This window comes from Allobosea sp. OAE752, from assembly GCF_050433265.1.
Classification (GTDB): domain Bacteria; phylum Pseudomonadota; class Alphaproteobacteria; order Rhizobiales; family Beijerinckiaceae; genus Allobosea; species Allobosea spartocytisi.
Genome location: NZ_JBNPXO010000008.1, coordinates 115,012 through 227,684 on the forward strand (window position 1 = coordinate 115,012; position 112,673 = coordinate 227,684).

At 67.5% G+C, this 112,673-nt stretch carries 103 protein-coding genes and 1 tRNA gene (2 of these 104 only partly in view); 66 read left to right on the forward strand and 38 right to left on the reverse strand.

Annotated elements, in window-relative coordinates:
- The 4 genes in view from thiO to GGC47_RS20050 are tightly spaced (at most 14 nt apart) and all read left to right on the forward strand, a layout consistent with a single transcriptional unit that may run on beyond the window.
- On the forward strand, nt 1-427 hold the 3' end of the coding sequence (gene thiO, locus GGC47_RS20035; protein ID WP_370954103.1) for a glycine oxidase ThiO. It extends 599 nt beyond the left edge of the window; 427 of the gene's 1,026 nt are visible here — the last part of the coding sequence; its start codon lies beyond the left edge, outside the window; its stop codon occupies nt 425-427.
- Nucleotides 411-608 carry a sulfur carrier protein ThiS gene (thiS, locus tag GGC47_RS20040; RefSeq protein WP_038368420.1) on the forward strand — a complete coding sequence of 66 codons (198 nt, stop codon included), beginning with the start codon at nt 411-413 and terminating at the stop codon, nt 606-608. The genes thiO and thiS overlap by 17 nt, the downstream gene beginning before the upstream one ends.
- A gap of 1 nt (nt 609) precedes the next feature.
- A complete protein-coding gene (locus tag GGC47_RS20045) occupies nt 610-1,383 on the forward strand; it encodes a thiazole synthase (protein WP_038368417.1) in 774 nt (257 codons plus the stop codon).
- A gap of 14 nt (nt 1,384-1,397) precedes the next feature.
- A complete protein-coding gene (locus GGC47_RS20050; RefSeq protein WP_370954104.1) occupies nt 1,398-2,015 on the forward strand; it encodes a thiamine phosphate synthase in 618 nt (205 codons plus the stop codon).
- Between the two features lie 142 nt (nt 2,016-2,157).
- On the opposite strand, the gene GGC47_RS20055 is transcribed toward GGC47_RS20050, so the two are convergent.
- Nucleotides 2,158-2,472 (reverse strand): Rdx family protein, encoded by a 315-nt coding sequence (locus tag GGC47_RS20055; RefSeq protein ID WP_038368414.1) that lies wholly within the window; start codon nt 2,470-2,472, stop codon nt 2,158-2,160.
- Between the two features lie 103 nt (nt 2,473-2,575).
- Entirely contained in the window at nt 2,576-3,397 is an 822-nt protein-coding gene (locus GGC47_RS20060; RefSeq protein WP_142020667.1) for an IclR family transcriptional regulator, read from the reverse strand.
- 169 nt (nt 3,398-3,566) lie between these two features.
- Here GGC47_RS20060 and GGC47_RS20065 point away from each other — a divergent pair, with 169 nt between their 5' ends.
- The 7 genes from GGC47_RS20065 to GGC47_RS20095 are packed head-to-tail and all read left to right on the forward strand — an operon-like array spanning nt 3,567 to nt 10,229.
- On the forward strand, nt 3,567-4,622 hold the full coding sequence (locus GGC47_RS20065; protein ID WP_038368411.1) for an ABC transporter ATP-binding protein: 1,056 nt from the start codon (nt 3,567-3,569) through the stop codon (nt 4,620-4,622).
- Nucleotides 4,619-5,470, forward strand: a complete 852-nt coding sequence (locus GGC47_RS20070; RefSeq protein ID WP_038368409.1) for an ABC transporter permease — start codon at nt 4,619-4,621, stop codon at nt 5,468-5,470. Before GGC47_RS20065 ends, GGC47_RS20070 begins: the two co-directional genes overlap by 4 nt.
- An 11-nt stretch (nt 5,471-5,481) precedes the next feature.
- A complete protein-coding gene (locus GGC47_RS20075; protein WP_038368406.1) occupies nt 5,482-6,276 on the forward strand; it encodes an ABC transporter permease in 795 nt (264 codons plus the stop codon).
- Between the two features lie 5 nt (nt 6,277-6,281).
- Nucleotides 6,282-6,572 (forward strand): (2Fe-2S)-binding protein, encoded by a 291-nt coding sequence (locus tag GGC47_RS20080; RefSeq protein WP_142020668.1) that lies wholly within the window; start codon nt 6,282-6,284, stop codon nt 6,570-6,572.
- A complete protein-coding gene (locus GGC47_RS20085) occupies nt 6,569-7,978 on the forward strand; it encodes an FAD/NAD(P)-dependent oxidoreductase (protein WP_142020669.1) in 1,410 nt (469 codons plus the stop codon). Before GGC47_RS20080 ends, GGC47_RS20085 begins: the two co-directional genes overlap by 4 nt.
- The gene (locus GGC47_RS20090) at nt 7,975-9,180 is read left to right on the forward strand and encodes an NAD(P)/FAD-dependent oxidoreductase (protein ID WP_142020670.1); all 1,206 of its coding nucleotides are present in this window, start codon (nt 7,975-7,977) and stop codon (nt 9,178-9,180) included. Before GGC47_RS20085 ends, GGC47_RS20090 begins: the two co-directional genes overlap by 4 nt.
- Entirely contained in the window at nt 9,177-10,229 is a 1,053-nt protein-coding gene (locus GGC47_RS20095; protein ID WP_112761822.1) for an extracellular solute-binding protein, read from the forward strand. Before GGC47_RS20090 ends, GGC47_RS20095 begins: the two co-directional genes overlap by 4 nt.
- A 276-nt stretch (nt 10,230-10,505) precedes the next feature.
- Here the strand turns inward: GGC47_RS20095 and GGC47_RS20100 are convergent, their stop codons facing one another.
- Both GGC47_RS20100 and GGC47_RS20105 read right to left on the reverse strand, forming a co-directional pair.
- Nucleotides 10,506-11,999 (reverse strand): carboxypeptidase M32, encoded by a 1,494-nt coding sequence (locus tag GGC47_RS20100; protein WP_142020671.1) that lies wholly within the window; start codon nt 11,997-11,999, stop codon nt 10,506-10,508.
- A gap of 154 nt (nt 12,000-12,153) precedes the next feature.
- On the reverse strand, nt 12,154-13,245 hold the full coding sequence (locus tag GGC47_RS20105; RefSeq protein ID WP_142020672.1) for an NADH:flavin oxidoreductase/NADH oxidase: 1,092 nt from the start codon (nt 13,243-13,245) through the stop codon (nt 12,154-12,156).
- Nucleotides 13,246-13,419: 174 nt separating this feature from the next.
- Here GGC47_RS20105 and GGC47_RS20110 point away from each other — a divergent pair, with 174 nt between their 5' ends.
- The 4 genes from GGC47_RS20110 to GGC47_RS20125 all read left to right on the forward strand — a co-directional run bounded on the left by GGC47_RS20110 (nt 13,420) and on the right by GGC47_RS20125 (nt 19,193).
- Nucleotides 13,420-14,211, forward strand: coding sequence for an enoyl-CoA hydratase/isomerase family protein (locus GGC47_RS20110; RefSeq protein ID WP_142020673.1), 792 nt, complete (start codon nt 13,420-13,422; stop codon nt 14,209-14,211).
- Between the two features lie 165 nt (nt 14,212-14,376).
- Nucleotides 14,377-14,856 carry a MarR family winged helix-turn-helix transcriptional regulator gene (locus GGC47_RS20115; RefSeq protein WP_038368391.1) on the forward strand — a complete coding sequence of 160 codons (480 nt, stop codon included), beginning with the start codon at nt 14,377-14,379 and terminating at the stop codon, nt 14,854-14,856.
- Between the two features lie 15 nt (nt 14,857-14,871).
- On the forward strand, nt 14,872-16,062 hold the full coding sequence (locus GGC47_RS20120) for an efflux RND transporter periplasmic adaptor subunit (RefSeq protein WP_370954108.1): 1,191 nt from the start codon (nt 14,872-14,874) through the stop codon (nt 16,060-16,062).
- The gene (locus GGC47_RS20125) at nt 16,059-19,193 is read left to right on the forward strand and encodes an efflux RND transporter permease subunit (RefSeq protein ID WP_038368388.1); all 3,135 of its coding nucleotides are present in this window, start codon (nt 16,059-16,061) and stop codon (nt 19,191-19,193) included. The genes GGC47_RS20120 and GGC47_RS20125 overlap by 4 nt, the downstream gene beginning before the upstream one ends.
- Before the next feature lie 134 nt (nt 19,194-19,327).
- Here GGC47_RS20125 and GGC47_RS20130 read toward each other — a convergent pair whose 3' ends face one another.
- Complete coding sequence (locus tag GGC47_RS20130) at nt 19,328-20,566, reverse strand: aspartate kinase (protein WP_038368386.1); 1,239 nt, start codon at nt 20,564-20,566, stop codon at nt 19,328-19,330.
- Between the two features lie 141 nt (nt 20,567-20,707).
- Between GGC47_RS20130 and ubiG the strand changes: the two genes are divergently transcribed.
- A complete protein-coding gene (gene ubiG / locus GGC47_RS20135) occupies nt 20,708-21,463 on the forward strand; it encodes a bifunctional 2-polyprenyl-6-hydroxyphenol methylase/3-demethylubiquinol 3-O-methyltransferase UbiG (RefSeq protein WP_142020675.1) in 756 nt (251 codons plus the stop codon).
- A 13-nt stretch (nt 21,464-21,476) separates the two neighbouring features.
- Here the strand turns inward: ubiG and GGC47_RS20140 are convergent, their stop codons facing one another.
- Nucleotides 21,477-21,779, reverse strand: coding sequence for a hypothetical protein (locus GGC47_RS20140; RefSeq protein ID WP_142020676.1), 303 nt, complete (start codon nt 21,777-21,779; stop codon nt 21,477-21,479).
- Nucleotides 21,780-21,981: 202 nt separating this feature from the next.
- Between GGC47_RS20140 and ccrA the strand changes: the two genes are divergently transcribed.
- The 4 genes from ccrA (at nt 21,982) to GGC47_RS20160 (ending at nt 26,786) form a co-directional block, all read left to right on the forward strand.
- The gene (gene ccrA / locus GGC47_RS20145) at nt 21,982-23,253 is read left to right on the forward strand and encodes a crotonyl-CoA carboxylase/reductase (RefSeq protein ID WP_038368381.1); all 1,272 of its coding nucleotides are present in this window, start codon (nt 21,982-21,984) and stop codon (nt 23,251-23,253) included.
- An 80-nt stretch (nt 23,254-23,333) separates the two neighbouring features.
- The gene (locus GGC47_RS20150) at nt 23,334-23,993 is read left to right on the forward strand and encodes a glutathione S-transferase family protein (RefSeq protein WP_142020677.1); all 660 of its coding nucleotides are present in this window, start codon (nt 23,334-23,336) and stop codon (nt 23,991-23,993) included.
- A gap of 112 nt (nt 23,994-24,105) precedes the next feature.
- On the forward strand, nt 24,106-24,984 hold the full coding sequence (locus GGC47_RS20155; RefSeq protein WP_112761831.1) for a DMT family transporter: 879 nt from the start codon (nt 24,106-24,108) through the stop codon (nt 24,982-24,984).
- Nucleotides 24,985-25,097: 113 nt separating this feature from the next.
- Nucleotides 25,098-26,786, forward strand: coding sequence for an acyl-CoA dehydrogenase family protein (locus tag GGC47_RS20160; RefSeq protein ID WP_142020678.1), 1,689 nt, complete (start codon nt 25,098-25,100; stop codon nt 26,784-26,786).
- Between the two features lie 7 nt (nt 26,787-26,793).
- Here GGC47_RS20160 and GGC47_RS20165 read toward each other — a convergent pair whose 3' ends face one another.
- Nucleotides 26,794-27,360, reverse strand: coding sequence for a cytochrome b (locus GGC47_RS20165; RefSeq protein ID WP_142020679.1), 567 nt, complete (start codon nt 27,358-27,360; stop codon nt 26,794-26,796).
- 190 nt (nt 27,361-27,550) lie between these two features.
- Between GGC47_RS20165 and GGC47_RS20170 the strand changes: the two genes are divergently transcribed.
- Nucleotides 27,551-28,288 carry an SIMPL domain-containing protein gene (locus GGC47_RS20170; protein ID WP_429068647.1) on the forward strand — a complete coding sequence of 246 codons (738 nt, stop codon included), beginning with the start codon at nt 27,551-27,553 and terminating at the stop codon, nt 28,286-28,288.
- A gap of 222 nt (nt 28,289-28,510) precedes the next feature.
- Here the strand turns inward: GGC47_RS20170 and GGC47_RS20175 are convergent, their stop codons facing one another.
- The 3 genes from GGC47_RS20175 to GGC47_RS20185 form a co-directional block, all read right to left on the reverse strand.
- A complete protein-coding gene (locus GGC47_RS20175; protein WP_112761835.1) occupies nt 28,511-29,551 on the reverse strand; it encodes an aspartate carbamoyltransferase in 1,041 nt (346 codons plus the stop codon).
- A gap of 41 nt (nt 29,552-29,592) precedes the next feature.
- Complete coding sequence (locus GGC47_RS20180; protein WP_142020680.1) at nt 29,593-31,503, reverse strand: putative bifunctional diguanylate cyclase/phosphodiesterase; 1,911 nt, start codon at nt 31,501-31,503, stop codon at nt 29,593-29,595.
- A 151-nt stretch (nt 31,504-31,654) separates the two neighbouring features.
- Nucleotides 31,655-33,622: a bifunctional 2',3'-cyclic-nucleotide 2'-phosphodiesterase/3'-nucleotidase gene (locus GGC47_RS20185; RefSeq protein ID WP_429068648.1), complete on the reverse strand. Its 1,968-nt coding sequence runs from the start codon at nt 33,620-33,622 to the stop codon at nt 31,655-31,657.
- Nucleotides 33,623-33,820: 198 nt separating this feature from the next.
- Between GGC47_RS20185 and GGC47_RS20190 the strand changes: the two genes are divergently transcribed.
- On the forward strand, nt 33,821-35,254 hold the full coding sequence (locus GGC47_RS20190; RefSeq protein ID WP_370954112.1) for an aldehyde dehydrogenase family protein: 1,434 nt from the start codon (nt 33,821-33,823) through the stop codon (nt 35,252-35,254).
- Between the two features lie 120 nt (nt 35,255-35,374).
- Here GGC47_RS20190 and GGC47_RS20195 read toward each other — a convergent pair whose 3' ends face one another.
- Both GGC47_RS20195 and GGC47_RS20200 read right to left on the reverse strand, forming a co-directional pair.
- A complete protein-coding gene (locus GGC47_RS20195; protein ID WP_370954113.1) occupies nt 35,375-36,499 on the reverse strand; it encodes a zinc-dependent alcohol dehydrogenase family protein in 1,125 nt (374 codons plus the stop codon).
- 102 nt (nt 36,500-36,601) lie between these two features.
- On the reverse strand, nt 36,602-37,114 hold the full coding sequence (locus tag GGC47_RS20200) for a DUF4142 domain-containing protein (RefSeq protein WP_370954114.1): 513 nt from the start codon (nt 37,112-37,114) through the stop codon (nt 36,602-36,604).
- 142 nt (nt 37,115-37,256) lie between these two features.
- Here GGC47_RS20200 and GGC47_RS20205 point away from each other — a divergent pair, with 142 nt between their 5' ends.
- The 6 genes from GGC47_RS20205 (at nt 37,257) to GGC47_RS20230 (ending at nt 50,112) form a co-directional block, all read left to right on the forward strand.
- Nucleotides 37,257-38,012, forward strand: coding sequence for a hypothetical protein (locus GGC47_RS20205; RefSeq protein ID WP_370954115.1), 756 nt, complete (start codon nt 37,257-37,259; stop codon nt 38,010-38,012).
- A 108-nt stretch (nt 38,013-38,120) separates the two neighbouring features.
- Nucleotides 38,121-40,133, forward strand: a complete 2,013-nt coding sequence (locus GGC47_RS20210; RefSeq protein ID WP_429068649.1) for an autotransporter assembly complex protein TamA — start codon at nt 38,121-38,123, stop codon at nt 40,131-40,133.
- A gap of 122 nt (nt 40,134-40,255) precedes the next feature.
- Entirely contained in the window at nt 40,256-44,554 is a 4,299-nt protein-coding gene (locus GGC47_RS20215) for a translocation/assembly module TamB domain-containing protein (protein WP_429068650.1), read from the forward strand.
- Nucleotides 44,555-44,944: 390 nt separating this feature from the next.
- Nucleotides 44,945-46,330 carry a porin gene (locus GGC47_RS20220; RefSeq protein ID WP_142020688.1) on the forward strand — a complete coding sequence of 462 codons (1,386 nt, stop codon included), beginning with the start codon at nt 44,945-44,947 and terminating at the stop codon, nt 46,328-46,330.
- 376 nt (nt 46,331-46,706) lie between these two features.
- Entirely contained in the window at nt 46,707-49,037 is a 2,331-nt protein-coding gene (locus GGC47_RS20225) for an OmpA family protein (RefSeq protein WP_429068651.1), read from the forward strand.
- A 10-nt stretch (nt 49,038-49,047) separates the two neighbouring features.
- Complete coding sequence (locus tag GGC47_RS20230) at nt 49,048-50,112, forward strand: hypothetical protein (protein WP_370954119.1); 1,065 nt, start codon at nt 49,048-49,050, stop codon at nt 50,110-50,112.
- A 25-nt stretch (nt 50,113-50,137) separates the two neighbouring features.
- Here GGC47_RS20230 and GGC47_RS20235 read toward each other — a convergent pair whose 3' ends face one another.
- Nucleotides 50,138-51,025 carry an alpha/beta fold hydrolase gene (locus GGC47_RS20235; RefSeq protein ID WP_038368350.1) on the reverse strand — a complete coding sequence of 296 codons (888 nt, stop codon included), beginning with the start codon at nt 51,023-51,025 and terminating at the stop codon, nt 50,138-50,140.
- Between the two features lie 8 nt (nt 51,026-51,033).
- Nucleotides 51,034-53,112: a transglycosylase SLT domain-containing protein gene (locus GGC47_RS20240; RefSeq protein WP_185747820.1), complete on the reverse strand. Its 2,079-nt coding sequence runs from the start codon at nt 53,110-53,112 to the stop codon at nt 51,034-51,036.
- A 171-nt stretch (nt 53,113-53,283) separates the two neighbouring features.
- On the opposite strand from GGC47_RS20240, the gene dapA reads away from it, so the two are divergent.
- The 3 genes from dapA to smpB are packed head-to-tail and all read left to right on the forward strand — an operon-like array spanning nt 53,284 to nt 55,348.
- On the forward strand, nt 53,284-54,177 hold the full coding sequence (gene dapA, locus GGC47_RS20245; RefSeq protein WP_038368349.1) for a 4-hydroxy-tetrahydrodipicolinate synthase: 894 nt from the start codon (nt 53,284-53,286) through the stop codon (nt 54,175-54,177).
- Nucleotides 54,178-54,230: 53 nt separating this feature from the next.
- Entirely contained in the window at nt 54,231-54,878 is a 648-nt protein-coding gene (locus GGC47_RS20250) for an FMN-binding negative transcriptional regulator (protein ID WP_113254590.1), read from the forward strand.
- Nucleotides 54,875-55,348, forward strand: a complete 474-nt coding sequence (gene smpB, locus GGC47_RS20255; protein WP_038368346.1) for an SsrA-binding protein SmpB — start codon at nt 54,875-54,877, stop codon at nt 55,346-55,348. Before GGC47_RS20250 ends, smpB begins: the two co-directional genes overlap by 4 nt.
- Nucleotides 55,349-55,372: 24 nt before the next feature.
- Here the strand turns inward: smpB and GGC47_RS20260 are convergent, their stop codons facing one another.
- The 5 genes from GGC47_RS20260 to lepB all read right to left on the reverse strand — a co-directional run bounded on the left by GGC47_RS20260 (nt 55,373) and on the right by lepB (nt 59,179).
- Nucleotides 55,373-56,008, reverse strand: a complete 636-nt coding sequence (locus tag GGC47_RS20260) for a LabA-like NYN domain-containing protein (RefSeq protein ID WP_038368345.1) — start codon at nt 56,006-56,008, stop codon at nt 55,373-55,375.
- 198 nt (nt 56,009-56,206) lie between these two features.
- A complete protein-coding gene (locus tag GGC47_RS20265) occupies nt 56,207-56,758 on the reverse strand; it encodes a sugar O-acetyltransferase (RefSeq protein ID WP_142020691.1) in 552 nt (183 codons plus the stop codon).
- 21 nt (nt 56,759-56,779) lie between these two features.
- Complete coding sequence (era, locus tag GGC47_RS20270; protein ID WP_142020692.1) at nt 56,780-57,691, reverse strand: GTPase Era; 912 nt, start codon at nt 57,689-57,691, stop codon at nt 56,780-56,782.
- Nucleotides 57,684-58,415, reverse strand: coding sequence for a ribonuclease III (gene rnc / locus GGC47_RS20275; protein WP_260368319.1), 732 nt, complete (start codon nt 58,413-58,415; stop codon nt 57,684-57,686). The genes era and rnc overlap by 8 nt, the downstream gene beginning before the upstream one ends.
- Nucleotides 58,412-59,179, reverse strand: a complete 768-nt coding sequence (gene lepB, locus GGC47_RS20280) for a signal peptidase I (protein ID WP_038368337.1) — start codon at nt 59,177-59,179, stop codon at nt 58,412-58,414. Before lepB ends, rnc begins: the two co-directional genes overlap by 4 nt.
- 457 nt (nt 59,180-59,636) lie before the next feature.
- Between lepB and aqpZ the strand changes: the two genes are divergently transcribed.
- Nucleotides 59,637-60,362 (forward strand): aquaporin Z, encoded by a 726-nt coding sequence (aqpZ, locus tag GGC47_RS20285; protein ID WP_038368335.1) that lies wholly within the window; start codon nt 59,637-59,639, stop codon nt 60,360-60,362.
- A 91-nt stretch (nt 60,363-60,453) separates the two neighbouring features.
- On the opposite strand, the gene acpS is transcribed toward aqpZ, so the two are convergent.
- Together acpS and GGC47_RS20295 are read right to left on the reverse strand one after the other, a co-directional pair.
- Entirely contained in the window at nt 60,454-60,858 is a 405-nt protein-coding gene (gene acpS, locus GGC47_RS20290; RefSeq protein WP_038368334.1) for a holo-ACP synthase, read from the reverse strand.
- Nucleotides 60,859-60,867: 9 nt separating this feature from the next.
- Nucleotides 60,868-61,620 (reverse strand): pyridoxine 5'-phosphate synthase, encoded by a 753-nt coding sequence (locus GGC47_RS20295; RefSeq protein ID WP_038368853.1) that lies wholly within the window; start codon nt 61,618-61,620, stop codon nt 60,868-60,870.
- A gap of 234 nt (nt 61,621-61,854) precedes the next feature.
- Here GGC47_RS20295 and GGC47_RS20300 point away from each other — a divergent pair, with 234 nt between their 5' ends.
- The 3 genes from GGC47_RS20300 (at nt 61,855) to GGC47_RS20310 (ending at nt 66,575) form a co-directional block, all read left to right on the forward strand.
- Nucleotides 61,855-63,573, forward strand: coding sequence for an ATP-binding protein (locus GGC47_RS20300; protein ID WP_185747821.1), 1,719 nt, complete (start codon nt 61,855-61,857; stop codon nt 63,571-63,573).
- Between the two features lie 240 nt (nt 63,574-63,813).
- The gene (rpoZ, locus tag GGC47_RS20305; RefSeq protein ID WP_038368333.1) at nt 63,814-64,203 is read left to right on the forward strand and encodes a DNA-directed RNA polymerase subunit omega; all 390 of its coding nucleotides are present in this window, start codon (nt 63,814-63,816) and stop codon (nt 64,201-64,203) included.
- Nucleotides 64,204-64,361: 158 nt separating this feature from the next.
- On the forward strand, nt 64,362-66,575 hold the full coding sequence (locus tag GGC47_RS20310; RefSeq protein WP_038368850.1) for a RelA/SpoT family protein: 2,214 nt from the start codon (nt 64,362-64,364) through the stop codon (nt 66,573-66,575).
- 57 nt (nt 66,576-66,632) lie between these two features.
- On the opposite strand, the gene GGC47_RS20315 is transcribed toward GGC47_RS20310, so the two are convergent.
- Nucleotides 66,633-67,478, reverse strand: coding sequence for a LysR family transcriptional regulator (locus GGC47_RS20315; protein WP_142020694.1), 846 nt, complete (start codon nt 67,476-67,478; stop codon nt 66,633-66,635).
- Between the two features lie 122 nt (nt 67,479-67,600).
- Between GGC47_RS20315 and GGC47_RS20320 the strand changes: the two genes are divergently transcribed.
- The 3 genes from GGC47_RS20320 (at nt 67,601) to parC (ending at nt 71,295) form a co-directional block, all read left to right on the forward strand.
- Nucleotides 67,601-67,981, forward strand: a complete 381-nt coding sequence (locus GGC47_RS20320; RefSeq protein WP_038368330.1) for a tautomerase family protein — start codon at nt 67,601-67,603, stop codon at nt 67,979-67,981.
- A gap of 140 nt (nt 67,982-68,121) precedes the next feature.
- Complete coding sequence (recO, locus tag GGC47_RS20325) at nt 68,122-68,868, forward strand: DNA repair protein RecO (RefSeq protein ID WP_142021047.1); 747 nt, start codon at nt 68,122-68,124, stop codon at nt 68,866-68,868.
- A 180-nt stretch (nt 68,869-69,048) separates the two neighbouring features.
- Complete coding sequence (parC, locus tag GGC47_RS20330; protein WP_142020695.1) at nt 69,049-71,295, forward strand: DNA topoisomerase IV subunit A; 2,247 nt, start codon at nt 69,049-69,051, stop codon at nt 71,293-71,295.
- Between the two features lie 34 nt (nt 71,296-71,329).
- On the opposite strand, the gene GGC47_RS20335 is transcribed toward parC, so the two are convergent.
- The 4 genes from GGC47_RS20335 to GGC47_RS20350 all read right to left on the reverse strand — a co-directional run bounded on the left by GGC47_RS20335 (nt 71,330) and on the right by GGC47_RS20350 (nt 75,101).
- Nucleotides 71,330-72,190, reverse strand: coding sequence for a peptidoglycan-binding domain-containing protein (locus GGC47_RS20335; protein ID WP_142020696.1), 861 nt, complete (start codon nt 72,188-72,190; stop codon nt 71,330-71,332).
- A 203-nt stretch (nt 72,191-72,393) separates the two neighbouring features.
- Nucleotides 72,394-73,002: an outer membrane protein gene (locus GGC47_RS20340; protein ID WP_038368326.1), complete on the reverse strand. Its 609-nt coding sequence runs from the start codon at nt 73,000-73,002 to the stop codon at nt 72,394-72,396.
- Nucleotides 73,003-73,106: 104 nt separating this feature from the next.
- The gene (locus GGC47_RS20345; RefSeq protein ID WP_142020698.1) at nt 73,107-74,132 is read right to left on the reverse strand and encodes a DUF2336 domain-containing protein; all 1,026 of its coding nucleotides are present in this window, start codon (nt 74,130-74,132) and stop codon (nt 73,107-73,109) included.
- 204 nt (nt 74,133-74,336) lie between these two features.
- Nucleotides 74,337-75,101, reverse strand: coding sequence for an arginyltransferase (locus GGC47_RS20350; protein ID WP_142020699.1), 765 nt, complete (start codon nt 75,099-75,101; stop codon nt 74,337-74,339).
- An 86-nt stretch (nt 75,102-75,187) separates the two neighbouring features.
- On the opposite strand from GGC47_RS20350, the gene GGC47_RS20355 reads away from it, so the two are divergent.
- Entirely contained in the window at nt 75,188-76,018 is an 831-nt protein-coding gene (locus GGC47_RS20355) for a class I SAM-dependent methyltransferase (protein ID WP_142020700.1), read from the forward strand.
- Between the two features lie 3 nt (nt 76,019-76,021).
- Here GGC47_RS20355 and GGC47_RS20360 read toward each other — a convergent pair whose 3' ends face one another.
- The 5 genes from GGC47_RS20360 to hemB all read right to left on the reverse strand — a co-directional run bounded on the left by GGC47_RS20360 (nt 76,022) and on the right by hemB (nt 80,788).
- Complete coding sequence (locus GGC47_RS20360) at nt 76,022-76,495, reverse strand: RDD family protein (protein WP_051988508.1); 474 nt, start codon at nt 76,493-76,495, stop codon at nt 76,022-76,024.
- A gap of 56 nt (nt 76,496-76,551) precedes the next feature.
- The gene (locus GGC47_RS20365; RefSeq protein ID WP_370954123.1) at nt 76,552-77,796 is read right to left on the reverse strand and encodes a threonine ammonia-lyase; all 1,245 of its coding nucleotides are present in this window, start codon (nt 77,794-77,796) and stop codon (nt 76,552-76,554) included.
- A 74-nt stretch (nt 77,797-77,870) separates the two neighbouring features.
- Nucleotides 77,871-79,211 (reverse strand): branched-chain amino acid ABC transporter permease, encoded by a 1,341-nt coding sequence (locus GGC47_RS20370; RefSeq protein WP_142020702.1) that lies wholly within the window; start codon nt 79,209-79,211, stop codon nt 77,871-77,873.
- 65 nt (nt 79,212-79,276) lie between these two features.
- Nucleotides 79,277-79,699 (reverse strand): GatB/YqeY domain-containing protein, encoded by a 423-nt coding sequence (locus GGC47_RS20375; protein WP_142020703.1) that lies wholly within the window; start codon nt 79,697-79,699, stop codon nt 79,277-79,279.
- Nucleotides 79,700-79,732: 33 nt separating this feature from the next.
- Nucleotides 79,733-80,788, reverse strand: coding sequence for a porphobilinogen synthase (hemB, locus tag GGC47_RS20380; RefSeq protein ID WP_142020704.1), 1,056 nt, complete (start codon nt 80,786-80,788; stop codon nt 79,733-79,735).
- A 227-nt stretch (nt 80,789-81,015) separates the two neighbouring features.
- Between hemB and GGC47_RS20385 the strand changes: the two genes are divergently transcribed.
- The 5 genes from GGC47_RS20385 (at nt 81,016) to GGC47_RS20405 (ending at nt 87,207) form a co-directional block, all read left to right on the forward strand.
- Complete coding sequence (locus GGC47_RS20385; protein ID WP_429068652.1) at nt 81,016-83,103, forward strand: putative bifunctional diguanylate cyclase/phosphodiesterase; 2,088 nt, start codon at nt 81,016-81,018, stop codon at nt 83,101-83,103.
- Between the two features lie 221 nt (nt 83,104-83,324).
- Nucleotides 83,325-84,380, forward strand: coding sequence for an enoyl-CoA hydratase/isomerase family protein (locus GGC47_RS20390; protein WP_133565642.1), 1,056 nt, complete (start codon nt 83,325-83,327; stop codon nt 84,378-84,380).
- 2 nt (nt 84,381-84,382) lie between these two features.
- Nucleotides 84,383-84,823 carry a DUF6163 family protein gene (locus GGC47_RS20395; RefSeq protein ID WP_051988506.1) on the forward strand — a complete coding sequence of 147 codons (441 nt, stop codon included), beginning with the start codon at nt 84,383-84,385 and terminating at the stop codon, nt 84,821-84,823.
- Nucleotides 84,824-85,159: 336 nt separating this feature from the next.
- Complete coding sequence (ldtR, locus tag GGC47_RS20400; protein WP_038368311.1) at nt 85,160-85,672, forward strand: transcriptional regulator LdtR; 513 nt, start codon at nt 85,160-85,162, stop codon at nt 85,670-85,672.
- A 290-nt stretch (nt 85,673-85,962) separates the two neighbouring features.
- Nucleotides 85,963-87,207 (forward strand): L,D-transpeptidase family protein, encoded by a 1,245-nt coding sequence (locus tag GGC47_RS20405; RefSeq protein WP_142020706.1) that lies wholly within the window; start codon nt 85,963-85,965, stop codon nt 87,205-87,207.
- 148 nt (nt 87,208-87,355) lie between these two features.
- On the opposite strand, the gene GGC47_RS20410 is transcribed toward GGC47_RS20405, so the two are convergent.
- On the reverse strand, nt 87,356-88,690 hold the full coding sequence (locus GGC47_RS20410; RefSeq protein WP_038368843.1) for a hemolysin family protein: 1,335 nt from the start codon (nt 88,688-88,690) through the stop codon (nt 87,356-87,358).
- Nucleotides 88,691-88,968: 278 nt separating this feature from the next.
- Here GGC47_RS20410 and glyA point away from each other — a divergent pair, with 278 nt between their 5' ends.
- The 11 genes from glyA to GGC47_RS20465 all read left to right on the forward strand — a co-directional run bounded on the left by glyA (nt 88,969) and on the right by GGC47_RS20465 (nt 100,473).
- The gene (gene glyA / locus GGC47_RS20415) at nt 88,969-90,267 is read left to right on the forward strand and encodes a serine hydroxymethyltransferase (RefSeq protein WP_038368309.1); all 1,299 of its coding nucleotides are present in this window, start codon (nt 88,969-88,971) and stop codon (nt 90,265-90,267) included.
- Nucleotides 90,268-90,309: 42 nt separating this feature from the next.
- Nucleotides 90,310-90,804, forward strand: a complete 495-nt coding sequence (gene nrdR / locus GGC47_RS20420; RefSeq protein WP_038368308.1) for a transcriptional regulator NrdR — start codon at nt 90,310-90,312, stop codon at nt 90,802-90,804.
- Complete coding sequence (gene ribD / locus GGC47_RS20425; RefSeq protein WP_133565640.1) at nt 90,797-91,927, forward strand: bifunctional diaminohydroxyphosphoribosylaminopyrimidine deaminase/5-amino-6-(5-phosphoribosylamino)uracil reductase RibD; 1,131 nt, start codon at nt 90,797-90,799, stop codon at nt 91,925-91,927. Before nrdR ends, ribD begins: the two co-directional genes overlap by 8 nt.
- A complete protein-coding gene (locus tag GGC47_RS20430; protein WP_112761866.1) occupies nt 91,927-92,574 on the forward strand; it encodes a riboflavin synthase in 648 nt (215 codons plus the stop codon). The genes ribD and GGC47_RS20430 overlap by 1 nt, the downstream gene beginning before the upstream one ends.
- Nucleotides 92,575-92,760: 186 nt before the next feature.
- Nucleotides 92,761-93,285, forward strand: a complete 525-nt coding sequence (gene ribH, locus GGC47_RS20435) for a 6,7-dimethyl-8-ribityllumazine synthase (RefSeq protein WP_038368300.1) — start codon at nt 92,761-92,763, stop codon at nt 93,283-93,285.
- Nucleotides 93,282-93,749 carry a transcription antitermination factor NusB gene (gene nusB, locus GGC47_RS20440; protein ID WP_112761867.1) on the forward strand — a complete coding sequence of 156 codons (468 nt, stop codon included), beginning with the start codon at nt 93,282-93,284 and terminating at the stop codon, nt 93,747-93,749. The genes ribH and nusB overlap by 4 nt, the downstream gene beginning before the upstream one ends.
- 160 nt (nt 93,750-93,909) lie before the next feature.
- A complete protein-coding gene (thiL, locus tag GGC47_RS20445; RefSeq protein ID WP_142020707.1) occupies nt 93,910-94,905 on the forward strand; it encodes a thiamine-phosphate kinase in 996 nt (331 codons plus the stop codon).
- A 36-nt stretch (nt 94,906-94,941) separates the two neighbouring features.
- Nucleotides 94,942-96,147 carry an MFS transporter gene (locus tag GGC47_RS20450; protein WP_038368294.1) on the forward strand — a complete coding sequence of 402 codons (1,206 nt, stop codon included), beginning with the start codon at nt 94,942-94,944 and terminating at the stop codon, nt 96,145-96,147.
- 33 nt (nt 96,148-96,180) lie between these two features.
- Nucleotides 96,181-96,981 carry a (S)-ureidoglycine aminohydrolase gene (gene allE / locus GGC47_RS20455; protein WP_142020708.1) on the forward strand — a complete coding sequence of 267 codons (801 nt, stop codon included), beginning with the start codon at nt 96,181-96,183 and terminating at the stop codon, nt 96,979-96,981.
- A gap of 211 nt (nt 96,982-97,192) precedes the next feature.
- On the forward strand, nt 97,193-99,349 hold the full coding sequence (locus tag GGC47_RS20460) for a sodium-translocating pyrophosphatase (RefSeq protein ID WP_112761871.1): 2,157 nt from the start codon (nt 97,193-97,195) through the stop codon (nt 99,347-99,349).
- A 197-nt stretch (nt 99,350-99,546) separates the two neighbouring features.
- Complete coding sequence (locus GGC47_RS20465; RefSeq protein ID WP_142020709.1) at nt 99,547-100,473, forward strand: DMT family transporter; 927 nt, start codon at nt 99,547-99,549, stop codon at nt 100,471-100,473.
- An 88-nt stretch (nt 100,474-100,561) separates the two neighbouring features.
- On the opposite strand, the gene GGC47_RS20470 is transcribed toward GGC47_RS20465, so the two are convergent.
- On the reverse strand, nt 100,562-101,056 hold the full coding sequence (locus tag GGC47_RS20470; protein ID WP_081925652.1) for an outer membrane protein assembly factor BamE: 495 nt from the start codon (nt 101,054-101,056) through the stop codon (nt 100,562-100,564).
- Nucleotides 101,057-101,205: 149 nt separating this feature from the next.
- Here GGC47_RS20470 and GGC47_RS20475 point away from each other — a divergent pair, with 149 nt between their 5' ends.
- The 7 genes from GGC47_RS20475 (at nt 101,206) to sugE (ending at nt 106,043) form a co-directional block, all read left to right on the forward strand.
- Complete coding sequence (locus GGC47_RS20475) at nt 101,206-101,748, forward strand: ubiquinol-cytochrome C chaperone family protein (protein ID WP_185747823.1); 543 nt, start codon at nt 101,206-101,208, stop codon at nt 101,746-101,748.
- A complete protein-coding gene (locus GGC47_RS20480; RefSeq protein WP_133565632.1) occupies nt 101,738-102,298 on the forward strand; it encodes a YceD family protein in 561 nt (186 codons plus the stop codon). The genes GGC47_RS20475 and GGC47_RS20480 overlap by 11 nt, the downstream gene beginning before the upstream one ends.
- A gap of 164 nt (nt 102,299-102,462) precedes the next feature.
- Entirely contained in the window at nt 102,463-103,521 is a 1,059-nt protein-coding gene (gene plsX, locus GGC47_RS20485) for a phosphate acyltransferase PlsX (protein WP_038368278.1), read from the forward strand.
- Between the two features lie 12 nt (nt 103,522-103,533).
- Nucleotides 103,534-104,511 carry a beta-ketoacyl-ACP synthase III gene (locus tag GGC47_RS20490; protein WP_038368276.1) on the forward strand — a complete coding sequence of 326 codons (978 nt, stop codon included), beginning with the start codon at nt 103,534-103,536 and terminating at the stop codon, nt 104,509-104,511.
- Nucleotides 104,512-104,701: 190 nt separating this feature from the next.
- Entirely contained in the window at nt 104,702-105,016 is a 315-nt protein-coding gene (locus GGC47_RS20495) for an integration host factor subunit alpha (RefSeq protein ID WP_038368274.1), read from the forward strand.
- A gap of 2 nt (nt 105,017-105,018) precedes the next feature.
- Complete coding sequence (locus GGC47_RS20500; protein ID WP_370954307.1) at nt 105,019-105,549, forward strand: MerR family transcriptional regulator; 531 nt, start codon at nt 105,019-105,021, stop codon at nt 105,547-105,549.
- Between the two features lie 176 nt (nt 105,550-105,725).
- Nucleotides 105,726-106,043, forward strand: a complete 318-nt coding sequence (sugE, locus tag GGC47_RS20505) for a quaternary ammonium compound efflux SMR transporter SugE (RefSeq protein ID WP_112761875.1) — start codon at nt 105,726-105,728, stop codon at nt 106,041-106,043.
- Between the two features lie 131 nt (nt 106,044-106,174).
- Here sugE and GGC47_RS20510 read toward each other — a convergent pair whose 3' ends face one another.
- The 3 genes from GGC47_RS20510 to GGC47_RS20520 form a co-directional block, all read right to left on the reverse strand.
- A complete protein-coding gene (locus GGC47_RS20510) occupies nt 106,175-106,336 on the reverse strand; it encodes a hypothetical protein (protein ID WP_429068653.1) in 162 nt (53 codons plus the stop codon).
- A gap of 77 nt (nt 106,337-106,413) precedes the next feature.
- Nucleotides 106,414-107,391, reverse strand: coding sequence for a LysR family transcriptional regulator (locus tag GGC47_RS20515; RefSeq protein WP_142020711.1), 978 nt, complete (start codon nt 107,389-107,391; stop codon nt 106,414-106,416).
- A 93-nt stretch (nt 107,392-107,484) separates the two neighbouring features.
- The gene (locus tag GGC47_RS20520) at nt 107,485-107,910 is read right to left on the reverse strand and encodes a DoxX family protein (protein WP_038368269.1); all 426 of its coding nucleotides are present in this window, start codon (nt 107,908-107,910) and stop codon (nt 107,485-107,487) included.
- Between the two features lie 233 nt (nt 107,911-108,143).
- Between GGC47_RS20520 and GGC47_RS20525 the strand changes: the two genes are divergently transcribed.
- Nucleotides 108,144-109,076, forward strand: coding sequence for a ring-cleaving dioxygenase (locus GGC47_RS20525; protein WP_142020712.1), 933 nt, complete (start codon nt 108,144-108,146; stop codon nt 109,074-109,076).
- Between the two features lie 77 nt (nt 109,077-109,153).
- A complete protein-coding gene (locus GGC47_RS20530; RefSeq protein WP_038368265.1) occupies nt 109,154-109,777 on the forward strand; it encodes an alpha/beta hydrolase in 624 nt (207 codons plus the stop codon).
- Nucleotides 109,778-109,805: 28 nt separating this feature from the next.
- Here the strand turns inward: GGC47_RS20530 and GGC47_RS20535 are convergent, their stop codons facing one another.
- Complete coding sequence (locus tag GGC47_RS20535; protein WP_142020713.1) at nt 109,806-110,402, reverse strand: hypothetical protein; 597 nt, start codon at nt 110,400-110,402, stop codon at nt 109,806-109,808.
- A gap of 171 nt (nt 110,403-110,573) precedes the next feature.
- Here GGC47_RS20535 and GGC47_RS20540 point away from each other — a divergent pair.
- Nucleotides 110,574-110,651, forward strand: a tRNA-Pro gene (locus GGC47_RS20540).
- 180 nt (nt 110,652-110,831) lie between these two features.
- Nucleotides 110,832-111,656: a class I SAM-dependent methyltransferase gene (locus tag GGC47_RS20545; RefSeq protein ID WP_142020714.1), complete on the forward strand. Its 825-nt coding sequence runs from the start codon at nt 110,832-110,834 to the stop codon at nt 111,654-111,656.
- On the opposite strand, the gene GGC47_RS20550 is transcribed toward GGC47_RS20545, so the two are convergent.
- Nucleotides 111,626-112,673: the 3' portion of an O-antigen ligase family protein gene (locus tag GGC47_RS20550; protein ID WP_142020715.1), read on the reverse strand. It continues 212 nt past the right edge of the window; only the last 1,048 of its 1,260 coding nucleotides appear in the window; its start codon lies off the right edge, out of view — the gene reads right to left on this strand; the stop codon is at nt 111,626-111,628. The genes GGC47_RS20545 and GGC47_RS20550 overlap by 31 nt on opposite strands.

Below are 112,673 nucleotides of genomic sequence, written 5' to 3' on the forward strand. Positions count from 1 at the left end.
CGTCAAGGGCGAGATGCTGATCCTGAAGAGCGACGAGATTGCGCTGTCGCGTCCGGTCCGGCTGCTGCACCCGCGCATTCCGCTCTACATCGTGCCGCGCGCCGAGGGGCATTTCATGGTCGGCGCGACCATGATCGAGAGCGGCGCGCGCCGGCGCATCTCGGCCCGCTCCATGCTCGAACTGCTCGGCGCGGCCTATGCGCTGCATCCGGCCTTCGGCGAGGCCGAGATCGTCGAGATCGGCACCGATGCCCGCCCGGCCTTTCCCGACAACCTGCCGCGGCTGACGCGCCGGGGCCGGGTGATCCATGTCAACGGGCTCTATCGCCACGGCTTCCTGCTCAGCCCCGCCATGGCGCGGATGGCGGCCGATGCCGTATTGAACCCGCAATCCCGACCGGAGATGCTGCATGACCTTGCTGCTTAACGGCGCGCCCCAGGACATCGCGGGCAAGACGCTGGCCGAGGCGCTGGCCGAGCTCGGCTATGCCGGCCGGATCGTCGCCACCGCTGTGAACGGCGAATTCGTCCCGGCCCGCAAGCGCGCCGAGACCGCACTCAACGACGGCGACCGCATCGAGGTCGTCGCGCCGATGCAGGGAGGTTGAGATGGCGTCCTTCTACGGTTTCGAGCCGCAAAATCCGCTTTTCCTCGGCACGGCGCAATATCCGTCGCCCGCCATCCTGGCCGAGGCGGTCAGGCGTTCGGGCGCCGAGGTGGTCACCGTCTCGCTGCGCCGGGAATCGGCCGGCGGTGGGGCAGGGCAGGCGTTCTGGACATTGATCCGCGAGCTCGGCGTCAAGGTGCTGCCCAACACCGCCGGCTGTCACTCGGTGAAGGAGGCCGTGACGACGGCCCAGATGGCGCGCGAGGTCTTCGGCACGGACTGGATCAAGCTCGAGGTCATCGGCGAGGACGACACGCTCCAGCCGGACGTGATCGCCCTGGTCGAGGCGGCCCGCATCCTTTCCGATGACGGCTTCAAGGTCTTTCCCTACACGACCGAGGACATCGTCGTCGGTGGCCGCCTGCTCGATGCCGGCTGCGAGGTGCTGATGCCCTGGGGCGCGCCGATCGGCTCCGGCCGGGGCCTCAACAACCCTTATGGCTTGCGCACCATGCGCCAGCATTTCCCGGACATCCCGCTCGTCGTCGATGCCGGCATCGGCCTGCCGTCCCACGCCGCGCAGGCGATCGAGATGGGCTATGACGGCATCCTGCTCAACACCGCCGTCGCCAAGGCCGGCGATCCCGCCGCGATGGCGGAAGCCTTCGCGCTGGCCATCCGTGCCGGCCGGCTCGCCTTCGGCGCGCAGCCGATCGAGGCGCGCGACATGGCCGCTCCCTCCACCCCCGTCATGGGCAAAGCCTTCCTGGCCTGAAAGACGTATTCCGCATGAAGCTCGATCCGTTCTACCCGATCTTCGACAGCGCCGACTGGATCGCGCGGATGCTGCCGCTCGGCATGAAGCTGGTGCAGCTGCGCGTGAAGGACCGGCCGGAGCCGGAGGTCGCCCGCGAGATCGCCCGCGCGAAGCGGCTCTGCGCCGAGGCCGGCTGCGTGCTCGTCGTCAACGATTACTGGAAGCTCGCGATCGGGGAAGGTTGCGACTGGCTGCATCTTGGACAGGAAGACCTCGACACCGCCGATCTCGGCGCGATCCGGAAAGCCGGCCTGAAGCTCGGCGTCAGCAGCCATGACGAGGCGGAACTCGAGCGTGCGCTGGATATGCAGCCGGACTATGTCGCGCTCGGGCCGGTCTATCCGACGATCCTGAAGCAGATGCGTTTCGGCCCGCAGGGGCTGGAGCGTCTTGGCGAATGGAAGCGCCGCATCGGCGCCCTGCCATTGGTCGGCATTGGCGGCATCTCGCTGGAGCGGGCCCCGGGCGTCTTCGAGGCTGGCGCCGACATCGTCGCGGCGGTGACGGACATCACGCTCAATGCCGATCCCGAGGAGCGGCTGAAGGCGTGGGTCGCGGCGACGCGCGGGCGCCTTTCTCCCGCTTCCTGAACGCCGTAATCCCGGACAAGCGGCGAAGCCGCGCCGATTCGGGATCCATGCCTGAACCTGTCGGGAAGCGTTCCGGCATGGATCCCGGGTCTTCGCTTCGCCCGGGATGACCACCAGGGATGTCGCTGGCGAAAGGCGAGCCTCAGCTCTCGGCGTCCGCCGACATCGCATGTCCGTCGACATGGCCGAGGCTGCGCTCGGGGTCGAGCCGGTCGCGGACGCGCTGCTTCAGCACCTTGGAATCGGGGAAGCCGCCATCGGTCTTGCGGTCCCAGATCAGCTCGCCGTCATAGGTGATCTGGAAGATGCCGCCGGTGCGCGGGATCAGCGCGACCTCGCCGAGATCCTGCCCGAAGGTCGAGAGTAGCTCCTGGCCGAGCCAGGCCGAGCGCAGCATCCAGTTGCACATCGAGCAATAGGTTATGGCGATGCGGGGTGCGGGCTTGGTTTCGGTCATGGCGGAGCACCGTGGCAAGGAATGTCGCCCCCGACATCCCGCTTCCGCTGCCGCGATGCAAGCCTGAAAGCGGCATGGCGGCTGCGCTCGGAGCCGGAGCCGATCAGCCCGCCACCGTGCTCAGGCTGCGCGAGGGATAGCGCAGGGTCACGTCGAAGGGGTTGAGCTTGGCGCCGAGCTCGTCGGCCTCGCCCCGCAGGATGGCGACGACGCTGGGCAGCCGGTCTTCGCGCAGCCGCTCGGCCAGCGTGCCGACGCTCAGCGCGGCGACGACGCGCCGCTGCGCATCGAAGACCGGCACGGCGACGCCGGCCATGCCGGGGATGAGGCCGGTGTTGAGATTGACCCAGCCTTGCGCCCTTGCGGCCTCGATCGCGCAGCGCAGCGCCGGCTCGTCGATGAAGCCGCGGTCGAGCAGGCGGGGCATGTTGAAGCGGATCACCGCTTCGCGCTCGGCGTCCGGCAGATGCGCCAGCATGGCGAGGCTGCCCTGGCCGATGCCGAGCGGGACCTTGCCGCCGATGTCGCCGGTGAAGGAGCGGATCGGGAAGGGGCCCTCGATCCGGTCGAGGCAGACCGCGTCATAGCCGTTGCGGACCAGCAGGAAGATCGTGTCACTGAGCGTGGCCGAGAGCCTGAGCAGGGTCGGGCGGGCAAGTTCGCGCAAGCCGCCGGCCTGCCCGGCGCGGGCCGCCAGCACGAAGAAGTCGAGTGCCAGCCGGTAGCGCTTGCCGCCGCTGGCCTGCTCGACGAAGCCCTCCGCCATCAGGTCGCGCAGCGCCCGATGGGCCGTCGGCTGCCCGCAGCGGGCGGCATCCGCGATGTCCTTCAGCCGCATGCCGCCGCTCTCGCCATCGGCGAGGACGCGCAGCAGGCCGAGCGCGCGGCGCAGCGACGAAAGCGTTTCGGGCGAGGCTTCCATCATCGAAATCCAGATGCCTAGGTCGGGATCAAAATTCCATATAACGGAATTTAGTCAATAAAAATTCTCTAATGCGGAATTCAAGATTGACGAAATTGTGTCGGCCTCGCTTTCGTAGCGGCATCGCAGTCCGGCTTTCCGGCTAAGGGAAAGCCCACCGATCGAGGTGCCGATGGGCTTTCTGACGCTGCAATCGTTGAGCAAGGTCTTCGGCGACTTCACCGCCGTCCGCGATGTCGACCTCAGCGTCGCCCAGGGCGAATTCGTCTCGCTGCTCGGCCCTTCCGGCTGCGGCAAGACCACGACGCTGCAGATGATCGCCGGCCTCGTCGAGCCGACCAAGGGCACGATCACCCTCGACGGACGCGACATCACCCGCGAGAAGCCGAGCCGCCGCGGCCTCGGCATCGTCTTTCAGAGCTATGCGCTCTTTCCGCATATGACGGTGGCCGAGAACGTCGCCTTCGGCCTCGAGATGCGCAAGGTCGCGAGGCCTGAGCGCGACCGGCGCGTCAGCGAGATGCTCGGCCTCGTCCATCTCGCCTCTTTTGCCGAGCGCTATCCGCGCCAGCTTTCGGGCGGCCAGCGCCAGCGCGTCGCCATTGCCCGCGCCCTCGTCATCCAGCCGCCCGTGCTGCTGCTCGACGAGCCGCTCTCGAACCTCGACGCCAAGCTGCGCGAGGAGATGCAGTTCGAACTGCGCCGCATCCAGCGCAGCGTCGGCACCACCACCATCATGGTCACGCATGACCAGGCCGAGGCGCTCTCGATCAGCGACCGTGTCGTCGTGATGGAGCAGGGCCGCATGACCCAGATCGATGCGCCCTATCGCCTCTATGAGCGCCCGGCGACGGCTTTCATCTCCTCCTTCGTCGGCAAGATGAACCGCATCGAGGCGGTCTGGCGCGGCGGGCGGGCCGAAGCCGCGGGGCTTGGCCTTCCATCCGAGGCGGCGAGCCTGCCGGACGGGGCCTCCATCGGCGTCGCGGTCCGGCCGGAGAAGATCCTGCTCGGCGCGGCCGGGCAGGGGCTGTTCGATGGCACGGTCACGAGCCGCTTCTTCCTCGGCAGCTACTGGCTGTTCAATGTCGAGACGCCGGTCGGAAACGTCGTCGTCTCCCTGCCCAATCAGGGCGCCGAGCCGGTGGCGGAGGGCGCGCTCGTCTCGCTCGGCTGGCCGCCCGAAAGCGCATCGATCGTGGCGGCCGCGGCGGGAGCGGCGGCATGAAGTCCCGCGCGCTGACGCCCTGGCTTCTGGTCTCGCCGGCGACGCTGCTGTTCCTCGGGCTGGTGATCCTGCCGCTCATCCTGACGGTGATCCTGTCCTTCCATGTCTACGATCACACCACCGGCATCCAGGACAGCTTCACCGTCGAGCATTATGTCCGGGTCGTCACCGACGACTACTACCTCGCGATCTTCTGGCGCACGCTCAGGCTCGCCTTCCTCACGACACTGATCTGCGCCGTGATCGGCGCGCCGGAGGCTTATGTGCTCTCGCGCATGGGCGATCCCTGGCGCTCGATCTTCCTGCTGGTGATCATCGGACCGCTGTTGGTCTCCGTCGTGGTGCGCGCCTTCGGCTGGAGCATGCTGCTGGGCTCGACCGGGCTGGTGAACCAGAGCCTGCGCGCGCTCGGCTTCGACAGCGTGAGATTGCTCTACACCGAGACGGCGATCGTGATCGCGCTCGTCCACGTCATGCTGCCCTTCATGGTCATTCCGGTCTGGACGGCGCTGCAGAAGCTCGATCCCGCGGTCGAGGCGGCGGCCCTGACGCTGGGCGCCTCGCGCTTCACGGCTTTGCGCCGGATCGTGCTGCCGCAGGTCTCGCTCGGCATGCTCTCGGGCAGCCTGATCGTCTTCGGCCTCTCGGCCAGCGCCTTCGCCATTCCCGGCCTGCTCGGTGGCCGGCGTCTCAAGATGGCGGCGACGGTGGTCTACGACGAATACATGTCGGAGCTGAACTGGCCGCTCGGCGCCGCGATCGCGATCATCGTGCTGGTCGCCAACCTCGCCATCATGCTGGGCTATAACCGTCTCGTCGAGACGCGCGCCCGCCGGGCCCTGGGCTGAGGTCGCGCGCCATGCACAAGAACGGCCCCATCGCGCTCCTCTTCCATAGCCTCGTCGTCGCCTTTGTGCTGGCGCCGCTCGTCGTGGTCTGCCTCGTCGCCTTCACGCCCGAGAACACGCTCTCGATCCCGACGACCTCGTTCTCGCTGCGTTGGTTCGCCGCGATCTTCCAGCATCCCGATTTCGTGCCCTCCTTCTACAACAGCCTGTGGCTGGCGACGCTGGCGGCGACGATTTCCGTCGCGCTCGCCGTGCCGGCCGCGCTCGCCATCGACCGCTACCGGTTCCCCGGCCGCGACTGGCTGAATGGGCTCTTCCTTTCCCCGCTGATCATCCCGCATCTGGTGCTCGGCGTCGCGCTTCTGCGCCTTTTCGCGCTGATCGGCGCGACCGGCTCCTTCGCCTGGCTGGTGGCCAGCCATGTCATCATCGTCACGCCCTATGTGATGCGCCTCGTCATGGCCGCCTTCACCGGCATGGACCGCAGCGCCGAGCAGGCGGCCGAGACGCTCGGCGCCTCGCACTGGACCGTGTTCCGCCGGATCACCGCGCCAATGATCCTGCCCGGCATCACCGGCGGCTGGCTGCTCGCCTTCATCAACAGCTTCGATGAACTGACCATGTCGATCTTCGTCACCTCGCCGCAGACGGTGACGCTGCCGGTGCGCATGTACATGTACGCGACCGAGTCGATCGATCCGATGATGGCGGCGGTGTCGGCCCTGATGATCGCGTTGACCGCCGGCGCCATGCTGGTGCTCGACCGCGCCTTCGGCCTCGACAAGATCCTCGTCGGCCAGAAGTGACGATCATGCCGCTGCTGCGTCGCATCGCCCGCAAGGATCATCCCGTCATCGCCTTCACGCTCGACGGCGCGCCTTGCGAGGGCCGGGCCGGCGACACGCTGCTGAGCGCGATCCTGAACCGCACGGAGAGCCTGCGTCGCACCGAGTTCACCGGCGAGCCGCGCGCCGGCTTCTGCCAGATGGGCGCTTGCCAGGATTGCTGGGTCGCGACCGAGACCGGCGAGCGCCTGCGCGCCTGCACGACACCGCTTCAGCCGGGCATGAACATCGTTACCGGGACGGCGAGGGTGGCATGAGCGAACGCCCGCAGCCGCTGATCGTCGGTGCCGGTCCCGCCGGCATCCGCGCCGCCGAGGCGCTCGTCGCGGCGGGCCTGCGCCCGTTGGTCGTCGACGAGGCGCCGGCCTGCGGCGGCCAGATCTACCGCCAGCGCCTCGTCCAGGACGGTCGCTCGACCAAGGATCTCTACGGTTCCGAAGCCGGCAAGGCCGAACGGCTCCACGCCGCCTTCGCCGCGCTCGAAGGCCGCATCGACTACTGGCCGCAAGCGCTGCTCTGGAATTTGCGTGACGGCGTGGCCGATATCGCCGTCGGCGGCACCGCCCGTCGCGTCGCCTATGACGGGCTGGTGCTCGCCACCGGCGCGACGGACCGCGTCCTGCCTGTTCCCGGCTGGACGCTCCCCGGCGTCTTTACTCTCGGTGGCTCGCAGGTCGCGCTCAAGGCGCAGGGCTGCGCCATCGGCAGCCGCGTCGTCTTCGCCGGCTCCGGCCCGCTGCTCTATCTCGTCGCCTGGCAGTACATGAAGGCGGGCGTCGAAGTCGCCGCCGTGCTCGATGCCGCGCCCGCCTCCGCCAAGCTCGCTTTGCTCAAGGCCCTGCCGCTCGATCCCGGCATCGTGCTGCGCGGGGCGCGCTTCGTCGCCGAACTGCGCCTGCGCGGCGTCGTCATCCGCTCCGGCATCGAGGGCCTGCGCTTCGAGGGCGAGGGCAGGGTTTCCGGCGTCTCCTGGCGGGAGAGCGGGCGCGAGCGGCGCCTCGCCTGCGACGGCGTCGGCTACGGGCTCGCCTTGCGCTCGGAGACGCAGCTCTCCGATCTCGCCGGCTGCGCCTTCCGCTTCGACCGGCGCGACCGCGCCTGGTTGCCCCAGCGGGATGCCGCCGGCCGCGCCTCCGTGGCGGGTGTCTATCTCGCCGGCGACGGTGCCGGCATTGCCGGCGCCGATGCGGCCGAGCGCGCGGGCGAGCGCGCCGCACTGGCCTTGCTGGAGGATCGTGATCTCGCCATCGACAAGGCCCGTGCCGTCATGCTCGAAGCGGAGATGGTCCGCATCGGCAAGCTGCGCGACGCGCTCGAAGCCGCCTTTCCTTTCCCGGCCCGTTGGGCAGAGACGATCGACGATGCGACCACGCTCTGCCGCTGCGAGGAGATCACGGCCGGCAGCATCCGCGAGGCCGTGAACCGTCTCGATATCTCCGAGATCAACCGGCTGAAGGCGGTGAGTCGCGTCGGCATGGGCCGCTGCCAGGGCCGGATGTGCTCCTCCGCCTCTGCCGAAGTGCTGGCCGCCGCGACGGCCAAGCCGCTCGATGCCGTCGGCCGTCTACGGGCGCAGGCCCCGGTGAAGCCGATCCCGCTCGCCCTCCAGCTGGCGGCCGATCTGCCGGAGGCCGCGGCAAACCTGCCGGAGGCAGCAGAGTGAGCCGGCATCTCGACATCGACGTCGCGATCATCGGCGGCGGGCTGGTCGGCTCCTCGGCGGCGCTGGCGCTGCGCGGCATGGGCTTCAGCGTCGCCCTGCTCGACAAGGGCTTTTGTGGCGCGCAGGCGAGCGGCGTGAACTATGGCGGCGTCCGCCGGCAAGGGCGGCCGCGCGAGCAGTTGCCGCTGTCGCAGCGCGCCCATGCCATCTGGCCGCGCCTCAAGGAACGGATCGGCATCGACGGCGAGTTCCTGCGCTCCGGCCATCTCAAGCTCGCCCGCAGCGAAGCCGAGATGGCGGCGCTGGAAGCCTACGCCGAAGCGATCGCCGATCAGGGGCTCGATCTCGAGCTCGTCGGCCATAACGGCCTGCGCGAGCGCTTTCCCTGGATCGACGGCAGCATTTTGGGCGCCTCGCTCTGCGCCGGCGACGGCCATGCCAATCCACGCCTCGTCTCGGCGGCCTTTGCCAGCGCCGCGCGCCGTGCCGGGGCGCATGTGCTGGAGAACACGCCGGTCACCGGCCTCACCCGCAATGGCGAGGGGTTCGCGCTGGAGGCGGGCGAGGGCATCGGCCTGAGCGCGCGCGTCGTCATCAACAGCGCCGGCGCCTGGGCCGACCGTTTCGCCACGGATTTCGGCGAGCCGGTGCCGCTCTCGCGCATCTATCCCTCGATGATCGTCACCGAGCCGCTGGCCCCGGTCATGACCGTCAATATCGGCATGGAAGGCGGTGGCATCTACGCCCGTCAGGTCGAACGCGGCAATGTCGTGGTCGGCGGCGAGCGCGGCCTGCCGCTCGACGATCCCGATTTCTCGCGGCCGCGCGGCGAAGGCGCGCTCGCGATCATGAATCGCACTGCCGAAATCTTTCCGGCGCTGCGCCACGCCCAGGCGATCCGCTTCTGGTCGGGGACGGAGGCGGCGATGCCGGACCGCAACCCCGTGATCGGCTTCAGCGGCACGACGCCCGGCCTGCTCCATGCCTTCGGCTTCACCGGCGCCGGCTTCCAGATCGCGCCCGGCGTCGGCGAGGTTTTGGCCGAACTCGTCCGCGACGGCCGAAGCGCGACCCCGATCGAGGCCTTTTCCATCACCCGCTTCAGCCGGCCGCCCGTGCCGCCGGAGAACCACGACCGCACCAGCCACGGCTCGGGTGCGGGTCCGGATCCAGAGCCGCAAAGCAGGGGAGCTTCAACATGACCACCCGTCGCAATCTTTTGGCCGGAACTGTCGCCGCCGTCGCGCTGGCCGCCGCCGGCAGCGCCTTCGCCCAGAGCAAGACGCTCTATATCGGCATGAACGGCGGCAATTTCGAGCGCACCTATACCCAGGGCGTCTTCCCGGATTTCGAGAAGGCCAACAACGTCAAGGTCGTGGTCGTGCCCGGCACCTCGGCCGATATCCTCGCCAAGGCGACCGCGGCCAAGGACAAGCCGCAGATGCATGTCATGTTCCTCGATGACGGCGTCATGGTCCGCGCCATCGGCGCCGGCCTCTGCGAGAAGCTGAAGCCCGGCCCGGAGCTCGGCCAGCTCGCGCCCGGCTCGGTCATGAAGGACAACATGGCGGCCGGCATCGACATGGGCATGACCGGGCTCGCCTATAACAAGAAGATGTTCGACGAGAAAGGCTGGGCGGCGCCGACCTCCTGGATGGATCTGGCCGACCCCAAGTTCAAGGACAAGGTCGTCTTCCAGTCGGCCTCGGCCTCGTCCTTCGGCCTGCATGCCTTCCTGATGTTCAACCGCATCCAGGGCGGCACCGAGGCCAATGTCGAGCCCGGCTTCACCAAATTCCGCGACACGATCGGCAAGAACGTCATCGAATTCATCCCGAATTCGGCCAAGATCTCCGAGATGGTCCAGACCGGCGACGCCGCGATTTTCCCGCTGACCCCGACGGGCGTTGCCACGCTGAAAGACAAGGGCATTCCGGTCGAATACGCCCAGCCCAAGGAGGGTTCGGTGGTGCTGATGGTGGCGGAATGCGTCATCGCCAACAATTCCGAGCCGGAGCTGTCGCAGAAGCTCGCGGCCTATCTGCTCTCGGCCGAGGCGCAGGCCAAGGCGATGGCCTTCGGCAACGGCGTGCCCTCGAACACCACCGCCAAGGCGCCGACCCCCGAGGCACAGGCCAAGCTCGACGTCTTCAACATCAACATGAAGACGGCGGTCACGCTGGACTGGGACGCGATCAACGCCAAGCGCCCGGAATGGAACAGCCGCTGGAACAAGATGATCGAGCGCTGAGGCGGTCGTTCTTTCGATGAGATTACGGCCGGTCCGCAAGGACCGGCCGTTTTCGTTTCGAGGGATTCGCGTGCCGCTTCAGCCGACGCGTTCAAGTCACTGAGATGAATCACAAAGGCGCGGGTCATCCCGGACGAGCGGCAAAGCCGCGTAGATCCGGGATCCATGCTTGAGCCTTGCTCGGAGACGCTCCGGCATGGATCCCGGGTTTCCGCTTCGCTTCACCCGGGATGACTGTGCGGGGAACGACAAGGCAATGTGCCGATCCCGTCGGCCTCACATCTCCTCGACATAGCGGCGGCGCAGATGCGCCTTGAACACCGCGGCGTCGAGCGGCCGGCCGGTCGCTTCCGTCAGCAGCGCGTCGGTCGGGAGCAGCGAGCCCTTGCCGTGGATGTTCGCGCGCAGCCAGCCGACGAGCGGTGCGAAATCGCCCTTGCCGATGCCGGGCAGGATGCCGGGCTCGGCCCGCGTCGCCGCGTCGAAGATCTGGGCTGCCGTCATCGCGCCGAGCGAATAGGTCGGGAAATAGCCCCAGCCGCCCGAGGGCCAGTGGATGTCCTGCAGGCAGCCGCGCCGGTCGTCCGGCACGGTGACGCCGAGCAGGGATTTCATCCCGTCGTTCCAGGCGGCGGGCAGCTCGGCAAGCGGCATGGCGTCGGCGATCAATGCCTTCTCCAGCCGGTAGCGCAGGATGATATGGGCCGGGTAGGTCACCTCGTCGGCATCGACGCGAATGAAGCCGGGCTCGACGCGGGTATAGCGGCGCCACATTGCCTCGCTCTCCCAAGCCGGGCCGGCGCCGCCGAAACTCTCCCGCATCAGCGGCGTGGCGAAGGCGAGGAACTGGCGCGAGCGGCAGGCCTGCATCTCCATCAGCAGCGATTGGCTCTCATGGATGCTCATGCTGCGCGCGGCGCCGACCGGCTGGTTCAGATGCGCTTGCGGCCGGCCCTGCTCGTAGAGCGCATGGCCGGTCTCGTGCAGCACGCCCATCAGCGCCTTGGTGAAATCGGCCTCGTCGTAGCGCGTGGTGATGCGGACATCGTTGTCGGCCCCGCCGCAGAACGGATGCGTCGAGATGTCGAGCCGGCCGCGCTCGAAATCATAGCCGAGCGCCGCCATCAGCCTGAGACCGAGCACCCGCTGCGTCTCTGTCGCGAAGGGGCCCGCGAGCGGCTCCTGCGCCGGCCGGCGCGCCTGCACCGCCACGACCTCCTGCGTGAAGCCCGGCAGGAAATCGGCGAGATCGTCGAACAGCGCATCGATCTTGGCCGAGCTTCCGCCGGGCTCGTAGTCGTTGAGCAGGGCGTCATAGGGTGAAAGCCCGAGCTTCTCGCCCTTGGCCCGGCCGATCTGACGCTGGAGGTTCAACACCTCGGCGAGATAGGGCAGGAGCCCGGCAAAGTCGGACTCGGCCCGCGCCTGCCGCCAGCGCATCTCGCAGGCCGAGACGGCCTTGCTCGACGCCTCGACGAGATCGGCCGGCAGGGCGGTCTCGACCGTCCAGACGCGCCGGATCTCGCGCAGATTGGCCTTTTCCCAGGCGCCGAGCGAGCCGTCGCTCTCGGCCTTGGCCAGCCAGTCGCCGATCCTTGCATCCGTCACCATGCCATGGCGCAGCACCTGCAGCAGCGCCATGCTCTCGGCCCGCGTCTCGGCGGCGCCCTTCGGCATCATCACGTCGGAATCCCATTGCAGGACGCCGACGGCGTTGGAGAGGGCACTGATGCGGCCGAAATGGGCGGCGAGATCGGAATAGGCGGTCATGGGGTTTGGCTCTGTGCTTTCGTGTCTTGTGCGCTGTCATCCCGGACGAAGCGAAGCGCAGATCCGGGATCCATGCCTGAGCGCTCGTCGGTTGCGTTCCGGCCTGGATCTCCCTGCGGTCGCCCGGGATGACGACGGAGCGAATCTGGAGAATTCAGGCGAACAGCTTGGAATATTGCCGTGGCTGCGAGCGCAGATACTGGTTCGGCGCCTTGACGCTGGCGCCGAGGGCCGCCGCCGCATGCCAGGGCCAGCGCGGATCGTAGAGGATGCCGCGCGCCAGCCCGACGAGGTCGGCCTCGCCGGTGCCGACGATGGCCTCCGCCTGCTCGGGCTCGGTGATCAGGCCGACCGCGATGGTGCTCATGCCCGTCGCCTCCTTCACGGCTCGCGCCAGCGGCACCTGGTAGCTCGGGCCGAGCGGGATCTTCTGCGCGGCCGAGAGTCCGCCGCTGGAGACATGGATGAAATCGGCGCCGCGAGCCTTGGCGGCCTTGGAGAAAGCGATGCTCTGCTCGACATCCCAGCCGCCGTCGACCCAATCCGTGCCGGAAATGCGGAAGCCGACCGGATAGCCCGCCGGCACCACCGCCCGCACCGCGTCGAAGACCGCGAGCGGAAAGCGCATCCGGTTTTCCAGCGAGCCGCCATATTCGTCCTCGCGCCGGTTGGAGAGCGGCGAGAGGAACTGGTGCATCAGATAGCCATGGGCGGCATGCAGCTCGATCGCCGCGAGGCCGAGCCGCACGGCGCGCTGCGCCGAAGCAGCGAAAGCCTCGACGATCCGGGCGATGTCGCCTCCCGTCAACGAGCGGGGCGGGCGGGGATAGCTTTCGAAGCCGACCTCCGAGGGGGCATGCACCGTCCAGCCGCCCTCGTTGAGGCCGAGCTGGTGGCCGCCCTTCCAGGGACGATCCACTGAGGCCTTGCGGCCGGCATGGGCGAGCTGGACGCCGATCGGCATATCCGACCAGCGATGCGCCGAATCGAGCACTTTCGCCAGTGCAGCCTCGTTCCCGTCCGACCACAGGCCGAGATCGAAGGGGCTGATCCGTCCGTCCGGCTCCACCGCCGTCGCCTCGAGGAAGAGCAGGGCGGCGCCCGAGAGGGCGAGGTTGCCGAGATGGATCACGTGCCAGTCGCTGGCATTGCCGTCTTCGGCCGAATATTGGCACATCGGCGCGATGACGATCCGGTTGGCAAGCGCGAGATTGCCAAGCTGATAGGGGCTGAAAAGCTGGCTCATGGGGAAGGTCGGCTCTGGGTGAGGGGATGTTGCCCGTAGTCTAGAAGCTCTGCGCCGCGGGAAGCCAGAGCCGTTCACGCAAATGCGCTGCCTCATCGACGCGGGGCCACCCCTCGCCAAGGCGCGGCGGGATGATAGCCTGCCGCCGATCCTCGCCGTCACGGAGTCCATCGCATGTCAGATCACGTGGAAACTGTTCTGCTCGAACGGGATGGCGGCGTCGCCGTGCTGACGCTCAACCGCCCGGCCGTGCTGAACGCCTTCGATGCGCCGATGGCGGAGCTGTTCCTCGCCCGCGTGAAGGATATCGCGGCGCGCGGCGACAGCCGCGCCATCCTGCTGAAGGGTGCGGGCAAGGGTTTTTGCGCCGGCGGCGACGTTTCGCAATTCCTGGCCGGCGGCGACCCCGCCGTGACGATTCCCGCGATCATGGAGCCGCTGCACGAGGCCCTGCTGTTGCTCGATCGCCTGCCGCAGCCCTCCGTCGCCTGCCTGCATGGGGCGGTGGCGGGTGGCGGCTTCAGCCTCGCGCTCGGCTGCGACCTTGCCGTCGCGGCCGAGAACACCCGTTTCGCGATGGCCTATTCCCGCCTCGGCACGACGCCGGATCTCGGCGGCTCTTTCCGCCTGCCGCGCCTGGTCGGCTTGCGCAAGGCGAAGGAGATCGCGCTGCTGGCCGAGCCTTTTGACGCCGCCGAGGCGCTGCGGCTGGGCCTCGTCAACCGCGTGGTCCCCAACGAACAGGCGGAAGCGGAGGCGCTCGCTCTCGCCCGCCGCCTCGCAGAAGGGCCGACGCAGGCCTATGGCCGCGTCCGCCACCTGCTGACGGAGGCGGCCGGCCATGATCTCGCCGCCCATCTGGCGGCCGAAGAGCGCGCCTTCGCGGAATCGACCGCCACCGCCGATTTCCGCGAGGGGGTCGCGGCCTTCCTGGAGAAGCGCCCGGCCCGGTTCGGGGGCGAATGAGGCCCGCAAAGGGCGATGCCATGCCGGGCGAAGGCCGCCCTTCTGGCTCGGCCCGATGCCACGCCTGGCATGGTCGGGCAATTTCTCGCAGTTGCGAAATCGTGACTATAAAACCGCCGCAATCTGACTTACTATGAGCAGGCTTACAATCACGGAGGCCTATGCATGAAGCGCCCCCTGCGGCGGGAGCTGATGTTTCAGCTTGTCGAAACCTCTCGCCTGATGAGGACCTATGTCGATCAACGTGCGCGGGAGCACGGAACGACACGGGCGCAATGGGGCGTTCTGGCGCGGTTGCGCCGCCAGGAAGGACTGAACCAGGCCGCGCTGGCCGAGCAGATGGATCTGCAGCCCATCTCGCTGGCGCGCCTGCTCGACCGCTTGCAGCATCAGGGCTTGATCGAGCGCCGCGAAAATCCGGCCGATCGCAGGGCTTATCTCCTCTATCTCAGCCCGACGGGCCGGCGACTGGTTGATGATCTCGACGAGGTGCGCGGCACGATCGCGCATGAGCTGCTCGGCTCGGTCGGAGACGACGCGATCCTGTCGGCGCTCGATACGCTCGGGGCGATCCGTGAGCAGATCCGGCCCCAGCGGGCGGATGACAAGACGCAGCAGCCGCTTTCGGCTGGTCGCATGGCCTGAGCCGGTGGGGCAACTATGAAGCGTTCGGGATTTCTTGTCGGCTTCGTTCTGGTCGCCGCTGTTGCGGCGGGCGTCTGGTATACGCGTTTGCAGGGGGAGAAGGCGCCGCAGGCCGCCGGTGCCGGGCGTGGCGCCCCGGCGGTGTCTGTGGTGTCGGCGGTGGCGGAGCAGGCGGATTTCCCGATCCGCAAGCACGCCATCGGCTTCGTCGAGACGCCGGCGAGCGTGACGGTGAAGTCGCGTATCGACAGCCAGATCGTCGCGCAGCACGTCACCGACGGCCAGTTCGTCAAGGCGGGCGACCTGCTGTTCACGCTCGACGACCGCGACATCAAGGCCCAGATCGCCAAGGATGAGGCGATGCTCCTGCGCGACGAGGCGACCCATACGCGCAACGTCGCCGATCTCGAACGCTACAAGCAGCTTTTCGCCCGCAATGCCGGCACCCAGCAGCAGGTGGATCTGGGCACGGCCGACGAGAAGAGCTCGGCCGCCAACATCCAGGCCGATCATGCGACGCTCGACGCCGACAGGCTCAAGCTGAGCTATACCCGCATCCTCGCCCCCATCGACGGGCGGGTCGGCGCCGTGATGGTCACGCCGGGCAATCTCGTCAGCGCCAACAGCAACAACAGCAGCACCGGCCTCCTGACGATCACGCAGATGAAGCCGCTGCGCGTCTCCTTCGCCTTGCCCGAGAGCGAGCTGCCGACGCTGCATGCCGCGCTTCTCGCGCCGGATTCGGCCGTGGTCACGGCGAAAATTCCCCAGGCCGGCGACCAGCCGGCCGTGGGCAAGCTCAACTTCGTCGATTCCAATGTCGACATCACCTCGGGCACGATCACGGCCAAGGCAGCCTTCGCCAATGACGATCTGCGTCTCTGGCCGGGCCAGTATGTCGATGTCGAGTTCATCCCCGACACGCTGAAGGGCGTCACCGTCATCCCGACGGTCGCGGTGCAGACCGGCCAGAAAGGTCCCTACGTCTTCGTCGCCAAGGCGAATGCGACGGTGGATCTGCGCCAGATCAAGGTCGCGCTCAGCGATGGCGGCAAGACGGCGGTGACGGAAGGCCTCGCGCCGGGCGAGCGCGTCGTCGTCGACGGCCAGATGCGCCTGAAGCAGGGCACGGCGGTGCGCGAGCGGGGAGCCAGCGGCGAGAAGGCGCCGGTGAGCACGCCGGTCGCGCAGGAGGGGCACTCATGAACGTCTCGTCCTTCTGCATCAGGCACCCGGTCGCGACCATCCTGATGTCGGTCGCGCTGGTGCTGGCCGGGACGTTCGCCTATCGCTTCCTGCCGGTGGCGGCGCTGCCGCGCGCCGAGTTCCCGGTCGTCAACGTCTCGGCCCAGTTGCCCGGCGCTTCGCCCGACACGATGGCGACCTCGGTCGCCACGCCGCTGATCAAGCAGTTCGGCACGATCGCGGGCATCGATTCGATCTCCACCATCAACGCGCAAGGATCGACCTCGATCGCGATCCAGTTCGTGCTGAACCGCGACATCGACGCGGCCGCGGCCGACGTGCAGGCGGCGATCACGCGCACGCAGAAGCAGTTGCCGATCGAGATGACGACGCCGCCGAGCTATCGCAAGGTGAATCCGGCCGACGCGCCGATCATCCTGATGGCCCTGAAGAGCGACGTCGTGCCGCTCTCCGATCTCGACGCCTTCGCCCAGCAGGTGATCTCGCCCGCGCTCTCGACGGTGGATGGCGTCGCGCAGGTGCTGATCTTCGGCAGCCAGAAATACGCCGTCCGCATCCAGATCGACCCGACGGCGCTCGCCGCGCGCGGCATCGGCCTCGACGAATTGCAGGCCGCCATCACCGCGACCAACGCCAACACGCCGGTCGGCACCATCCAGAACAGCGCCCAGCAGCTCACCATCGAGGCGCATACCCAGCTCGCCGACGCGGCGCAGTTCGCCAACGTCATCATCACCACCCGCTCGGGCAAGCCGGTGCGCCTCGGCGACGTCGCCAAGGTGATCGATTCCGTCGAGAACACGCAGACCCGCAGCAGCTATGACGGCGTTCCGGCGATCGTGCTCGCTGTGCAGCGCCAGCCCGACGCCAACACCGTCGAGGTGGTCGATCGCGTCAAGGCGATGATCCCGGCCTTCGAGGAGCAGTTGCCGGCCGCGGCCTCGCTCTCGCTGCTGAACGACCGCTCGACCTCGATCCGCCAGGCGGTGGACGACGTGCAGTTCACGCTGCTGCTCACCGTCGCGCTGGTCGTCATGGTCATCTTCGTCTTCCTGCGCCGCGTCGCCGCGACCTTCATCCCGGCGGTGGCGGTGCCGATCTCGGTCATCGCCACGCTGGCGGCGATGTATCTGTTCGGCTTCTCGATCGACAACATCTCGCTGCTGGGCCTGACCCTTTCGGTCGGCCTCGTCGTCGACGACGCCATCGTCATGCTCGAGAACATCGTCCGCCATATGGAGGAGGATGGGCTTTCCGCCTTCGATGCCTCGCTGAAGGGCGCCAGCGAGATCGGCTTCACCATCATCTCGATCTCGCTCTCGCTGGTCGCGGTCTTCATTCCGGTCCTGCTCATGGGCGGCGTCGTCGGGCGCATCTTCAACGAGTTCGCGGTGGTGGTGACGGTCTCGATCCTGGCCTCCGCCTTCGTCTCGCTGACGCTGACGCCGATGCTCTGCTCGCGCCTGCTCTCGGGCTATGGCGAGCATCATCAGGAGAATGCCGTCGGGCGCTGGCTCGAGAAGGGTTTCGAGGCGCTGTTGCATGGCTATGACCGCGGCCTCGCCTTCTGCCTGCGCTTCCAGCCGGTGGTGCTGCTCGCCTTCTTCGCGACCATGGCCGGCACGGTCTGGCTGATGCAGACCTCGCCGAAGGGCTTCTTCCCGCAGGAGGATATCGGCCAGCTTCAGGTCGCGACCGAGGCGCGGCAGGACGTGTCCTTCGACGCCATGCAGAAGCTGCAGCGGCAGGTCGCCGACATCTTCATGCATTCGCCCTATGTCGCCCATGTCGCGTCCAGCGTCGGCGCGACCAACGGCAATGCCGGCGCGCTCAATGCCGGGCGCCTCTTCGTCGAGCTGAAGCCGCAGGACAAGCGGCCGCAGCTCTCCGTCGTGCTGTCGTCGCTGCGGCGCGATCTCGCGCAGGTGCCGGGCATCAACACCTATATGACGCCGGTCCAGAACCTCAATATCGGCGCGCGCTCCTCGAAGAGCCAGTACCAGCTCGTCGTCCAGGGCCTCGACCAGAAGGCGATGAACGACGGGGCGCTACGCCTCGCCGACGCCATGAGCCGCGAGCCCTCGACCTTCCTCGACGTGACCACCGACCTGCAGAACAACGCCCTGCAGGCGACGGTGATCATCGACCGCGACAAGGCCAACCAGCTCGGCATCGGCTCGGACATCCTGCGCTCGACGCTCTATTCGGGCTTCGGCGTCCGGCAGGTCTCGACGATCTACACCACGGGCGACAGCTATCAGGTCGTCGTCGAGTTCAACCCCAACGACCAGTGGACGCCGGAGCGGCTGAACGCGATCCGCGTCCGCACCAAGACCGGCACCCTCGTGCCGCTCGGCGCCTTCGCCAGGATCGAGCGGACGGCTGGCCAGCTCACGGTCAACCAGCTTGGCCAGCTTCCGGCGGTGACGATCTCCTACAATCTGCCGGCCGGCGTCGCGCTCGGCGACAGCGTCAACCGCATCGGCGTGCTGAAGGAGCAGATCGGCCTGCCGAAATCGATCACGACGACGCTCGCCGGCACGGCCAAGGTCTTCCAGGACTCGCTGGCGAACCAGGGCCTCCTGATCGCGGGCGCGATCCTGACGATCTACATCGTGCTCGGCATCCTCTATGAGAGCTTCATCCACCCGCTGACCATCCTGACCGGCCTGCCTTCGGCGGCGATTGGCGCGCTCGGAGCGCTGAGGCTGTTCGACCTCGACCTCTCGGTCATCGCGATCATCGGCCTGCTGATGCTGATCGGCATCGTCAAGAAGAACGCGATCATGATGATCGACGTCGCGCTGGTGCTCCTGCGCGAGGGCGTGTCGGCGCAGGAGGCGATCCACAGGGCCTGCGTCATGCGGTTCCGGCCGATCCTGATGACGACGCTGGCGGCGCTGATGGGCACGCTGCCGATCGCGGTCGGCGCCGGCGCCAGCGCGGAACTGCGCCAGCCGCTCGGCATCGCGGTGGTCGGCGGCCTGATGATCAGCCAGGTGCTGACGCTCTTCATCACCCCCGTCCTGTTCCTTTACATGAACAGGCTCTCGGACGGGCTGGTGAAGCTCGGCGGGCTCTTCCGCAGCAACAAGCACAAGCCGGCGGGCGCGCCTCATCCGGCGGAATAGGCGTCTCGCGCCTTCCGTCATTCCCGGGGCGAAGCGCGGCTTCGACCCGGGAAGCTCATGCAGGATAGGGCGCTTTTCCGAGATGCTCGGGTCGAGCCCGAGCATGACGTCCTTGGGTTCGCCGTATCGCAGCCTCAGGCCGCGTCGAGGCCGTAGAGCGAGTGCAGCGTGCGCACCGCGAGCTCGGTATAGGCGGCGTCGATCAGCACCGAGAACTTGATCTCGGAGGTCGTGATGGCGCGGATGTTGATGCCCTTCTCGGCCAGCGCCCGGAAGGCGCGGGCCGCGACGCCGGCATGCGAGCGCATGCCAATGCCGATCGCCGAGATCTTCACCACGTCGGTCGCGCCCTGGATGTCCTGATAGGAGATCGTATCGTGCTTGCTCTCGAGCAGCGTGCGGGCGCGCTCGTAATCGGCCGTCGGCACGGTGAAGGTGATGTCGGTCGTCGCCTGGTCGTCCGAGACGACCTGGATGATCATGTCGACATTGATGTTGGCATCGGCGAGCGGGCCGAAGATCGCCGCGGCGACGCCGGGCTTGTCGGCCACGCGGCGGAGGGTGATCTGGGCTTCGTCCCGGGAGAAGGCGATGCCGGTGACGATCTGCTGTTCCACGATGTCGTCCTCGTCGCAGATGAGGGTGCCAGGATTGGGGTTTTCGGGGTCGTCGAAGGAGGAGCGCACATAGGTCGGCACGCGCTGCGTCATGGCGATCTCGACCGAGCGCACCTGCAGCACCTTGGAGCCGAGCGAGGCCATTTCGAGCATTTCCTCGAAGGAGACCTTGTCCATGCGCTTCGCCTTGGGAACGATGCGCGGGTCGGTGGTGTAGACGCCGTCGACATCGGTGTAGATGTCGCAGCGATCGGCCTTCAGGCCCGCGGCGAGCGCGACGGCGCTGGTGTCCGAGCCGCCGCGGCCCAGCGTCACGATGCGGTGCGTGCGCGGGTTCACGCCCTGGAAGCCTGAGCAGACCGCGATCTCGCGGTTGCGGTCGAAGCCGGCGAGGATGCCGGCGCCGTCGACGCTCTCGATCCGGGCAGCGCCATGCGCGTCCGAGCCGTAGAGCGGGATCTGCCAGCCCTGCCAGGAGCGGGCCGGCAGGCCCATCTCCTGCAGCACGATCGCCATCAGGCCGGAGGTGACCTGCTCGCCCGAGGCGACGACGACGTCGTATTCCGCCTGATCGTGCAGCGGCGCCGCTTCCTTGGCCCAGGCGACGAGCTCGTTGGTCTTGCCCGACATCGCCGAAACCACGACCGCGACCTCGTTGCCCGCGTCGAACTCGCGTTTGACGTGCCGCGCCGCGTTCTTGATGCGCTCGACAGTGGCGACGGAGGTGCCGCCGAATTTCATCACCAGACGGGCCATGACGATCTTTTGGCTCTCGATAGCTGTCCCGGTTGGAAAGCCGGGTCGAAACGTCGCCCTCGCACTGGCGGCGGGGCGGGTGTAGATGACGGGCGGCAGGCGCGGTGTCAATGCGGCGCCGCATAAACGAGGGACCGGTTCATGGCGGCTGCGACGCAACGCACAGGCTCGACGATCGACCCGGCCGAGGTCGCCCGCTTCGATGCGATCGCGCGCGACTGGTGGGATCCGAAGGGGCCGATGGCGGTCCTGCACAAGTTCAACCCCGTGCGCCTCGCCTATGTTCGCGACGAGGCCTGCACGCATTTCGGCCGCGATCCCAAGCAGATGCGGTCGCTCGAAGGCCTGACGCTGGTCGATATCGGCTGCGGCGGCGGCGTGCTCTCCGAGCCGCTGGCGAGGCTGGGTGCTGAGGTGACGGGGCTCGACCCGGCTCCGACCAATATCGCCGTCGCCCGCGCCCATGCCGAGAAGGGCGGGCTCACCATCGACTATCGCGAGGAGACGATCGAGGCGGTCGTCGCCTCCAGCCAGCGCTTCGACATCGTGCTGGCGATGGAGGTCGTCGAGCATGTCGCCGATGTCGAGGCCTTCGTCGCCGCCTGCTGCGCGGCGGTGAAGCCCGGCGGGCTCCTCGTCATGGCGACGCTCAACCGCACGCTGAAATCCTATGCGCTCGCCATCGTCGGCGCCGAATATGTGCTGCGCTGGCTGCCCCGGGGCACGCATGACTGGGAGAAGTTCGTGACCCCGGCCGAGCTCGGCGGTGCGATCGAGAGCAACGGCTTCACGCTGGGCACGCAGACCGGCGTCGTCTTCAACCCGCTGACCGGCCGCTGGAGCGCCGCGCGGGATATGGACGTCAACTACATGCTCGCCGCCAGCCGCGGCGGCTGAAAGGCCCGGCGTCTCAGGGGCGCAGCACCGTCAGGACGAGCAGGAGCAAAAGCCCCGAGCCGGTCGCGATGCCTGCCTTGACGGCCGCGGCATCGAAGCGCGTCGGGAAGCCGTAGCGATGCCAGAGCCAGGCGCCGATAAAGGCGCCGATCAGGATGATGCCGGCGTTGAAGCCGGTGCCGTAGGCGTTCTCCCCGAGCAGCAGATCGGCAATCCAGCCGAACATCAGGGCGGCGAGCAGGATCAGGACCACGACGAGGATCAGCGACAGAAGCGGCAGATCGGGCAGGCCGACGATCGTCAACAGGGCGCGCATGGCTTTCTCGCCTCGCTTGAACGGCTTGATCATCCGCCGAAACCGTGAAGGAATCGGCAAAATCCCGATTTCGGGCGATCATTTTGCGCTGCAAGGTAATTCCTTAGGCGAATGGCGCGTTGCAACATAAGGTGCATGATCGCCGTCCAAAGCCGCCGCAGTGCCGCAAGGACGAAGACAGGCGGGGAGCAGGGAGACGACGATGTCGAAGCCGCAAGCTGCCGTGAAACCGCTCAAGGATCTCTACGAACTCGACGAGTTGCCGCCGCTCGGCCATGTGCCGGAGAAGATGTACGCCTGGGCGATCCGGCGCGAGCGCCACGGAGCGCCGCAGGACTCGTTCCAGGTCGAGGTCGTGCCGACATGGTCGATCGGCGAGGAGGAGGTTCTGCTCCTCGTGATGGCGGGAGGCGTCAACTACAATGGCATCTGGGCCGGCCTCGGCCAGCCGATCTCGCCCTTCGACGTCCACAAGGCTCCGTTCCATGTCGCCGGCTCCGATGCCTCGGGCATCGTCTGGGCGGTCGGCTCGAAGGTGAAGCGCTGGAAGGTCGGCGACGAGGTCATCGTCCACTGCAACCAGGACGATGGCGACGACGAGGAGTGCAATGGCGGCGACCCGATGTTCTCGCCGTCGCAGCGCATCTGGGGCTACGAGACGCCGGACGGCTCCTTCGCCCAGTTCTGCCGGGTGCAGTCGCGCCAGCTCATGCTGAAGCCGAAGCATCTCTCCTGGGAAGAATCCGCCTGCTACACCCTGACGCTGGCGACCGCCTACCGCATGTTGTTCGGCCACGCTCCGCACACCATCAAGCCGGGCGACAACGTTCTGGTCTGGGGCGCCTCCGGCGGTCTGGGCGTCTTCGGCGTCCAGCTCTGCGCGGCGTCCGGCGCCAACGCCATCGGCGTCATCTCGGACGAGACCAAGCGCGACTATGTGCTCGGCCTCGGTGCCAAGGGCGTCGTCAACCGCAAGGATTTCAACTGCTGGGGCCAGATGCCCAAGGTCAACTCGCCCGAGTACAACGAGTGGACCAAGGAAGCCCGCAAATTCGGCAAGGCGATCTGGGACATCACCGGCAAGAAGGACGTCGACATCGTCTTCGAGCATCCGGGCGAGGCGACCTTCCCGGTCTCCTGCCTCGTCGCCAAGCGCGGCGGCATGGTGGTGTTCTGCGCGGGCACCTCGGGCTTCAACATCACCTTCGACGCCCGTTATGTCTGGATGCGGCAGAAGCGCGTCCAGGGCTCGCATTTCGCCCATCTCAAGCAGGCGAGCGCCGCCAACCAGTTCGTGCTCGATCGCCGCATCGACCCCTGCATGTCCGAGGTCTTCCCCTGGGACAAGATCCCGCTCGCCCATCACAAGATGTGGAAGAACGAGCATGCGCCGGGCAACATGGCCGTGCTGGTCTACGCGCCGCGCACGGGCTTGCGCACCTATGAGGATGTGGCGGAGGCGCTGGGAGGGTAGGGAAGCCGTATATCCGGTTGCAAAACGAGATCGGTTTCTTTACAGACTGATTGCGAAAAGCAATCGGTCTGGAGGATGCCATGACGTTGACCCTCTATGCTCACCCTTTTTCGTCCTACAGCCAGAAGGTGCTGATCGCGCTCTATGAGAACGGGACGCCCTTCACCTATCGGGTGCTTGGCCCGGACGATCCGGAAGCCGGGGCGGAATGGGTCGGATTGTGGCCGCTGAAGCGCTTCCCGGTTCTCCTCGATCGTGGCGAGACGGTCGTCGAGTCCAGCGTCATCATCGAGCATCTCGGCCTGCATCATCCGGGGCCTGTCCGGCTCTTGCCCGATGACGCCAGGGCCGCGCTCGCGGCGCGGATGATGGACCGCTTCTTCGACAATTACGTCATGACGCCGATGCAGGCGATCGTCTTCGACCATCTGCGCCCGGCTGACGATCGCGATCCCTACAGTGTCGCCAGGGCGCGCGAAGCGCTCGACACGGCCTATCGCTGGCTCGACGGCGCCATGGCCGGGCGAGAATGGGCGGCGGGCGACGCCTTCGGCCTGGCCGATTGTGCCGCGGCCCCGTCGCTCTTCTATGCCGATTGGGTGCACGAGATCGACACGGCCTTTCCCCATGCCCGCGCTTACCGTGCACGGCTCCTCGCGCGTCCGTCCTTCGCCCGCGCCGTCGAGGAGGCACGGCCCTACCGCCCGCTTTTCCCGCCCGGAGCCCCGGATCGCGACTGAGATCGACCGGGAGAGGCCCTCGGCTGAGACATGGCAAGGCCGCGCCGCGGCTCTGTCGCAGCCGGCGGATCGGGAGTAGAGACGGCAGCCCTTACCGGGTTCCCGAGGTCCGATGCCGTCTCTTCTCCTGCGCGGAATGCCGCTGCTCTTCACCTTCCTGTGGTCGACGGGGTGGATCGTGGCGGGCTATTCGGCGCGCTATGCCGACGCCCTGACCTTCCTCGCGCTCCGCTTCGGCACGGCGGCGGTCCTCGTCGCGCTGCTCGCGCTCGCGGCCGGGGCGCCCTGGCCGCGCAGCCGCCGCGCCGTCCTCGACATCGCGCTCACCGGCATCCTGCTGCATGGCATCTATCTCGCCGGTGTCTGGTGGGCGGTGCGCCATGGCCTGCCGGCCGGCATTTCCGGGCTGATCGCCGGCTTGCAGCCGATCTTGACGGCGCTTTTCGCCCCCGTCCTCGTGGGGGAGCGCATCTCGGGGTGGCGCTGGCTCGGCATCGCCTGCGGCTTCGCCGGCATCGCGCTCGTGCTCGAACCCCAGCTCGCAAGGGTCGAGCCCGCCGCGCTCTGGGGGGTGTTGCTGCCGGTGGTCGTGAACGTGATCGGCATGTTCGCCGTCACCTTCGGCTCCTTCTACCAGAAGGCGCGTGTCGTCTCGGGCGACCTCAGAACGATGACGGCGATCCAGTACACCGCGGCTTTCCTGATCACGATTCCCTTCGCCTGGGCGCTGGAGCCGATGCGCATCGAATGGAACCTGACCATGGCGCTGGTCATGCTCTGGTCGGTGGTCGTGCTCTCGCTCGGCAGCATCGGGCTCTACCTGTTCATGCTCCGGCGCGGCGAGGTCTCCCGCATCGCGACCTTCCTCTACCTCGTGCCGGCGCTGGTCGCGGTCGAGGCCTGGCTGCTCTTCGGCGAGACCCTCTCGATGCTGCAGATCGCCGGCATGGCGGTGACCATTCTCGGCGTCGTCCTCGCCAGCCGGAAATAGGCCGCGGCTTTCGCCGCTGCACCGGCCGGACAGGCGCCCTCGCCGAAAGGCTGATTTTGGTTTCCCCGGACTTGCCTTTATGCTGCGCCGCAACAAAAGGGAGGTCGATCACCATGGGCGCCAACGCCGCGTTGCAATCCGAAAGCCGCGTGAGCGCGGTCGATCTCGTCGCCGCCGCCCTGCCGGGCTTCGAAACGCTTCTGGAGGCCGCGACCGTAGCCGTCCGCCGCAAGGTCGAGGCCGATGGCCGGATCTCCTCGGCTAGGCTCGAGGCGGAACAGCACGCCGCCCACGGTCTTTCCTGGCTCGCCACCTATGTCGCGGCGCTGCGTGAGCTGAAGGCCTATGGCGAGCGCCTGCTGGAGGAGGGGCGCTACGGCGCGGTCGAGGACTGCGCCATCCGCATCGGCGCGGGCGAATACGCCGCCCAGATCTTCGGCGGCATCCCGATGAGCCAGGGCGAGATCGTCCGTTTGCCGGCGCTGGGCCTGTCCCAGGACGCCGTGGCCGCTGCCTGTTCGGAGGCGGCCGAGATGCTGATCGCCGAGGGCAACACGCCGGAGAACCGCGCCCGCTTCGTCGCCCTGTTCAGCCAGAGCGACGGCACGGCCAGCGTCGGCGACCCCGGTCTCGACGAGACGCTGGAGGCGATCCGCTCCGAGATGCGCCGCTTCTGCGCGGCGGAGGTCACGCCGCATGCCCATGAATGGCACCTGGCCAACGAATACATCCCGATGCCCGTGGTCGAGAAGATGGCCGAGCTCGGCGTCTTCGGCCTGACCATCCCCGAGGAGTTCGGGGGCTTGGGTCTGTCCAAGGTCTCGATGTGCGTGGTCTCCGAGGAGCTGTCGCGCGGCTATATCGGCGTCGGCTCGCTCGGCACCCGTTCCGAGATCGCCGCCGAATTGATCCTTTGCGGCGGCACCGACGCCCAGAAGGCGCATTGGCTGCCGAAGATCGCCTCGGGCGAGATCCTGCCCACCGCCGTCTTCACCGAGCCCAACACCGGCTCCGACCTCGCCAGCCTGCGCACCCGGGCGGTGAAGGATGGCGAGGGAGACGAGGCCGTCTGGAAGGTCTACGGCAACAAGACCTGGATCACCCATCCGGTCCGTGCCGACATCATGACGCTGCTGGTGAGGACCGATCCCGACGCGCCGGGCTACCGCGGCCTTTCCATGCTGATCGCCGAGAAGCCGCGCGGCAGCGACGCCGATCCCTTCCCGGTCGAGGGCCTGACCGGCGGCGAGATCGAGGTGCTCGGCTATCGCGGCATGAAGGAATACGAGCTCGCCTTCGACGGCTTCGCGGTGAAGGGGGAGAACCTGCTCGGCGGCGTCGAGGGGCAGGGCTTCAAGCAGCTCATGCAGACCTTCGAGGCCGCCCGCATCCAGACGGCGGCCCGGGCCATCGGCGTCGCGCAAGCGGCCTTCGATCTGGGACTGCGCTATGCGCAGGACAGAATCCAGTTCGGCAAGAAGCTGATCGCCTTCCCGCGCGTCGCCGACAAGCTCGCCATGATGGCGGCCGAGATCCTGATCGCCCGCCAGCTCACCTATTTCGCCGCCCGCGAGAAGGATGCCGGGCGCCGCTGCGACCTCGAGGCCGGCATGGCCAAGCTGCTCGGCGCCCGCGTCGCCTGGGCTGCGGCCGACAATGCGCTGCAGATCCATGGCGGCAACGGCTTCGCGCTGGAATATCCGGTGAGCCGCGTGCTCTGCGACGCCCGCATCCTCAACATCTTCGAGGGCGCTGCCGAGATCCAGGCGCAGGTGATCGCCCGGCGGTTGGTGGAGGAATAGCGCGGCCTCAGAGAGGCCGCTGGGACGCATCCGGCAGCATCCGCCGCAAGGTATCGTCCTTGCGGACCAGATGGTGCCAGAGCGCCGCCAGCGCATGCAGGCAGGCGAGGCCGATCAGCGCATAGGCAGCCCATTCATGCCATTCCCGGATCGGGCGCGTGACGGCACGCGCTTCCGGCGCCTGGAAGGGCGGCAGGGCGAACAGGCCGAAGTCGATGCCTTGTCCGCGCCGGATCGCATAGACCAGCCCGATCACCGGCACGAGCAGCATCAGGACATAGAGAAAGACGTGGCCGGCTCGCGCCGCCAGGGCCAGCGCGGCCGAGCTTTCCAGCGGAGCCGGTGCGCGATGGCTCAGCCGCCATCCGAAGCGGATGAGCAGCAGGAGCAGGATCGCGATGCCGATCACCTTGTGGGTTTCGACCACCGCGTGCTCCCAGCTTTTCGGAAAGACATCGACGGTCAGCCCCAGGGCGAAGGCCGCCAGGATCAGCACGGCCATGCCCCAGTGCAGCCTGCGGGACACCACGTCGTAGAAGGAGGTGGCTGCAGGCCGGGAGGAGGGGTTGGCCATGACGGAGCTCCATAGATTATAGTAATTCTAATCTATGGGCTGTGCCTTTCCCGCGAAAGTTAAATCTCGTCCATGATCGATGTCCCGCGTGCACGGCCAGGATGCCGCGCGGAATCGTGATAATTTCGACATGATCGACCGATTTGGATGCGATATGGCCGATCCCGGCCGATGATCAGCAGGAGTTTCGATGTCCAGCCTCTTCGCCCCCGCGCTTGCCGGAGCTGCTCTCTTCGCCGCCGCCATGCTGCCTGTCGCGCCTGCGATGGCCCAGGACGCCGCAGGCGGCCGCCAGCCGCCGCGCATCAGCGTCGTCGGCGAGGGCGAGGCTTCCGTCGTGCCGGACATAGCGGTGGTGACGCTGAGCGTGCTGCGTGAGGCCGCTACGGCTCGCGAGGCGCTCAACGCCAACAGCACGGCGATGAAGGAGGTGCTCGACGCCCTCAAGGCCGCCGGCATTGCGGAGCGCGATATCCAGACCTCGCGGCTCGACATCCAGCCGCGCTACGCGCAGCCCGCGCGCGACAAGCCGCAGGAGCCGAAGATCGTCGGCTATGCCGTCAGCAACGAGGTCACCGTCCGCATCCGCAAGCTGGCTGAGGCCGGCGCGATCATCGACAAGGTCGTCGGCCTCGGCGTCAACCAGGGCGGCGGTATCACCTTCGTCAAGGAAGACCTCAAGGCGACGCTGACCGAAGCGCGCAAGCGTGCCGTCGCGGATGCGATGGACAAGGCCCGCACCTTGGCCGAGGCGGCGGGCGTGAAGCTCGGTCCGATCCTCTCCATCGAAGAGAATGCCGCGCCGCCGCGGCCGATCGCCTATGCGGCCCCGATGCGCAAGGCCGCCGCTGACATGGCGGTGCCGCTGGCGAGTGGCGAGAACAGCTACCAGACGCAGGTCAGCGTGGTCTTCGAGATCGCGCGCTGATGGCCAGAGCATCGGCCCGAAAAGTGGCACGCGGTTTTCGGGAAAAGCGGATGTAAAAACAAAGAGCTACAGCATCGGACCGAATACAATGTTCGGTCCGATGCTGTAGAGCATTTTCGAGCGAAGTGGAAACCGGTTCGCGTGAAGAAAATGCGATAAAACAAAGAGCTAGAGCATTTTCGTGATTCGCAGAAACGCGGAAATGCTCTAGCAGGCGCCCGGTCAGGGCGCCGCGGGCGATCCGCTCGCGGCCGCCGCCTGGCCGGTCCAGGGGATGCCGAGCAGCATCCTCTCCAGGATCGCCATCCGCATCGGCACCGAAAGCTGGACCTGCCGGAAATAGCCGGCATTGGGCAGGCTGTCGCAGGAGGTGTCGAGCTCCGAGAAGCGCGGCAGCGGGTTGAGGATCAGCGTGTCGGAGCGCGCCTCCAGAATCTTCTGCGCCGTGATGGTGAAGGGCTCGGTCTCCTTCTCCTTGTCGACCGCCTCGTTGCCGAGCGAGGCATGGGCAAATTTGCTCATGTCCTGCATCTGGATGCTGAGGATGTCGTGGCCGAGCGTCTGGCGCACGTCGTGCACGATGCCGATCTCGGTGCCGAGCCCGGCGAGAACCGTCATCGCCTCGCGCATCGCCGGGTTGATCGGCACATCCGGCAGGCAGCACAAGGTGAAGCGCTTCGGCGGCGTCAGGCGCAGCATCTTGACGAAGGAGATCGCGAAGCGGGCGCGCGTGTCGCTGGAGAGCGCGATCGTGAGCTTCTCGATCTCGCCGCGCATCTGGCGGATGGCGAAGAGGTCGATCAGCGCCTGGCTCGGATGCTCGTCCGCGCCATTGCCGGCATTGATCACCGGCAGGTAGCTCAACCGCGAGACGCGGTAGGGCATGTCCTCCAGATGCGAGCGCACGACCAAGAGGTCGCTGTAGAGCTCGACGGTGTGGACGTGGTCCTCGATCGATTCGCCGGTGCTGGTTCCCAGGCGGCTGCGGTCGGTGTCGTAGGCGTCGATCGACTGGTGGCCGAGCCGGGCCGCCGCCGACTGGAAGCCGAGTCGCGTGCGCGTGCTGCGCTGGTCGAACAGTGTCGCGATGACCTTGGGCCGTCGGCGATAGACCGGCGGCTGCTCCGGCAGGATGCCAGCCTTCTCCTGCTCTTCCTCCCGCAGATGCCGCTCGGCACGCTCGAAGATGTCGTCGAGGTCGAAGCGCGAGACCGCGTCGGCGCTCAGCAGGTCCTTCCCGCTCGGATAGTTCGGGCGCTGCATTGAAGGCCTCCGGCTCGCGCGGATGCGTGCGGGGGGCGCGACTACGCGACTTCGCTGAAGCGGTCGCCCTTGCGGGGGCCGCCTCCGGGTCGTGCCGACTTTGTACGCCCCGTCGCCACCCGGTTGCCGATCATGGGCAGCAATTTCTCCGCTGTCATCGGGCGCGCGAAAACAAAGCCCTGGATCCCGTGGGTCGCATGCTTCTGGATGATCGCAAGCTGCTCCTGCGTCTCCACGCCTTCGACGATCAGGCGCAGCTTGAGGTCGTGCGCGAGCTGGGTGATGGCGTTCATCAGATATTCGGCCTTGCGCGACGAGCCGAGCTCCTGCGTGAAGGCCTGGTCGATCTTGATCGTGTCGATCGGCAGATGGGCGAGGTAGCTGAGCGAGGAATAGCCGGTGCCGAAATCGTCGAGCGCGATTCGCACGCCGAGCGCGCGCAGGGCGACGAGCCGCGCGGTGACATGCTCGGCATCCGCGATCAGCGAGCTCTCCGTGATCTCGATCGTCAGCCGGTGCGGCTCGAGCCCATGGAGCCGCAGCAGCGCCGCGACGAGCCCGACCAGATCATGCCCGCGGTCGAACTGCCGGGCCGAGACGTTGACGCTGACGCCGACGCTGCGCGGCCAGGTCAGCGCGGTGCGGATCGCCTGGTCGAGCACCCAGGCGCCGAGCACGGTGATGAGGCCGGTGCGCTCCGCCAGCGGGATGAAGATCTCGGGGCTGACCACGCCGCGGCGCGGATGGTTCCAGCGCAGCAGCGTCTCGGCCATCGTCGCCGTGCCCGAGCGGGGATTGTAGATTGGCTGGAATTCGAGCGAGAACTCGCCGCGCCGGATGCCTTCGCGCAATTCCGCCTCGATCGCCCGGCCGTCCTCATGCTCGTCCTGGATCGCCTCGGTGTAGACCGCGAAGCGATTCCGCCCTTCGAGCTTGGCGCGATAGAGCGCGATGTCGACGCATTTCAGTGCCTCGTCGATCGAGGACGCGCAGCCGGCCGGCGCGATGCCGATGCTGGCGGTCGCCGTGACGTGCCGCCCGGCCAGGACGCGCTGGCTGCCGAGCAGCATCACCAGGCGACGGGCGAAGGTCGCGGCTTCGGGCGCGTCGCGCGAGGTCGCGACCATGAATTCGTCGCCGCCGGTGCGCGCGGCGATGTCGCCCCGCCGGAGCTCCGCGCTCAGCATGTCGCCGAAGGACTGCAGCAGCGCGTCGCCGACATCGTGGCCGAAGCTGTCGTTGATGCCCTTGAAGCGGTCGATATCGATCGAGATCAGCGTCACCGGCTGCCCGGCCGAGGCGATGGCCCGGATCTCCCGCATGAAGCCGCGGCGATTGTAGAGGCTGGTGATCGTGTCGTTGACGGCAAGGGTCTCCAGCTCGCGCATCGTGCGCAGCCGGGCGACGAACATCCGGTGGATGACCTGGGCGCTGGAGAAGGTCAGCACCGTCGTCAGCGCGACGGTGAGCCCGATCACGACATAGGCGGCATCGCCGGTCGAGGCGAGCGCGAGCAGGAAGGGGACCGCGGCGATCAGGATCTGGACGCGGGTGATGAGCGGGCGCGAGCTGTTACGGCCGGAGACGCCGGCGAGATAGCCGATCGTCTGGGCGATCGCGAGCACGGCCACGGGCTGGTAGGTGTATTTCAGCACCGCATAGGAGCCGAAGCTGGAGACCAGCGCTGCCGTCGACCAGGCGCCGAACATCGCGAGCCTTTCGAGGCGGTCGATCTCGGCGTCGCTGGCCTTGGGAAGGTCGACCCGCATGAAGCGGCGATGCGCGATCTGGCGGAACGCGCCGATGGCGAGCATCGCGGCCGTCATCAGCCCGAATACGCGGTCGCCGCCGGTCAGAACGGCGGCGGCGGCCATGACGGCTGCCACCATGATGGCGCCCGTCGTGATCGTGCCCGGCGTCCCGTAGAGCGCGGCGACCAATTCCGACTTCATCGCGCGCTCGTTTTCGCGAGCTTCCGCCATCATGTCCGCCCTAAGCCTGTTTTGCGATGACGCAAGGCAAGGGCATCTTCGGGAGAGAGATCTTAATGAACGGTGTGCCGCACGGCCGATTTCTTAGAGGTCTTCGGAATTTCGCGGCCGATTACGACAGCAATCGATACTTGGCGAAACCTTCGCCGCCATCGCCGGCCGGCTGCGCCTTGAGCGTCGCCGGCAGCTTCCCGGCCGCGGCGGGGGAGGTGACGAAGGTCACGTTGACATGCGGCGGCAGCGGCGCCAGCGCCCAGTTTCCATCGGCCTTAGGTTCGATCGTCTTCTTCTCGACGAGATAGCGGACGATGACGTCGCGGTTGAGGTCCGGTGCCTCCAGCACCACCGTGGTCTTCGTTCCCGGAAAATTGCCGCCGCCCGAGGCGCGGTAGTTGTTGGTGACGACGAGGAACTGCGCCTTTTCGTCGATCGGCTTGCCGTTGAAGGCGAGATCGACGATGCGGTGCGCCTCGGGCGCCACGAGCTTGCCGTCGCCGTCATAGCGCGAGGCCTGCGTGACATCGATCCGGTAGGTCACGCCGTCGATGACGTCGAAGTTGAAGGAGGGGAAGCCCTGATTGATCAGGGGCTGCTCCTCCGTCTTCGCCGGGTCGATCCGGTTGAAGATGCCGGCCGAGCGCTCCAGCCACTCCCTGACCTCGGCGCCCGTGACTTTCACGATCTGCACCGTGTTCGGATAGAGATAGATGTCCGCCACGTTCTTCAGCGCCAGCGGCCCGGCGGGGATGTCGGTGAAGAAGCCGGGCCCCGAGCGCCCGCCGACCTTGAAGGGTGCCGCGGCGGAGAGGATCGGCAGGTCCTTCCACTGCGTCTGCGCCATCAGCGGCTTGGCATAGGCGATCTGCGCCTCGGAGACGATCTGGATCGAGGGATCGTCGGCGACCAGCGCGAAGAAGGAGTTGATCGGCGAGGCGGTCGAGCCCACCGGCTCGCGCATATAGATCAGCGTCGCCTCGTGGTCGGCCTTCACCGCGGCGAGGATGGCGGGCTCAGCGCTGGCCTTCGGCACGATCTTGCGCTCGGGCGTGCGCTCGTAGATCGGCTTCGGCTCGACCTTGAAATCGGCGATGCGCCAGCGCTCGCCCTTCTTTTCCAGATCGAGGTCGATGATGCCGAGATGCGAGCCCCAGAAGCCGGGCTGGCAGGCGGGCTTGCCGTTGAGCGCACCCTTGACGTTGTCGACGCCGGGAATGCCGTCGAAGGCCTTGCCGCCGGGGAAGACGAGATGCTGGTGGCCGGTGAGGATGACGTCGATGCCCTCGATCCTGGAGAGGTGCAGCGCAGCGTTCTCCTCCATGCCGCGCCGCTCGCCGCCGGCGATGCCGGAATGGCAGAGCGCGATGACGAGGTCGGGCGCGGCGTCGAGCAGGTCCGGCATGTGCTTCTGGGCGGCCTCGACGATGTCGAAGGCGACGAGCTTGCCGTCGAGATTGCCCTTGTCCCACTGCATGATCTGCGGCGGCACGAAGCCGATCACGCCGATCTGCAGGACGTGGCGATGGCCGGCCTCGTCCTCGAAGCTCTGCTCGAACAGCCGCCAGGCATCGACCAGCGAGCCACCGCCGGCGCGCTCGACATTGGCGCAGACGATCGGGAACTCGGCCTTGGCGAGGCCATGGTCGAGGAATTCGAGCCCGTAATTGAACTCGTGGTTGCCGAGCGTGCCGCAGAGATAGGGCAGGGCGTTCATCGCCGCGACGATCGGGTGCGTTTCGCCCGCCTTGAGCCCCTTCTTGTAGGCGACATAGTCGCCGAGCGAGGAGCCTTGCAGGAAGTCGCCATTGTCGAAGAGCAGGCTGTTCTTCACATCGGCCTGCGCCGCCTTGATCAGGTTCGCCGTCTTGGCGAGGCCGACCGTGTCGTCCGGCCCGTCGCGGAAATAGTCGTAAGGCACGACATTGACGTGCAGATCCGTCGTTTCCAGCACCCTGAGCTTGAGGCGTGCGGGGCTCGATGCCGGTGCCTGCGCCTTCAGCGCCGAAGGCATGGCGGCGGCGGCGGCCAAGGTGGCTCCGCCCTTCAGCGTTTCGCGACGATTGAAACGACGATCCCGTGACATGCCCGACTCCTCCGTGCGCAGCGCCTAACGAAGCTAGCATTGCGGCAGGCGCGTGACACCTGGGTGGAGACGCCGGCTCTGCGCCGGCTGCGAGGGCCCCCGACGCAAGAGCATCTTGTGAATTCACGCCCAAGGCGCCAGCTTGCGCCGCGAATCCGCCCGGACCGCATGAACCGCCCGGAGCGATCGGGAGCCACCATGAATCGACATTTCATCAATGGCCGCTATGTCGCTGGCCAGACAGGCGAAACCCTCGCCAAGCTCGACCCCGCCAACGGCGAGGAATTCGCCCGCATCGCCTGCGGCAACGCCGCCGATATCGACGCGGCCGTGACGGCAGCGCGGGCCGCCTTCGACGGCGCCTGGGGCAGGCTGACGGCGGCCGAGCGTGGACGCCTGATTTCGAAGCTCGCCTTCAAGGTGCAGGATCATTTCGACGAGCTGGCGAAGCTGGAAGCCCGCGACACCGGCAAGCCGATGAGCCAGGCCCGCGCCGATATCGACGCCACCATCCGCTATTTCGAATTCTATGGCGGCGCGGCCGACAAGGTGCATGGCCACGTCATCCCCTTCCTCAACGGGTACAGCGTCAGCGTCATCCACGAGCCGCATGGTGTCACCGGCCATATCCTGCCCTGGAACTATCCGGCGCAGATGATCGGCCGCTCGCTCACCGCTTCGCTCGCCATGGGCAATGCGGTGGTGCTGAAACCGGCCGAGGACGCCTGCGCCACCGCCTTCCGTCTTGCGGAACTGGCAAGCGAGGTCGGCTTCCCCGATGGCGCGATCAACATCGTCGCCGGCCGCGGCCATGAGGCGGGCGCTGCCCTCTCCGCCCATCCCGGCATCAACTTCATGTCCTTCACCGGCTCGCCCGAGGTCGGCAAGATGGTGCAGCACGCCTGCGCCGAGCATCTGATTCCCTGCACGCTGGAGCTCGGCGGCAAGTCGCCCCAGATCGTCTTCGAGGATGCCGATCTCGACGCGCTCGTGCCGCTCGCCTGCAAGGCCATCGTCCAGAACACCGGGCAGACCTGCTCGGCCGGCAGCCGCCTGCTCGTCCAGAAGTCGATCTATGACGACGTCGTCTCGGCCGTCGCCAAGGAATTCTCCAAGCTGCGGGCCGGTACCCCGGAGATGGACCTCGATTGCGGCCCGGTGATCAACGCGAAGCAGCGCGGCCGCGTCCAGAGCTTCATCGACCAGACGCGCGAGGCCGGCATCCCGGTGATCGCGCAGGGCCAGATCGCGCAGGGTGTGCCGAATGGCGGCTTCTATGTCACACCGACGCTGTTCGGCCCGGTGCCGCGCGGTAACCGGCTGGAGCAGGAGGAGGTCTTCGGGCCGGTCTTGGCCGCCTTCCCCTTCGAGGACGAGGAGGACGCGATCAAGGCCGCCAACGGCACCGATTACGGCCTCGTCGCCGCGGTCTGGACGAAGGATGGCGGGCGCCAGCAGCGCGTCTCCAAGCGCGTCCGCGCCGGCCAGGTCTTCATCAACGGCTATGGCGCCGGCGGCGGCATCGAACTGCCCTTCGGCGGCACCGGCAAGAGTGGCCATGGCCGCGAGAAGGGTTTTATCGCGCTGGAGGAGTTCGCGGTGACCAAGACCATCGTGCACAAGCACGGGTGATCGCTCTGTCCGAGATGCTCGGGCTTGACCCGAGCATCTCGGAAACCAGCGCGTTCTGGTCATGAGATTCTCGGGTCCGCGCAGGGCGCGGCCCGAGAATGACGGCCCTGCAATGGCCTGTCACATCCTGACGATATGCCGGATCGTCCGGCCTTCGTTCAGCGCGTCGAACCCCTCGTTGATCTCGTCGAGGCTGCCGGAGCTGGTCCAGAGCTTGTCCACGGCCAGCCGCCCGCGCTGATAGAGTTCGATGAAGCGCGGGATGTCGCGCGAGGGCACGCAGGAGCCGACATAGGAGCCCTTCAGCGTGCGCTCCTCCGCAACCAGCCTCACCGGCGAGAGCGCGAGCGTATGGGCTGGGTTGGCGAGGCCGGCGGTCGTGGTCGTGCCGCCGCGCCGGGTGATCTGGTAGGCGAGGTCGAGCGCCTTCACCGACCCGGCCATCTCCAGCCCATGATCGACGCCGCCCTTCGTCGCCTGCCTGATCGCTTCGATCACATCCGGCGCATCGGCCCTGAAGGCATCGGTCGCACCCAGCGCCAGCGCCAGATCGAGCTTGTCCTGCGCGAGATCGACGGCGACCACCCGCGAGGCGCCGCAGGCGATCGCCCCGAGCAGGGCCGAGAGGCCGACGCCGCCGAGCCCGACCACCGCCACCGTCTCGCCGGCCTTGATCCGCGCCGTGTTCACCGCCGCGCCAACGCCCGTCAGCACGGCGCAGCCGAACAGCGCCGCGATCTCATGGGGAATATCCGCTTCGATTTTCACCAGCGAACGGCGTGAGATCACGGCGTGCTCGGCAAAGGCGGAAACGCCGATATGGTGATGCACCGGCTGGCCATGAGCCGAGAGCCGACGCCCGCCGCCGAGCATCTCGCCGCGCCCATTGGCGGCGTTGCCGGGCTCGCAGAGGGCGGGGCGCCCCTCCGCGCAGGGCGCGCAATGCCCGCAGGAGGGCACGAACACCATCACCACCCGATCGCCGGGTTTGAGGTCATCGACGCCTTCTCCGGCCTCGACAACCTCTCCCGCCGCCTCATGGCCGAGCACCATCGGCACGGGGCGGGGCCGGTTGCCGTCGATGACGGAGAGGTCGGAATGGCAGAGCCCCGCCGCCCGAACCCTCACCAGCACCTCGTCGCGTCCGGGCGGGGCGAGGTCGAGCTCCTCGATCCTGAGCGGGCGGCTTTGTGCGTAGGGCGCCGCAACCGGGCTCTCGTTCAGGACGGCGGCGCGAATCTTCATGGGCCTGCGGCTCCGCTTTGGTGGATCGGGCGCTATCCCGACAGGCGCGGGCGCCGCTGTCAAAGCCGCCGAAGGTCGAGTAGCTGGAGGCCATGCCATCGCTCAGGGCGACAGCGGCAATTCCTGCGCCTTCTGCTCGAGCGCCTTGAAGCGGGGGAAGGCGTCGGCCGCGAAAGCCTTGAGCTCGGGATCCTCGCCGTCGCGGGCATAGGCTTCGAGCAGCAGCGCGAGCGTGTGGTGGGTGCCGCGCTGCGCCTCGACATAGGCGTTGTCGAAATCGCCGCCCTGCAAGGCGCCGAGGTCGCGCAGCAAGTCGAGATGGCGCGTGTCGGGGCGGTCGGGCAAGGCGATGTCGGAGCGGCGCGCGATGATCCGTCTCAGGCTGCTCGCGATCGTCGCATGGTCGTCGGCGAGGCGATGGGCGTAGTCCTTGATCGCCGGCGAAGCGCTCTGCTTCAGCGCCAGCGTCGCCGACTCGATGCAGAACATGTTGGCGACGGCCACCTGATTGACGAGGTCTTGCGGGGACGGTTTGGCCAGCGCGACCGGAGCGACGGCTAGCGTTGCGAGCGCAGGCGCAAGGCCCGCGAGAAAGGCGCGGCGTGTACGGGTCATGGCAGGGCAACGACGCAGCGCGCGCGAGGTTCCGCCTGCATGGGCGGGTTGCCGGGGCGCGCTTGTTCCTCTCGCCGGGCTGCGATAGCAGAACTGCGCGTCGCTGCCGTGATGGGCGTGCGCGAAAGGGAAGGGGATCCCCATGCCGACCACTGCCGAAACCATCCGCGATGCGCTTCTGACCGCCCGCCGCGAGCGCTCGCTGATCGAGACCGCGAGCCTGCCCGTGCCGGCCTCGCTGGCGGAGGGCCTCGCCATCGCGCGTGCGGTCAGCCGCGGCGCGGGTTTCGAGGATCTCGGCTGGAAGGTCGCCATCGCCCCGGACGGCACGCCGATCGGCGGGCTGATGCCGGGCCCCTGGCTCGCCCCCGGAGAGGTCTATGAGGGCGCGATCGGCGCCGAGCTGCGCGTCGAGATCGAGCTGGGCCTGCGCCTCTCGCGCGACGTGCCCTTGCGTCCCGGCCAGCCCTGGTCGCGGGCGGAGCTGCTGGCCTGCTGCGACAAGGCCTTCCTCGGCATCGAGATCGTCGAGAGCCGCCTCGCCAACTGGTCGGGCAACGTCGCCATGCCGCTCTGGCTCACCGATGCGATGGGCCATGGCGGTTACTTCGTCGGGTCGGACCTCGACATGAAGGTGCTGGACGACCTGACCGGGCTCGGCTGCTTCATCTCGCTCAATGGCGTGACGATCTACGACCAGCCGGCGGTCCATGGAAACGGCGATCCGATGACGCCGTTCCTGGCCTGGGCCAACCGGAAGGAGGAGGGGCTCGGGCCCCTGCGCGCCGGCCAGCTCGTCACCACCGGCAGCCTCTGCGGCGGCGTGCTCTCGCCGGGCAAGGGCGAGGTCGTCACCAAGCTCAGCCCGCTCGCGAGCGTAGCGTTTACGCTTCGTTAGAGGAAAGCGTCGAGTCCTTCAGCATTGCGCATGGCCATCCCGTCTCTATGATGGCCATGCTCATCGAATAGTTTTTGATGTTGCGGCCGGGGGTTGCTTGGAGGACGGATGCGGTTCTGGCGAAGGGCGAGCCAGACGGTGGCATTGGGCGGCGGTTATGCGTTTGCGGCGCTCGTCGGCTTGCAGGCTGATCCTGCCAAAGCTTTCGATCTCTCCTCGCTGGATGTCTTCGGCCTCTTCACCAGGAAGGACGAGCCGCCGGCTCACAGTGCCGCGACGCTGCCCTACAAGCTCGACTTCGACCTCGGCGAGGCCGACGACGCCAAGGCGCTGACGCGCACCCTGCAGGACGCCTCCTTGCTCTATCGCCTGCGGCAGGACGCGCCGCCCGATGGCGAGACCTTGTCGCGCCGCATGGCGGCCGATCTCAATCCGCTCGTCGATGCGCTCTGGTCGCAGGGCTATTTCAACGCTGATGTCGCCCTCGTCGTCGATGGCGTGCCGCTGGCGGTTGGGGCCGAGCCGGGCGCGCCGCTCATCCGTGCGCTGGAAGCCCACCGCAACCGCGACGCCGTGCCGATCACCGTCAGGGTTCGTCCTGGCAAGGTCTTCGGCTTCCGCAAGATCGACATCGTCGAACGAGACAGGGCCGGCTCGGCCGCGATCGCCGATCCCCTCAAGGTCTCCAAGCTGAAGGCGGGCGAGCCGGCGACGGCCGCCTCCCTGCGTGCCGCGCAGGCCGGGCTCATCGACTATATGCGCGCGCAGTCGCATCCGCTCGCCAAGGTGGTGGAGCTGCGACCGGTGGTCGATCATGCCGCCGGCATCATGGACGTGACCTATGTGCTCGATCCCGGCCCGCTCGCCGGTTTCGGCGACATCACCGTGGGCCAGACCGACGAGATCCCGCCCGAGGTCGTGCGCTCCTTCATCTATCTCGAGCCGGGCGATCCCTATTCGCCCAAGGCGCTGGCCGACACGCGCAAGTCGATCGCGAAGATCCCCGCCGTCGCCTCGGTGCGCATCCGGGAGGCGGACAAGCTCGACGGGGCCGGCAACCTTCCGATCTTCGTCGAGGTGACGGAGCGTCCCAAGCGGCTTCTCGGCTTCTCCGCCCGTTATTCGACGATCGATGGCCCGGCGGTGAAGGTTTATTGGGAGCATCGCAACCTGTTCGGCGGGGCCGAGCGTCTGCGGCTGGAATCCAGCGTCTTCTTCGCCCCGCGCATCGACGGCACCAAGATCCAGAGATTCGGTGATTTCGAGCGCTCGGACCTCGGCGGCCGCTTCGCCTTCAGCTTCATGAAGCCGGCGCTGGACGGCAGCCGCTACGACTGGCTGCTCGACGGCGTCGCTACCCGCGAGCGCGTAGGCACCAATCGGTATGGCGGCTACACCGCCCGCTACGCCAACGCCACCACGGCGATCCGCTACCGTTTCAGCGACACCTTCTCGGTGCAGGCCGGGCTGGAGGTGGAACGCGGCCAGACCAGCGATGTGCTGGGCCAGGTCGACTACACGCTGGTCGGCCTGCCGCTTTCGGTGAACTACGATTCGACCGACAGCCTGCTCGACCCGACGCGCGGCATCCGCGCCACGGCGTCCTTCACGCCCTATCCGACCTTCCTCGGCTCGACGGTCGGCATCTATCAAGCCAAGGCCGCTATCTCCGGCTATTACGCGCTCGACGAGGATGCGCGCTATGTCCTGGCCGGTCGCGTCGGCTTCGGCTCGATTTCGGGCGCGAGCCTCGACGAGATCCCGGCGACGCGGCGCTTCTATGCCGGCGGCGGCGGTTCGGTGCGCGGTTACGCCTATCGTTCGCTTTCGCCACTCGGGCCGTTCGGACAGCTCACCGGTGGGCGCAGCCTGCTCGAATTGTCGGCGGAAGCCCGCATCAAGATCACCGAGACCATCGGCATCGTGCCGTTCTTCGATGCCGGCACTGCCTTCGAATCGAGCCTGCCCGACGGCAAGCAGAAGCTGCAGATGGCCGCCGGCCTCGGCTTTCGCTACTATACCTCGATCGGGCCGATCCGCGTCGATGTCGCGGCGCCCCTCAATCCGCGCAAGGGCGACAAGCCCGTCGCGCTCTATGTCAGCATCGGGCAGGCCTTCTGATGCGCCGCCTCCTGAGCTTTCCGTGGGTGAAGCATTTTCAAGCGAAGTGGGCACCGTTTCGCGTGAAGAAAATGCGCGCCAGCAGAAACCCGGAGACATTCCGTGCTGCGAAGAAGCGTGGAATGTCTCTGGCGCTCTTCGCCCTGCTGCTGACGGTCGGCCTTCTCGCCTCGGCTCATTTCGGCGGCTTCGCCCAGAATGCCCAGACCGATCGCGGTGTCGTCGCAGACCTGATCTCGAAGGCGCTCTCCAGCGACACCAGCCAGGTCTCGATTGGCGAGGTCAACGGCGCGCTGTCCTCCGATGTCGAGATCCGCGACATCGCGCTCTCGGATCGCGACGGCGTCTGGCTCAGGCTCGACCGCGTCCGTCTGGTCTGGACCCGCAGCGCGCTGCTGCTGCGCCGGCTCGATGTCGACCGGCTGGAGATCGGCAAGCTCGAGATCCTGCGCCGGCCGGCGCCGCCGCCCGCCGGGACGGTCCCCGCGAATGACGGGCCGATCCTGCCGGAATTGCCGCTCAAGGTGATCCTGCGCGCCTTCCAGCTCAACGAACTCGTGCTCGGCGAGCCGGTCATCGGTGCGGCGGCACGGCTTGGCGCGACCGGTGCCGCGCGGCTCGGTCCCCCCAATGAGGGTCTCGACCTCAAATTCGAGGCGCGGCGGCTCGATATGGGCGGGAACTTCAATGTCGACCTGTCCTTCGTGCCGGAAAGCACGCGGCTGAGGCTGGCAGCCAAGCTCGACGAGCCGGCCGGCGGCCTGATCTCGAAGGCGGCTGGGCTGCCGGGGGAGCCGCCGGTCAAGCTCGACCTGAACGGCGACGGACCACTCGATTCCTTCCGTTCGAACCTGACCTTCACGGCCGGGCCGACCATTGGCGCGGACGGCTCGGCGACGCTCAACCGCGCCGGTGCGGAGCGGCAGCTTGCGCTCGCGCTCGATGCCCGCATCGAGGGGCTGATGCCGGCGCCGGTGGCGCCGGTCTTCGCGGGCTCCACCCGGCTCGACGGCGCGGTCGGCTTCGCCGATGGCGGCGGCGTCGACATCCGCAACCTCGCGCTCGTCTCCGCACTGGCGCGGCTCGATGTGCTCGGCCGCTACAACGCCGACAGGACGCTCGACCTGCGCGTCACTGCCGCCGCACGCCCCAATGCGGAGGGCCGCACCGTGGCCTCCGGCGCCGAGATCGGCAAGCTCGCCTTCGACGCGACGATCCGCGGCCCCGTCGCCGGCCCGATCGTTGCCGCCAAGCTGGACGCCGAGGACGCGAAGCTGCCGGCGGGCCGCTTCGGCAAGGTGGGGCTGACCTTCAACGCCACGCCGAGCGGCACGATCGGCGAGCCCGGCAGCCGCATCGCGCTGACCAGCGACGGAGAGGCGAGCGGCATCGCCCTGACGGATCAGGCTTTGGCCAAGGCCGTCGGCGACAAGGTGACCTTCACCTTGCGCGGCACCGGCAATGATGACGCCACCGCCGATTTCGAGACGCTGCGCCTGGCGCTCTCCGGCATCGAGCTGGATTACAAGGGCAAGCTCGGTCAGGCCCGCGTTCTCGGCCAGCTCAAGGCGGTGTTGCCCGATCTCGCCCGGCTGAGCGGCCTCGCCCGGCGCCCGCTCGGAGGCAGGGCCGAGATCGCCGCCGAGCTCGACGCCACGCCCAAGCTCAGCAGCTATGCCGCAACGCTAAGCGGCAAGGCCGAGCGCCTCGCCACCGGCGAGGCCGTTATCGACCGGCTGCTCGCCGGCAGCCTCACGCTCGCCGGCAAGGTCAACGCGCTTGCCGGCGACTACACCGTCTCCGGGCTCAAGGTGGCGGGCCAGCATGCAAGCTTCACCGCCGACGGGGCGCTCGGACAGAATGCCTCGGACCTCAAGCTCGCGCTCGCCCTGCCGGACCTCAAGCGCGCCGATCCACGCCTCTCCGGCCGAGGTGACGTCAATGCGCAGATCACCGGCCCGCTCAGGAAGCTCGATGCCACCGCCCGCATCGCCGTTGCCAATGCGACCGCGCTGGCAAGGCCGATCCCGCGGCTCGCCATCGACGCCGTGGTCAAGGATTTGCAGGGTGCGCTCGATTCCCGCATTACCCTCGCCGGTGAGATCGACGCCAAGCCGGCAACCGGCACGATCGCGCTGAACCGCCAGCCGGACGATGGCTGGAACCTCTCCCAGCTCGACCTCGCCATCGGCTCGGTGCGCCTCAACGGTGCTGTGACGCTCGATCCGGCCAGCCGCGCCGCCGGCCGCCTGACGCTCGCCGCTCGCAATCTCGACGATCTCTCGGCGCTGGCGCTGACCAAGCTCGGCGGCCAGCTCGATGCCGACATCACGCTTGCGACCCCGGAAGGCCGCCAGAACATCGACCTGACCGCGCGCGGCACCAAGCTCGCCGGGCCTTCCGTCTCGATCGACAAGCTCGACGCAACCCTCGGTGCGAAGGACCTCTATGGGCGTCCGATGCTCGATGCCGCTATCGCCATCGACCGCGCCGTCGCGGCCGGCGAGACGATCAGCGCGATCCGCTTCGATTCGAAGGGCGCGCCCGAGGCCAGCGCCTTCACGCTCAGTGCCAATGCGCGCGGTTTCGCCCTGAAGGGTGCCGGCCGATTGGTGCCGGGCGAGCCGCTGAAGCTTGAGGTCGCCTCCTTCGACGCCCGCCGCGACGGCCGCGCCATCACGCTCGCCAATCCCGCAACCTTCAGCTTTCCGGCCTCGGGCGTCGAGATCGCCGGGCTCGCGCTCGCGATCGATGGCGGCCGCGTCACGCTCGACGGCAAGGCGGGCGAGACGCTCGACCTGCGTTTCGTCGCGCGCGACGTGCCTCTCTCGGCTGCGCGCATCGTGGCGCCGAGCCTCAACCTCTCGGGCACGCTCAACGCGCAGGCACAGGTTCAGGGCAGGCCGGATGCGCTGTCCGGCCCCTGGAACCTGCGGATCGCCCGTTTGGTGACGCCGGAGACGCAGCAGGCCGGCTTGCCGCCGGTCGAGATCGCGGGGCAGGGCGCCTTCAAGGGCAACGCCACCAGCGTCGAGGCGACCCTCAATGCCGGCCGCGGCGCGAGCCTGACTCTGCGTGGCACCGCCCCGCTCAATGCGGCCGGTGCCCTGTCTCTGGCTGCGCAGGGGCGTCTCGACGCCGCACTCGCCAACCCCATGCTCGCGGTCAACGGCCAGCGCCTGACCGGCGCGGTCGCCATCGACATGCGCGCCGAGGGCACGCCCACGGCGCCGCGCCTCAGCGGCAGCGCCACGCTCTCCAATGGCAGCTTCACCGATGCGCTGCAGGGCGTGCGCCTCACCGATATGCGGGCGCGCGTCGCGGCCAATGGCGACAACCTGACGATCGACAGCGCCTCAGCGAGCACGCCCAATGGCGGCACGATTTCGGCGAGCGGGCAGGTCAAGGTCGATCCCGCCGCCGGCTTCCCGGGCACGATCCGCATCCAGGGCAATCGCGCCCAGCTCGTCTCTAGCGGTCTCGTCACCGCTGTCGCCGGGCTCAATCTCGAGATCTCCGGCCCGCTGACGCAGCGTCCGCGCATCAGCGGACGGATCGACGTCGTCTCGCTGGATGTCGCGGTGCCCGATCGCCTACCGGCTTCGCTCAGGCCGGTCGACGGCATCAAGCACGTCAATGCCAAGGGCACCGCTGCCGCTCGTCTTGCCGCCGCGCGCAAGGCGCAGAAGGCGCGTGGCAGCCGTGGCCGGGCCGCGCCGGCCTTCGATGCGGCGCTGGCCGTCACCGTCTCGGCCCCGAGCCGCGTCTTCATTCGGGGGCGCGGCATCGACGCCGAACTCGGCGGCGAGATTCGCGTCGGCGGCACGCTGGCGGCTCCCGCGCTCGACGGCGGCTTCGATCTGCGCCGCGGCCGGCTCAACGTGCTGACCCAGCGTCTCGACTTCAGCCGCGGGCGGCTGACCTTCGCCGGCGGCCTGATTCCCGATCTTGATTTCGTCGCCGAGACCCGCGCCGCCGACGTGACCGCCAAGATCATCGTCAGCGGCCCGGCCGATCAGCCGGCCTTCGCCTTCACCTCCGAGCCGCAACTGCCGCAGGACGAGGTGCTGTCGCGGCTGCTCTTCGCGCGGGCTTCGGGCTCGCTCTCGCCCTTCCAGGCGGTTCAGCTCGCGCAGGCGGCGGCGCAGTTCGCCGGTGGCGGCGGAGACGACACCTTCGAACGGCTGCGCAAATCGCTGGGCGTCGACAATCTCGACATCCAGATGGGCGAGGGCGGCCCGACCGTGGGCGCCTCGCGCTACATCAGCGATAATGTCTCGGTCGGGGTGAAGGTCGGCGCCAAGCCGGAGGACAGCGGCGTCTCGGTCGGCATCGACGTCACCAAGCGCCTGAAGCTGCAGGCCGAGACGGGCGCGGATGGCAGCGCTGCGGTCGGCGTCGGCGCCGAGTGGGAATACTGACTCGCGGGATTCGGCCGGCATACGGGGATTCGCCCCCGAGATTCGCCGTCAAAGCCATGTTGCAGCGCCAAAACACCGGCCTCGCGGGCTGGTCTGGTTAACGCTTTGTGAATTTCGGCGGTCAAAGCGTGGCTCGCCTGCAACACCAGTTTCCAAAGCACCCCCCAGGCGACCTCTGGGGTCCGATCATGGTTGATCGGCAAGTCCGCTTTCGTATGGTGGAAATGCGTCGGGACGTTCCCGGTCGCTGTTTTTCGTCTTCGCCTCTGAATTGGGTCAGGGACGTGGGCGAAAGACCGGGAAGAGGCAGGTTCTGCGATCAGACGACAAGTCTGGGGCGGGGGGCAAGCCGAAGCCCGAGGGTCTCGAAACTCTTTTGGAGGTTACCAAATGAAGCTCGTCAAGAGCCTCCTCCTCGGTTCCGCCGCCGGCATCGCCGCGGTCGCCGGGGCTCAGGCCGCTGACCTTCCCTCGCGGAAGGCCGCTCCGGTCGAATACGTTCGCGTCTGCACCGCCTACGGTGCCGGCTTCTTCTACATCCCGGGCACCGACTCCTGCCTGCGCATCTCGGGCCGCGTTCGCGCCGAGTACGCTATCGGCACCCGCTACAGCGACTATCAGGATGCCTACGGCACCCGCGCTCGTGGCCGTCTGAACATCGACGTCCGCACCGCGACCGCCTACGGCACGCTGCGCACCTTCATCCGCTACGAGCTGACGAACAACACCGGCATCTACGGCGCCGGCGGCGTCACCCCGTTCAACGTCGGCGCGACCGTCCCGGGCTTCGTCCGCGGCGCTTCGTCGACCTCCACCGGCTCGCTGCTCGACCTGGCCTTCGTCCAGTTCGGCCCGATCACCGCTGGTCGCGCTCAGTCGTTCTTCGACTTCTACGCTTCGGACCTGAACTTCGCTTCGGTTCGTACGGCTGACTCGCGCGTCAACCTGCTGGCCTACACCGCCACCTTCGGTTCGGGCTTCTCGGCCACGATCTCGGCGGAAGACCGCACCTCGGGCACGACCGGCCGCGAGCTGCCGGGCGTTGCCTTCAACGCGCTGGTTGGCGGCGCCGCTGCTGCGGCCGTCGTTCAGGGCCAGGACTATCCGGATCTGATCGCGTCGCTGCGCGTCGATCAGGGCTGGGGTTCGGCTCAGCTGTCCGGCGCTGTCGGCCAGCGTAAGTACGCCACGGCTGCGGCTCTCAACGCTGTCAACGGCGACGAGATGATCTGGGCCGTCCAGGGCGGCGTGAAGATCAACCTGCCGATGCTCGCTGCTGGCGACGCCTTCTGGCTGCAGGCTGCTTATGCTGACGGCGCTCTCGGCTACCTCGGCTGGTCCGCTGGCAGCCTCGGCCTCGGCCGCATCGGTGGTCTGACGCTGGCTGATGCCGCGATCAACCCGATCACCGGCAATGTCGAGAACTCGAAGGGCTGGTCGGTTGTTGCGGCGTTCCGCCACTTCTGGACCCCCACCCTGCGCACCGAGATCACCGGTTCGTACTCTGAGCTGAAGCTCAAGTACCTCGACGCCGCTGCGGTTGCTTTCAACGGCGTCACCGCTCGCTCGGCTGACCCGAAGGAGTTCCTGCTCGCTGCCAACCTGATCTGGTCGCCGGTCTCCGGCCTGGATATCGGCGTCGAAGTGCTCTACTCGCACCTCGATGTTCGTTCGCCGGTCGGCCTCGTGAACAACGGCAACGCTCGCAGCGCGCTCCTCGGCATCAAGTCGGAAGACTCGGTTGCTGGCCGCCTGCGCATCCAGCGCGACTTCTGATCGCCTCTCGCGATCCTAGTCGGAAGCCCCGGGGAAACCCGGGGCTTTTTTTGTTGTCTATCTGTCCGCCGATGGTCGTCGCTGGCGGCTCCGGCCGATCCGGACTGATTGAGCCGAGCGGCCCGACGCATGGTCCTGGCGGGTGACGACGGCGCTGCGCCAGCTTGATTCGATAACTTGGGAATTGGCTCCAACCCCTTGATTGCAATGCCATCGAGGCGATGGGCTGGAGCCTTGGCCCGAAACGTGGCATCCCCTTGTCGGAACGATCCTGTGTTGGGATAAAAGAACGGATCGCGACGTTGCGTCCGCGCGGATGCGTGGCTGCGATCTGGCTGGCTTCGCTGCGGGGGCGGCGGGGAATGAGGGGCGAACGATGTCTCAACCGACGCGCTGGCTCTGGGGCGTGATTCCGCTGGCGCTGCTCTGGGGCGCGGGCAATCTGCTTCTCGACGATGCGATCCAGCGGGATGTCGCCAACCGGGCCGAGCGGGCCGTGGAGGCGAGCGCAGGAGCCACTCCGGGGGCGAGGCCGGTGACCGCGCAGGTCGAGGGGCGCGACGTCACGATCGGCGGCGAGGTCATGTCGTCAGACGGGGCGGCCAAGGCCATGGCCCAACTGCGCGGGGAGTTCGGCGTGCGCCGGGCTCTCGGCGGTCTCTCCCAGGTCGTTGCCCAGAAGCCCTATTCCTGGTTCGTCAGCCGCTTGCCCAATGTCGTGACCATCGGTGGCTTCGTGCCCGACCTCGCGGTCGCGGATGCCAATGTCGCCGCGGCCGGCGCGGCCTTGCCGGGTCTCAGGATCGACGATCGCCAGACGGTCGCTTTCGGTGCTCCCCAGGGATTCGCGGCCATGAGCGCCGCGATGATCGCCGCCTTGCCTCGGCTGGCGACCGGGCGGATCGCGCTGGATGACGGTCGCTTCTGCATCGAGGGCAAGGCCGCAACCCCCGAGGCGTTTCTGGCCTTGGAGGCGATCGGCACGAAGCCCCCGGTTGCCGGGTTCAGCGCCGTGTCCTGCGGGCTCGAGCCGCCGACGATCTCGCCCTATCGCTGGAGTGCGGCCCACACGACGCCCGACGCGGTCGAGATCCAAGGCTTCGTTCCCGACGAGGCGACGCGACGGCAGATTCTCGCGGCCTTCCAGACGGCCTTTCCGTCACCTGTCGCGATCCGTGACGGGATGTTGCCGGGCATCGGCGCGCCGTCCGCTTTCCTCGCAAAGGTGAGGCGCGCCGCTTCGGAACTGGCCCGGCTCAGAACCGGCAAGGCGGAGATCGATGGCGATGCCTATAAGCTTTCGGGCCTCGGCCCGAGCGATTATGCCGCCTGCCAGGCGCTCCGGCTGCAGATCGCGCAGCTCGATGGTCCCGACTCGGTCGCGCAGGCGACGATCGAATGCCCCCCGGCGCCCCCTGAGCCGGTCATGCCGCCCTTGCCGGAGATTCCGGGCCCGGTCCTGCATGATGTGATTCCGGCGCCCGGACCCGATCGCGGCACTCGGGGGCAATCATCCCCATCCGGAGCGCCGCCCGCGGCTTCGGCTGCCGCGCCGCAAGCGCCGGCACCGCCGGCGAAACCGGTTCCGGTCGCCCCCTGGACGGCCCGGCTTTCCGGAGAGCGGCTGACGCTGTCCGGGGCCGTGCCCGATGCGGGGGCCAAAGCCAGCCTTCTCGCACAGGCCGGACGGCTCTTCGGCGGTGCGACAGTGGAGGACCGCATGGAGCTTGCGGCGGGCGGCTCCTCTGCCGCCGACTTCGCCGCTTCGGCCGGCTACGCGCTGGAGGCGCTGTCGAAGCTCAAGGCCGGATCGGTCTCGATCCGCGACAATGCCCTCTCGATCGCGGGCGAAGCCGCCGATGCGGCAGGCTGGCAGGGCTTGCAGGCCTTGCTGGCCGGTGCCCGCCCCGCGGGACTCGTGCTGCCGTCCGCCATGGCAACGGTGACGGTCCGGCCTTATGGCCTGTCGCTCTCGGCCGATCGCGGTGGCGCGGCCTTCTCCGGCTACCTGCCGGATGAGGCGACGCGCGCGGCGTTGCACGCCCTCGTCGCGGAAACGCCGCTCGCCGGCAAGCTCGAGGACACGACCGTGATTCTGCCTGGGGCACCGGACGGCTTCGCCCAGGCCGCCAAGGCCGTGCTCGCCGATCTGCTGCGGCTCGACATCGGCTCGGCGACGCTCACCGACCGGACGGTCATGTTGCGGGGCCTCACTTGCCGGGACCTGATCAGGAGCGAGGTCGAGACCAGCGCCGCGACGGGCCTGCCGCCCGGCTTCTCCGCGGATGTCGTCGTCAGCCAGCGCCAGACCGGTTGCGTCGTCGATCCGCCGGCGAGCTGCCAGAACGACCTCGACGGATTGACCCGGCAGAACCCGGTGCTGTTCGCGCAAGGCACCGCGGTGGTCGATCTCGACCCCGTGACCGAGCGCGTCATCGGCGAGGCTGCGTCCATTCTGAAGAAATGCCCGGGCGCGCGCGTCACCATCGAGGGCCACGCCAATCGCGACGGCGAATGGCGCGGCTTCGACAATCTCGACCTGTCGATGCGGCGGGCCGAGCGCGTGCGGGACGAACTGGCGCGGCGCGGCATCGATCCCGCCCAGCTCGTGGTGAAGGGCTATGGCAGCACGCGGCCGCTGTTGCCCTATGGCGCCGCCCAGGCGCGCGAGATGAACCGCCGGGTTCAGTTCACGGTGGCGAAGTAGGGAGGGGACCATGCTCTATCTCGCCAGCCGGTTCGTCTGGTTTCTCCTGGCCGCTCTCGTGCTGGGCTTCGTCATGGGCTGGATCAGCCAGAGCGGGTCTGCGCGCCGCTTCTGGAGTCGTGGCTGGAGCCTCGTCGCCTTGCTCTGGCTTTGCGGCGCGGCCCTGGCCTGGTTGCAGCTCGTCAACGGCGTGGCGGCGATGTGGCTCGAAACGGCCTTGCTCTTCGTCGCGGTCTATTGGCTCGGCTGCGTGGCGGGCACGCTGCTGCACCCGCTCGACGATGATGTGAAGGAAACGGCCACCGCCTCGGTTGCGACCGTATCGACGGCCGTGCCGGTTGCGGCCAACGAGCCCGCCATTGCCGCGGTTCAGGCACCGGCAGATGCCGGCCGGACGCTTCCGCCCGTCGAGAACGAGGAGGCGCTGCCCGGCCAGAGGCCTGCCGCATTGGCCGAGGCGCGCGGCGGCAAGGCCGACGACCTCAAGCTCATCAAGGGGATCGGCCGGCAGAACGAGGGGCGCCTGCACGGGCTCGGCATCTGGCATTTCGAGCAGATCGCCGCCTGGACTCCGGAGAACGTCGAATGGATCGGGGGCTATCTCGCTTTTCACGGTCGCATCGAGCGCGAGGACTGGGTCGGTCAGGCGAAGCGCCTGGCCACCGGCGAGACCACGGAATTCGCCGACCGCGCCCGCGCCGGGCTCGTCGAGACCTCGCGTGATGACGGCTCGGCCGGGCAGGGCAATGTCGCGGCGCTCGAAGGCGACGGCTTCGAAGGGCGGCGGCCGGAACATCTGCTCGCCGCGGCGCGGGATGGCAAGCCCGACGATCTGACGCTGATCAAGGGCATCGGACCGGCGATCGCAGCCGATCTCAACCGGCTCGGCATCTGGCATTTCGACCAGATCGCCGCTCTCGGCGACGAGGAGATGCGCTATGCCTCCGCCTTCGCAGGGGCGCCCGGCCGTGGCCTTTCCGAGAACTGGCGCGAGGACGCCGGAATCCTCGCCCATGGCGGCGACACGCAGCATTCGCGGACGCTGAAGGCCGAGCGCGCGAAGGCGAAATCCTGACGCATCGGACCGGACGCGCCGCGATCTAGCCCGCCCGCCGCTCCGCCTTGGCGATAAGCTTGCCGATGCGGCGGATCATGTCCTTGCTGCCGAGCAGCGGCGCATGGCCTTGTCCGGGCGCCACATGGGTCTCGCAATCCGGGTGGCGTTCGGCCATCTCCTGCAAGGTTTTCTCGGCGAGCAGGTCGGAATTCGCGCCGCGGATCGCCAGAACCGGCACGCCCTGCAAGGCCTCGAAATAGGGCCAGAGCACCGGCAGCGGCGCTTCGAGGTCGAGCTCTTCCAGCACCTTCATCAGGTTGGTGTCGTAGTCCGGCCGCAGCGGCCCGTCGCGATCGGTCCAGGTCCGCCGCGCCATCAAGTCCCATTCGGCATCGCCCAGCAGCGGAAATTGCTGGTCGGAGAGCCGCTTCAGGATCTCCGCGCCCTCCGAAAAGCTGCGCGGCTTGGGCAGTTTGCCGACATAGCCGCGGATGCGCAGCAGCCCGCGCGCATCGATGACCGGGCCGACATCGTTGAACACCACGCCCGTGATGACGGCAGGCCGCGCCGCCGCCAGCGCCATGGTGAGCAGGCCGCCGCGCGAGGTGCCGATGAACGCCGCCCGCTCGATGCCGGCGACCACCAGCACCTGCATCAAATCGTCGAGTTCGACGCGGATGTCGTAGTTCTTCCAGTTGGCGTCATAGGCCGAGAGGCCGCGCCCGCGATAATCCAGCGCGAGCACGCGGCGCGGCTTCGTCTCGTCCTGCGACAATGCGAGTGCGACCTCGTGGAAATCGGCGGCGGTACGGGCGAAGCCAGGCAGGCAGATCACCGGCAGCGCCGGCGAGGCGAGGGGGCCGTAATCGCGGGCATGCAGCCTGAGCCCGTCGGAAGCCGTGAAGAAGCGGGAAGCGAAGCCGGTGTCCATCCCCCGAGCTAATCGCGTCGGCCGCCCCGCTTCAAGTCGTAGTCGATCAGATAGGCGGTACGCTGGTTCAGCCGCTGCCGGTAGACCTGCAGATTCTCCATCACGCGCTGGACGTAGTTGCGCGTCTCGGAGAAAGGAATGCGCTCGACCCAGTCGACGGCATCGACTTCCGGATCGCGCGGGTCGCCATAGGCGGCGATCCACTTCTTCACATTGGGCGAGCCGGCATTATAGGCGGCGAAGGTCAGGATGTAGGAGCCGCGCCATTCCCTGAGCAGGTCGTTGAGATGGGCCGCGCCCATGCGCGCCGCATAGAGCGGATCCTGCCCCAGCTTCTCCCAGTCGAAGGGCAGGCCGGCCCGGCGCGCCGTCTCGCGGGCGGTCGCCGGCATCATCTGCATCAGCCCCCGCGCGCCGGCCTGCGACATGGCGGTCGGGTCGAAGGCGCTTTCCTGCCGCGCGATGGCGTGGACGATGGCGCGCTCCATCGGATCGCCCAGCACGTCGAAATCCGGCACGCCATGGGTCGGATAGGCCGCCTGGTCGAGCGGGAAGCCTCGCTGCAGCGCGGATTTGCCGATGGCGACGAGGGTGCGCGCATCGGCCTCCTTGCGGGCGATGGCCGCGATCGTCTCCAGCGCGGCGGCCGTGTGCAGGCGCTGCGCCAGATCGGCGAGCATCAGATTGGCGAGGTCGCGCTCACCGATCTTGTAGAGCAGGCGCACACCGCGATGGCCCGGCAGCGTATCGAGGCCGGCGGCGGCCGTGAGCCGCAGCGGCAGGTCGGCGAGGCCAAGCCTGGCCCGCGCGAGCTGCCCGTAATAGGCGACGGGCTGTTCGGCCGCCTTCCCGAAGGCCGCTTTCGCTTCTTCCGGCTTGTCGAGCGCCTCATAGGCGCGACCGCGCCAATAGGCGGCGCGCGCCACCGAAATCGGCGTCTCCGCCACGGTGGCGGCAGCGTCGAAATGCTTCAGCGCCGCCTCGGCGTTCTTCAGGAAGCGCAATGCGATGAAGCCCGCCTGCCATTCGGCTTCGATGCGTTCGGGCGCGTCCTCGGCGCCATGCCCCGCCGCGACCTCATAGGCTTTCTGCGCATTGCCGGCATCGAGCAGCTTGCGCGACAGGATGCGCCGTTCCTCCCACCAGCCATCGCCGTCGCCCAGCAGCGCCGGGTCGCGCGGAATGGCCGTCAGGGCCTTGGCGGCATCGTCGAGCTTGTCGCCGCGCCGCGCCTGCTGCGCCTGCAGGAAGGCGAAGGAGATGTCGCCGCGCAACGAGGCCGGCACGGCCGAGATCAGCTTCTCGGAGATCGGCCGCCGGGCCGCGGCGCTGGCGATGCGGGCGCGGGCCAGCGGGACATAGTCGGCCGAGACGCGCGCGGCGCTGCGCAGCGCCGCCGGCCCGTCCTGGCGGAACAGGTAGCGCTCGGTGCGCAGGCGATGGTCTTCCCTGGTCAAGGCATCGCCGAATTGCGCCAGGACGATCTTCTCCAGCGCCTGCCCGAACGGGTCCTTGCGCCAGCTTTGCCGGATGAGGGCGAGCGCATCGTCGCTCTTGCCTTCGTCCTTGAGCGCCAGCGCCAGCGCGATGCGCCCGGAGGGCGAGACCGGCTGCCGGCCGTGGAAGAAGGCGCGGATGACGGCGGGGCTCTTCTTTTCTGCGATCAGGGCCTCCTCGGCCCGGCGTCGAAACCGGGTGGTGGCCGGATAGTTCGGGTGATCGCGCAGGAAGGCGTCGATCCGCGTGAAGGGCACGACCCCGGCATTGGCATGGATCGCGACCCATTCCAGCAAAGCGCGGGTGCCCGGCTCGTCGATCCGCGCTGCGAGGGCGTCGCCGTCCGCCAGCGCGCCCTTGCGATAGGCCGCGACCGCCGAGCGCACCATCTCGAGATTGACCGTTTCGTCTCCCGGGAGCGCGGCAGGGGGATAGGGCGGCAGCGAGCTGGTGGTCTCGACGTCGCGGATCATGGCCAGCGTCTGCTGGCTGGCGAGCATGCCGTCGTCGCCCGCCCGGGTCGTGGAGGCGCAGAGCATCAGAGGCAGCAGGACGCCCGGCAATCGTCGCCGGAGGGCAGGCGAGGCCATGGCGTGTCTCCATCCTCGTGCTGGCATCGGATGATGGTCGGGGAAGCGGGTTGATGAAAGCTTAACTATGAAGCCACGCAATTTCATGGGTTGTTGGCTTTGCCTTGGCGAGGTGAGGGTTTATGTGTGACGGCCCGTAACCCCGTGTTTCTGCCTTTCAGGATCGTCCTCATGACCAAGCACCCCGCCTTTACCGGCTCGATGCCCGCTCTGGTCACGCCGTTCAAAGACGGCAAGGTCGACGAGGCTGCGCTGCGGGCGCTGGTCGATTGGCAGATCGAGAGCGGCTCGACCGGCCTCGTCCCGGTCGGCACCACCGGCGAGAGCCCGACGCTCTCCCATGACGAGCACAAGCGCGTCGTCGAGATCGTCGTCGCCCAGAACAAGGGCCGCGTTCCGGTCATCGCCGGTGCCGGCTCCAACAACACGACGGAAGCCATCGACCTCGCCGTTCACGCCGAGAAGGCGGGCGCCAACGCTCTCCTCGTCGTCACGCCCTATTACAACAAGCCCACCCAGGAGGGCATGTACCAGCACTTCAAGGCGGTGAACGACGCGGTCGGCATTCCGATCATCATCTACAACATCCCGCCGCGCTCGGTGGTCGACATGTCGGTCGAGACGATGGCCCGGCTCTACGAGCTCAAGAACATCGCCGGAGTGAAGGACGCCACCGCCAACCTCGCCCGCGTCTCGCAGCAGCGCCACGCCATGGGGCCGGATTTCATCCAGCTCTCGGGCGAGGACATGACGGCGTTGGCCTATATGGCGGCCGGCGGTCATGGCTGCATCTCGGTGGTCGCCAATGTCGCGCCGCGCCTCTGCGCCGACCTGATGGAGGCTGCGCTCAAGGGCGATTACGCCAAGGCGTTGAAGGTGCAGGACCGGCTGGTGCCGCTCCATGACGCCACCTTCAAGGAGCCGGGCCTCGCCGGCGCCAAGCATGGCCTGAAGCTGCTCGGCCGCATCGAGGAGGAGATCCGCCTGCCGCTGCTGCCGGTGACGCCGGCGACGGGGAAGGTGATCCGCGAGGCCATGGTTTTCGCCGGGCTGATGAATGCCTAAATAGGGATTGTGTTCGACCGGTCGCCCCGGCCGAAGCCAGGGATACCGGAACGATGTACGAGCCCAGTCACTTCAAGGTCGAGGACCGCGCGCAACTGCACGCGGTCATCCGCCAGCATCCGCTCGCCACGCTGGTGACGGTGGGCGAGGGCGGCCTGATCGCCAATCCCGTGCCCTTCGTCCTGCATGAGGATATCGGCGAGAACGGCGTGCTGCGGGCCCATCTCGCCCGACCCAACGCGCAATGGAAGGCGATCGCGGCCGGTGCCGAGACGCTGGTGATCTTCACCGGCGTCGAGCGCTATGTCACGCCTGCCTGGTATGCGACCAAGCGCGAGACCGGCAAGGTCGTGCCGACCTGGAACTACGTCACGGTGCAGGTGCGCGGTTCCGCCCGCACCATCGAGGACCCGGCCTGGCTGCGCGCCCAGCTCGAATCGCTGACGCGGCAGCAGGAGGCGCCCCGCGCCGAACCCTGGGCCGTGACCGACGCGCCCGAGCCCTTCATCGCGGCACAGACCCGCGGCATCGTCGGCATCGAGGTCGAGATCGCCTCGATCATCGGCAAGTTCAAGCTCAGCCAGAATCGGCGCGAGGACGACAAGCTCGGCGTTCTCAACGGCTTGAGCGCCGATCCTGAATCGGAATCGCAGGCGATGGCGGCGCTCGTCAGGGAACATGGATTCGGCGGGAACGCATGAAAAAGCCCGATCCAGAGCGCTACAGGCTCGCCGCCGATAATCGCAAGGCGCGCTTCAACTACGAGATCAAGGAAACCGTGGAGGCGGGCATCGCCCTGCAGGGGACCGAGATCAAGTCGTTACGCGGCGGCAAGGCGACGATCGGCGAGAGCTATGCCGGCCCGATGGGGACGGAGCTCTTCCTGTTCAACGCCCATATTCCGGAATATCTCGAGGCGAACCGCTTCAATCACGAGGTCCGCCGGCCGCGGAAGCTCCTGCTTCACAGGCGGGAGATCAACAAGCTGATGGGCGCGGTCCAGCGCGAGGGCATGGCCCTGATTCCGCTCAAGGTCTATTTCAACGACAAGGGCAGGGCGAAGGTCGAGCTCGGCCTCGGCAAGGGCAAGAAGCTCCACGACAAGCGCGAGACCGAGAAAGAGCGCGACTGGAATCGCGACAAGCAGCGGTTGTTGAAGAGCGGCGGGTAGGGCGGCGCCGGTCCCGCGCCAAACTCACCCCTCGACCGGCTCGTCGCCCTGGCGGATGCCGTAGCGCCGCTCCAGCCCGGGATTGCCGGGCGTCACCGGCCCGCCCGGCGCGCCGCCGCTGCGGGCACTGCGCTCGGCCGGGTCGCGTCCGATCTTCGGCATGAGCTGGGCGAGGTCGAGGAATTCGTCGCACTGGCGGCGCAGCTCGTCGGAGACCATCGGCGGGTTGGTCGAGATGGTCGAGACCACCCAGACCTTCACGCCCTTGCGCTGCACGGCTTCGACCAGCGGCCGGAAATCGCCGTCGCCGGAGAACAGGTAGATCTGGTCGAGATGCGGCGCGAGCTCGAGCATCTCGATCGCCAGCTCGATATCCATGTTGCCCTTCACGCGCCGGCGCCCGGTCGCGTCGGTGAACTCCTTGGCAGCCTTGGTGATGACGCGATAGCCGTTGTAATCGAGCCAGTCGACCAGCGGGCGGATGGAGGAATACTCCTCGCTCTCCACCAGCGTGGTGAAATAGAACGCGCGGATCAGGTTGCCGCGTCCCTGAAACTCGCGCAGCAACCGGCGGTAATCCATGTCGAAGCCCAATTGCTTCGAGGTTGCATAAAGATTGGCGCCGTCGATGAACAGCGCAATGCGCGGTGAGGCGGCCATGGCAACAACTCCTGCTGAAATGTCATCAAATATTCAAGATGGGGGCCAATCGCGTTGGAACAATGTCAATTCACGGAGAATGGCCTCGTTTCATATGACAATTGCGTGGCGATCTGTCGCGTAGGCCCGTTCCGTTGGGGCTGCCGGTGAAGCGGGCGGGGCTTGCGGCAATCGTTCCGGCGCCCGTCCATGCCCTGCTCATTTCCGGCCGAGGGGACGCGCCGGATTGCCGGCGACGGTCGCACCGGCCGGCACGTCGCGCGTGACCACGCTGCCTGCGCCGATGATGGCGTCGTCGCCGATCGTGACGCCGGGCAGGATGATCGCGCCGCCGCCGATCCAGACGTTGCGGCCGATGCCGACAGGCCGGCCGAATTCCAGCATCCGTGCACGCTCCCCGGGATCGCGCGGATGGTCGGCCGTCAGGATCTGCACGCCCGGCCCGATCTGCGTGCCCTGGCCGATCGCCACCGCGACCACGTCGAGGATGACGCAGTTGAAGTTCAGGAAAACGCCGTCGCCGAGGCTGATGTTGTAGCCGTAGTCGCAATGGAAGGGCGGCCGGATGGTGACGTCGCGCCCGACATGCCCGAGCGCTTCGCGCAAGAGCGCGGGCCTCTCCTCCGGCCTGGCGGTGGTGGCGTTGAAGCGTTCCATCCAGGCGCTGATGCGGCGCTGATCGGCGACCAGTTCGGGATCGTCGGCGCGATAGAGCTCGCCCGCGAGCATCCTGTCCTTTTCGCTGCGCATGGCGGCTGTCCCGTGCCCGGCTCAGCCCTTGGGGAACTCCAGCCCCATCTCGCGATAGCGCTCCGGATCGTCGCTCCAGTTCTCGCGCACCTTCACGAACAGGAAGAGATGGACCTTGGCCTCGGCCGCCTCGGAAATCTCGACGCGCGCCTTCTGGCCGATCGCCTTGATGGTCTGGCCGCCTTCGCCGAGCACGATCTTCCGCTGGCCCTCGCGCTCGACATAGATCGTCTGCTCGATGCGGACCGAGCCGTCGGGCCGCTGCTGCCAGCTCTCGGTCTCGACCGTCGAGCGATAGGGCAGTTCGTCATGCAGCCGCTCGAAGATCTTCTCGCGGGTGATCTCGGCGGCGAGGAAGCGCAGCGGCGCGTCCGAGATCTGGTCCTCCGGGTAAAGCCAGGGGCCGAGGGGAAGGCGCTTCTCCAGCCAGACGAGGATGTCCTTGACGCCGTAGCCGGTCAGTGCCGCGACCATGAAGGTCGCCTCGAACTGGCCGAGCTCGTTCACCTTGGCGGTGATCTCGAGCAGCTTTTCCTTCGCCACCGTGTCGATCTTGTTGAGGATCAGGAATTTCGGCTGCTTCAGCTCGGAGAGCTTCTCCAGCAGCGCGGTGTTTTCCTCATGCTCGAAGCGGGCGACGTCGATCAGTACGCCGATCAGGTCGGCGTCGGTGGCGCCGCCCCAGGCGCTCGTCACCATGGCGCGGTCGAGCCGGCGCTTGGGCGCGAAGATGCCGGGCGTATCGACGAAGATGACCTGCGTCGGCCCCGACAGGGCGATGCCGCGCACCTGCGTGCGCGTCGTCTGCACCTTGCGCGAGACGATCGAGACCTTGGCGCCGACGAGCTGGTTGAGCAGCGTCGACTTGCCGGCATTCGGCGCGCCGATCAGCGCGACGAAGCCGCAGCGTGTGGGTTGGTTGGCCTCAGACATTGTCGCCCTCCGGCTTGTCGTTCCACAAACCCTCGCGTTTCAGAAAAGCTTCGGCAGCGGCCTGCTCGGCCAGCCGTTTCGATGGACCGCGCGCTTCCGCGTCCTCGAGCCCGGTGATCTTCGCCGCGACCATGAAAACCGGCGCGTGGTCCGGCCCCGAGCGGCCGAGCTCGCTATAGGTCGGCGTCGGGTAGCCCTTGCCTTGCGCCCATTCCTGCAGCGCGGTCTTGGCGTCGCGCAAGGGGCGCACCGGCTTCATCAGCCGCTCGCCGAAGCCGCGCTCGACCAGCGCGCGCGCCGCCTCGTAGCCGCCATCGATGAAGACCGCGCCGATGATCGCCTCGCAGGCATCCGCCAGGATCGCCTTGTTCTTGCGGGCGCCGCCCAGGATCTCGCCGTCGCCGAGCCGCATGAACTGGCCGAGATTCCAGCTCTGAGCCACCTCGGCGCAGGTCTCCTTGCGCACGAGATCGGCGAGCCGGCGCGAGAGATCGCCTTCCTCGGATTGCGGATAGCGCCGAAACAGCATGTCCGCGATCGAGAGGCCGAGCACGCGGTCGCCAAGGAATTCCAGGCGCTGATAGCTCGCCAGCCGCAATTCCTCGGCGCTCATATGGGTGAGCGCCGTCGCCAGCAGGGCCTTGTCGTTGAAACGATGTCCGAGCGTGGCTTCGAGCCGCGCCGTGTCCGGGGCCTTGCGCCCGCCTTCAGCCGCTTTGCTCACTTGATGGTGCTGAAGATCCGGTTCCAGCGAACCGTGGAGGGCCATTCCCAGATCTTCCAGGCCGAAGCGCCCTCGTCGATCGAGAAGAAGATGATCTCCGCCCGCCCGACGAGGTTCTCGAAGGGCACGTAGCCGACGCTGCGGTCGCGCGAGTCGAGCGAGTTGTCGCGGTTGTCGCCCATCATGAAGAAATGGCCGGGCGGCACGGTGAAGACCTGCGTGTTGTCGAAGGTGCCGGTGTCGCCCTCGCGCTCGATGATCTCGTGGCTCACGCCGTTGGGCAGGGTCTCGACATAGCGGATCACCGGGACGTTGCGGCCCCAATTGTCGCTCGTGACATAGTCGGCGATGCGCTCGCGCTTCACCGGCTGGCCGTTGATGTTGAGGATGCCTTCGATCATCTGGATGCGGTCACCGGGCAGGCCGATGACGCGCTTGATGTAATCGGTCGAATTGTCGCTCGGCAGCTTGAAGACGGCGATGTCGCCGCGCTTGGGCTCGGCCGCCCAGACGCGGCCGGACATCACCGGAGGCCCGAACGGAATCGAGTAGCGCGAATAGCCGTAGGTGTATTTCGAGACGAACAGGTAATCGCCGATCAGCAATGTCGGGATCAGCGAGCCGGACGGGATGTTGAAGGGCTGGAACAGCAGGGTGCGGATGACGAGCGCGATCAGAAGGGCCTGGACGACCACCTTGATCGTCTCGAGGATGCCGCCTTCTTCCTTGGCCGCCTTGGTTTTGCTGTCGACGTCGTTGGCCACGCGGGCGCTCCCTGCAGCATCGGACCGGAAAGCGGACTCCACTTTCCGGACACATCCGGTGCGATCATAAAATATACGGATCACCGCGCGTCCCCTGGGGCGCGCGGTGATCCAGACTGCGATCCAGCGCGCGGTCTACAGCATCGGGCCGCAAAGTGGAAACCACTTTTCCGCGCAATCCTCTGCCCTGACAAGGGGATGGGCCGCCATGCGCTCTCCCGGTGCAGGGTCGCCGATCCGCCCGTCGTGCCTGGCGATCTCGCCGAGGTTAAGGCGCTCGCACTATGGCGATTCCGCGGCGACGGCGGCCTTCTGCGGTGCCTGCCATGCCGATGATGCAATGCAGCAGAAGCAGCAAGGTTGAGCCGGCGTCCATGCTCCGGACGCGGAGGTCGGATGTTGACGAATCTCCGGCGCAAGGCCAGTGTTCGCGAGTATTCAATCGGGGGTTATTTTAATGAATGCAAAGAAATATGCCGCCGAAGCCATCGGCACGTTTTGGCTTACTTTTGCTGGCTGCGGTAGCGCCGTCATTGCCGCCGGCTTTCCGAATGTGGGTATCGGTCTGCTCGGCGTTTCGCTCGCCTTCGGCCTCACGGTCGTCACGATGGCTTATGCCATCGGACATATCTCCGGCTGCCATCTCAACCCGGCGGTGACGGTCGGCCTCGCGGCCGGCGGGCGTTTCCCCGGCGGGCAGGTGGTCCCCTATATCGTGGCGCAGGTCGTCGGCGCGATCGTCGCCGCGGGCCTCCTTTATGTCATCGCGCGTGGCGCGCCTGGCTTCGATCTCGCCGGCGGCTTCGCCTCGAACGGCTATGCCGAGCATTCGCCCGGCAAGTACAACCTCGTCTCGGCCTTCCTGATGGAGGTCGTGATGACGATGATGTTCCTCTTCATCATCATGGGTTCGACCCATGGCAAGGCGCCGGCCGGCTTCGCGCCGCTCGCCATCGGCCTGGGCCTCGCCCTCATCCATCTGGTCAGCATCCCCGTGACGAACACCTCGGTGAATCCGGCCCGCAGCACCGGTCCGGCGCTGTTCGTCGGCGGCTGGGCCCTTCAGCAGCTCTGGCTGTTCTGGGTGGCGCCGCTGCTCGGCGGCATCCTCGGCGGCGTGATCTATCGCTGGCTGAGCGACGAGCCGCAGGGCGTCGTCAGCGGCACCCAGCCGGCCGAATAAGCCAGGCTCGAGCTTTCAGGCTCAAAATGAGGCCGGCGCCACCAGCGCCGGCCTTTTTTTGTTCGGTTGAAGATGACGGCGCGCCGTGCTTTCAGCCGCCAGCCGGCCGAGCCTCGATCACCACGAAGGCCTGCGCCATCGGCGGATCGTCGGTCAGCGAGACATGGACGAAGGCCTCGAAACCGGCCGGCGTCATCGCCTTCAGCCGCTCGGCCGCGCCGCCGGTGAGCCGCATCGTCGGCCGCCCGCCGGGCAAGTTGACCACTTCCATATCGCGCCAGAACACACCGGCACGCATGCCGGTGCCGAGCGCCTTGGAGCAGGCCTCCTTGGCGGCGAAGCGGCGGGCATAGGACGCAGCCGGCGTCGCGCGCCGGTCGGATTTCGCCCGCTCGCCCTCAGTGAAGATGCGATGGGTGAAGCGCTCGCCGAAGCGGTCGAGCGACTTCTGGATGCGCGTGATGTCGCAGAGATCGGAGCCGATGCCGAGGATCATGCCCCCGACTTAAATCGCCGCGCGCCCTTCGTCCATGGCCTGACGCATGGCCGTGATCGCGGCTTCGAGCCCGACGAAGATCGCCTCGCCGATCAGGAAATGGCCGATGTTGAATTCCGCGAAGGCCGGCACCGCGGCGAGCTTGCGGGCCGTCGCGTAGTCGAGCCCGTGCCCGGCATGGACCTCGAGGCCGAGCCCGGCCGCATAGGCCGCTCCGCTCTTCAGCCGCTGGAACTCCGCCTCGGCCTTCGCGGCATCGCCATCGGCGACGGCATGGCACCAGCTTCCGGTATGCAATTCGACGACGGGCGCGCCCAGCTTCGCCGCGATCGCGATCGGCGCCTCGTCCGGCTCGATGAACAGCGAGACGCGGCAGCCGGCGGCCTTCAGTCGGGCGATGCGCGGCGCGAGCTGGGCCTGCTGGCCGACGACGTCGAGGCCGCCCTCGGTGGTGCGCTCCTCGCGCTTTTCGGGCACGAGGCAGGCCGCGTGCGGCCGGAAGCGCTCCGCCAGCACCATCATCTCGTCGGTGGCGGCCATCTCGAAATTGAGCGGCTTCGTCAGTTCCGCGGCAAACCGGGCCATGTCCTCGTCGCGGATATGGCGCCGGTCCTCGCGCAGATGGGCGGTGATGCCGTCAGCCCCCGCCTTGATCGCCAGATGCGCCGCGCGCACCGGATCGGGCAGGGCGCCGCCGCGTGCGTTACGCACCGTCGCGACATGGTCGATGTTCACACCCAGACGCAGCCGCTCGGCCATGATCCGCCCCCTTATTTCGTATCGCCGTGCATAGACGAAACGGACCCCTGGGCTCAATGCAGCGAATGTGATGGCAGGGCCACCAATTCTGATCGGTTCGCGGGATGGGCCCTGAAACGGCCAAGGCGAGCGAACGGCTTTGCGGTTTGCTAACCGCGAATCCATGAGCCGGCCGCCATGAAGTCAATCGTAACCGGGCCGTCTCTACTTATGGTCGGCACAGGGACGGGGAAGGCGATGCAGCTAGCCGTGAAATCGGGCATCTTCGAAAGCGACGCCATGCCGGACCGGCGCGACACGAAGCAGCCGCCGGAGCGCGTGCTCGGCCGCGTGATCGCCTGCGATGGCGCGCGCGCCACGATCCTCAGCGCCGTCTCGACGGGAAGCTGGCTGGCCGGCGACGCCTGGGCGATCGGCCGCATGATCTCGATCAATCTCGGCAGCAGCCGCATCGTGGCGCTGGTCTATCGCGTGCATGCGGTCGAGGCGGCCTGGACCGACACGGCCGAGAATCCGATCCGGATCGAGGTCGAGTTTCTCGGTGAGGTGCTGGAGGGCTCGGACGGCAAGACGCGCTTCCAGAGCGGCATCACCAACTATCCGCCGATCGGCGCCGTGGCGCACCGCATCCGCACCGGCGATCTCGCGCTGGTGCATGATCTCGGCGAACGCGGCGGCGTGGTGATCGGCCAGATCACGCAGGATGCGAGCATCCCCGCGACCGTGAACATCCAGGACATGCTCTCCCGCCATTTCGCGCTGCTGGGCACCACCGGCGTCGGCAAGTCGAGCGCGGTCGCGCTGCTGCTGCGCAAGGCCGTCGCCGTCCGCCCGCGCCTGCGCGTGCTCATTCTCGACCCGCACAACGAATATTCGAGCGCCTTTCCCGAGCTTGCGCTGACGATCGACGGCGACGCGCTCGATCTGCCGTTCTGGATGTTCAAGCAGGAGGAGCTGGCCGAGGTCGTCTTCCGCGGGCGTCCGGCGCTGGACGACGAGCCCGACATCCTGCGCGAGGTCGTGGCCGCGGCGCGCACCCGCTACCGCACGCCGACCGCGCCGGATCTGGCGCGGGATCTCGGTTCCTCGCTGCTGAAGCGCCCGCTCGATATCGGCGGCCCGCGCGCGGCCGGGCCGGAGCCGGTGCAGGCCCAGGCGAGCCATGATGCGCCGACGCCCTACCGGCTCAAGGACGTCTTCGCCATCATCGACGAATTGATCGGCCTGCACGAGCAGCGCTGGCCCCGCGCCGCGCTGCGCTCGCTCAAGGTCCGGCTGGAATCGCTCCATGCCGATCCGCGCTACCGCTTCATGTTCGGCCGCGCCAACATGTACGAGACCATGGCGCCGATCCTCGGCCAGATCTTCCGCGTTCCCATGCATGGCCGCCCGATCACGGCCTTCCAGCTCGGCGGCCTGCCGGGCGAGGTGGTCAATGCGGTCGCCTCCGTGCTGTCGCGCCTCGCTTTCGAGCTGGCGGTCGCCAGCCAGGGTGCGATCGAGGTGCTCGTGCTCTGCGAGGAGGCGCATCGCTACGTGCCGTCCGATCCGCAGCTCGGCTTCGCGCCGACGCGCCAGGCCATCGCCCGCATCGCCAAGGAAGGCCGCAAATACGGCGCCTATCTCGGTGTCGTGACCCAGCGCCCGGGCGAACTGGACCCGACGATCATGTCGCAGTGCTCGACGATCTTCGCGATGCGCCTCGCCAATGAGCGCGACCAGCAGATCATCCGCTCGGCGATCTCGGACGCCTCCGCCAGCACGATCGCCTTCCTCTCCTCGATCGGCAACCGCGAGGCCATCGCCTTCGGCGAAGGCGTGGCGACGACCATGCGCATGCGCTTCGCCGCGCTCGCGCCGCACGAGCTGCCGGCCATGGGCGGCAAGACCGCGGCGGAGGAGGGCGCGCGCTTCGACCCGACGCTCGACGATCTGGTGCGGCGGATGCGCGCCTGAATCCACCGTCATTTCGGGCTTGACCCGGAATCCATCGTAAGGTGCCGTGCTCTATGATGGATTCCGGATCGGCGCCGCGATGCGGCTTGTCCGGAATGACCGCGGAGGGCGGCCGCTCGGTTGACGTTTGCCGCCGGCGGCTTGTATCTCAGCCAGCGAAATTCTTGCATCGCGGCGGCTTTGCCTGTATGGCCGTCGCAGATTCATCTCCCTGCATCGCCGAGATCGGAAGGAGCCGCCATGGCTCGCGTTACCGTTGAAGACTGCATCGACAAGGTCGACAACCGCTTCGAGCTGGTCCTGCTCGCGGCTCATCGCGCTCGGAACATCGCTTCGGGCTCTTCGATCCTGGTGGCGCGCGACAACGACAAGAACCCCGTCGTCGCGCTCCGCGAGATCGCCGAAGAGAAGCTGAAGCCCGAGGATCTGAAGGAAGAGCTGATCCACTCGCTGCAGAAGCATGTCGAGGTCGACGAGCCGGAGCCGGAGACCGTCCCGCTGCTCGCCAGCCCCACGAGCGCCGCGACCTCGGACAACGAAGTCCAGTTCGACCGCATGAGCGAGGAAGACCTGCTGCGCGGCCTCGACGGCCTTGTGCCGCCGACCGAGAGCGCCGACGACGAGGATTGATTCCCGTCGGGGAATTTCTTCACCGTTTTGCTCTAAAGCCCGGCACTGCCGGGCTTTTTCATGCCCGATACTCGGAAAAGCGCCTTGCTGCCGCCCAGACCTGTGCAAATAATAATGCGTTGCAATGATCGTAGGCTGAGGCTGGGGCCCGCATGGGCATGATGCGGCAATATGAGCTCGTTGACCGGGTCAGGAGCTACAATCCGAGTACCGACGAGGACCTGCTCAACCGGGCCTATGTCTATGCCATGCGCGCCCATGGCACGCAGAAGCGCGCCTCCGGCGATCCCTTCTTCGCGCATCCGCTCGAAGTCGCCGCGATCCTGACGGACCTGAAGCTCGACGATGCCACCATCGTCGCGGCGGTGCTGCACGACACGGTCGAGGACACGGCGGCGACGCTGGAGGAGATCGAGAACCTGTTCGGGCCGGATATCCGCCGGCTCGTCGACGGGCTCACCAAGATCAAGAAGCTGGACCTCGTCTCGAAGAAGGCGGCGCAGGGCGAGAATTTCCGCAAGCTCCTGCTCGCCATCGTCGACGATATCCGCGTGCTGCTGGTGAAGCTGGCCGACCGGCTGCACAACATGCGCACCCTGCATTTCGTCCCGCCGGAAAAGCGCCTGCGCATCGCCGAGGAGACGATCGAGATCTACGCCCCGCTTGCCGGCCGCATGGGCATGCAGGAATTGCGCGAGGAGCTGGAGGAGCTCGCCTTCCGCCACATCAAGCCGGAGGCGCATGCCACCGTCACCAAGCGGCTGGAGGAGGTGACCGCGCGCGAGGGCAAGGTCATCGGCGAGATCGAGCGCGACCTGAAAGACAAGCTCGCGGCCAGCGGCATCGAGGCAGAGGTCCATGGCCGCCGCAAGCGGCCCTATTCGATCTGGAAGAAGATGGAGCGGAAATCCGTCTCCTTCGAGCAGTTGTCGGACATCTTCGGCTTCCGCGTCATCGTCGAGAAGCCGCAGGATTGCTACCGCGTCCTCGGCATCGTCCACATGACCTGGCCGATGGTGCCGGGCCGCTACAAGGACTACATCTCGACGCCCAAGCAGAACGACTACCGCTCGATCCACACCACGGTGGTCGGCCCCGGCCACAGCCGCGTCGAACTGCAGATCCGCACCGATTCGATGGACCGCATCGCCGAATACGGCATCGCCGCCCATGCCCACTACAAGGATGGCCGCCCGGGCGAGCCGATGCAGCTCGTCGACGAGAGCCGCGCCTATCAATGGCTGCGCCGCACCGTCGATCTGCTGGCCGAGGGTGACAGCCCCGAGGAGTTCCTCGAGCACACCAAGCTCGAGCTCTTCCACGACCAGGTCTTCTGCTTCACGCCGAAGGGGCGGCTCATCGCCCTGCCGCGCGGCGCGACGCCGATCGACTTCGCCTATGCCGTCCACACCGATGTCGGCAACAGCGCCGTCGGCGCCAAGATCAACGGCCGCATCGCCCCGCTGCTGACCGAATTGCAGAACGGCGACGAGGTCGAGATCACCCGCGCCGAGGGGCAGGCTCCGCCTGCCGCCTGGGAATCCCTCGTCGTCACCGGCAAGGCCCGCGCCGCCATCCGCCGCGCCACCCGCGTCGCGGTGCGCCGGCAATATGCCGGCCTGGGCCGCCAGATCCTCGAACGCGCCTTCTCGCGCGCCGAGAAGGCCTTCTCCGACGAGAAGCTGAAGGCGGCGCTGAAGCGCCTCGCGCGCAGCACGGTGGACGATGTGCTGGCCGCCGTCGGCCGCGGCGAGATGTATTCGGGCGATGTGGTCAAGGCCGTCTACCCCGATCTGGAGCCGGAGAAGCGCACGGCCGGCGAGCCCAAGCCGGCCGCGGCCACGGCGAGCGGCAAGGGCTGGTTCGAACTCGGCAAGGGCGAGAACCTGAAGTTCAAGCTGCCGGGCGAGCCCAGCGCCGACGCCATTCCGATCCGGGGCCTTGGGCGCGACCTGCCGGTGCGCTTCTCGCCGCAGGGCGGCGCCGTGCCGGGCGACCGCATCGTCGGCATCCTGACGGCGGGCGAGGGGGTGACGATCTACCCGATCCAGTCGCCCGCACTCGCCGCCTTCGACAATGAGCCCGATCGCTGGCTCGATGTCCGCTGGGATCTCGACGACAAGGTGCCGCAGCGCTTCCCGGCGCGGATCGCGCTGAAGTCGATCAACGAGCCCGGCTCGCTCGCCCAGATCACCACGATCATCGCGGAGCATGACGGCAACATCGACGCCGTCCAGATGAACCGCCCTAATCCGGACTTCACCGATGTGACCATCGATCTGACGGTCTGGGACCTGAAGCACCTCTCGGCGATCATCAGCGAATTGCGCGAGAAGCGTCAGATCAGCCGGGTCGAGCGCGTGCTGGGATAGGGCCGTTCTTCCGGGGCACGCCTGTCATTCCCGATGACGGCAGCCTTACCACGAGGCTCACCCCCGGAACGCCGCCGCGAGTTCGCGGACGAAGGAGCGCCCGCGCGCGCTGGAAACCTGGCTGCGCAGCACGACCTGCGAGCGGCCGAGCGGCGGCAGGCCCCAATCCGCCCCGACATCGACCGCGTCGCGCGGCGCGATGCGGCTGGCGAGCGGGCTGACGCCCAACCCACCTGAGACCGCCGCCAGCACCGCCGCCATGCCGCCGCCGATGAAGGCTTCGCGCCAGGGGCGGCCGCAGCGGGTCAGGGCTTCGATGGCGTGGCGGCGCAGGCGGCACTCGGTGACGAGGCTGATCATCGGCAGCGGCGCTTCCGGCCAGGGCGTCAGCGCAGGCGAAGCGAACCAGCCGAAGACATCCTCGCGCAGCACCTCGCCGGTCCTGCCTCCCCCGACCCGCCGGACCAGCACGACGTCGAGCTCCCCGGCCTCGAAGGCGGCTTCCAGCAGGCTTGACGGCTCGATCCGGAGATTGACGACGAGGCCGGGATCATGCGCCGCCAGACGCGAGAGCAGGAGCGGGATGTCGGGCCCCGCTGCCTGTTCGCTGATGCCGACCGCGATACGCTCCGGCTCCTCGGTGAAGGCTGCGAGCGCCCGGCCATGCGCCGCCAGGAATTCCCGCGCCGCCGGCAGGAAGCGCTCGCCTTCCGGCGTCAATCGCACGAGGCGCGGATGGCGTTGCAGCAGCAGCCGGCCGAGCGTGGTTTCGAGACGCTTGATTCTGGTGCTGACCAGCGATTGCGTCGAGCCGAGCGCCTCCGCCGCGCGTGTGAAGCTGGCGAGCTCGGCCGCTTGCAGGAAGGCGGCGACGGCGTCCACGTCGAGGGCAGGGGAGCTCATAAATCAAGAATCCGTATCTCTGATATCTCGTATGATACGGTTTTATGTTTGTCGTTTCAACGCTAGCTTCTCTCCATCGGCGATCGGCGCGGGATCGCGCTTCGCCGCCAAAGGAGACGACCATGCCCCTGATCCGGATTTCCATGCGCCGCGGCCGCCCGGCCTCCGAGCCCGCCGCCATCGTCGATGGCGTCTACAAGGCGCTGCGCGAGACCTTCGAGGTGCCTGAGGGCGATCTCTTCGCGCTGGTCCACCGGCACGATGCCGGCGAGTTCATCTACGACGCCAATTATTTCGGCTTCGACCGCTCGGATGCGATGGTGGTCATCCAGATCACCGTCAGCGCCTCGCGCGGCGTGACGCAGAAGAAGGCGCTGTTCGCGAGGATCCACGAGAATTTGCGCCGCGATCCCGGCCTGCGCTCCGACGACATCTTCATCAATCTCGTCGAGACGGCACGCGAGAACTGGTCCTTCGGCGCCGGCGTGGCGCAATATGCGTGAGGCCGACGAGCGTCGTTCTCGGGCGAAGCGAAGCGCAGACCCGAGAATCTCATGACGAGATGGCTGGTTTCCGAGATGGTCGGGGCAAGCCCGACCATGACGCGGTTCCTTCCTGCGCTTGTCTGCCCTACATCCAGTCCATGGAATGGGTCGACGAGGGCACCGTCATCGGGCTGAGGGGGCATGGCGAAAGCGCCGTGATCCTGGAGGTGATGACGCGCTTCCACGGCCGCCATCTCGGCCTCGTTCGCGGCGGGCGCTCGCAGAAGACGCAGCCGCTGCTCCAGCCCGGCAACCGGGTCGCGCTGACATGGCGGGCTCGTCTCGACGAGCATCTCGGCGAGTACAAGGTGGAGTTGCTGACCTCCCATGCCGCGCGATTGATGGCCACACCGGTCGCGCTCTATGGGCTGGCGACCATTGCGGGCCTCTTGCGTCTCCTGCCGGAGCGCGATCCGCATCCGGGTCTCTATGAGGGGCTCGCCGTCCTCGTCGAGCATCTCGACGAGCCGCAGCTCGCCCCGCCGCTGGTGGTGCGCTTCGAGCTCGCCATGCTCTCCGAGCTCGGTTTCGGGCTCGATCTCGCCCGCTGCGCCGTAACCGGCACGCCCGATGACCTCAGCCATGTCTCACCGAAATCCGGCAAGGCCGTCAGCCGCCCGGCGGCGCAGCCCTATCTCGACCGGCTGCTGAAGCTCCCGGCCTTTCTCGTCGAGGGGCAGGGCGGACGCCAGCCCTCCGCCGCCGACATCCTGTCGGGCTTCGCCCTGACCGGCTTTTTCCTGCGCCGGCACCTCTTCGAGCCGCGCGGCTTGCAGGAGCCGCCGGAGCGCGCCCGGCTGGTCGAGCTGGCGACGCGCTTGGCCGCGAATTCATCCACCGATTGAACGCAAAATGGCCGCTCCGGCGTTTGCGCGCATGCGTGTGTACCTGCATTGTTCTGGCGGGCTGATTCGTGCTGTGCCATAGAGCATGGCGCGAAGAAGCGGGTGCCGGTTTCCGCGGGGAGCAATGCTCCGGACGATCAGGATCGGCGCGAATTTGGACGGGAAGAGGGCTGACAGCGTATGGGCAAACCGATCGATCCGCCGCCGGAGGATGGAGCCGAGCGCATCGATCTGAAATCGGCGCTCGAAGAACGCTATCTCGCCTATGCGCTCTCCACCATCATGCACCGCGCCTTGCCGGATGCGCGCGACGGCTTGAAGCCGGTCCACCGGCGCATCATCCATGCGATGCGTCTGCTCCGGCTCGACCCCGGCCAGGTTCACAAGAAATGCGCCCGCATCGTCGGTGACGTCATCGGTAAGTTCCACCCGCATGGCGACCAGTCGGTCTATGACGCGCTGGTGCGCCTCGCGCAGGATTTCGCCCAGCGCTACCCGCTCGTCGACGGGCAGGGCAATTTCGGCAATATCGACGGGGATAACGCCGCCGCCTATCGTTACACCGAAGCGCGCATGACCGAGGTCGCGCGCCTGCTCCTCGACGGCATCGACGAGGACGCAGTCGATTTCCGCGAGACCTATAACGGTGAGGACGAGGAGCCGGTCGTACTGCCGGCCGCCTTCCCGAATCTGCTCGCCAACGGCTCGCAGGGCATCGCGGTCGGCATGGCGACCTCGATCCCGCCGCACAACGCGGCCGAGCTCTGCGACGCCGCGCTCTACCTGATCCAGCACCCGGAGACCTCCTCCGAGCAGCTCATGACCTTCGTGCCCGGGCCGGATTTCCCGACCGGCGGCATCATCGTCGAGACCCGCGCCTCGATGGCGGAGACCTACCGCACCGGGCGCGGCGCCTTCCGCACCCGCGCGCGCTGGCTGAAGGAGGACCTTGAGCGGGGCGCCTGGCAGGTCGTCGTCACCGAGATCCCCTACATGGTCTCGAAGGGCCGGCTGATCGAGAAGATCGCGGAGCTGCTCAACGACAAGAAGCTGCCTCTGGTCGCGGATCTGCGCGACGAATCCGCCGAGGACATCCGCATCGTCATCGAGCCGCGCGCCCGCAATGTCGATGCCAACCTGATGATGGAATCGCTGTTCAGGCTCTCCGAGCTCGAAGCGCGCATTCCGATGAACATGAACGTGCTGACCGGCGGGCTGGTGCCGCGCGTGCTCGGCCTCGCCGAGGCGCTGCGCGCCTGGCTCGACCATCGCCGCGAGGTGCTCCAGCGGCGTTCGCGCTACCGGCTCGGCCAGATCGACAAGCGGCTGGAAATCCTGCGCGGCCTGCTGATCGTCTATCTCGACCTCGACCGGGTGATCAAAATCATCCGCGAGGAGGACGAGCCGAAGATCGAGCTGATGAAGGTCTTCGAGCTCACCGAGGTCCAGGCCAACGCGATCCTCGACACGCGCCTGCGCGCGCTGCGCAAGCTCGAGGAGATGCAGCTCAAGACCGAGCTCGACGAATTGACCAAGGAGAAGGGGCAGATCGAGGAACTGCTCGGCTCCGAGGCGACCCAGTGGAAGACCATCGCCTGGGACATCCGCCAGGTGAAGAAGACCTTCGGCCCGGAGACGGCGATCGGCAAGCGCCGCACCGATTTCGCGGATATGCCCGATACCACCGATATCGACCTGACTCAGGCCATGGTCGAGCGCGAGCCGATCACGGTCGTGATCTCGAAGAAGGGCTGGATCCGCGCGCTGAAGGGCCATGTCCAGGACAAGTCCAGCTTCTCCTTCAAGGGCGACGACACGCTCCAGACGGCCTTCTTCACCGAGACGACGGCGAAGGTGCTGGTGCTCGCCTCGAACGGCAAGGTCTTCACGCTGGAGGCCTCGAAGCTGCCGGGCGGGCGCGGCTTCGGCGATCCGATCCGCCTGATGATCGAGCTCGAGGAGACGGCCGAGATCGTCTCGGCTTTCGCCTACAAGCCTGGTTCGAAGCTGCTGATGGTGACGAGCGAGGGCAGGGGCTTCGTCGCGCCTGCGGACGACGTCGTCGCCAATACGCGTAAAGGGAGGCAGGTCCTGAATGTCGATGGAACGACCGTCGCCATGCTGGCCGTGCCGGCCGATGGCGACCATGTCGCGATCATCGGTCAGAACCGCAAGCTGCTCTGCTTCCCGATCTCGGAAGTCGCGGAGATGGGGCGCGGCAAGGGCGTGCGCCTGCAGCGCTACAAGGATGGCGGCCTCTCCGACGCCAAGACCTTCAAGCTGGCTGATGGACTGACCTGGCTCGACACCTCCGGCCGGACCTGGACGGTGCCGCAGGGCGATCTGCTCGAATGGCTCGGCCACCGCGCCGAGTCCGGCCGTCTGCCGCCCAAGGGCTTCCCGAAGAGCAACAGCTTCGGCGGCTGACGGGCTTAAGGTCGCGATGCCTGCGGCGGTCCGGTCAAAAAGTCCCGACGACGCCGAGGAAGAAATTGCAGGTGACGGTCGCCTTGAAATAGTTCGACTGCGCCTTGCCGGTGTAGTCGATTTCGATCTCGCCTTCGGCCCGGCCTTGCAGCATGACGAGCGGCGTCGCTCCGCCCGGCCGCCCGGTGAGCCGGAGATTGTACTGCGCGCTGCCGGATTGGCTGATCTTGTTGGGATCGAGCGGGGAATATTTCGGGATCCCGATATCGACATCGAGCCCGGCCGTCGGCTCGCTGATCGACTTGAACGGCTTCGGGATGAACGACAGGATCTGAGCCTTGAACCTGCTGTTGACCGGGATGTCCTGGACCAGCTTGACGATGTTCTGCGTCGATCGCACGACCGGGTCGCTCGGGTCCTGCACCGGCACGAGCGTGAAGGTCAGGTTGAGCAGGCTCGGCTGTCTCACCGGTGAGAAGGACGCCGAGGAGACCCCCGCCAGGCTCAATTGAGGGCCCAGGATGACCGGGGGCTGCAGGACGAATTGCGGCTGCTTGGGCGCGGTGCCTGGCAGCGTCAGCGGCGGGATCAGCTGCGGCGGCTTGATTCCCGAAGCCGCGCCGGCTCCGAAGGTCGGCCGCGTCAATTCGGGAAAGACGAGGACCTGCGCCGGGAAGGTTTCGACTTCGAACAGGATGGCGCGGGTCCTTGGGCCGACGATGCCGTCCTTCGTCAGCCCGTGAAGCGTCTGGAATTTGCTCACCCGCTCATGAGTCTTCGGCCCGAAGATGGCGTCGAGCGCGAGCGGGGTTTCGCGGCGCAGATGGTAGTTCAACCGGTCCTGGAGGATCCGCACATCCTGGCCGCTCATGCCCTTGCTGAGATTGCGCGCCATCGCTTCGCCTCGCCTGAGGAGTTCGAAGCCGGGCGACGGGGATCCGGGCTGCCGGCCCGCGGCACGCTCGCCCGATCCGGGAACGTCCGGTCAGGCGCAGCTTATTGTGTCCGCGAGCGGCGGGATCATCAGTTTGGAGGACGAGGGCGAAATCTCGGGGCGATGCGCGGGATGCCGCCCCGCCGGTGTCGGCGCCGACTCCGTCAGCGAAGCCGTTGGCCGACCACGCCGACCTCGACGCCGAGCGTCAGCTTGTCGGTAACGGCCCATTCCACGCCGGCTCGCGCCTCGGGCCTGACCGCGATATCGCTCTGGCTGAAGGGTGGGGAGACGCTCGTCGCGCCATAGCGCCAGGTCTCGTTCGCGGCGGACATGCCGACCTTGGTGTAGACCAGCACGTCCGGCGTCACGAGCACGCCGGTCTTGATCTGGAACGCGCCGGCGAAATCGCGGGTATAGGCGACATTGCCGAAGCTCGGCGTGCCGTAGCCTCCGAGGGTGGGCGAGTAGTCGAGCGCGCCGACGATGCCGTAGACGAAATTGCCCTCCTGCCGCATCGTTCCCATTTCGAGGCCGAAGGTCGGCCCCGCGCTGGTGCGCATATGCTTGCCGCTCGTCACCTGGAAGCCGGAGGAGATGCGCGCATAGGAGCCCTCCCATTTCGGTGAGAGCGAGGGCGCGTCCCAGGCGAAGGAGGGCAGCGAGGCGAAGCCGGTGAGCGGGAGGGAGGTCTGGGCCCGTGCCGTTCCGGCGGCCGCAAACAGAGCCAGCCCGGCGGCGGTCACGGCGGCGGAAACGACCGGAAATCTCACGTCGAAGGCATCCTCACGGCAAATACCTGCTGGAGCTTAGCATGAGGTCCGGCGAATGTCGCCGTTTTGTGGCGCGGCCGCTCCGCGCAGGCGCGCCTAGCGGCTCAGGCGATCTTGGTGCGCAGCTTGAGGAAGCGCAGCGTCCGCTCGGCGGTGGCGAGGTCGAGCTTGGCATAGGCGTCGACGTCGTCGTCGATGTCGCGCGAGGAGAAATAGAGGCGCCGCGCCCGCAGTTGCAGGATGGCGCGGAAGGCCGTCATGCCGACGCCGAGCGAGCGGCAGGTCACCGCGATGCCGCTGGCATTGCGCTGCATCAGCACGCGCAGCGCCTGCTCGGGGGTGATCTCGGCGACTTGCGACAAGACCTGCGCCAGGTGGAAGGCCCGGTCCTCGTCGGCCAGCATGGTCAGGACGTCGTCGACCTCGCGCACCTTGGCGGTGAGATCGGAGAGCAGGAGCTTCACTTCCAGACGCTGCTGGCGGGCCTGCCGGGCGAGCGAGACCGCTTCCTCGGTCGGTGTCCCCGCAGCGCCAGGGCTGTCCGACAATTGCTCGACGATGCGCAGCACCCGTTCAGCCCGTTTCGGTGCGAGATCCGAGCGCCGGGCGAGGTTGCCGGCGATGCCCGCATCGCCGGTGCCGCGCTCCAGCAGCCGGTCGAAGCCGCGATCCGAGAAGGCGGCGCCCTCATTGGCGCTGACGGTTGAGAGAACGGTCCGGTCGCCGCGCTCGACCAGGATGTCGGTGACGCTCTCGGACAGGCGCGCGCGCTCGGCGATGGCCGCGAGATGCTGCTGCGTCTGGCTGACGGCGATGGCGGCGAGATCGGTGTCGGTGAGGACCGGGGACAGGGTCAGGACCAGCCGCGCCACCTCGACATTGTCGTCGCCGCCGAGCGTGACGGCGACGTTGCGCGGCAGGCTCGGCAGCGCCGCGACGCGATCGGCATAGCTCTGGCGGTCCTCGTCGCCGAGATGGGAGAGCGACGTCACCGCGATGTCGCCGTAATGCTCCTTGCTGACCTTGCTCGGCTCCTGGTCCAGCAGGAACAGGTCCGTGACGGCATTGAGCAACTGCCGGCGCGAATCCGACGACATCTCGGCCGGCATCCGGGTCAGGTCGCGCAGCATGAAGCCCCCCAGGCGATCAGGTGCCGGGACAATGCGAGATGCGGACTTGATTTACTCTTAAGCCGATTGCGCTTTTTCGGGGAAAACGGGGGCGGATACGCCGATCCCTGACCGTATGGCCCGACGCCCTATGGGAATGCGATCATTCTTGAGAGAATGCCCTCATAGGTTGCGGAATTCGGTTCGCTGGCGTCGCGATGCGCTTCACGCGGTGGGAGCGTTCGTCTCGACCCGCTCCCAGCCCTGCGGCGTCAGCCGCTCCTGCGGCAGGAACCGGGCCTTGTAGGACATCTTGGGCGAGCCATCGACCCAATAGCCGAGATAGACGTAAGGCAGCCCGAGCCTGCGGGCGCGCGCGATGTGATCGAGCACCATGAAGGTGCCGAGCGAGCGGAGCTCCAGCCCGGGATCATAGACCGAATAGACCATCGACAGGCCGTCGTTCAGCGTGTCGGTCAGCGCCATGGCGAAGAGGTCGCCCTGGCCGCGCCCGGTGAAGCCCGAATCCGGTCCGCGCCGCCGATACTCGATCAGGCTGGTCTCGACATGGGTGTCCTCGACCATCATCGCGAAGTCGAGCGCCGACATCGTCGCCATGCCGCCATCCGGATGCCGCTCGTCGAGATAGGAGCGGAACAGGGAATAATGCTCGGAGCGCGGCTGCGGCGGGCGGGCCTCGCCGATCAGGTCGCTGTTGCGGGCCAGCACCTTGCGGAAGCCGCGCGAGTAGCGGAAATCGTCGACGCAGACGCGCACCGAGACGCAGGCCCGGCAGACCTCGCAGGCCGGGCGGTAGGCGATGCTCTGCGAACGCCGGAATCCGCCTTGCGACAGCACGTTGTTGAGGTCGCCGGCGCGCGGTCCGACGAGATGGGTGAACACCTTCCGTTCCTCGCGGCCCGGCAAATAGGGACACGCGGTCGGCGAAGTGAGGTAGAATTGCGGGGCATCCCGCAACGGGCGCGTCACGTCGGCTGGCTCCCCGGAAGCTTCCGCCCTTCAATGTAGCATCGGCAGCGGCGGCAACAAGCGCGATGCGAGATCGGGAGGACGCGATGGCCGGTGAAAAGGTAGTTCTCCACGGCGCGCGCGAAACGCTTCTCGTCACGCTCTGTGCCAAGGCCGGCGAGAGCCAGCTGCCCGATACCCTGCTGAAGGACCGCTTTGCCGCGCAGGCCCTGGCGGGGATCGACTACGATTTCGACCGGCTGAGGGTCGACCGCGACATCATGATCGGCGTCGCCTTGCGGGCTCACCTCATCGATGGCTGGACACGCGATTTTCTGGGGCGACACCCGGATGCGACGGTGCTTCATCTCGGCTGCGGGCTGGACAGCCGCGTCTTCAGGATCGCGCCGCCCGAAACCGTCCGCTGGTTCGACGTCGACTACCCGGACGTGATCGCCCTGCGGCAGCGCCTCTACCCGGCCCGCGACGGCTGTGTGCTGCTCGGCTCCTCGGTGACCGAGCCGGAATGGCTCGAAGCCGTGCCGCGGGACAGGCCGGCCTTCGTCATCGCCGAAGGGCTGTTGCCCTATTTGCCGTCGGAGGAGGTGCCGTTGCTGCTGGAACGCGTGACCGGGCATCTGCCCGGGGGCGAGCTGGCCTTCGATGCCTATAGCCAGCTCGGGCTCATCCTGATCGCCTGGCAGCCCTCCATCCGCGCCACCGGCGCGGCTTTGCACTGGGCGCTCGACGAGCCGGAGGAACTGCTCCGGCAGCTTCCCCGGCTCGAGCTGGTGGAGGAGCTCACAGGCTATGGTTCGCGCGGCTACGACCTCGACCAGATCGCGCGCCTGTCCCTGTTCGCGCGAATGGCCGTGCCGGTCATGGAGATGATCCCGGCCTTCTCGCGAATCGGCCGCCTGCTGCGCTTCCGGTTTTAGCCCTCAAGCCCGCACGACCACGAGGCCGGTCAGCAGGTCATGGCCGAGGCGCCGATCGGAGCGGAAGAGGCCGCAGCCGATGTCGATGAGCCACAGCGCCACCGTTCCGGCCGCGACGTAGAAGAACAGCGCATGCACCGCCGCGACGAGGCCGTCCGGCCGCCCGCCATCCGCGGTCTCGACCCGCAAGCCGGCGACGCGCATGCCCCAGGTCGACTGGCGCCGGCCGCCGACCGTCAAAGCCGCATACCCCAGCGCCGTCACGAAGGCGGCCGCCGGGATCAGGAACCAGGTCGCGCCGAAGGTGACGAGGCCGAGCACCACCAGCAGCAGGAAGACCAGCCAGCCGAGGAAGAACAGCACGACGATGTCGATGATCCAGGCGAAGAGCCGCGAGCCCAGGACGCCGCTGACGTTCTGGTAGGGACGCTGCTCCAGGGCCGTGATCGGCGGCTGGCCGTAGCGGGTATCGCTCATCGAACTCGATCCTCATGACGGCGCGCGGGAATGCGCACCCGGGCAACAATGTTTGATCAGCGCGTCGGTTCCGCAAGGCCACGCGGCAGGATGCGCCGGGGCGCGAAGCCATTTTTCGCCAGCATGTCCTCGATCGCGCGCGAATGTGCCTCGCCGCGCGTCTCGACCGTGACGTCGAGCGAGACGCCTTTCGCCGGCACGTCGAGGAAAAGCCGGCCATGGCTGACCTCGAGGATATTGGCCCCCTCATCGCCGAGAAGGCTCGCGATCTTGCCGAGCAGGCCGGGCCGGTCGCTGCTGGTCAGGCGGAAGGCGACGATACGGTCCTCCCGCTCCAGCTCGCGCACCATGATCGCGGCGAGCAGGCGGGTGTCGATGTTGCCGCCGCAGAGCACGAGCCCGACCTTGCGCCCGGCATAGCGCTCCGGCTCCTTCAGCATCGCCGCGAGCCCGGCCGCGCCGGCGCCTTCCGCCAGGCTGTGCTGCAGGCAGGCATAGGCGTTGACGGCGCGCTCGATCAGGTCTTCGCCGACGAGCACGATGTCGGAAACCAGCTTCGAGACGATCGGCAGCGTCATCTGGCCGACGGTCTTGACCGCGATGCCCTCGGCCAGCGTCGCCCCGCCGATGGGGCGGTCCTGCCCGTTCACGGCGTTGAAGAAGGAGGGGTAGAGGTCGGCCTCGACGCCGATCAGCTCGATGCCGGGCTTGATCGCCTTGGCGGCGACGGCGTTGCCGGCCATCAGCCCGCCGCCGCCGAGCGGGATGATCAGCATGTCGAGATCGGGCTCGTCGGCGAGCATCTCGCGCGCGACGGTGCCCTGGCCCGCCATCACCGCGGCATCGTCATAGGGGTGGACGAAGACGAGCTGCTCGGCGCCGGCGAGCTCGCGTGCCTTCTGCGCGGATTCATAGAGCGTCTCGCCATGGAGCACGACGCGCGCGCCATGGGCGCGGGTGTTCTCGACCTTCACCAATGGCGTCGTCTCGGGCATCACGATGGTCGCCGGGATGCCGAAGCGCTTGGCGTGATAGGCCACCGCCTGGGCATGGTTGCCGGCCGACATGGCGATGACGCCGCGGGCCCGCTCGTCCTCGCTGAGCGAGAGCAGCTTGTTGACCGCGCCGCGCTCCTTGAAGGAGGCGGTCGCCTGCATGTTCTCATGCTTGACCATGACCTGCGCGCCCGTGAGCTCGGAGAGGCGCGGCGCCGGCACCAGCGGCGTGCGCAGGACATGGCCTGCGATCCGCCCCGCGGCGGCGTCGATGTCCTCGGGCGTGATCGCGAAGGTCTCGGTCATGATGAGGTCCGTGTCTCGTCCGGGGGCGAAAGGCAAATGTGTTTTCGGACGGAAGCCGATGCCGCAGGCTGTCGTCAAACCTGGCGCGGCGTCAATTCGCTGTCGCCGAAGAAGCCGCCGGGGCGCCAGATCAGCACGATGGCGAGCAGCAGATAGACCGCGAGGTCGCGCTGCTCGATCGGCAGCGTCGCCGACCAGACCGCCTCGAAGCCGGCGATGAACAATCCGCCCAGCGCCGCGCCCGGCACCGAGCCGATGCCGCCGAGAATGGCCGCGACCAGCGCCTTGAGGCCGAGCGAGAAGCCGCCGGCGAAGCCCATGCCGCCATAGATCACCGTGACGATGACGCCCGCCATGCCGCAGAGCGCGCAGGCGATGATGACGGCGATGTCGCGCACGGCGCGTGCATCGACGCCGAACAGCGCCGCCGTGCCCTCGTCATCGGCGACCGCCCGCCAGGCCCGGCCATAGGCGGTGCGGCGGATGAGCTGCACCAGCCCGAGCGTGGCGCCCAACCCGATCAGCGTCAGGAGGGTCGCGACCGGGTTGAGCGTCACGATGAAATCGCCGGCATGGACGAGCGCCACGGGAGCGTTGAACACCGGCGGCAGCCAGCGCAATTGCGGCCCCTGGGCGAGGCGCAGATATTCCGAAAGCGCGATCGAAAGGCCGATCGTCGCGATCAGCATCTGCTGGCCGCTGGCGCGTTCGAGATGGCGCAGCACGAAGCGGCCCATGGCGAAGCCGTGCAGCGCCGAGACGAGGATCGCCACGGTGAAGGCGACGGCGAGCCCCGTCAGCGGCGTCGAGACGGCGAGCGAGAGCAGCAGCGCCACCCCGACCACCGAGGCCAGCGCCCCGAGCGCGGCGAATTCGCCGAAGCACAGGATGATCCGCCCGGTCAGCCCGTAGACGAGCGCATAAGCGGCGGCGAGCAGCCCGTAGATCGCTGCCGAGGGCAGGCCGCTCAGCGCCTGCTGCAGGCCATAGGCGAGGCCGGCCGGCACGGCGGGCAGGTCCGACGCCGTGGGCGCGGCCGGATCCGGCGGCGGCTCGCTGCGATCCTCGAGATAGAACCGGCGCAGGAAATAGAAGCTGGCATCCGACATCGGCTGCCCGTCCGAGGCGATGCCGATCAGCGTCGGCCGCCCGAGCCCCTTGTCGTCCGTGCCGAACAGGCAGTCGATGCTGCGATGCCGCGCGACGCCGTCGCCGAGCTGCATCCGGTAGAGCAGGCGCAGGGCCCGCCGCACCGGGCCGACCGTCATCCGTTCGATCTCGATATGCGCTCCCGGCGGGTTGAGCGGCGGGATCGCCTGCCGGCACAGCCGCGTCTGGTCGGTGTCGAAGTCTTCGCCGCAACCGGCGAGGGCCACGAGGACGGCAACCAGAATCGGCAGGAGGAGCGGGCGCATGCGGCGGCAACGGTAGCGCTTGCCCGTGCCGTTTGAAACATGGCTTTGGAGTGGGTGGTGTGCCGCTAGCTCAGATCGGGCGGATCGAGATATCGATTCAGGGTCTGTGCTCCATCAGACAGATCCTGAGCCTTGTCGTCGCGCCCGAGGCTGCGATACGTCTTCGCTGCGTCGTTTCGGCTGTGGATTTCGGCTTCGACCAATCGGCGCAGCTCGTCCTTGCCCAGCACCTTGCGTGGGACTTCGACCGCGCTGTCGCCGAATGCGTGAAACACATAGCTGTCGTGTCGATCGCCGACTGGAACGGCCTGGGCATTGTCGATCGCGGCGATCAATTCGCGTAGCACCGTTACCTCGGCGGATTTGCGCTCTCGCATCGCCGTTCGCAGGTCGGCCTTCAGTCGCGCCAGGAAGCTCTGGCTCTCATCCGTCATCATGCTGAAATCGTCGTCGCTTTCGAGCGGAGCGGAAAACCATTCGGCACCCACCGAACGAGCCGAAATCGTCTGGGACCGGAAAGTTCAGCCCGCCTTCAGCATCTTCGCCACGCGCGGCGCGAAATAGGTCAGCACGCCGTCGGCGCCGGCTCGCTTGAAGGCGAGCAGGCTCTCCAGCATCGCCTTGTCGCCGTCGAGCCAGCCATTCTGCACGGCGGCCATCAGCATCGCGTACTCGCCGGAGACCTGATAGGCGAAGGTCGGCACGCGGAACTGGTCCTTCACCCGCGCCACCACGTCGAGATAGGGCAGGCCGGGCTTGATCATCACCATGTCGGCACCTTCCTCGAGATCGAGCGCGACCTCGGCGATGGCCTCGTCGGTGTTGGCCGGGTCCATCTGGTAGGTGCGCTTGTCGCCGATCAGCGTCGCATTGGTGCCGATGGCGTCCCGGAACGGGCCGTAGAAGGCGGACGCATATTTGGCCGCATAGGCCATGATCTGCACGTCCTCCTGGCCGGCGGCGTCGAGCGCGGCGCGGATCGCGCCGACGCGCCCGTCCATCATGTCGGAAGGGGCGATCACGTCGGCACCGGCATCGGCCAGCGCCAGCGCCTGCCGGACGAGGATCGCGACGCTGGCGTCGTTCAGGATGCGCTCGCCATCCATCACGCCGTCATGGCCGTGCGAGGTGTAGGGGTCGAGCGCGGCGTCGCAGATGATGCCGATCTGCGGCACCTCCCGCTTGATCGCCCGCACGGCGCGGCACATCAGGTTTTCGCTGCTCAGCGCCTCCGAGCCCGTCGAGTCGCGCAGCGCCTTTTCGACATAGGGGAAGGGGGCGATGGCGGGGATGCCGAGTGCCGCCGCCTCGGCCGCCTGCCGGACGGCCTCGTCGATGTTCAGCCGGTCGACGCCGGGCATCCATTCCACCGGCGTGCGGGCCTGCTGCCCGTCCATCAGGAAGATCGGCCAGATCAGATCGTCGGTCGTCAGCCGCGTCTCGCGCACCAGCCGTCGCGACCACTCGGCCTTGCGGTTGCGGCGCATGCGGCGCGTCAGTCCGAGCGAGGGGGCGGCCTGGGCCTCGCTCTGGCGCGACTCAGGATGGGGGAACGGCCTGACGACCCGGGATTCCATGGCGATGCCTCAAATGACGACGTCGCGGCACGCCCGAGGCTTGAGCGGGGGCGGCAGCGGCATGCCGGCTTCATATCACATCGGAACAATTCCAAACCAGAGGCGCATGGTCGCAAGCCGAGCGAGCATGCCGGTCTGGCCTGCGATGCCGGGCATTCGGTCTTTCAGTATTTCGAAAGTGGGCGGCCATACCTTGCTTGACCATTAGCTTGGGGAGGGGCCGACGCTTGACCACTCAGCGCATGACGCGAGCATTCCCCGTGGACAGCGCTCTGTTGAACGCTGTCGTGGAGCATGTGGACCAGGGAATTCTGATGGTGGACGCCAACGGCTATGTGGCGGTCTGCAATCAGCGCGCGATCGATCTGCTCGGCCTGCCTGCCGACTTGATGCGGTCCCATCCGTCGTTCGAGGCGGTGAAACGATGGCAGATGGAGCAAGGCGAATTTGGTACGGTCACCGAAGCGCTCCTTCGCGCCATCAAATACGAAGGAATAAACGTCGAAATTCTGGACTATGAGAGGCAGAGACCGGACGGGACGGTGCTGGAGGTTCGAACCAACCGCCTTCCCAATGGCGGAATGGTGCGCACCTTTACCGACATCACCATCCGCAATGCAGCCGAGAACGCGATCAGGGTGAGCGAGGAGCGCCTGCGGCTGGCGTTGCAAGCCAGCAGGATGGCGGCCTGGGAACTCGATCTCGAGACGCTGTGGGTCGATCGCTCCGAGAATTCCATGGTGCTGCTGGGGATTTCTTCGGGACCGGCGGCCGATTTCATCGATCGGGTGCATCCCGACGACCGGCAGAGGGTGACGACCTTCTGGCACGCCGTGATGTCGGAGGGCAGTGGCGCGACCGAAGTGCGCTACCTGTCCCCAGACGGCACGCACACATGGCTGTCACTCAGGGCTGAGCGAAAGGGCGAAAACCGGCTCATCGGACTGACCTTCGACATCGCCGATCGGAAAGCGGCCGAGGAAGCCATCTGGCGAACCGCCAACCACGACCCCCTGACGGGCCTGGCGAACCGGGCGCTGTTCCATGTCCGCCTGAACGAGGCCCTGAAGAATGCGGGGGACTCCGGGGCCGGCGTGGGCCTGCTGCTGCTCGATCTCGACGACTTCAAGGATGTCAACGATACCCTGGGTCACGCGGTCGGAGACCTCCTCCTTCAGGAAGCGGCCCTTCGGCTCAGGAGCTTCGTCGCCGAAGGCGATACCGTGGCACGCCTCGGGGGCGACGAGTTCGCCATTATCCTCGCCGAGACTTCAGCGGGGAGCGACGCCATCGCCCGGGCTGCGGAAATTGTCGAGGCTCTGCGCGCGCCCTTCCAGCACGAGGGGCGGGCGCTCTCCACCACGGTCAGCATTGGGCTGGCGACCTTCCCGGAACATCACCGCGACCCGGTCGAGCTGATGAAGGACGCCGACATCGCGCTTTATCGCGCCAAGGAGCAGGGGCGCAGCCAAGCGGTGGTGTATACCAGCGCCGCCCGCGAGACGATGGAACACCGCGTGACCATCGCGCATGACGTTAGGGAAGGGCTCGCGGCGCAGCAATTCGTCCCGTACTACCAGCCGAAAGTGTCGCTGGTGACAGGCCGGATCGTCGGCTTCGAGGCCCTCGCGCGGTGGAACCACCCGACCAAAGGGCTTCTCACTCCCGGTTACTTTGGCTCCATGTTCTCTGAGCAGGCCATTTCGATTGCGCTGGGCGAGCAGATGATCCGCCAGGTTGCCGCCGATGTTCGGTTATGGCTGGACCAGGGTCTCGAATGCGGCCGGGTGGCCGTCAATCTGTCCTCGGCCGACATCTCCGACCCGAAACTCGCCGACAGGATTCTCCGCATCCTGGAAGAGGCGCGTGTCTCCTCCGAGCATTTCGAAGTCGAAGTGACCGAAACGGCGTTCCTTGGGCGCAGGACAGCGACGGCGTCCGCCATCTTGAGCGAACTGCATGAGGCTGGCGTCTCCATCGCTCTGGACGATTTCGGGACGGGGTTTGCCTCGCTCCTGCACCTCAAGCAGTTCCCCGTGGATCACATCAAGATCGACCAGAGTTTCGTGCAGAACCTGATCAGCGACGACAGTGACGCCGCGATTGTCGCCGCCATCGTGAGCCTCGGCCACGCCATGGGAATGCATACGACGGCAGAAGGGGTCGAAAGCGCCGAGCAGGCCGCGCGCCTGCGAGAAACAGGGTGCGATTCCGCTCAAGGCTATTTGTATGCAAGGCCTCTGCAAGGGGAGAAGGTGCCGAAGACCATTCGGAATTGGTCGCCGGCAGGCCGCTCGCCCTCGACGCGCTCCTGACGCACCAATGATCCGAGCCACCGGCCAGCACGCAACCTTCACCGGCTCCAGCAGCACCGTTTGAGCCGGGGCAGGTCTTGGGGCTAGGTGCCGGCTTCCAGGGAGGTCCTCCAGCGTTCGTTTCCACCCCAAACCGACATTTGCACCGTTACACCACCCCCCGCGTTGACAACCTCGCCCCCGCCTTCCAGAACCGCAGCCCATCGTAACCGGGGCGGATCATGGCGCAGGACCAGGACATCATCTGCGAGATCCGCGGCGCGGCCGGCGTCGTCATCCTCAACCGGCCGAAGGCGCTGAACGCGCTCAGCCTCGGCATGGTCCGCGAGCTCGCCCGCGCCCTCGACGCCTGGGAGAACGATCCGCAGGTGACGCGCGTCGTCGTCATCAGCACGAGCGAGAAGGCTTTTTCGGCCGGCGGCGACATCCGCTGGCTGCATGATTGCGGCAAGGCCGGCCGCCAGGACGAGATGCTCGCCTTCTGGGGCGAGGAGTACATCCTCAACCATCGCATCAAGACCTATCCCAAGCCCTATGTCGCGCTCATCGACGGCATCGTCATGGGCGGAGGCGTCGGCATATCGCTGCATGGCAGCCATCGCATCGCCGGCGACCGCTATCTCTTCGCCATGCCCGAGGTCGGCATCGGCTTCTTCCCCGATGTCGGCGCGACCTATGCCTTGCCGCGCCTGCCCGGCGCCTTCGGCAACTTCCTCGCCTTGACGGGCGAGCGCATCGGTGCGGCCGACGCGCTTTCGGTCGGCCTTGCCACCCATAGCGTCGCCAGCGACCGCATGGCCGAGCTCGCCGACGCGCTGACCAGCCGCGCCGCCCTCGACGACATCCTCGCCGGCTTCACCATCGCCCGGCCGCCCGGCCCGTTGCAGGCGGAGGCCGCGACGATCGCGGACGCCTTCGCTGCGGCCTCGCCGCTGGAGGTCGTCGCGCGGCTGAAAGCTCTCGCGACCGGCGGCAGCGCCTTTGCCGGCAAGCTCGCGCAGACCATCGCCGCCAAATCGCCGACCAGCGTCGCCATCGCCCATGAGCAGATGCGCCGCGGCAAGGATCTCGATTTCGCCGAGGCGATGCGCACCGAATTCCGCATCGTCTCGCGCATCGCCCATGGCCATGATTTCTATGAAGGCGTGCGCGCGGTGGTGATCGACAAGGACCAGGCGCCGCACTGGCGGCCGGATACGCTGGAAGCCGTCGAGCCTGCCGCGATCGCGGCCTATTTCGCTCCACTCGGCGCCGCCGAGCTGAAGCTGGAGGTCTGAGCTTGGGTCTGGGTGGCGACGTCGAGGCCCTGCGCGGCGAACAGGCGGGCGAGGGCGGCACCAAGGATGCGGCCCGCTGGCGGCTCGTGCTGGTCTGGTTCCTGCGGCTGCTCTCGGTGCTCTGGCTCGCCAAGGGGCTGATGGCCTGGATGGTGATCTTCGGCGTTTCGGGCGACGGCCAGCTGCCCTTCGAGAATCGTTTGCTCAGTTTCCAGGCGATCATCGTCTATTTCGCGGTGATCGACCTCGTCGCGGCGGTGGGGCTGTGGCTGACCTCGACCTGGGGTGGGGTGCTCTGGCTGCTCGCGACGCTGAGCCAGCTCCTGCTGAGCTTCTTCTTTCCGCGCTTCGTGCCGATGACGACCTGGATGGTGGGCATCTATATGGCGCTGATCGCGGTCTACTTCCTCGTCACCTGGGCGGCCGAGAACGAGGCGGAGTAGGGCGCTCCGGCCTCCTTGTCGAGCGAGCCCTCATCCTGAGGAGCCGCGCAAGCGGTGTCTCGAAGGATGAGGGCTCGGATTTCGGCGCAGATATCGACCCTCCGGCCGACTTCAAGCGATGGGCGCTGGCGCCCTGCAACCGCGCAATTGCCGCGAGTCATGGTAAGAATCGCTTTAGCTTAAGCGTTTCTGGCTTCACTTACGATTCACCCAAAGGGGTAAATCTCCGATTCATCCTGATATTTAAACTCGTTTTCATCCGGGCAGGCTTATGGTGTTTTTCAGAAGCGGACCGGAAGAGAAATTCCGGCTGGCACACAACAGGCGGGTAATACCATGAAAGCGAGCGTGAAGACTTCTGTAGTTGCCAAGGATAGCGCGGCCGATCTCAACGTGAAGCCGCTTTATCTTGAGTCGCTCACCCTGGTGGAGCGGCTGCATCGCCGGCTTCTCGACGTCATCAAGGATGAGTTCGAGCGCCGCGGTCGCGACGACGTCAACAGCGTGCAGGCCCTGCTGCTCTACAATATCGGCGACGCCGAACTCTCCGCCAGCGAGCTGCGCACCCGCGGCTACTATCTCGGCTCGAACGTCTCCTACAACGTCAAGAAGCTGGTCGAGCTCGGCTATCTCCACCACGCCCGGTCGCGCATCGACCGCCGCTCGGTCCGCATCAGCCTGACCGAGAAGGGCGCCGAAGTGCACGACATCGTGAAGGGCGTCTACGACAAGCATGTTCGCACCGTCGAGCAGATCGGCGGCATCGCGGCTGATGACTTCGAGCGCATGAACAACGCGCTGCTGCGGCTGGAGCGCTTCTGGACCGATCAGATCCGCTACAAGCTCTGAAGGCCGTCTTTCCAGGGGTTTCGGGAGATTGCCCACCGGGCGGCTGGCTACCCCAGCCGCCCGGGGTCGTTTCAGCGGCGGTGAGATGCCGGCCGGCAGTCAAGTGTGACTTTACTGCCATGCATGCGGCAAAACATGGCCATGCCCTAAATTCGCCGCTCTCATCACGCCTCTTTAACTGTGATACGACACCGTCGCCGTCATGGGAGCCGATCAGCCGCGCTGCCGCTCCCGCCGGCGGCGTTTTCGTGCCGGCCGCCCGCGTTCGGATGAAGTTGAAGAGGGAAGAGATGTCGCAACTGAGCCTGACACGCCGCGAGACTGTGCTGGCGCTGCTTTCCGGCGCTGCCTCGACCGCAGCGGCTCCTGCTTTCGCCCAGCAGGCCGAATGGCTTCAGAATTACGATGCCGGCCCGCGCAACGCCGTGTTGCGCTCCTCGACGCCGATGCTGTCGCCCGAGTCGCTGCAGGCGACGGAGCAGGCGATCGCCGCCTATCGCGACCTTGCCGCCCGCGGCGGCTGGCAGCCGGTGCAGTTGCCCGATCGCATGGGCCTCGGCGCCAGGGGGGGCGCCGTTGCGGCGCTGCGCCAGCGCCTCTCGATCACCGGCGACCTCCAGCAGAATGCCGGTGAGAGCAACGTCTACGACTCCTATGTCGAAGCGGCGGTGCGCCAGTTCCAGGCCCGGGTCGGCCTTTCCACGACCGGCGCGATCAACCGCGCGACGGTCGTTGCGCTGAACGTTCCGATCGACCGCCGCATCCGCCAGCTCGAGACCAACGTCGTGCGCCTGCGCACCTGGTCCGGCAATCTCGGCGGGCGCTATGTCGTCGCCAACATCCCGGCTGCGATGGTCGAGACGGTCGAGAACGGCCATGTCGCGACGCGCCATGCTGCCGGCGTCGGCAAGATCGACCGCCAGTCGCCGCTGCTCCAGACCAAGATTCCGGAAGTCAATTTCAACCCGACCTGGACGGTTCCCGCCTCGATCATCAAGAAGGACCTCATCCCGAAGATGAGGAAGGAGCCGAACTACCTCGCCGAGAACAAGATCCGCATCATCTCGTCCAGCGGTGGCGAGATCGCGCCTTCGCAGGTCAACTGGAATTCGGACGAGGCGACGCGCTACACCTTCCGGCAGGATCCGGGCGGCGACTTCAACTCGCTCGGCTTCGTGCGCATCAACATTCCCAGCCCCTACGGCGTCTACATGCACGACACGCCGGCCAAGGGCATCTTCGGCGACGATTACCGCTTCGTCTCCTCGGGCTGCATGCGCGTCCAGAACGTGCGCGACTACGTCGCCTGGCTGCTCAAGAACACCCCCGGCTGGGACCGCGCCAAGATCGACGAGACGATCAATTCCGGCCAGCGCGTCAACGCCCGCATCGCCGATCCGGTCTCCTGCTATTGGGTCTATGTCACGGCCTGGGCGACGCCGGATGGCGGTGTGCAGTTCCGCGACGACATCTACAACAAGGACGGCCTCGGCCCGGCGCCGGTCGCCGCGCTTCAGGGCGAGAACGACATCTGATCCCGGGCGCTCCGCCGGATCGCTACGAAGCCCGCCGATGTTCATCGGCGGGCTTTTTGCTTGGTTCGCCTGCTTCGATCGTCCGGGCCGCGCGTCGCGGAGACGCGGGAGCACCGGCGGCCACGCCGGACCGAAACACGAGGCGCGCCTATTGCGGGGCAGACTCCGGGCGCACCAGGAGCTTGTCGATGCGGCGGCCGTCGAGGTCGACGATTTCGAAGCGCCAGCCGTCGAAAACGAAGCTTTCCCCGACATCGGGCAGATGCCCGAGCTGGAACAGCGCGAAGCCTGCGACGGTGTGAAAATCGCCGTCGGCGGATTGCGGCCTGATGCCGAGATGGCTCAGGGCCTCGTGCGCCGGCATCATGCCGTCGATCAGCAGCGAGCCGTCCTCCCGCACGGTGACGTCAGGATCCTCGCCTTCCGTGGCGGGCAGGGCGCCGGCGATGGCCTCGAGCAGGTCGGTTTGCGTGACGATGCCCTGGAGGCTGCCATATTCGTCGACGATCGTCGCCAGGCGCAGCGGCGAGCGCTTGAAGAGCTCGAGAATCTTCACCGCTGATGTCGCCTCATGGACGATCACCGGTTCGCGGATCACCGCGATGGGGTCGAGCGGCTGCCCGTCCAGGAACTGGTCGAGAAGATCCTTCTTCAGCACCATGCCGAGCGGCTCGTCGATACTGCCGCGCCCGACGAGCAACTGCTCGTGCCGGCAGGCGCGGATGATGCGGATCATGTCCTCGCGCGTTTCCTCGGCGTCGATCCACTCGATCTCGTGGCGAGGCGTCATGATGTTGGCGACCCGCAGGTCACCGATGTTCAGCGCCCGGACCAGCACCTCCTGCTGCGCCCTTTCGAAGATGCCGGCTTCCTGGCTGGCCTGAACCAGCAGCTTCAGCTCATCGGGCGAGTGCAATGCTCCTTCCGCCGCGCCGGGCCGCAGGCCGCAGGCGCGCAGGACGAGGTTGCCGAGCCCGTTGAGCGTCACGATGGCCGGCCGCAGCAGGAACAGGAACAGCCCGAGCGGGCGCACGATCCACAGCGCCGTGCCCTCGCTGCGCTGCAGTGCGAGGCTTTTCGGCGCGAGCTCGCCCAGCACGATGTGAAGGGTCGTGATGATGATGAAGGCGATCGCCACGGCGATGGCGTGCGAGCCGAAGGAGATCAGCCCCTCCGGCAGCCACCCCAGCAGCGGAACGATGAGATGCGCCAGCGCGGGTTCGCCGATCCAGCCCAGGGCGAGCGAGGATATGGTGATGCCGAGCTGCGTGGCGGCCAGGTTGGAGTCGAGATTGTCGAGCGCGCGCTGAAGGACGGTCGCATTCATGCGGCCTGCCGCGACCAGCTCCGTCACCCGGCTCTTGCGAACCGCGACGAGCGAGAACTCCGCCGCGACGAAAAAGCCGTTCGCGGCAACGAGAATGAGGACCGACAGGATTCCGAGAACGTCGACCCAACTGCTACTGCCATCGCCCGCAGGCATGATCTCCTCTGGAAGGTTGCGGCGTGTCGCCACGCCGGAGAACAAAAAAGGCGGCATCGCGCTGGATGCCGCCGCATCCGCGCCTGACGCGGATATTTCGCAACTAACATGGCGGGGCCGCGGCTGGCTAGAGCCCGTGCCCGCGGGCGGCGGCGGCGCCTCGGCGAGCGGCGCAATGCCTCGGGGTAGGGGAAACGCTTGGACAGCCCCCCGCCGCATGATAGGGAGCCGGCGATGGAGCCGGTTCGTGGCCGGCCGCCGAACTTCAGGAGCCGGATATGAGCGAAGCCGCGCGCGACAAGCACCTCTCGAACTCCTTCTTCGGCGCCTCGCTGCATGATGCCGATCCCGAGATCGCCCGCGCGATCGATCTGGAGCTCGGTCGCCAGCGCGACGAGATCGAGCTGATCGCCTCCGAGAACATCGTCTCCCGCGCCGTGCTCGAGGCGCAGGGCTCGGTGATGACCAACAAATATGCCGAGGGCTATCCCGGCCGGCGCTACTATGGCGGCTGCCAGTTCGTCGACATCGCCGAGAAGCTCGCCATCGAGCGCGCCTGCCGGCTGTTCGGCTGCAGCTTCGCCAATGTCCAGCCGAACTCGGGCTCGCAGGCCAACCAGGGCGTCTTCATGGCCCTGATGCAGCCCGGCGACACCTTCATGGGCCTCGATCTCGCCGCCGGCGGGCACCTGACCCATGGCGCGCCGGTCAACCAGTCCGGCAAATGGTTCAACGTCGTCTCCTACGGCGTCTGCGTGGTCGACCAGCTGATCGACTATGACGCGCTGGAGCGCCTCGCCGTCGAGCACAAGCCGAAGGTCATCGTCGCCGGCGGCTCGGCCTATGCCCGCCACTGGGACTTCGCCCGCTTCCGCGAGATCGCCGACAAGGTCGGTGCCTATTTCATGGTCGACATCGCCCATTTCGCCGGTCTCGTCGCCGGTGGCGCGCATCCTTCGCCGTTCCCGCACGCCCATGTCGTCACCACCACGACGCACAAGACGCTGCGCGGCCCGCGCGGCGGCATGATCCTGACCAATGACGAGGCGCTGGCGAAGAAGATCAACTCGGCGATCTTCCCGGGCATCCAGGGCGGCCCGCTGATGCATGTCATCGCGGCCAAGGCGGTGTCCTTCCTCGAGGCGCTGCAGCCCGAGTTCAAGACCTATGCCCATGCCGTCGTCGCCAACGCCAAGGCGCTGGCCGAGACGCTGAAGGCGAAGGGCTTCGACCTCGTCACCGGCGGCACCGACAACCACCTGATGCTGGTCGATCTGCGCTCGAAGAAGCTGACCGGCAAGGCGGCGGAAGCGGCGCTCGGCCGCGCCCACATCACCTGCAACAAGAACGGCATCCCCTTCGACCCGGAGAAGCCGATGACGACCTCTGGCATCCGTCTGGGCACGCCGGCGGCGACCTCGCGCGGCTTCGGCATCGCCGAGTTCAAGCAGGTCGGTGAATTGATCGCCGAGGTGCTGGACGGTCTCGCCGCCAATGGCGAGGACGGCAACGCCGCCGTCGAGCAGGCCGTGACCGCCAAGGTCAAGGCGCTCACCGCGCGCTTCCCGATCTATTGAGGATGGTCTCGAAGGGGCTCTGAGAAAGGCTGGCGAACCGGAATGCGCTGTCCCTATTGCGGCTCCCTCGACACGCAGGTGAAGGACTCCCGTCCCACCGACGATCATGCCTCGATCCGCCGCCGCCGGGTCTGTCCCGATTGCGGCGGCCGCTTCACCACCTTCGAGCGCGTGCAGTTGCGCGAGCTCACCGTGGTCAAGCGCTCGGGCCGGCGCGCGCCTTTCGATCGCGACAAGCTGGAGACCTCGATCGCGCATGCGCTGCGCAAGCGCCCGGTCGCGCCCGAGCGTATCGAGCGCATGGTCAACGGCATCGTGCGCCAGCTCGAAAGCTCGGGCGAGGCGGAGATCCCCAGCTCGACCATCGGCGAACTGGTCATGGAGGGGCTGAAAGGCCTCGACGACGTCGCCTATGTCCGCTTCGCCTCGGTCTACAAGAACTTCCGCGAGGCCAAGGACTTCGAGGAGCTGCTCGGCCAGCTCGGCACCATCGAGGAGGAGGCCGCTTCCGCCCCGCCGCCCCGCGCTGATGACTGACCGAGACGCGGTCGACCGCGTCTTCATGGCGCAGGCGCTGGCTTATGGCGCGCGCAATCTCGGTGCGACCTGGCCGAACCCTTCGGTCGGCGCCATCGTCACGCGCGATACGCCGGACGGGCCCATAGTGGTGGCGCGCGGGCTGACGCAAGCCGGCGGGCGCCCGCATGGCGAGGCCCTGGCCTTCGCGCGGGCGGGCGCCGCATCGATGGGCGGCACGCTCTATGTCACGCTCGAACCCTGCTCGCATCGTTCGCTGCGCGGCGGCATTCCTTGCGTCGAGCACACGATTCTCTCCGGCGTGAGGCGTGTCGTCTCGGCCATGACGGACCCGAATCCCTTCATCGCCGGTCTCGGCCATGCATTGCTGCGCACGGCTGGCATCGAGGTCGTAACCGGGGTGTTGCGGGAGGAGGCAGAGCGCGCCCATCGCGGCCATGTCCTACGGGTGACGCAAGGCAGGCCGATGGTGACCTTCAAGATCGCCCGCACGGCCGATGGCTATGCCGGCGGGGCAGGGGGCAAGCCGATCGCCGTCTCCAGTCCGGCGGCCGGGGCCTGGGTGCATCTGCAGCGGGCGCATCACGACGCGATCATGCTCGGTATCGGCTCGGTGCTCTCGGACGATCCGCAACTGACGGTGCGCCTGCCTGGCATGGCGGAGCGCTCGCCCGTGCGGGTCATCCTCGACACCCATTTGCGGCTGCCGCTGACGGCGAGGCTCGTTCGCACCGCCCGCGAGGTTCCGGTCTGGGTGATCGCGGCCGAGACTGCGCCGGTCGAGCCGGAAACCGCGCTGGTCGCGGCCGGCGTCGAGGTCATGCGCGTTTCGGCTGCGCCGGACGGTCATCTCGACCTTGGTGAGGCGCTGAAGCTGCTCGGCACGCGCGGCATCACCCGCGTGTTCTCGGAAGGGGGCCCGCGCATCGGCGAGAAGCTGGCGCTGGCGGGGCTCGCCGACGAGGTCATCGTCTCGACCTCCCCGAAAATGCTGGGTCAGCCCGGCATTGTTGCCGTGCGTCCGGGCCTTGCCGGGCTGCTGGCAGACCCCGATCTTTACCGCCTCGCCGAAACCGAATGGATCGGCGGCGATCGTTTCGAGCAATTCGTGAGGAGAGGCTGATGTTCACCGGCATCGTCACCGCCATCGGCGAGGTCGTCGAATCCGAGCGCAAGGGGCCGAACCTCAAGCGCCTCGCCATCGCCTGCCCCTATGAGGCGGACGGTATCGCTATCGGCGCCTCGATCGCCTGCGCCGGTGTCTGCCTCACTGTCACGGCGCTCCGGCCGCGCACGGATGGCGAGCCCGGCTGCATCTTCCAGGTCGAGGCGGCGGCCGAGACGCTGGCCAAGACGCTGGTCGGCGAATGGGAACCCGGCACGCTGGTCAATCTCGAGCGCTCGCTCAAGGTCGGCGACGAGCTCGGCGGCCATCTCGTCGTCGGCCATGTCGACGGTGTCGGCCGCATCCTGAAGATCGACGCGATCGAAGCCGATCCCGACGAGCCCTGGGGCGCGACCGCCCGCTTCCACATCCGGGCGCCGCAGGGCCTGGCGCGCTTCATCGCGACCAAGGGCTCGATCTGCCTCGACGGCACCTCGCTCACCATCAACACGGTCGAGGACGACGTCTTCACCGTATTGCTGATCCCGCATTCCTTCGCCGTCACCACCTGGGGGCAACGCAAGGAGGGTGATGCCGTCCATGTCGAGGTCGATCTGATGGCGCGCTATGCCGCGCGGCTTGCGGAGGCGCGCCCGCAGGGGTAAGAGCCTGCGCTCAATTCGAGAATTCGAGCCCTCATCCTGAGGAGCCGCGAAGCGGCGTCTCGAAGGATGTTCCAGTGCGCTCTGGACCATCCTTCGAGACGCCATTTCTGTGGAAATGGCTCCTCAGGATGAGGGCTGTGTGATCCGGTCATTGGACCGGAGTCGACTGCAACAAGGACAAGAACCATGGCCGGACCCCGGCAGATCTCGGCCGACGAGGCCGCAACTCCCGCGCTCGACATCGAGGGCGCCCGCGTGCTCGTGGTCGAGGCGCGCTTCTACGACACGCTCGCCGATGAATTGCTGGCGGGCGCCACTGCCGTGCTCGAGAAGGCCGGGTGCCGCGTCGACGTGGTCACCGTGCCCGGCGCGCTCGAAATTCCCTCGGCGATCGTCATCGGCCTGCGCGCCGCCGACGAGTCGGTCGACCCTTACGAGGCCGTCGTCGCGCTCGGCACCGTCATTCGCGGCGAGACCGGCCATTACGACATCGTCGCGGGTGAAAGCTCGCGCGCGCTGATGGACCTCTCCGTCGCCTTCGCCCTGCCGCTCGGCAACGGCATCCTCACCGTCGAGAACGAGGCGCAGGCCTGGGCCCGCGCCAACCGCTCCGAGATGGACAAGGGCGGCGGCGCGGCCGAAGCCGCGCTCGCCGTGCTGCGCTACAAGCGCTCGCTGGCCGAGGCCGCCGATCCGGAGCAACCGGAATGAGCCGCGCCGAGATGCGGCGCGGCGCGCGTCTGTCGGTCGTGCAGGCGCTCTACGAGATGGAGATCGGCGGCCGCGGCGTCACCGAGGCCATGGCCGAGTTCGAGGCTTTCTGGATAGGCCAGGAGGTCGAGGAGATCGAGCTGCCGAAGGCGGAGATCGCCTTCTTCCGCGACCTGCTCGGCGGTGTCGTGCGCGAGCAGCGGCTGGTGGATCGCACGGTCGATGAGCTTCTCGCCAAGGACTGGCCGCTGAAGCGCGTCGAGGCGGTCGTCCGCGCCGTGCTGCGTGCCGGCGCCTATGAGCTCGCCTTCCGCAAGGACGTGCCGGCCCGCGCCGTCATTTCCGAATATGTCGCGGTCGCCCGTGCCTTCTATGACGGCGAAGAGATCGGCATGATCAACGCCGTGCTCGACCGCATGGCCCGCGACTTCCGCGCCGACGAGTTCGACGCTCCGGCGGCTTAGCTCATTGAGCTCTACGCCGTCATTCCGGACGCAGCGAAGCGGAGATCCGCAAACCATCGTCGGGCGTCGCGTTCTATGATGGATTCCGGGTCGGCGCTGCTATCGCAGCTTGCCCGGAATGACGACGAACAGGCTCGGAACCCTTGGAGGCCGGTCGACGATGGCCGATAACCAGCGCCCCGGCGAATTCGAGCTGATCGAGCGCTATTTCGCGCCTTTGGCCGGGCCGGGCGGCCTCGGCCTCCTCGACGATGCGGGGCTGCTGCGGCCGGGCCGCGGCTACGAGGTCGTCGTCACCGCCGATGCGCTGGTCGCCGGCGTGCATTTCTTTCCGGACGATCCACCGGCCGCGATCGGCTGGAAGGCGCTTGCCGTCAACCTCTCCGACCTTGCCGCAAAGGGGGCGAAGCCCGAGGGCTTCGTTCTCACCATCGCCCTGCCGCGCGACTGGACCGAAGGCTGGCTGAAGGACTTTGCCGCGGGCCTCGGCCGTCTCGCGCAACAGGCCGGCTGCCCGCTGATCGGCGGCGATACCGTCTCGACCTCCGGGCCGCTCACCCTCTCGATCACCGCTTTCGGTGCGGTTCCCGCCGGCCGGATGGTCCGCCGTGCCGGCGCGAAACCCGGCGATGTCGTGCTCGTTTCCGGCTCCATCGGCGACGGCGCCCTCGGCCTCAAGGTGCATGGTCCGGACAAGCCCGGCTGGGTCGCCGCGCTGGATGACGGCCAGCGTGGTTTCCTGGCCGACCGCTATCTGCATCCGCAGCCGCGCACCACCCTGGCCGAGGCGCTCCAGCGTCATGCCAGCGCCGCCATGGACATTTCGGACGGGCTCGTCGGCGACCTCGCCAAGATGTTGAAGGCCTCCCAGGTCGGGGCCGAGATCGACCTCGACGCCGTTCCGCTGTCCGGTCCGGCCCGCGCCGCGCTCATGGCCGATCCCGCGCTGGCGGAACTGGCCTGGACCGGAGGAGACGACTACGAAATTCTCTGCATGGCGCCTGAAGGAGAGTATTCTTCTCTGATTGCGGCGGCTGCGGAGCATGCGGTTCCGCTGACGCCGATCGGCCGGATCGTCTCCGGGGCGGGCGCGGTGCGTTACAGCGGGAAGGGCGCAGCGCAGGGTTTCGCGCACGGCTCCTTCTCTCATTTCTGAAAGCGACGCCCCGCGGCGCCGCGGAATGGCGTGGCGATGAACCAGCATGTCCAGGTCGCCGAGGGCGACAGGCTCGCGAAGCGCAATGCGCTCGTTCTGTCCGGCGCGCAGGCGCTCGGCGGCGCCAATCCGGCGATCATCGTCTCGCTCGGCGGCCTCGTCGGCGCCCAACTCGCCGCGGACAAGACCTTCGCCACCGTGCCGGTCAGCCTGCTGCAGCTCGGCATCGCGGCCGGCGTCATTCCGGCGGCGATGCTGATGCGCCGTTTCGGCCGGCGCGGCGGCTATCTCATCGGCGCGCTTGTGGGGGCCACGGGAGCGAGCCTGGCGGCCGGCGGCGTCGCCTCCCGGCAATTCGGGCTGTTTTGCCTCGGCACCTTCATCTGCGGTCTCTACGGCGCCTTCGTCCAGAGCTACCGCTTCGCCGCCGCCGACACCGCCAGCGCGAGCTTCCGGCCCCGCGCGATTTCCTGGGTCATGCTCGGCGGATTGGCGGCGGGCATCATCGGCCCGCAATCGGTCTACTGGACCCGCGACCTGACACCATCCGCGCCCTTCGCCGCGAGCTTCCTCGCCCAGGGTGCGCTGGCGCTGCTGGCGATCTGCATCGTCTCGCAACTGCACGCGCCGCCGGTGAAGACGGTCCGTAGCGATCTCGGCCGGCCACTCGGCCAGATCATGCGCCAGCCTAAATTCATAGCCTCGGTCATCGCCGCGCTCGTGGCCTACGGGCTGATGAGCTTCGTGATGACGGCGGCGCCCATGGCGATGGTCGCCTGCGGCCATTCGGTCGGCGATGCCGCGCTCGGCATCCAGTGGCATGTGCTGGGCATGTACGGGCCGAGCTTCTTCACCGGCAAGCTGATCGAACGCTTCGGCAAGGAGGCGGTGACGATCACGGGGCTCGCCCTGACGGCGCTGGCGGCGATCATCGGCCTGACGGGCCTCAGCGTCGGCCATTTCTGGCTGGCGCTGGTGTTGCTCGGCATCGGCTGGAACTTCGGCTTCATCGGCGCCACCGCGCTGGTGACGGATTGCTACCGGCCGGAAGAACGGGTGAAGGTGCAGGCGGCCAACGACTTCCTCGTCTTCGGCTCGGTCGCCATCGCCTCGTTTTCGTCCGGCGGCCTGCTCAGCCATGGCGGCTGGGAAACCGTGAACTGGCTCGTCTTTCCGCCGGTCGCGCTTGCCTTGCTCTTGGTGATCTGGCAGCGCACGCAGAAGCGCGTGGGGCTGGCCTGAAGCCCTCCTGATCTGACGATGCCGGGGAAACGGATGACCGACCGCAGCTTTCCGCCTGCCACCGGCCGCGTGCCGCCCGGCGCGATCGGCCATAACCGCGGCGTGGTGAAGCGGAACTATGCCTTCATGCCGCCCGAAGGCGTCCTGATCAGCCGCCTGCCGCATTGGGCGAGCACGGTCGTCCGCATTCTTGCCGGGCCCGTGCTTGGGGCGGGATTTGCGCAATATGTGCTTGAAATCGCGCCTGGCGGCGGGACGCCGGCTCCTTTCGGCGAGCCGGACATCCAGCATTTCTACTATGTCCTCTCCGGCGAGATCGCCTTCGCCATCGAAGGTGGCGAGAGCCGGACGCTCGGCCCCGGCGGCTTTGCCTATCTGCCGCCCGGCACGCGCTTCACGCTGCGCAACGACACGGGCAGTCGCGCCGATGTGCTGGCGCTGCGCAAACGCTACGAGCCGGCGCCCGGCCTCGCCGTTCCCGAATCGATCCTGTCGCATCGCGATGCCGTTCCGATGACGAATCATACCGGCATGGAGGGGCGCGGCTTCCAGTTCCTGCTGCCCTATGGCGATATGCGCTTCGATTTCGAGATGAACCTGATGTGGTTCAAGCCGGGAGTCTGCTTCCCGGCGGTCGAGACCCATGTGATGGAGCACGGCCTCTACATGCTGGAAGGGCAGGGGCTCTACTTCCTCGATCAGGACTGGCACGAGATCTGGGAGCGGGATTTCATCTGGATGGGCGGCTTTTGCCCCCAGCAATTCTACCCGACCGGCCATGGCGACGCCTGCTACCTGCTCTACAAGAACGTCAACCGCGACGTCGCGCTCTGAGCCTGAATCGCCCGTACCTGACATTCGACGAAATTTGTAAGCGCAGCCGTTTGCGCTCACCGCCGAAACTTGCCACAAATTCGCCTGACACAGGCGACGCAAGGCGGGCCTTTTAGTCTTCAGGGCCCGTTTTTTCGCTGCCTGACGTCCAACGCTGCAAAGAGGAGCGACAGCGCTCCCGACAGCCCGGAAGCTCAAGGTAGGAAACCGAATGTCAGCTCTGCTTCTCATCATCGTATTGAGTGCGCTGTCGATTGCTTACGGCATCTGGGCCTATGGCGACGTCATGAAGCGCGATGCCGGCAACCAGCGCATGCAGGAGATCTCCGGCGCGGTCGCCGAAGGCGCGCAGGCCTATCTCAAGCGCCAATATCTCACCATTTCCATGGTCGGCGTCGTCCTCTTCGTCGTGCTGGCCTGGCTCCTCGGCAAGTGGGTGGGCATCGGTTTCCTGATCGGCGCGGTGCTTTCGGGCAGCGCCGGCTTCATCGGCATGAACGTCTCGGTGCGCGCCAATGTCCGCACGGCACAGGCCGCGATGCAGTCGCTCGGCGAGGGGCTCGACGTCGCCTTCAAGGCCGGCGCGGTCACCGGCATGCTGGTCGCCGGCCTCGCGCTGCTCGGCGTTGCCGTCTATTACGGCATCCTGACCTCCTTCCTCGGCTTCGAGCCTTCGAGCCGCACCGTCATCGACTCGCTGGTGGCGCTCGGCTTCGGCGCCTCGCTGATCTCGATCTTCGCCCGTCTCGGCGGCGGCATCTTCACCAAGGGCGCGGATGTGGGCGCCGACCTCGTCGGCAAGGTCGAGGCCGGCATCCCCGAGGACGATCCGCGCAACCCCGCGACCATCGCCGACAATGTCGGCGACAATGTCGGCGATTGCGCCGGCATGGCCGCCGACCTGTTCGAGACCTATGCGGTGACGCTGGTCGCGACCATGGTGCTCGCCGCGATCTTCTTCGCCGGCCAGCCCGCGCTGGGCACGATGATGCTCTATCCGATGGCGATCGGCGCGGCCTGCATCGTCACCTCGATCATCGGCACCTTCTTCGTGAAGCTCGGCGCCAACCAGTCGATCATGGGCGCGCTCTACAAGGGCTTCATCGCGGCCGGCGTGCTCTCGGTCGGCGCGATCGCGGTGGTGAACTATGTCATGTTCGGCGGCTTCTCCACCAGCTTCACGACGGTCCAGAACGTCACCTTCACCTCCGGCAACCTCTTCGGCTGCGCGCTGGTCGGCCTTGCCGTGACGCTCTGCATCGTCATCATCACCGAATACTACACCGGCACCGGCAAGCGCCCGGTCGTCTCCATCGCCCAGGCTTCGGTGACCGGCCACGGCACCAACGTCATCCAGGGCCTCGCGGTCTCGCTGGAGGCGACGGCGGCGCCGACCATCGTCATCATCGCCGGCATCATCGCGGCCTACAGCCTCGCCGGCCTGTTCGGCATCGCGATCGCGACCACGGCCATGCTGGCGCTGGCCGGTGTCGTCGTGGCGCTCGATGCCTTCGGTCCGGTGACGGACAATGCCGGTGGCATCGCCGAGATGGCGGGGCTGCCCAAGGAAGTCCGTCACTCCACCGACGCGCTCGACGCGGTTGGCAACACCACCAAGGCGGTCACCAAGGGCTATGCCATCGGCTCGGCCGGCCTCGGGGCGCTGGTGCTCTTCGCCGCCTACACCTCGGACCTCAACTTCTTCATCACCGAGGCCAACAAGGCGGGCAGCACGGCCTTCCAGTACTTCAAGGGCGTCACGCTCGATTTCTCGCTGTCCAACCCCTATGTCGTCGTCGGCCTGCTGCTCGGCGGCCTCATCCCCTTCCTCTTCGGCGGCATGGGCATGACGGCGGTCGGGCGCGCGGCGGGCTCGGTGGTCGAGGAAGTCCGCCGGCAGTTCCGCGAGAAGCCCGGCATCATGCAGGGCACGGAGCGGCCCGATTACGCCCGCGCCGTCGATCTGCTGACCAAGGCCGCGATCAAGGAGATGATCGTGCCCTCGCTCCTGCCGGTGCTGGCGCCGATCGTGACCTATTTCGTGATCTACTGGATCGCCGGCAAGAACAACGCCTTCGCGGCCGTCGGCGCCATGCTGATGGGCGTGATCGTCACCGGCATCTTCGTCGCGATCTCGATGACGTCGGGCGGCGGCGCCTGGGACAACGCCAAGAAGAGCTTCGAGGACGGCTTCGTCGACAAGGACGGCGTGCGCCACATGAAGGGCTCGGACGCGCACAAGGCCTCGGTGACCGGCGATACCGTCGGCGACCCCTACAAGGACACGGCGGGCCCCGCCGTGAACCCGGCGATCAAGATCACCAACATCATCGCCCTGCTGCTGCTGGCGATCCTGGCGCATAGCTGAGCGCAGGCATCGCCTGAACATCTGGAGCCCGCGGCGGAAGTCGCGGGTTCTTCTTTTTGGGCAATGGCTTGCAGCGGCCGATTGAATCAAATCGGCAACGCCTTGAATCAAGCCCGCAAGCTACGGCCGGGAGCGTAGTGTTGCCGCATGCTGTCGGCGCGAAGTGCTGGCATGGTCCCCGCGACCGAGGAGGAACCATGTCCACGCAAGCGCTCGAAGCCACATCCGCGACCCCGAACCGCACCACCGAATTCGCCTTGCTGCTGGCGCTGGCGACGCTTTGGGGCGGCTCCTACACCTTCATCAAGCTCGGCGTGGAGACGATCCCGCCGCTGACCCTGATCGCCGCCCGCACGCTGATCGCCGGCTTGATCCTGCTCGCCGTCATCCGCTGGCGCGGCCTGCGGATGCCGCGGGATCTGACCGCCTGGCGGCGCTTCCTGACCCAGGCCTGCCTCAACAGCGTCGTGCCCTTCACGCTGATCGCCTGGGCCGAGCGCAGCGTCGATGCCGGCCTCGCCTCGATCCTCAACGGCACCACACCGGTCTTCGTCTTCCTGATCTCGCTCGTGCTGATGTCCGGCAAGCGCCCCGACTGGCGCAAGGGCCTCGGTGTCGCCGCTGGCGTCGCCGGCATCAGCCTGATCGTCGGCGTCGACGCCTTTTCCGGATTGGGCTCGCAAGCCCTGCCGCAGCTCGCCATCGTCGCGGCGACGATCGCCTATGCCTGCGCGGCGCTGTTCGGCCGGCATTTCACCGGGATGGATCCCTTGCTGCCGGCGGCCGGCTCGATGCTGACCGGCACGGCGCTGCTGATCCCGGCCGCCCTTATCGTCGACCGGCCCTGGACGCTGGCGCCCTCGCAGGAATCCCTGCTCGCGCTGCTGGCGTTGTCGGTGTTCTCGACGGCGCTCGCCTTCGCCATCTATTTCCGGCTGATCCGCACGCTCGGCTCGGTCGGGACGACGGCGGTGTCCTATCTGCGCGTGCCGATCGGTGTGGCGATCGGCCTCGTCTTCCTGGGCGAGCGCCTGCAGCCGACGGCCTGGGCCGGTCTTGCGCTGGTGGTCGTCGGGGTGATGGCGATGACCCTGCCGGAGAAAAAGCAGGCCCGGCCTGCCTGAGGGCCGGTGCACATCCCGAAATGGCCCAAAAAGAAACCCCGCGACCTCGTCGCGGGGTTCTCCTGTCTTCGGACCGCGTGGGAGCCGTTCAGGCGCCGAGCGGGTTGAACTTGGTGACGCCGCGGAACAGGTTGCGCAGGAAGCTCTGCTCCTGGCCGCCGGCCGGGGTGGTGCGGCTGATGAAGTCGAAGATCACGCCGTCCTGCAGCCCGTAATTGGCGATGCGCTCGACCTTGAAGCTCTTGTTGAAATAGATCACCAGCACGTTCTGGTCGATGACCTGCGGGTCCTGGAACTGGAAGCGACGGCGCATCCGCTGGCTGATATAGTAGAAGGTGCGGTTGCCGACGGTCGAGGTCGTCGACGGCGTGCCGAGGATCTGCAGCACCGACTGCACGTCCATGCCGACCTTGACCTGCGCGACGAGCGAGTCGTCCATCACGAAGCCACGGGTGAATTCCTCGTTCATGCCGGTCGATGTCGGCAGGACGAAGCCGCCGGCATCGGGGCCGCAGCCGGCCAGCGTCAGGGACGAGGTCGCGAGGGCTCCGAGCAGAACGGCGCGGCGGGAAATCTGGGTCATGCGGGCACGATCCGAAAGGCGAGGGCGGACGTGGAGGGCCGGGTGACCGTTCCAAGCCGCTTGTCAAAAGGGGCAGGGTTGGCGTAACGCCCGAGGATGGCTTTGGCAAGGCGAGGACGCCCGCGACGCGGCCGGGCGGAGGCAAGAGCGTGATTTTCGGTTGGTTCGGCAAGCGCGCGCAACGGCGCGCACCTGTGGATGCGCTGTTCGGGCGCGTCGCGGAAGCGTCGCGTCAGCCCGGGCTCTATCTCGCGGGCGGCATTCCCGACAGCTTCGAGGGCCGCTTCGAATCGCTGACCCTGCACATGTTTCTTGTGTTGCGGCGGCTGCGCGAATTGCCGTCGCCTGCGGGCGATCTCTCGCAGGAGCTGATAGATGCCTGCTTCGCCTATCTCGAGCTCGGCTTCCGCAATGGCGGCGTCAGCGACATCGCCGTGCCGAAGCGGATGAAGAAGATCGGCCAGATGTTCTATGGCCGCATCCAGGCCTATGAGCCGGCCTTTGCCGGATCCGAGCCGGAGGCGCTGACGGAAGCGTTGCATCGCAATGCCTCGCAGCAGGGCGCTTCCGTCGTCGCTACCTATCTGCGCGAGGCGCAGGCCGGGCTCGCCGCCCTCGACCTCGAAGCGCTTCTGCGCCGCGAGCCGCTTTTTCCCGATTTCGTCAGCCAGGAGGCCGTGCATGACGCCTGATCACGGGCGCGTCTTGCCCTTGAGCCACCCCATCCGCGTCGAGCTCATCCGCCTGCGCGGCACCGAGGCCGTGGTCAAGGCCGAGCCGCAGCAACTGGCCGGCATCGCCGCGATGCTCGACCTCGCCTCCCTGGAGGCGCTCGAGGCGCGCTATATGCTGACGCGCAATGGCGAACGGGTGAAGCTCGAAGGCCGCATCGAGGCGCGGCTGCATCAGACCTGCATCGTTACGCTCGAGCCTTTCCCGGTCCGGCTCGACGTGCCGGTGAAGCTCGATTTCGCACCGCAGGACGATGCGCTCGCCGCCGCGCGCCGCACCGATTCGGGCGATGCGGACATCGACATCGAGGTCCTGCTCAACGAGGAGGACCCGCCGGAGCCGATCGTGGACGGCGTCATCGATCTGGGCAGCGTCACGCTCGAATTCCTCGCGCTCTCGCTCGATCCCTACCCGCGCAAGCCGGGCGTGAGCTTCGAGGCGCCGGCGGCGGATTCCGCAGAGCTCTCGCCCTTCGCCGCGCTCGCGAAGCTGAAGCGGGACGCCACGTGACGCGGGCAGCGGGCAGCAGGGCCGCGGAGACGGATCGCAACAATGATTGAGCGGCGCCAAACCGCCTCCGCCGCTTGCGGCTTGGCGCTAAACCGCTATTGTCCGGCCGGCAAAGAGCCGCCCGGGATCGAAGGTCGGCCGCTCCCGGGACACACCAGAACTCCATGACAAGACCGGTTACAATCGCGCTCGATGCGATGGGCGGGGACCACGGCCCTTCCGTCGCCATTCCCGGCGCTGCCCTGATGCTGGAACGACGCCCGGATGCGCGCTTCGTCATTTTCGGCGACGAGAAGGAGGTTCTGCCTCTGGTCGAGCAGCACCCGAAGCTCAAGGCCGTCACGACGTTTCATCATACCGAAGTCTCGGTGAAGATGGACGACAAGCCGAGCCAGGCGCTGCGCTACGGCCGCTACAAATCCTCGATGTGGCGCGCCATCGACGCGACCAAGACCGGCGAGGCCGATGTCACCGTCTCCGCCGGCAACACCGGCGCGCTGATGGCAATGTCGAAATTCTGCCTGAAGTCGATGGCACAGGTCGACCGGCCGGCGATTGCCTGCCTGTGGCCGACGGCGCGCGGCGAGAGCATCGTGCTCGATGTCGGCGCGACCATCGGCGCCGATGCCCGCCATCTCGTCGATCTCGCGGTGATGGGCGCGGCCATGGCCCGTGTCGTCTTCGATCTCGACCGGCCGACGGTCGGCCTGCTGAATGTCGGCGTCGAGGAGATCAAGGGCGTCGAGGCGGTGAAGGAGGCCGGGCGCATCCTGCGCGAGGGCAACCTGCCGCATCTGACCTATCATGGCTTCGTCGAGGGCGACGATCTCGGCAAGGGCACGGTCGACGTGGTGGTGACGGAAGGCTTCACCGGCAACATCGCGCTCAAGACCGCCGAAGGCACGGCGCGCCAGGTCACAGACTATCTGCGTGCCGCCATCAGCCGTTCGCTGATGGCGAAGATCGGCTATCTCTTCGCCCGTGGCGCCTTCTCGGCGCTGCGCGAGAAGCTCGATCCGCGCAAATCCAACGGCGGCGTCTTCCTGGGGCTGGAAGGCATCGTCATCAAGAGTCATGGCGGTACGGATGCCATCGGCTTCGCCAGCGCGGCCGAGCTCGCCTATGAGATGGCGCGCGAGGATCTGATGGCGAAGCTGCGCGAGATGGTCGCCGCGAGCACGCAGCCGGCGCCTGTCGCCGCGCAGCCGGCCGACGCCGAATAGGGAATAGTCTCCTTGTCCATCTTGCGCTCACAGGTCGTCGGCTGCGGCTCCTATCTTCCGGCCCGCATCGTCACCAATGCCGAACTCGCCACGCGCGTCGACACCAGCGACGAGTGGATCGTCCAGCGCACCGGCATCCGCCAGCGCCATGTCGCAGCCGATGACGAGCCCACCTCCGTGGTCGGCCTCAAGGCCGCGCAGGACGCCATCGCCGATGCCGGCATCGACGCCGCCGAGATCGACCTGATCATCGTCGCGACCGCGACGCCCGACCACACCTTTCCCGCCACCGCGACTCAGATCCAGGCCGCGCTCGGCATCACCGGCGGCGTCGCCTTCGACCTGCAGGCGGTCTGCTCCGGCTTCGTCTTCGCGCTGGCGACGGCCGACAAGTTCCTCACGACGGGCGGCGCCAGGACCGCGCTCGTGATCGGCGCGGAGACCTTCTCGCGCATCCTCGACTGGGAGGATCGCGCGACCTGCGTCCTCTTCGGCGACGGCGCCGGCGCGGTGGTGCTGAAGGCCGTTCCCGGCGAGGGGACGCTCGCCGACCGTGGCGTGCTCACGACCCATATCCGCTCGGATGGCCGCTACAAGGACAAGCTCTATGTCGATGGCGGCGCGGGCTCGACCAAGACGGTCGGCTTCTTGCGCATGGAGGGCAAGGAAGTCTTCCGCCACGCCGTCAACAACCTCGCCGAGACGGTGCGCCATACCTTCGCCGAGACGGGGCTCTCCGGTACCGACATCGACTGGTTCGTGCCGCACCAGGCCAATCGCCGCATCATCGACGCCACCGCCGACAAGCTCGGGATCAGCCACGACCATGTCGTGCTGACCGTGGATCGCCACGGCAACACCTCGGCCGCCTCGATTCCGCTGGCGCTGGCGGAGGCGCATAAGGACGGCCGGATCAAGCCGGGCCAGCTCGTGCTGATCGAGGCGATGGGTGGCGGTTTCACCTGGGGGTCGGCGCTGATCCGGTGGTGAGCCGGTTTGCGGCATTTGCTTAAATTGTGACGTTTTTCTTGCCGATTCGGGTCGATTTTCGTCGGTGTGGCCGCTAATCCCGCGTTCGAGGATTGACCGGGACAGCGCGGGCGCCTAGCGTCCGCCGTCCGTATTTGGCGAAGGGCGGAGGCTGCGGCCGCCGTCGATGATGCGCCTCTGGAGGATATGAATGTCGGGGCAAACGGTGACTCGTGCGGATCTGTGCGAGGCTGTCTACCAGAAGATCGGGCTGTCCCGCACGGAGGCGTCGAAACTGGTCGAGGCCGTGCTCGACGAGATCTGCGACGCGGTCGCACGCGGCGAGAACGTGAAGTTGTCCTCGTTCGGTTCGTTCGTCGTGCGAGACAAGGGCGAGCGAATCGGGCGTAATCCCAAGACTGGCGTTGAGGTGCCCATCGAGCCGCGTCGCGTGATGGTGTTCAAGCCCTCGAACGTGATGAAGGCCCGCATCAACGGGCAGACGGGTGAGGACGAGACCGAGTGAATCTGGAGTTCCACGCCGGCGAAGCAGATGCGGAGGCCGAATTGGACACCAAGAGCCCCGATGCCTTCCGAACCATCAGCGAGGTCGCAGAGGACCTCGACGTTCCCCAGCATGTGCTCCGTTTCTGGGAAACCCGCTTCAACCAGATCAAGCCGCTGAAGCGCGGCGGCGGCCGCCGCTACTACCGCCCTGACGACGTCGCCCTGCTCAAGGGCATCCGCCGCCTGTTGTACGGCGAGGGCTATACGATCAAGGGCCTGCAGCGGATCCTGAAGGAGCAGGGGCCGCGCCATGTCCAGGCCATCGGACGCGGGGGCCCCATCGGCCCGGCCAGCGGCGCCGGCCCGTCATCCGCGCCGGCGCGCGCCGATCACGCAGGCGAGGCGCCTCACGCCGATGACAGGGCGCCCCGGCACCCGCCCGTCCCGGAAGGGCTCGACGACATCACGGTCCTGACGGCCGTGATGGCCGAGCTCGGCGAGTGCCGGCGCATCCTCGAACGCGCGCTGAAGCCCGCCGCCGAGCCGGCCTGAATGGAGCAAGCGGTCGAGCGCTTGCCCGGTCAGCACATAGTCTGACCCATGGCTGCGCTCCGGCGCTTGATTGCCGCTGCTTGCGCATTAGGTTCCCCATCGGGGACGACCCCGGCTAGCAGCCCTTTCATGTGACAGGCGTGGACGACCTCGCCGGATTTCCGAGGAGCGCCGTCATGGCCTGGCTCTATCTTTTCATCGCGGGTTTGTTCGAGGTCGGCTGGGCGATCGGCCTGAAATACACGCAGGGCTTCACCCGCCTCATGCCGACCGTCTTCACGCTCGCCAGCATGGTGATCAGCGTCGGCCTGCTCGGGCTCGCCCTGAAGAACCTGCCGGTCGGCACGGCCTATGCGATCTGGACCGGCATCGGCACGACCGGCACCGCCATTCTCGGTATGGTCCTGCTGGGCGAGCCGGCCGGCGCGCTGCGTCTCGCCTGCATCGGCCTGATCGTGGCGGGCATCGTCGGGCTCAAGCTGGTCTCGGCCTGACGCTCCGGCGAGAGCCGGACGATGTCAGATGGGTCGCAAGGCGATCCCATCTGACATCCGAATCCGTCTCTGACCGAAGAGTGAGAGCGGGATTCTCGCGAAAACCGGTTTCCACTTCGCTCGAAAATGCTCTAACGGCGGCGAAAGGCCTCGGGCCAGTAGCCGCCGCGTTCGAGCGCCACGATCAGCAGGACGATGGCGAGCGTCACCATGATCGTCGTCAGCTTGGCATTCCAGGGAACGCCACGACCGATCAGCCAGAACAGCGCCAGCCCGGCGATGAGGGGGATCATCATCTCCATGGCGCGAGCATAGGGCAAGCTCGCACCGCCCGCCAAATCCGGGGTCGACCGCCGCCGGACGGACGGTGTCAAGCTGGGGATGCGGCGCCGGTCCCTGTGACGGCCTCTGTCCGTCCGACGATCCTGTCGCCCTCGACCAGCGGCTTGAGGCGCGCCAGCTCGGTGGCGGCGAAGTCGAGGAACAGCCGCACGCGCGGCGTATGCCGCAGATCGGGATGGGTCAGCAGCCAGAGATCGGCCGAGAGGTCGGGATCGGGTTCGGCAAGCCGCGTCAGTCCGGGCCGCGTATCGCCGATGAAGCAGGGCAGGAAACCGATGCCGATGCCGGCCTCGACCGCTTCCGCGAGGCCGAGCACCGTGTTGAGCTTGTAGACGACCCGCTCGGGCGCGACATGGCGCGCGAGATAGCGCACGGCGCTCAGCATGGTGAACTGCTCGCCGAGCGACACCCATTTGTGCTCCCACAGGGCCTCGCGCGCGGGCAGTTCCGGGCCGGGAAAATCGGCGCTGCGCCCATAGAGCGCCCAGGCGATGCGGGCGGGCTTGCGTCCGATCAGCGTCTCCGGCGGATTGTCGGTGGCGCGGATCGCGATGTCGGCATCGCGCTTGGAGAGATTGGCGGCCTGGTTGCCGATCAGGATGTCGAGCCGGATATCTGGGCATTGCGCCAGGAACTTCGCGAAGACCGGTGTCAGCAGATCGACCAGCAACGTGTCGTTGGTGGCGATCCGCAATTCGCCGGCGGGCTTGATCTCCTGGCCGGCGAGCCGGCGCGTGAAGGCGTGGATGTCGTCGTCGACCCGGCCCGCGAGCTGGACCATCTCCTCGCCGGCCGGCGTCGCGACATAGCCGCTGCGGTGCCGCTCGAACAGCCTGACACCGAGCGCTTCCTCGATCTGGCCGAGCCGTCGGAACACGGTGGAGTGGTTGACGCCGAGCGCGTCGGCAGCCGCCGGCAGGGCCCGCTTGTCGGCGACGGCCTTGATCAGGCGGAAATCGTCCCAGGCGAGCGTTTTGGCGGCGGAGGGGCGAGGGGAAGACGTCATCCGGTCAGTTTCCGCCAAGGCATCGTCACGTTCAAGACCGACGCCGGCCATGGCCGGCGTCGGACGGAGGCTCGGTGCTGAAGTCAGGCAGCGTCAGGCGAGGGCGGGCTTCGCATCGAGGAGCGACGGTGCCGGCTTCACCGCGAAGGCACCGTCGCCGATCAGGGCATGGGCGAAGGCGGTCAGCGCCAGGAAGGCCGGATATTCCCAGCCGCCGTTCGGGACATTGAACACCCAGCCATTCGGGGCATGGACCATCAGCGCGCCGAGCAGGATCGGGATCAGCAGCAGCGAGACATAGCGGCCGTAGAAGCCGAGCAGAATGGCGAGGCCGCCGAGAAGCTCCGCCAGCATGATCGGCCAGGCGAGGAAGCCCGGCAGGCCGACCTGCCCGAGGAAGCCTGCAAAGCCGGCCGGCGTGAAGATGACGAGCTTGAGATAGGCATGGGCGATGAACATGGCGCCGAGCGCGATGCGCAAGGCGAGGGCGCCGTAAGGAGCGAGGCGGGTATCGGTCATGGTCGTGTCTCCGGTTGGGTGAGGGGTGGGCGGTATCGTTCGCCACCCAAAATCGTCCGGGACATGCAGCAATTCAAATTGTGATTTCGATCTCATGACATTGCACCAAAGCAATGATCTGCCTCTGGCATTCCGGGCCGATGCTGCCAATCTCTCGGCCAACAGCGACGCCGAACCGGCCCTTTGGCGGGCGGCGCTCTCCTGAAACGCCTTTGGAACGGAGGACCGTCATCATGCAGATCAATGGGCTTCACCACGTCACTGCTATCTCTGGCCCCGCCCGCCGCAATCTCGATTTCTACAGCCGCGTGCTCGGCCTGCGCCTGGTCAAGAAGACCGTCAATTTCGACGATCCCGGCACCTATCACCTCTATTTCGGCGATGCCGACGCGGCGCCGGGCTCGATCCTGACCTTCTTCCCCTGGGAGCATGCGGCGCCGGGCCGTCTCGGCGTCGGCGAGACGCAGGAAACCGTGTTCCGGGTGCCGGAAGGCTCCATCGGCTTCTGGGCGCACCGCTTCGTCGAGCAGGGCGTGCCGCATGAGGCGCCGCTGAAGCGCTTCGGCGAAACCGTGCTGAGCTTCCGCGATCCGGACGGGATGCGGCTTGCGCTCGTCGGCCTGGCCGGCGTCGAGGCCGAGCCCTATTGGACGGATGGCGGCATCGGCCCGGAGAACGCGATCCGTGGCTTCCACAGCGTCAGCCTGCTCCTGGCCGATGCGGCGCCGACGGCGGCGATCCTCACCGACGTCTTCGGCTTCGCCGAGGCCGCCCGCGAGGACACGCTGATCCGCTATGCGGTGAAGGGCACGCAGATCGGCGGCGTCATCGACCTGCGCGTCGCCGGCGGCTTCCTGCCGGCCCGGCAGGGCACGGGCTCGGTCCACCATATCGCCTTCCGGGCGGCCGATGACGCCGCGCAGCAGGAGATGGCGCGCCGTCTTGTCCAGAACCATGGCATCAGCCCCACGGAACAGCGCGATCGGAACTATTTCCGCTCGGTCTATTTCCGCGAGCCCGGCCATGTCCTGTTCGAGATCGCGACCGACATCCCCGGCTTCGCCGTGGACGAGCCGGCCGCCGAGCTCGGCCGCTCGCTCAAGCTGCCGGCCGGCCTCGAGGCGCATCGCGCGCAGATCGAAGCCGTCCTGCCCGAGCTCGCCTGACGGCGACCAACACCGCCGCCTCGCTCGCCGTTCGCGGGGGCGAGGCGGCTCCTCCGCTTCCTGAAGGGAGAGACCTCATGACCGCGACCGCAGCCGATACCGGCTTCATCCACGTCTTCGAGCCGGGCAGCGACGCCGCCCGCAAGCCGCTCCTGCTGCTGCACGGCACCGGCGGCGACGAGCGCGACCTGCTTTCCCTCGGGCGCACCGTCGCGCCGGGTGCGAGCCTGCTCTCGCCGCGCGGCAAGGTGCTGGAAGGCGCCGCGCCGCGCTTCTTCCGCCGCCTGGCGGAAGGCGTGTTCGATGAGGCGGATCTGATCCGCCGCACCCATGAACTCGCCGACTTCATCGAGGAGGCCCGCTCCCGTTACGGCTTGCCGGCGCCGATCGCGCTTGGCTTCTCGAACGGCGCCAACATCGCGGCGAGCCTCCTGCTGCTGCGGCCGGAGGCGTTGGCCGGCGCGGCGCTGCTGCGCGCCATGCCGCCGTTCAGGCAGCCGCTGCGTGTCGACCTGGCGGGCAAGCCCGTGCTCCTGCTCTCGGGTCTGCTCGACCCGATCGTCCCTGCCGCCGGCGCCGAGGCGCTGGCGCAGACGCTCGCGGCCGACGGTGCCACCGTGGAGCATCGCAGCTTGCCGGCGAGCCATGGACTCACCCAGGCGGATATCGGGCTGCTGAAAGACTGGCTGGCGCGGGTTTGATCTGGAGGCGGCGCTCCTCGCCCGAGTTTTAGGATTGCTGCTTGTGGAGGAGCCAGTCGGCGTAACGTTGTGCGAAATTGCTGGAAACGCGGTCGATCGGATCAGGCATGAAGGCTTGGTCGAGCAACGCGCCACCGATTCCCTGACCGGCGAGCGCGTTGACCGTGAGATCCGGCACTGCAAGGAGGATCTTTCCACTCTTGCCGTCGATCAGATCGACATGGGCCGTAATGCGATGATCGCCGCCAACCAGCACCCGCTGAATGGCTGAGCTGATCATCAGGTTTTTGATCGTTACCCGGAGCGTGACCGGTCGCGACCCGGAGAGCTCGGGCTTCAGCGTCCTCTCCAATGCGGTTGCGATCTTCCGTGCCGCAGCTTCCCGCACATAGGCACGGCCTTCCTCGGTCTTGCCGAGTTCGTCCGACTGGATTGCCGGCAATCCCTTGGAGGCCGCATAGGCGCGTTCTGCGTCACCCCACCAGATGGCGGCGCTCTGGTCGTAGCCCACCTGCACCGACTTCAACCCGAAGGATGCGATCTCGTCCGCTGGAATTGTATTGGAAACGCTGATGCAGCCGCCGAGCGACAGGACGATCAGTGCAAGCGAAAGGAGGCGAATCATCGGAGGTCTCTAAGCTGTGGAGAGCGCAGCTAGAGGTTGCAATCGGACTGCGGGCAACATCGACTATGGCAGCATTGTGGCGAGGCCCGTGCGAACATCGACGTGGATGTTGTCATCAGGGCTCCAAAGCGGATTGCATCCGGTTCGGCCCACCACTATAAGCCGGTCCGTCGGAGCGTAGCGCAGCCCGGTTAGCGCACTTGTCTGGGGGACAAGGGGTCGGAGGTTCGAATCCTCTCGCTCCGACCATTCAAATTCCTGAAGACACCATGTGAGCCTTGCCCCGAAGGGCTCACCGCGGCTTCAGGGTTGTCGCAGCGATCGCAGCTGCGAAACATTTACCCTCGCCCGATACGATGATTGCGAGGAGATCCACCCGGCGTCACTGTGCGCAGGGGAGATGGATCAGGTGTCGGAGTTCGGAAAGCCATGTCTCTCGCGCCTGCGGCCGCGCCGCGTGCATCCGTGAACGCGTCCTCTGCCGCCGATGAGCAGACGGGCCGGTCGCTTGCCCGGCTGTTCGGGGAGATCCGCCCGGACTGGCACTCCGCCTGGGCCTGGGACAACTACGAATCAACCATCCTCACGCTCGCGCGCACCTATGGGCTGCGCAGCGTCTGTGAGATCGGCGGCGGGCGCGATCCGCTGTTCACCGCCGGGCAGGCGACCGAGCGTGGGATCGACCTGATCGTCAACGACATCGACGCCGGCGAACTGGCATTGACCCCCGCCGGCCTGAAGACGGCCCGTTTCGACATTGCCGGCGACCTCTCCGAGCCGGATGTCGCGCCCGGCGGTTACGACATGATGATCTCGCGCATGGTCTTCGAGCATATCGACGGCGTCGAGCAGGCCTGGCGCAACGTCCATGCGCTGCTGGCGCCCGGCGGCGTGGCGCTTGCCTTCTTCCCGACGCTCTGGGCGCCGGTCTTCGCGCTGAACCATGTACTGCCGGAGAAAGCCTCGCGCGCGATCGTCCATGCGCTGTTCCCGGCGCGCCGCGACGGCGGCAGCGATCCGAAATTCCCGGCGCTCTACGACTGGTGCCGCGGCAATCCGCGGATATTGACGCCGATGCTGAAGCGGGCCGGCTTCCGCGACATCCATATCCAGCCCTTCTGGGGGCATGGCTATTTCGACCGGATGCCGGGGCTGAAGCAACTCGACCATGGCTTCAACGCGCTGGCGGCGAAGACCGGCTGGAGCCTCGTGACCACCTACGCCTATGTCGTGGTTCGCAAGGAGCGCGGCTGAGGCGCTCCCGCGGCGTTCGGATCGGGCAAGGCGCTGAGGCCCCAGACCAGCCCGAGCATGAGATAGAGATGCCGCCAGTGGTCGGTGTCGATCTGCAGCCCTTGCAGGATGAGCACGAACAGCACCGACCACAGCACGATCGCGTGGTTCTGCCAGGCCGCGCGCCGGAAGACGAGCCGCCAGCCGACATAGATCGTCGCCGCCATCAGTGCGAGCCAGGCGATGCCGCCGAGCCAGCCATAGGAGGCGAAGGCGTTGATGTAGACGTTGTGCGGGTCGGCCTGGTTGAAGAGCCAGCGGAAGCGCAGCGGCCCGAAGCCGTTCGGGGCCTCGAGCAGCATCGGGATCGAGCGGATCTGGTTGCCGAAGCGGCCGGTGACGCCCTGGTCGTAATCCTGGTCGAGGTTCGCGCGGACCTCGAAGACGGCGCGGATATTCTCGAAGGACAAGGCGACCAGAAGCGCCAGGATCATGGCGACGAGCGCCGCCAGCGACATCGCCACGATACGGCCGCGGGCCTTGCCGTCGGGCGCGATCAGGAAGTTCAGCGCGGTCATCATCAGCGCGGAGGCGACGAGCACGCCCCAGGCGCCGCGCGAGAAGGTCAGGAACAGCCCGGCCAGCGGCACGCTGAGTGCGAAGAGCCCGCGCAGGATGCCGGTTTGTCCGGTCAGGATGCGCTGGAGCACGTAGACGATCGCCAGGGTGAGGAACGGCCCGAGCACGTTCGGGTCCTTGAAGGTGCCGGAGGCGCGCCCGTAGAGGGTGAAGATCTCACCGAGCCCGGCGACGTCGAAATAGCCGAGAATCGCTGCCAGCCCCGCGCACCAGGCGGCGAGCAGATAGCCCTTCCGCAGCGCCTCGAGCCGCGGCAGCGTGTCCTGCGCCATCGCGGCGGCGAGCACGATCGCGGTGATCATCAGATAGGCCGAGACGGCCGTGAAGCGCACTGAGGCCTGGTCGTCCATCCAGGGGATCAGCGAGAAGGCGCCGCCGATATTGTAGAGCAGCAGCAGC

Coding starts and splice junctions, on each gene's coding strand:
- thiS (WP_038368420.1), top strand. CDS start 411: ATGACCTTGCTGCTTAACGGCGCGCCCCAGGACATCGCGGGCAAGACG.
- GGC47_RS20045 (WP_038368417.1), top strand. CDS start 610: ATGGCGTCCTTCTACGGTTTCGAGCCGCAAAATCCGCTTTTCCTCGGC.
- GGC47_RS20050 (WP_370954104.1), top strand. CDS start 1,398: ATGAAGCTCGATCCGTTCTACCCGATCTTCGACAGCGCCGACTGGATC.
- GGC47_RS20055 (WP_038368414.1), bottom strand. CDS start 2,472: ATGACCGAAACCAAGCCCGCACCCCGCATCGCCATAACCTATTGCTCG.
- GGC47_RS20060 (WP_142020667.1), bottom strand. CDS start 3,397: ATGATGGAAGCCTCGCCCGAAACGCTTTCGTCGCTGCGCCGCGCGCTC.
- GGC47_RS20065 (WP_038368411.1), top strand. CDS start 3,567: ATGGGCTTTCTGACGCTGCAATCGTTGAGCAAGGTCTTCGGCGACTTC.
- GGC47_RS20070 (WP_038368409.1), top strand. CDS start 4,619: ATGAAGTCCCGCGCGCTGACGCCCTGGCTTCTGGTCTCGCCGGCGACG.
- GGC47_RS20075 (WP_038368406.1), top strand. CDS start 5,482: ATGCACAAGAACGGCCCCATCGCGCTCCTCTTCCATAGCCTCGTCGTC.
- GGC47_RS20080 (WP_142020668.1), top strand. CDS start 6,282: ATGCCGCTGCTGCGTCGCATCGCCCGCAAGGATCATCCCGTCATCGCC.
- GGC47_RS20085 (WP_142020669.1), top strand. CDS start 6,569: ATGAGCGAACGCCCGCAGCCGCTGATCGTCGGTGCCGGTCCCGCCGGC.
- GGC47_RS20095 (WP_112761822.1), top strand. CDS start 9,177: ATGACCACCCGTCGCAATCTTTTGGCCGGAACTGTCGCCGCCGTCGCG.
- GGC47_RS20100 (WP_142020671.1), bottom strand. CDS start 11,999: ATGACCGCCTATTCCGATCTCGCCGCCCATTTCGGCCGCATCAGTGCC.
- GGC47_RS20105 (WP_142020672.1), bottom strand. CDS start 13,245: ATGAGCCAGCTTTTCAGCCCCTATCAGCTTGGCAATCTCGCGCTTGCC.
- GGC47_RS20110 (WP_142020673.1), top strand. CDS start 13,420: ATGTCAGATCACGTGGAAACTGTTCTGCTCGAACGGGATGGCGGCGTC.
- GGC47_RS20115 (WP_038368391.1), top strand. CDS start 14,377: ATGAAGCGCCCCCTGCGGCGGGAGCTGATGTTTCAGCTTGTCGAAACC.
- GGC47_RS20120 (WP_370954108.1), top strand. CDS start 14,872: ATGAAGCGTTCGGGATTTCTTGTCGGCTTCGTTCTGGTCGCCGCTGTT.
- GGC47_RS20125 (WP_038368388.1), top strand. CDS start 16,059: ATGAACGTCTCGTCCTTCTGCATCAGGCACCCGGTCGCGACCATCCTG.
- GGC47_RS20130 (WP_038368386.1), bottom strand. CDS start 20,566: ATGGCCCGTCTGGTGATGAAATTCGGCGGCACCTCCGTCGCCACTGTC.
- ubiG (WP_142020675.1), top strand. CDS start 20,708: ATGGCGGCTGCGACGCAACGCACAGGCTCGACGATCGACCCGGCCGAG.
- GGC47_RS20140 (WP_142020676.1), bottom strand. CDS start 21,779: ATGCGCGCCCTGTTGACGATCGTCGGCCTGCCCGATCTGCCGCTTCTG.
- ccrA (WP_038368381.1), top strand. CDS start 21,982: ATGTCGAAGCCGCAAGCTGCCGTGAAACCGCTCAAGGATCTCTACGAA.
- GGC47_RS20150 (WP_142020677.1), top strand. CDS start 23,334: ATGACGTTGACCCTCTATGCTCACCCTTTTTCGTCCTACAGCCAGAAG.
- GGC47_RS20155 (WP_112761831.1), top strand. CDS start 24,106: ATGCCGTCTCTTCTCCTGCGCGGAATGCCGCTGCTCTTCACCTTCCTG.
- GGC47_RS20160 (WP_142020678.1), top strand. CDS start 25,098: ATGGGCGCCAACGCCGCGTTGCAATCCGAAAGCCGCGTGAGCGCGGTC.
- GGC47_RS20165 (WP_142020679.1), bottom strand. CDS start 27,360: ATGGCCAACCCCTCCTCCCGGCCTGCAGCCACCTCCTTCTACGACGTG.
- GGC47_RS20170 (WP_429068647.1), top strand. CDS start 27,551: ATGTCCAGCCTCTTCGCCCCCGCGCTTGCCGGAGCTGCTCTCTTCGCC.
- GGC47_RS20175 (WP_112761835.1), bottom strand. CDS start 29,551: ATGCAGCGCCCGAACTATCCGAGCGGGAAGGACCTGCTGAGCGCCGAC.
- GGC47_RS20180 (WP_142020680.1), bottom strand. CDS start 31,503: ATGAAGTCGGAATTGGTCGCCGCGCTCTACGGGACGCCGGGCACGATC.
- GGC47_RS20185 (WP_429068648.1), bottom strand. CDS start 33,622: ATGTCACGGGATCGTCGTTTCAATCGTCGCGAAACGCTGAAGGGCGGA.
- GGC47_RS20190 (WP_370954112.1), top strand. CDS start 33,821: ATGAATCGACATTTCATCAATGGCCGCTATGTCGCTGGCCAGACAGGC.
- GGC47_RS20195 (WP_370954113.1), bottom strand. CDS start 36,499: ATGAAGATTCGCGCCGCCGTCCTGAACGAGAGCCCGGTTGCGGCGCCC.
- GGC47_RS20200 (WP_370954114.1), bottom strand. CDS start 37,114: ATGACCCGTACACGCCGCGCCTTTCTCGCGGGCCTTGCGCCTGCGCTC.
- GGC47_RS20205 (WP_370954115.1), top strand. CDS start 37,257: ATGCCGACCACTGCCGAAACCATCCGCGATGCGCTTCTGACCGCCCGC.
- GGC47_RS20210 (WP_429068649.1), top strand. CDS start 38,121: ATGCGGTTCTGGCGAAGGGCGAGCCAGACGGTGGCATTGGGCGGCGGT.
- GGC47_RS20215 (WP_429068650.1), top strand. CDS start 40,256: ATGTCTCTGGCGCTCTTCGCCCTGCTGCTGACGGTCGGCCTTCTCGCC.
- GGC47_RS20220 (WP_142020688.1), top strand. CDS start 44,945: ATGAAGCTCGTCAAGAGCCTCCTCCTCGGTTCCGCCGCCGGCATCGCC.
- GGC47_RS20225 (WP_429068651.1), top strand. CDS start 46,707: ATGTCTCAACCGACGCGCTGGCTCTGGGGCGTGATTCCGCTGGCGCTG.
- GGC47_RS20230 (WP_370954119.1), top strand. CDS start 49,048: ATGCTCTATCTCGCCAGCCGGTTCGTCTGGTTTCTCCTGGCCGCTCTC.
- GGC47_RS20235 (WP_038368350.1), bottom strand. CDS start 51,025: ATGGACACCGGCTTCGCTTCCCGCTTCTTCACGGCTTCCGACGGGCTC.
- GGC47_RS20240 (WP_185747820.1), bottom strand. CDS start 53,112: ATGGCCTCGCCTGCCCTCCGGCGACGATTGCCGGGCGTCCTGCTGCCT.
- dapA (WP_038368349.1), top strand. CDS start 53,284: ATGACCAAGCACCCCGCCTTTACCGGCTCGATGCCCGCTCTGGTCACG.
- GGC47_RS20250 (WP_113254590.1), top strand. CDS start 54,231: ATGTACGAGCCCAGTCACTTCAAGGTCGAGGACCGCGCGCAACTGCAC.
- smpB (WP_038368346.1), top strand. CDS start 54,875: ATGAAAAAGCCCGATCCAGAGCGCTACAGGCTCGCCGCCGATAATCGC.
- GGC47_RS20260 (WP_038368345.1), bottom strand. CDS start 56,008: ATGGCCGCCTCACCGCGCATTGCGCTGTTCATCGACGGCGCCAATCTT.
- GGC47_RS20265 (WP_142020691.1), bottom strand. CDS start 56,758: ATGCGCAGCGAAAAGGACAGGATGCTCGCGGGCGAGCTCTATCGCGCC.
- era (WP_142020692.1), bottom strand. CDS start 57,691: ATGTCTGAGGCCAACCAACCCACACGCTGCGGCTTCGTCGCGCTGATC.
- aqpZ (WP_038368335.1), top strand. CDS start 59,637: ATGAATGCAAAGAAATATGCCGCCGAAGCCATCGGCACGTTTTGGCTT.
- acpS (WP_038368334.1), bottom strand. CDS start 60,858: ATGATCCTCGGCATCGGCTCCGATCTCTGCGACATCACGCGCATCCAG.
- GGC47_RS20300 (WP_185747821.1), top strand. CDS start 61,855: ATGCAGCTAGCCGTGAAATCGGGCATCTTCGAAAGCGACGCCATGCCG.
- rpoZ (WP_038368333.1), top strand. CDS start 63,814: ATGGCTCGCGTTACCGTTGAAGACTGCATCGACAAGGTCGACAACCGC.
- GGC47_RS20310 (WP_038368850.1), top strand. CDS start 64,362: ATGATGCGGCAATATGAGCTCGTTGACCGGGTCAGGAGCTACAATCCG.
- GGC47_RS20315 (WP_142020694.1), bottom strand. CDS start 67,478: ATGAGCTCCCCTGCCCTCGACGTGGACGCCGTCGCCGCCTTCCTGCAA.
- GGC47_RS20320 (WP_038368330.1), top strand. CDS start 67,601: ATGCCCCTGATCCGGATTTCCATGCGCCGCGGCCGCCCGGCCTCCGAG.
- recO (WP_142021047.1), top strand. CDS start 68,122: ATGGAATGGGTCGACGAGGGCACCGTCATCGGGCTGAGGGGGCATGGC.
- parC (WP_142020695.1), top strand. CDS start 69,049: ATGGGCAAACCGATCGATCCGCCGCCGGAGGATGGAGCCGAGCGCATC.
- GGC47_RS20335 (WP_142020696.1), bottom strand. CDS start 72,190: ATGGCGCGCAATCTCAGCAAGGGCATGAGCGGCCAGGATGTGCGGATC.
- GGC47_RS20345 (WP_142020698.1), bottom strand. CDS start 74,132: ATGCTGCGCGACCTGACCCGGATGCCGGCCGAGATGTCGTCGGATTCG.
- GGC47_RS20355 (WP_142020700.1), top strand. CDS start 75,188: ATGGCCGGTGAAAAGGTAGTTCTCCACGGCGCGCGCGAAACGCTTCTC.
- GGC47_RS20360 (WP_051988508.1), bottom strand. CDS start 76,495: ATGAGCGATACCCGCTACGGCCAGCCGCCGATCACGGCCCTGGAGCAG.
- GGC47_RS20365 (WP_370954123.1), bottom strand. CDS start 77,796: ATGACCGAGACCTTCGCGATCACGCCCGAGGACATCGACGCCGCCGCG.
- GGC47_RS20370 (WP_142020702.1), bottom strand. CDS start 79,211: ATGCGCCCGCTCCTCCTGCCGATTCTGGTTGCCGTCCTCGTGGCCCTC.
- hemB (WP_142020704.1), bottom strand. CDS start 80,788: ATGGAATCCCGGGTCGTCAGGCCGTTCCCCCATCCTGAGTCGCGCCAG.
- GGC47_RS20390 (WP_133565642.1), top strand. CDS start 83,325: ATGGCGCAGGACCAGGACATCATCTGCGAGATCCGCGGCGCGGCCGGC.
- ldtR (WP_038368311.1), top strand. CDS start 85,160: ATGAAAGCGAGCGTGAAGACTTCTGTAGTTGCCAAGGATAGCGCGGCC.
- GGC47_RS20405 (WP_142020706.1), top strand. CDS start 85,963: ATGTCGCAACTGAGCCTGACACGCCGCGAGACTGTGCTGGCGCTGCTT.
- GGC47_RS20410 (WP_038368843.1), bottom strand. CDS start 88,690: ATGCCTGCGGGCGATGGCAGTAGCAGTTGGGTCGACGTTCTCGGAATC.
- glyA (WP_038368309.1), top strand. CDS start 88,969: ATGAGCGAAGCCGCGCGCGACAAGCACCTCTCGAACTCCTTCTTCGGC.
- nrdR (WP_038368308.1), top strand. CDS start 90,310: ATGCGCTGTCCCTATTGCGGCTCCCTCGACACGCAGGTGAAGGACTCC.
- ribD (WP_133565640.1), top strand. CDS start 90,797: ATGACTGACCGAGACGCGGTCGACCGCGTCTTCATGGCGCAGGCGCTG.
- GGC47_RS20430 (WP_112761866.1), top strand. CDS start 91,927: ATGTTCACCGGCATCGTCACCGCCATCGGCGAGGTCGTCGAATCCGAG.
- ribH (WP_038368300.1), top strand. CDS start 92,761: ATGGCCGGACCCCGGCAGATCTCGGCCGACGAGGCCGCAACTCCCGCG.
- nusB (WP_112761867.1), top strand. CDS start 93,282: ATGAGCCGCGCCGAGATGCGGCGCGGCGCGCGTCTGTCGGTCGTGCAG.
- thiL (WP_142020707.1), top strand. CDS start 93,910: ATGGCCGATAACCAGCGCCCCGGCGAATTCGAGCTGATCGAGCGCTAT.
- GGC47_RS20450 (WP_038368294.1), top strand. CDS start 94,942: ATGAACCAGCATGTCCAGGTCGCCGAGGGCGACAGGCTCGCGAAGCGC.
- allE (WP_142020708.1), top strand. CDS start 96,181: ATGACCGACCGCAGCTTTCCGCCTGCCACCGGCCGCGTGCCGCCCGGC.
- GGC47_RS20460 (WP_112761871.1), top strand. CDS start 97,193: ATGTCAGCTCTGCTTCTCATCATCGTATTGAGTGCGCTGTCGATTGCT.
- GGC47_RS20465 (WP_142020709.1), top strand. CDS start 99,547: ATGTCCACGCAAGCGCTCGAAGCCACATCCGCGACCCCGAACCGCACC.
- GGC47_RS20470 (WP_081925652.1), bottom strand. CDS start 101,056: ATGACCCAGATTTCCCGCCGCGCCGTTCTGCTCGGAGCCCTCGCGACC.
- GGC47_RS20480 (WP_133565632.1), top strand. CDS start 101,738: ATGACGCCTGATCACGGGCGCGTCTTGCCCTTGAGCCACCCCATCCGC.
- plsX (WP_038368278.1), top strand. CDS start 102,463: ATGACAAGACCGGTTACAATCGCGCTCGATGCGATGGGCGGGGACCAC.
- GGC47_RS20495 (WP_038368274.1), top strand. CDS start 104,702: ATGTCGGGGCAAACGGTGACTCGTGCGGATCTGTGCGAGGCTGTCTAC.
- sugE (WP_112761875.1), top strand. CDS start 105,726: ATGGCCTGGCTCTATCTTTTCATCGCGGGTTTGTTCGAGGTCGGCTGG.
- GGC47_RS20510 (WP_429068653.1), bottom strand. CDS start 106,336: ATGATCCCCCTCATCGCCGGGCTGGCGCTGTTCTGGCTGATCGGTCGT.
- GGC47_RS20515 (WP_142020711.1), bottom strand. CDS start 107,391: ATGACGTCTTCCCCTCGCCCCTCCGCCGCCAAAACGCTCGCCTGGGAC.
- GGC47_RS20520 (WP_038368269.1), bottom strand. CDS start 107,910: ATGACCGATACCCGCCTCGCTCCTTACGGCGCCCTCGCCTTGCGCATC.
- GGC47_RS20525 (WP_142020712.1), top strand. CDS start 108,144: ATGCAGATCAATGGGCTTCACCACGTCACTGCTATCTCTGGCCCCGCC.
- GGC47_RS20530 (WP_038368265.1), top strand. CDS start 109,154: ATGACCGCGACCGCAGCCGATACCGGCTTCATCCACGTCTTCGAGCCG.
- GGC47_RS20535 (WP_142020713.1), bottom strand. CDS start 110,402: ATGATTCGCCTCCTTTCGCTTGCACTGATCGTCCTGTCGCTCGGCGGC.
- GGC47_RS20545 (WP_142020714.1), top strand. CDS start 110,832: ATGTCTCTCGCGCCTGCGGCCGCGCCGCGTGCATCCGTGAACGCGTCC.